This window comes from Aeromonas sp. 603404 (assembly GCF_049171775.1).
In the GTDB taxonomy this organism is placed as follows: Bacteria; Pseudomonadota; Gammaproteobacteria; order Enterobacterales; family Aeromonadaceae; genus Aeromonas; species Aeromonas veronii_A.
In genome coordinates this window covers 226103-315180 of sequence record NZ_JAAKPE010000004.1, presented here as the reverse complement: position 1 = coordinate 315180, position 89078 = coordinate 226103, and the positions used below count along the sequence as shown (strand labels likewise).

Here is an 89078-nt window from a genome sequence, read left to right as displayed (position 1 = left end):
GTACCTGGCTTTAGCTTGCCGGCGGACTGGAGCGGGGTCGTGAATGGCAATGTGGCGGGGACCACGGACGAGGGTGGGGCAGACAGCAAGCCCTTCACCGTGACCGTCACTGCAACTAATGATGCTCCCATGCTGACTGTCTCGGATCTGCGCATATCCGAGGAGGGATTACCGGGATCCAATCCAGACAATTCACCCAATCCCGGCGATATTACCGATAGCACCTCGACCCATGCGACGGCAAGTGTGACAGATATCGACAGCAATACCTTTACGTTCACTCTTTCTGCTCCATCTGGCCTGAGCTCTGGAGGGGTACCAGTTGTGTGGAGTGGTATAGGGTCTGCGACACTGGTGGGTTCAGCGGGAGGGATCCCAGTCATACAAGTATCTGTAGATCCGGTTGGTAAATATACCGTCACCTTGCTGGGGCCCATCGATCATGAATTTGGAGACAATAAGGAAGGACTGAAGACATTTACCTTCAACCTGTCAGCCAGTGATGGTGACTTGAGTGATACCAAGCAGGTCAGTGTTGTTATTGAAGACGATATGCCCGTGATCACAGGCATCGAAAGTCTGGAAGTGATGAATGTAGCCGACATCACTACCGGTGGATTGTTTGGCGTCTCTTTTGGTGCTGATGGCCCTCTGGGTACTGGTGGACTGAAACTGACTGGATGGCCTGATTTGGCAGGGATTACCGAAACCTTGTCGACTGATGGCAAGACTCTGGTAGCAACCATTGATGGTAGTGGGCAGCCACCTAAAGTGTTCTATACATTGACACTCAATGACGACAATACTTACAGCTTTGAACTGGTTACTCCCCAGCCAACCCAGACTTTCTCGATCGGGGCACAGTTCGGTGCTGGCGGGCCTGTTGAGACGATCGGAGTTACTGCTGGCGGGATTGGTGTACTGTTCGATGGTCTGCTGTTCAATGGCAGCGTCAATAATCCTCAGGATCTGCCGGGGAGTGATGCAGATAATCTCAACCCGAACAACAATGGTTTCGGGATTAAGAACGGCAACCTGGACAATAACGAAGGGTTCAAGGTATCCACGACTGCAGCCGTTGATGGGCTCTCTTTCAACGTCTACGGGGTTGGCAACACCAATACCAGCACCATACAGTGGGTGGCTTATGCTGCCGATGGCGTGACCGTCGTCGATTCCGGAGAGCTTGTTCTGTCAGGACTCAAAGGGTCGATGCAGTTGGCCAGCATAGAACCCGATGGGGAGTTCAGCCAGCTTTATGTCCGCTTTGTGCTGAATGGCAATGACTCGGTGAGGATCGAGAATTTCGGAGTGATCGACAAGATCACGCCTCCTGATATTGACCTTGATTTCAGTGCTACCTTGACTGATGCCGATGGAGATAAAGCCAGCGCCAACTTTACTGTATCGGTCAAGAGCAATGAGCCTCCCGTCGCGTCCAATATTCTGGTTGTGGGCAGCAACACCTCGGATACCCCCGACACTACCGGGACCCCCGGCACGGATGATGATCACAAGGTGCCCAACTCCAACGGTAGTGTGGATGGTCTGGTTGCAGGCGGTGCTGGTCACGATATTGTGGTGGGGGACATCGGCGGCACCAGTACCAATTTCATCCCGGGTGAGAATTACAATATTGCCTTGGTGGTCGATGTGTCTGGCAGTATGGCTGGATCACGACTGAGTATGCTCAAGGCCTCCCTGACCCATTTGGCGAACCAGTTGAAAGATCATGATGGTGAGATCAATATCACCTTGATTGGTTTTGCGGCGAATGCCAGCGAGAGTGTGACAATAGTAGGGCTTGATGCCAGTAATGTGAGCAACCTGACCAATGCCATTGATGCACTGGTTGCCAATGGTGGCACCAACTATGAAGCCGCGTTCAATCAGGCCGTGCAGTGGTTCAATGATGGTAGCAAGGCTGCTCCCGGTTACCAGAACCTGACATTCTTTGTCACGGATGGTAACCCGACTTACTACCTCAATGACAGCAATCAGGTCGCTGGACCAGGCAACAGCACCACATTTGAGGTGATCAAGGAGTCGGTGGATGCTTTTGTTTCACTCAGTGCCATCAGCCAGGTCAATGCAATCGGGGTGACCAATGATGTTAACAAGGATTTGTTGAAGTTCTTTGATAACACGACTGAAACGGCAGATCAGTTTTACTCGGCAGGCAGCTTCCTTGACTTGGCCACATTTGGTAGTGGTAGCGGCATAAATGCCGCCTCGGGATGGGTGCTCAGTGGTGATGCTCAGGGATCGCATACCGTTACAAATGGAAGCTTGCGGATCCGGGATGATCGAACCGGTTCTGATTCTGACAGGACAATATTGGCGCTCGCCGTGGCCAATGCCATCCAGGTTTCTGCGGCACAAGCCGGAGCAAGTCTGCAGTTCCAGTATGCCTTGAATGGTGTTAATAGCAGCGACAGCTTCACCTGGAAGTTGGTGAAACTCGAGGGTGGCGTCTGGGATATGCTCAATCCAGTGCAAACGGGCACCATTACTGGCGTTAGTTCATCTGTTTTGACGGCTTACAGCACTATCACAACCGATGGACTGCCTGTCGGGCAATACGGGTTTGTGTTCGAACTGCTCGACAGCTCCAATGACCGGAATGCTGAGGTACGGATAGACAATATCCGGATCGAGCAGGGTTTCAATGCCCCGATCGGCGATGCCCAGATTGTGACCAGTGCCGAGCAGTTGACGGCAGCCCTGACCGAGGGGGATCAGATTACCGTGTTGCTGGGGGCCGGCAATGACGTGGCCGATGGTGGTGTTGGCAATGACATCCTGTTTGGCGATGTACTCAATACCGATACGCTGGCCAGCGAGTTGGGACTGGATCTGCCCCAAGGTTCTGGTTGGCTGGTATTTGAAACGCTGGAGTCCAGTCATGGGTGGACACGTGAACAGACGGTGGATTACATCCGGACCCATATTACTGAGCTGAGTGGGGAGAGTAGCCGCAGTGGTGGTAATGACACCCTATATGGTGGCAGTGGCAACGATATCCTTTTTGGCCAGGAAGGGAACGACACCCTTGTTGGAGGTGTCGGTGATGATTATCTGGATGGTGGTTCTGGTAGCGATATACTCACGGGCGACCTTGGTAAGGACATTCTGATCGGCGGCCTTGGCAGCGATACCATGACCGGTGGTGGGGAGAGTGACACCTTCAAGTGGCTGGCGGGGGATGCGGACGGCAGTATCGATACCATTACTGATTTCACTTTAGGTGATACCAACAATGGTGGAGATGTACTGGATCTCTCGGATCTGCTGGTCGGCGTACCTGCAGTGGGGAACAACGAGGATCTGGCAGCCGTGCTGGACAACTATCTGCAGTTCAACACGACGACCAAGACGTTGACGATAGATCCTGCCGGGGCCGGTGGGAGCCCGGAACTGACCATCCAGTTCCAGAACTCACTCGACCTCGCCTCACTGGGCTCCAATCAGGAGATCATCAAGCACTTGCTGGATGACGGTAACTTGAAGGTTGATCCGTAACCCTCTCTCGGGGCCGGGCTTGCCTGGCCCCTGTTTTTTCTTTAGGTGGATGGATAAGATAGCGGCCGTAGAAGAGAGGGTAATCATGCAGTCATTCAACTGGGTCGACATTGATGGCATCCGTTATAGCTGGGATGGACAGGGCAACATTACCTGCGCAGGTCAGTTTGGCTATCAGGCCTCGATCGCCGGTGATCGGCTGGATGGGATGGAGATAGAGAATGAGGCCGGTGATGTCGCGGGCTCGCTCTATGTTGACTTTGCTGCAGCCTCTATCACCTATGTGCCTGTTTTGGATACCGAGTCTGCCCATAACATGATTCTGGTTGGCCATGAGCAGGGTCAGCAGGAGTATCCACTGGTCAGTTTTCACCCTCCGTTGTTGCAAAATTTGCTTGGGCCGTCTGATACCATCCCTTGGTCTGCGATGGAGGAGGCAATTGGTGGCACCGATCTCGGACAGGCGGTGCAAGGACATGTTCTGTCGTGGGACTCGTTCCATTTCGATGATGAGGTGCAGGTCTGCGGTGCGACATCGTCACAAGATAAGGTAGAGCAGAGCCCAGATGTCTGCAGCGTGGTCACCATCAGTCTCGATCTGACCAATCAGATACTGGATCAGTTCCCCCCCTCGCATGATATATGAATCCCGTAGCTGCACGGGCATAATGGCCTCAATCTTTTCGATTGAGGTTTTTTTCTATGTGGCGTCCCCTTCTTACTCTTTCCGCTCTGGTTGTCAGTGCTCCGCTGCTGGCGATTGAAGTGCCGCAAGCGCCCCATCTGGTGGTGAGTGGTTATGCCGAGCAGAAGACCGAACCCGATATGCTCACCCTCAATGTGGCGGTGAGTGCACTGGATAAGCAGGGCCTCAAGGCCAAGCAGCAGGTCGATACCAAGGTCGCAGCCTTTTTCAGCCAACTGGAAGGGCTGGGGATCAAGCGCAGCGATGTTGAGGCTGGCAACCTGATGGTCTCTCCGGAATATCAGTATGGCGAGAACAAGAAGCCGGTATTGTTGGGATACCGTGCTCAGCGACAATTGGCGGTGAAGCTCTATCAGCTCGACAAGTTGAGCCCCCTGATGGATACCGCACTCAAAGCCGGGCTGGAGTCCGTATCCCAGATTGAGTACGGGTTGAAATCGCCGCAGGTCATCAAGGAGCAGGCCCGTTTGAATGCCGTTGAGGATGCCAAAACCAAGGCTGAATCTCTGGCCAAGGCCTTCGGGATGAAGCTTGGCAAGGTCTACAGTGTGGAGTACCGCAATGCTTCGCCCATTACCGCCTACAGCCGCAACCTGAAGGTAGTGCAGGCCATGGCGATGGCTGCACCTGCGGCGGATATGGCGGACAACAGCTATCAACAACAGCAGATCACGGTAAGTGATAATATCGAGGCTGTTTTCTTGCTGGAGTGATGCCCGTCGTTTAAGTCCAGTCATGAACACCCCCGCCATTTGCGGCGGGGTTTCTATTGCGCATCGATGCAGATATAAAAAAGCCGACGCTCGTGTTTACTAAATCGAGCGTCGGCTTTTTGTTGCGCTGGGTTTATCAGGCGGTCACAGCATCAGCCTTGGTCGCTTCCGGCGCCGGGTTGCGGATGAGGTAATCAAACGCACCCAGTGCGGCGGTGGCGCCAGCACCCATGGAGATGATGATCTGCTTGAACGGTACCGTGGTGGCATCCCCTGCGGCGTAGACGCCGGGCAGGGAGGTCGCCCCTTTGGTATCGATCTCGATCTCGCCAAAGCGGGTCATGGCAATCTCGCTCCCTTTGAGGAACTCAGTGTTCGGTACCAGGCCGATCTGGACGAAGATGCCCGCTACCGCCAGGTGCTTGATCTCACCTGTGGTGCGATCTTCGTAATCCATGCCGACCACCTTGCTGCCATCACCGATCACTTCGGTGGTGCGAGCGCTCATGATGATGTCGATATTGCCCATGGAGCGAGCCTTCTTCTGCAGCACTTCATCGGCACGCAGGGTGTCGGCGAACTCCACCACAGTCACATGCTCGACGATGCCAGCCAGATCGATGGCCGCCTCGATACCGGAGTTACCGCCACCAATCACAGCTACTCGCTTGCCCTTGAAGAAGGGGCCGTCACAGTGCGGGCAGTAGGCCACGCCCTTGGTGCGGTACTCAAGCTCGCCCGGTACGTTCAGATCACGCCAGCGGGCACCGGTAGCCAGGATCACGGCGCGGCTCTTCAAGGTGGCACCAGAGGCGAGATCCACGTTCACATATCCATCTTTGCTGATGGCGGCGGCGCGCTGTTCGGTTATCACTTCCACGCCGTACTGTTTGACGTGCTGCTCCAGGCTGGCGGCCAGTTTGGGGCCTTCGGTGTAGGGCACGGAGATAAAGTTCTCGATACCGACGGTGTCCATCACCTGACCACCGAAACGCTCGGCAACGATGGCGGTGCGAATGCCTTTACGGGCGGCATAGATGGCCGCTGCGGCGCCAGCCGGGCCACCGCCCACCACCAGTACGTCGTAGGGATCTTTCTCATTCAGCTCGGCAGCCTTGCGCTCGGCGGCGCCGGTGTCGAGTTTGGCGACGATCTCTTCCAGCGATATCCGGCCCTGGCTGAACGGTTGACCGTTCAGGTAAACATTCGGTACCGCCATGATTTGACGCTCGGCGACCTCTTCCTGGAACAGGGCGCCGTCGATCATGGTGTGAGTGATGCCGGGGTTCAGGGTCGCCATCAGGTTGAGGGCCTGTACTACGTCCGGGCAGTTGTGGCAGGAGAGGGAGATATAGGTCTCGAAGTGGAACTCACCTTTGAGATTGCGGATCTGCTCCTGCACTGCCGCATCGGCCTTGGAGGGGTGGCCGCCGCTTTGCAGCAGGGCGAGTACCAGAGAGGTAAATTCATGACCCATGGGGATGCCGGCAAAGTGAACACGCGGTGCTTGGCCCTGGGGCGCGACGCTCATGGAAGGCTTGCGAACGGCAGTGCCAGAGGTCTGGGTGATCTTGGGGGACATCTCGGCGATCTCGCTGGCCAGTGCCAGCAGCTCTGCAGATTTGTCGCTGTCGTTGCCGGACACGCTGATCTCGATGGGATTGACGATGTACTGCAGATAGGTGTTCAGCTGTTGTTTGAGGTTGGTATCCAACATGGTCGAATTCCTTCTTGTAATGGCGAGTTGGCATTAAATGTGAGTCGGTCTGCTTTCAGGCCTATTTGGCAATGCCGGAAAGCAGACCGGCCCTTATGCGGGCCGGTCTTGGAAGCGGGAGGCTTAGATCTTGCCTACCAGATCCAGGGACGGGGCCAGAGTGGCTTCGCCTTCTTTCCATTTAGCCGGGCACACTTCACCCGGGTGGGAAGCAACGTACTGGGCTGCTTTGACTTTGCGCAGCAGTTCCAGTGCGTCACGGCCGATGCCGCCAGCGTTGATCTCGACGATCTGGATGATGCCCTGCGGGTCAATCACGAAGGTACCGCGGTCAGCCAGACCAGCTTCTTCGATCATCACGCCGAAGTTGCGGGTGATGGTACCAGTCGGGTCACCAATCATCGGGTACTGGATCTTCTGAATGGTGTCAGAAGTGTCGTGCCATGCTTTGTGAGTGAAGTGGGTATCGGTAGAGACAGAGTAGATCTCAACGCCCAGCTTCTGGAATTCAGCGTAGTTGTCAGCCAGGTCGCCCAGCTCGGTCGGGCAAACGAAGGTGAAGTCAGCCGGGTAGAAGAAGACCACGGACCACTTGCCTTTCAGGTCAGCGTCAGACACCTGAACGAATTTACCATTGTGGTAGGCGGTAGCATTGAACGGCTTGATTTCAGTGTTGATGTAGGTAGACATGTAATTGCTCCTTGGTGATGTACATATGCCGGTCTGGTGTTGAAGAGTCTGCCAGACGAGGCGCTTAACTTTCGATGGATTCATCATAGGGGCTTCCACTAATCGAGAAAAGCCGCAATTTTGAATCGCTTAAATCTACTTATTAGATAACTCACTATGGCTGTACCTAACATGAATATCTCAGGCCTACTGAGATAACTCCTTGTCGTGGTTCAATATCTGTGCGCTACATCGCCTTTTCAAGGCATGGGAAGAGGTGTGCAGAGCCACGATAACGCGATGAGATAAACGGTGGTGCAAACATATAGAGCAAACAGGTGGCGAGGAGGTTGAGACCGTTCCTCGCAGCGATGGGGGATGTGCTGACAAGGGGGAGAGCAGAAAACGCGGATAAAAAAATCCCGGCGCTATCGCAACGACAGGGCCGGGTCATCAAACAAGGAATGGCTATATAAACAAATGCTTTACAGCAAAGACTAACTACGGGGTGTGCAAACTTGCAGACATATGAGAGGAAGATAATGGGTGCACAATCCCTCGTCTTCCCCTCGGCAACTATTGCATGGGAGGGATAATAGTGTGACGCAGATCACAAGGCAAGTGTTTGTTGTAATTTTTCAATCAAAATGAAAGTGTTTCATCATTTAAGCTTATTTAGACGGCTGAAAACGCTTTTATTGTAATTTAATTACAACTTAATCTATCAAAAGTCGGTAGGTGGTTCCTGCTCTTCCATCAATTCCAGCAGGTTGATGGCCACGGCAATAAAGTCCGACTCGGTGACAATGCCGATTAGCTTGCGTCCTTTGAGTACCGGCAGGCAGCCATATCTGTGGCGCTGCAGGTAAAGTGCTGCCTCCTTGATGCCGGCGTGAGGATCTACGCTCGCCACTTGCCGTGTCATGATCTCGTCGAGTTGCACGCTGTCGGTAAATTCGGCTTCCCGCTCCGGGCTGATGAGCAGCAGCTTGGATTCCCGGGTGGCCAGGATATCGGTGAGAGTTACCAACCCCAGCAGGTGATGCTGCTCGTCGACGATGGGAATGTGGCGGATTCGCTCCTGCTGCATCAGGTCCATCGCCTGTTTGACACTGTTTGACGGACCCAGAGTGAAGGGGTGTTCGGTCATGATTTCGGATAGGGTCATCATGGTGGGCCTCCTTGTGTATCTGCTTTCACCCTAGCCCAGCGCCCATTGGCAAAACATGATCAGGGTCAATACAGAACATTAAAGAATCATTAACCGGATGTGTGTCTCAATATTGCTCGCTACCCCTTGTCTCTCTTGGGTTTTTGGTCTTTTGGGTTGCCTTGGAAGATGGGGATAACTAGACTAGCCGCCGATTCCCCCCGAGGTGAAAGATGCAAGTATCCGATTTTCATTTTGATCTGCCAGACGAGCTGATTGCCCGCTATCCGATGGCAGAGCGTACTGCCAGCCGCCTGTTGCAGCTCGATGGTCAGACTGGCGCCCTGCGCCACGGTCAATTTGTGGATGTGCTGGATCAGCTCAATCCGGGTGACCTGCTGGTATTCAATAACACCCGTGTCATTCCGGCTCGCATGTTTGGCCAGAAGGCCAGCGGCGGCAAGCTGGAGGTACTGGTCGAGCGCATTCTGGACGAGCACAGCGTGCTGGCCCATGTCCGGGCCTCCAAGGCGCCCAAGCCCGGCACCCGGATGATCATGGATGGTGGTGTGGAGGCAGAGATGCGCGCCCGCCACGACGCCCTGTTCGAGATCCACTTCCTCGACCCGCGTCCGGTGCTGGAGATTTTGGAGGCCATCGGCCACATGCCGCTGCCCCCCTATATCGACCGCCCCGACGAGGATGCCGACAAGGAGCGCTACCAGACCGTTTACAATCAAAAGCCGGGCGCTGTCGCTGCGCCGACCGCCGGCCTGCACTTTGATGAGCCGCTGCTTGAGAAAATTCGGGCCAAAGGGGTTGAAACGGCCTTCGTCACCCTGCATGTAGGGGCGGGCACCTTTCAGCCGGTGCGGGTAGATAAGATTGAAGATCACCACATGCACTCCGAGTATGCGGAAGTGCCGCAAGAGGTGGTGGATGCCATCGCGGCCACCCGTGCCCGTGGTGGCCGGGTGATTGCGGTCGGTACTACTTCGGTCCGTTCGCTGGAGAGCGCGGCCAAGGTCACCCTGGCACAGGGCAAACCGCTGGCGCCCTTTTTTAGTGACACCGATATCTTCATCTTCCCTGGTTACCAGTTCCAGATTGTCGATGCCATGGTCACCAACTTCCATCTGCCGGAGTCGACCCTGATCATGCTGGTCAGCGCCTTCGCCGGTTATGACAACGTGATGGCGGCCTATCAGGCAGCCGTGGTCGGACAGTACCGTTTCTTCAGCTACGGGGATGCCATGTTCGTCACCCGTCGCCAGGTTGAAGCATAAGCTTCAGCTTATTTACCGGGCCGTGAGCGGCCCTCCTATAGTCAGACTGTTTATCTGACGCAGCCGAGGTAGCAATGAAATTTGAACTGAAAACCACCGACGGCCGTGCCCGTCGCGGTCAACTGGTCTTCGAACGTGGTGTGGTACAAACGCCGGCCTTTATGCCGGTCGGGACGTACGGCACCGTCAAGGGGATGACCCCGGAAGAAGTGCGTGAAACCGGCGCCCAGATCCTGCTGGGTAACACCTTCCACCTCTGGCTGCGTCCGGGTCAGGAAGTGATGCGTGCCCACGGCGATCTGCACGATTTCATGAACTGGCAGGGCCCGATCCTGACCGACTCCGGTGGTTTCCAGGTGTTCAGCCTGGGCCATATTCGCAAGATCACCGAGGCGGGGGTGCACTTCCGTCACCCCATCAATGGCGAGAAGATCTTCCTTGACCCCGAGAAGTCCATGGAGATCCAGTACGATCTGGGCTCCGACATCGTGATGATCTTCGACGAGTGCACCCCGTACCCGGCTACTTATGAAGAAGCGCGCAAGTCCATGGAGATGTCCCTGCGCTGGGGCAAGCGCTCCCGCGACAAGTTTGATGCACTGGGTAACAAGAACGCCCTGTTCGGCATCATTCAGGGCTCGGTCTACGAAGATCTGCGGGATGTCTCCCTAAAGGGGCTGCTGGAGATCGGTTTCGACGGTTATGCGGTCGGTGGTCTGGCCGTGGGTGAACCCAAAGAGGACATGCACCGCATCCTCGAGCACGTCTGCCCGAAAATTCCAGCCGACAAGCCGCGTTACCTGATGGGGGTCGGCAAGCCGGAGGATCTGGTGGAAGGGGTGCGCCGTGGTATCGACATGTTCGACTGCGTCATGCCGACCCGCAACGCCCGCAACGGCCACCTGTTCACCACCGATGGTGTGGTGAAGATCCGCAACGCCCAACATCGCAACGACACCAGTACCCTGGATGCCGAGTGTGATTGCTACACCTGCAAGAACTACAGCCGAAGCTACCTGCACCATCTGGACAAGTGCAACGAGATCCTCGGTGCCCGTCTGAATACGATTCATAACCTGCGTTATTACCAGCGTGTGATGCAGGGTTTGCGGGACGCGATCGAGCAGGGTAAATTAGACGACTTTGTAACAGAGTTTTACCGTCGGCAAGGGAAGCCTGTGCCTCCGTTAGCTGAAAATGACGTTAAATAACAACAACATATAATTTTTTTTAAATCTACATCAATAAGAGGTTGTTAAATGAGCATTATCTCCAAGGCGTATGCAGAAGGCGCAGCACCGGGTGCACAGGGTGGTGGTATGGAAATGATCATCATGCTGGCCGTATTCGGCCTGATTTTCTACTTCATGATCTATCGTCCCCAGGCCAAGCGTGCCAAGGATCACCGCAATCTGATGAGCTCATTGTCCAAGGGTGATGAAGTGCTCACTTCCGGTGGCCTGGTTGGCAAAATTGCCAAAGTGGCTGCAGACAGCGATTACCTGGTGATCGCCCTGAACGACCAGACTCAAGTCACCATCAAAAAGGACTTCGTCTCTGCCGTTCTGCCCAAGGGTTCTATCCAGTCCCTTTAATCTCCCAAGGAGCACAGCGTGTTGAATCGCTATCCGCTGTGGAAATACCTGATGGTGATCCTGGTGATCGCCATCGGTTTTCTATATGCAGCCCCCAATCTTTACGGCGAAGATCCGGCTTTGCAGGTTTCTGCCAGCCGTGGTGCCGAAGTCAAGCTAGATACTCTTGATCTGGTGAAAGAGACCCTTGATGCGGCCAAGATCCCGGTCAAACATGCTGCATTCGAGCACGGTTTTATCCTGATCCGTTTCAAGAACACCGAAGACCAGCTGAAGGCGCGCGATATCGTTGCCAACAAGCTGGGCGATAACTTCATTACCGCACTCAACCTGGCACCTTCCACTCCCGCCTGGCTCGAAGCCATCGGTGCGGCGCCTCTGAAGCTGGGTCTTGATCTGCGCGGTGGTGTGCACTTCCTGATGGAAGTGGACATGGCCGAAGCACTGACCAAGCAGCAAGAGCAGATGGTGCAGGATTTCCGCTCCGAGCTGCGCACCCAGAAGATCCGTTACTCCGGTGTGCGCCGGGTCGGTGATCAGGTGCAGGTGATCTTCCGTGACGAAGCCGATCAGGAACGTGCCGTTTCTCATCTGCGTCGTCAGAACCCTGATTTGACTTTCACTACCGAGCAGAAAGGGGATGAGTTCATCCTGCTGGCTGGTCTGAGCGAAGCCAAGATCAAGGAAGTGAAGAAGTACGCCCTCGAGCAGAACATCACCATCATCCGTAACCGGGTCAACGAACTGGGCGTGGCCGAGCCGCTGGTACAACAGCAAGGCGCCGAGCGCATTGTCGTTGAACTGCCCGGTATTCAGGATACCGCCCGCGCCAAGGAGATCCTGGGTGCAACCGCGACCCTGGAATTCCACATGGTCGATGAGACTGCCGACATCCAGGCTGCGGCCGATGGCCGTGTCCCGCCCAGCTCCAAGGTCTACAACGATCGCAATGGTCGTCCCGTGGTGCTGCAAAAGCGGGTGATCCTGACCGGTGACCACATCGTGGGTGCCCAGTCCGGTTTCGACGAGTACAGCCGTCCCCAGGTCAACATCAAGCTGGATGGCCAGGGTGGCAACAAGATGGCCAACTTTACCAAGGACAACGTCGGTAAAGGGATGGCGACCGTCTTCATCGAGTACAAGCCGGTCGGTCAACCGGGTCCGGATGGCAAGCGCAAGTTCCGCAAGCAGGAGGAGGTGATCAACGTCGCCACCATCCAGTCGCGTCTTGGCAGCCAGTTCCGTATCACCGGCATCGACAATGCCAACGAAGCCCACAACCTGGCGCTGCTGCTGCGTGCCGGTGCCTTGATCGCCCCGATCCAGATCGTGGAAGAGCGCACCATTGGCCCGAGCCTGGGTCAACAGAACATCGACAGCGGTATGGAAGCCATCGGCTGGGCCATGCTGGTGATCGTGCTGTTCATGGGGATCTACTACCGCGCGTTCGGCTGGGTTGCCAACCTGGCGCTCTGTATGAACCTGGTGTTGATTGTCGGCATCATGTCGATGATCCCTGGGGCCACCATGACATTGCCGGGTATCGCCGGTATCGTCCTGACGCTGGGTATGGCGGTGGATGCCAACGTGCTGATCTACGAGCGTATTCGTGAAGAGATCCGCAACGGTCGTGGTGTTCAGCAAGCCATCCATCTGGGCTTTGATCGGGCATTCTCCACCATCGCCGACTCCAACGTGACCTCGCTGATCACCTGCGTGATCCTGTTCGGTATCGGTACTGGCGCCATTAAGGGCTTTGCCCTGACGCTGGGCATTGGTCTGACCGCCTCCATGTTTACTGCCATCACAGTTTCCCGTGCCATTATCAACCTGGCTTGGGGTGGACGGCGTATCGACAAGCTGCCCATCTGAGGATAGAGAAATGTTTCAGATTCTACATTTTGAAAAACCGATCCCGTTTATGCGCTATGCCAAGCCGGGTGTGGTTTTCTCTTCCGTGCTGATGGTGGTAGCCCTGTTCTTCCTGTTTGATCGGGGTCTGAACTGGGGTCTGGACTTTACCGGTGGTACCACCATCGAGGTGGGATTCCAGCAGTCGGTGAGCCTGGACAAGATCCACGACGTTCTGGAAGAGCAGAAGATTGAAGGGGCCACCCTGCAACACTTTGGCTCCAGCCGTGACGTGCTGTTCCGTTTGGCGCCGAAAGAGGGGGTCAAGGTCGAGCAGCAGGGTAACGAGGTGCTGGCAGCGGCCAAGCTGCTCGATGAGGGCGCTGTACTCAAACGCGTCGAATTCGTCGGCCCTTCAGTCGGTGACGAGCTGGCTACTGACGGGGCGTTGGCGATGCTGGCCTCCATCATCTGTATCCTGATCTACGTGGCGGTGCGCTTTGAATGGCGTCTGGCCATGGGCGGCATCCTCTCGCTGGTGCATGACGTGGTGATCACCCTGGGCGTCTTTGCCTACTTCCAGTACGAGTTCGACCTGACCGTGCTTGCGGCATTGATGACCCTAGTGGGTTACTCCCTGAACGATACCATAGTGGTGTTCGACCGCTTGCGGGAGAACTTCCGCAAGGTGCGCAAAGGGGATACCGACTACATTCTCGATCTCTCCATGACCGAGACCCTGAGCCGTACCATCATCACCTCCGGGCTCACCTTCGTGGTGGTGCTGGCGCTGCTGCTCAAGGGCGGCGCGCTGATCCACGGTTTTGCCGTGGCCATGGTGATCGGTGTGGCGTTCGGTACCTACTCCTCCATCTATGTGGCGAGTGCGTTTGCCATGTTCCTCGGCGTCAAGCGCGAGCACATGCTGCCGACCCAGGTGGAAAAAGAGGGGGCGGATCAGCAAGAGATCCTGCCGTAAATGACAAGGGCGCCACGAGGCGCCCTTTCTCTTATCATCCGGGTGAGCCATTATGACGGTTTCACCCACGGCCATTGGCCAAGAGGCAAGGAGCAAGCCATGCAACACAATCCCCGTTTTCTGGCGCTGGTAGAGGCCATTCGCCCCCATGTGCAGGAGACCGACGTGCACCAGATCAAGCGCTGGCAGGACGAAGGGCGCACGTTTCACCTGATCGACGTGCGGGAAGAGAGCGAGTGGGCCAAAGGCCATCTGCCCGGAGCCCAATATCTGGGTCGTGGAGTGATTGAGCGGGATATCGAGACCCTGTTCCCGGATCCCGAGACCACGCTCTATCTCTATTGCGGTGGCGGTTTTCGCTCCGTACTGGCGGCCGACAATTTGCAACAGATGGGTTATCGCAACGTAATCAGTGTTGACGGCGGTTTTCGCGGCTGGCTGGAGGCCGGATACCCTGTCGAATCCTGATTTATTTGATGGAGAGGGGCTCAGCTACATGACAAAGTGGCGGCTGACCTTTACCATATGCGGGGTCAAGCGTAAGCGTCGGAGTGTTCATTGAACGTCAGGAAAGGGATTGGATACCTCCTTGGTATCCTGTTGCTGCTACCCATGTGGGGTTGCAGCAGTAGCAGTCATGTCAACACCCCTAAGGTTCCCAAGGCGCAGCCTGCTTCACTGGTATTGGCGACCCCCCTGCAGGTCTCCTACCAAAGCGAGTTGGCGCTCGCCCGACTCGGGCAGATGCTGAGTGAAATGGAGTTGACCACGGAGCAACGGGCCGAGTTGTTCTATGAACGTGCCGTGGTGTTTGATCGCGTCGGCTTGCGTTCCCTTGCCCGTCTCGATTTCAACAGGGCCCTGCGGGAGAAACCGGATTTCGCTGAAGCCTACAACTTCATCGGTGTCTATCTGGTACAGCAGCAGAACTACGACGAAGCCTATGAGGCATTCGACTCAGCCCTCGAGCTGGCACCCGATTATGACTATGCCTACCTTAACCGCGGTATTGCCCTCTATTACGGTAATCGTCCCGAGCTGGCAGCGGCCGATATGAAGCGTTTCTACGAAGCGCAGCCGGAAGACCCTTATCGGGTGATCTGGCTCTATCTGGCCGAGCAGAAGCTCAATCCCGCTGCGGCCATGAGCCGGATGCGCGAGCGCCTCAACAAGTACGATGACGACGCCTGGAACTGGGATCTGGTTCGCCTCTATACCGGCGAGATCAACGCGTCCCAGCTGATGGGCAACGTGGTGAAAGGGGTGAAGGATAACCGGGAGCTGGCCGAGCGCCTGTGTGAAACCTATTTCTATCTGGGCAAGTTCGAGTTGGGCAAAGGCAACCGCAAGGAAGCCATCAGCTACTTCAAGCTGGCGCTCTCCAACAACGTCTATGACTTCATCGAGCACCGCTATGCTCTGCTCGAACTGGAGTTGATGGCGCGCAAACCCTTGCCGCCGGGTGCCCAGAGCAAAGGCGAACAGCCCTCCTGAATGGAGATGGCGATTACCCGGTGATAAAAAACCTCGGTATGAGGCTAATGCCAGTCAGTAAAGCCTGACTGGCATTGTTTTTATCTGCTTTTTCACACCCACTCCCGTGGCTTGGCTCCATGTCACAGTGAGCTTCGTGTCGCTAATCCACACAACCCTACCAGTTTTTCCAACTCTGCCGCCCGCCTCTGAATAATGAACGGGCACATCTGATCCATGCAGCTCAACAGATGGATGGGGCCGACTCCGTGTGAAACCTGGTCGGCTCGTCGTATGCCTCCTGATATGGGTGATTCTCTTCCCTATCGCGGTGGGCGACTGGTTGACTATCGCTGCTCTTGTCCGATTCCTGCCGGACTGCCTCTCTCATAATGGGTGAGGCTGACGATAGGGAGTAAATATGCGTGCTGGCCCGTGCTTTTACACTCCGTTACATCTGCTCGTCCTGTGACCGCCCCATAATGGTCCTTGGTCTCCTAACCCTGTTCGATGGGAGGTGGATCAGTAGTCGATAAAGTGGAGATCACGAGCAATTTCCTGTCAGCACGGAGGCCTGGACGACGGATGTCACAGAGCGTATCAAACCAGGTGATCAGACGAATGCTGGGAGCCTGCCAGCAGCAGGGGGGCGATCCCGATGCCATTTTGATGGCGGGCGGCCTCACGTCGTTCGACATCGAGCGGGAGCAGGGACGGTTGCCGGCCCACAGCCACTACCGGATGCTGCAACTGATGCAGCCCTATCTGGCCAGTTTTCACGAAACCATTCTCTCCTACGACATCGGCCAGCTCTACCAGCACTATCCACCTCTCATCAGCCTGTGCCTGAATCAGCCCTCGCCGCGGGCTGCGCTTGAGGTGCTGCTGGCCTATCGCCCCATCATCGGCAATTGTGACGAGCTGCGGGTGCTGCGGGGGGCGCAGGCCAGCCAATACCTGTATGTCAATCAGGGGCCCGCCAGCCTGGGGGCGAGTCAGGCTATCCCCAACTTCATCATCCTCTACCGAATTTTGCGAGTCTATCTGGCGGATCCCCGGGTCTCGGTGGGCTTCACGGGGCGGCCGCCACCGCGCCATCAGTTGCTGGACCAGTTCTTCGCCACCCGCTGCCGCTGGGAGCAGGAGGAAAACACCCTGACCATCGACAACGCACAACTCGACTGTCCCAGCCAGTGCTACAACGAGCCGCTGGGTCATCTGCAATTGGCTCAGCTGGCGCAGATCTGTGCCGACATCGCCGAGCGGGCCCCCTTTGCCTGTCTGGTGGGGGAGCGGATCCGCCACAAGATCCGGGAAGGGGAGCTGGAGAGCGACGAGAGCCTGCTCAAGGAGGTGTGCGCGGCCATGAATGTCAGCCGCTGGACCCTGAATCGCAAATTGCAGGGGGAGGGGAGCAGTTTCTCGACCCTGCTGAGGGAGGCGAGGGTGAGCGAAGCCTGCCGCTTGCTGGGGGAGGGTGATCAACCGCTACAGAACATCAGCGATCGGGTCGGCTTCTCGTCCCAGAGCGCCTTCAACCGCTTCTTCAAGGCCAACACCCGGATGACGCCGCTGGCCTATCGCAACGCCCGCCAATAAAAACGGGACCGGCGCAAGGCCGATCCCGTGGTCGGGTCATTGCTGGGCCATTGTCGGGCAAGGCCGGGCTGGGGGCCCGGCCGTGCCTGCCTTTGTTAGCGGGTGATGGTGGTGACGCTGGCGGGATCCACCCCGGTCGGCAGTGCCAGTGCCCCCGGCGTGGTGTTGCTCACCACGATCTCCTTGCTCACCGTGAAGCTGACCGGCGTGCTGGCGGAGACATCCGATGAGGGGCTGATGTAGGCGCTGTAGCGGCCCGGCTCCACGATCCACTGGTTGCTGGCCTCATCGAAGCTGGCGAGGATGCTGGCCGGAATGGTGAAGCTCAGCTGTTCGCTGGCCCCCGGTGCCAGCTGCGCCGTCTTGGCAAAGGCCTTGAGCTCGATGAGCGGTTTCTTCAGCTTGACCTCGGGGGCGGTCACATAGACCTGGGCCGCCTCCTTGCCTGCCATGGCGCCGGTATTGGTGATGGTGGCGGTCAGCATCAGGCTGCCGGTTGCACCATCGGCCAGGGTATTGCTGGCGATGGCGGGGCTGGTGTAGCTGAAGCTGGTGTAGGAGAGACCGAAGCCGAACGGGTAGGAGACCGCCTGCTCGAAGGTGCTGTAGTAGCGATAGCCCACGTAGATCCCCTCGTTGTAGTAGAGATCGTCCGGTTCGCCGTCCCCGTCGGTGTCCTCACCCGGGAAGGTGCCGGCGGAGGGAACGCTGGCGTAGCTGTGCGGGAAGCTCTGGGCCAGCTTGCCGCTCGGGTTGACCGCGCCGGAGAGCACGTCCGCCACCGCGTGGCCGGTCTCCTGGCCAGCCATGTAGGCCAGCAGGATGCCATCCACCTTGTCGCTCCACTGGGCGGTATCGATGACGCCGTTGACGTTGAGCACCACCACCACCTTCTTGCCCTGGGCGTGGAAGGCGCTGCTCACCGCGTCGATGAGGGCGCGCTCGTCATCGCCGAGCAGATAGTCCCCCTTGCCACTGCTGCGATCCGCCCCTTCTCCGGCCTGGCGGCCAATGCTGATGACGGCGGCTTGCTGGGTGGCGGCCGCATTGGCGATCAGCGCCGCCAGCTCGCCGCTGATCGGCGCCTCGGCGCAGGTGTAGTAGCCCTTGGCGCCAAATTGCCCCTCGTGATAGACCTTGTTGTTCTCGTAAAAATCGCGGTAGTAGCTCTGCAACGCCTCGTTGACCGGGAAGCGTGCCGCTAGTCCCTGCGCGATGGTGGTGGTGCTGGCGGCGTTCACATCGCCGCTGCCGGTGCCGCCCTTGTAGGTGTTGATCTGATTGATGCCGAAGCTGGCCAGGGTGCTGCTTGCCGCCAGCGGCAGGGCCGCGGCCTCGTTGCGCAGCAGCACCATGCTCTCGGCGCCGGCCTGACGGGCCAGTTTGGCATGGGCGGTCAGATCCGGGCTGTTGCTGATGGCCAACTGGCTGTAAGAGGGGCTCTTCATCACCTGGGTCAGGATGTGGATGGCGGCCTCGTTCACCTTGCCCTCGTCGAGATCGCCGTGCGCGATGGATTGCTGCAACTGCTCCTTGACGTTGCCCGGCTCGATCAAATCTTGCCCCGCCAGCACCTGCTTGTAGGCGTTGTTGGCCACGTCGCCGGCAAACCAGTCGGACATGACTAGGCCGTCAAACTTCCACTCGCCGCGCAGAAGGTCGGTCACCGCATCCTTGCGCTCGTTGACATAGGTGCCGTTGACCTTGTTGTAGGAGGTCATCACCGCCCAGGGCTGGGCCTCGTCTACCGCTATCTGGAAGCCGCGCAGGTAGATCTCGCGGAAGGTTCTCGGTTCGCCGATGTCGTTGATTTGGTTGCGGTTGGTCTCGGAGTTGTTGCCGAAGTAGTGCTTGATGGTGGTGCCCACCCCGTTGCTCTCCACCCCGTTGACCATGGCGGCGCCGATTTTGCCGGTCAGCAGGGGATCTTCCGAGTAGTACTCGAAGTTGCGGCCATTGAGCGGGTTGCGCTGGATGTTCATGCCCGGAGCCAGCAGGATGTCGACCCCGTACTGGCGCACCTCGTCCCCCATGGCTTCGCCGACGGCCTTGACCAGCTTGACGTCCCAGCTGGAGGCGAGCAGCGAGCCGATGGGCCAGGCGGTAGCGTAGTAGCTGGCGCTGTCACCGTCGCGGTTGGCGTTGATCCGCACCCCGGCCGGCCCGTCCGCCAGTTTGAGGGCCGGAATGTCGATGCCGTCCGCGCTGCGCAGCACGCCGTTGATGTAACCCGCCACGCCGGGCACGTCCTGCTTGACGTTGATGGCGCCGTTGGCACTGCCGTAACCGGGGCCGGAGAGCAGGTCCAGCTTCTCGCTCAGGGTCAGCTTGGCCACCATGGCCTCGGCCTGGCCGCGGTAATAGGCATCGTCCTTGACCAGGGGATCCGAGTCATTCTGGTTGCAACCGACCAGCAGGCCGGCCAGCGCCAGGCTGACACCCAGTGAAACCGCTTTCAATTTTGTGGTGATAGGCATGAAGACGTCCTCGTAACTGTCTGAATAAAAATACAAAGGAGATATCGACACCGGGCGCAAGGCATCCGCCCGGGCTGGGCCGCTCTGCTGGCGGCTGCCATTGGATATCGCAAGGAAGGCCGAACGGGCCGGTGGGCCGGCGTTTGGCTGCAGGCAGGTTAACAAGCCGGGCGATGGCTGCCTTGCCCCGAGGGAGCGAGAAATGTGCCGGCGGGAGCAAGGGGGCCGAGTTGTGAGCAAGGTCGCATCGAAAGGCGGTGCCAAAGCAAAGGTGGGGGTGGCAAGAGGGGAAAGGGCAGGGGAGAAGGAGGGAAAACGGATGGCCTGACGGCCAATGAGGATGGCTGCGATCAACACGCGAGGGGGCCGGCGGCCCCCTCGAAGATCAGCTGATATGCCCGGGCAATGGCCCGGGACGGCTCACTTGGGCTGTTTGAGGGCCCCGGCGAGTTCAATCTGTACCTTGACCCCCTCCTGCTTGAGCGCCGTGGCGACGGCGTTCAGATCGGTGCCCGGCTTGGCTTCCAGCAGGGCGATGCCGCCGCTGCTCTGCTTGAAGCGCAGGCCGTGCCGGCTGGCCAGCGCGCTGGCCTGGTTGTCATCGGCTTCCACCAGCAGGGTGCCGCTGACGGTGAGCTCGGGGCTGGCGGCCCCCTGCATCAGCACATCGCCACGGTGCAGGGTCTGCAGCGGTTCCTTGCCATCGAGACTGCGGGTGGTTCGCGACTTGCTGCCATGGTCGGGGATGAGGTAAGTCTGGCCATTTACCTCTATAGTGCGGTACTGCTTGCCCTCCAGAGTCACGGCTTCTGCCGCCACAGCATTAAGGGCGAGGGGGGCCAACAGGCTGGCCAGCAGTAAGGTAACCGGTTTGTTCATGATAAAACTCCTCGCTTGTTAGCTGTGGTTGGCGTCGTGACCCAGGATCCGCAAGGACCACTCGATCAGCTTGCCTGGCTGGCGGTTGTTGCGCTCGGTCAGGGTGGTGCGCTCACGGGTCTCGCGATTGAGCAGAGAGACCTGACGGGTACCGTTGGCAACGTCGGTTACCTCCAGTCGCCATGTGCCTTGCGCCGGTTCACCATAAAACTTGTGGGAGAGCAGGCGCATGTCACGCAAGCCCTTGGTACGCACATAACCCAGCTTTTGCAGATCGAGCGACTGGCCAACCAGGCTGTTGAGCGGGTTCAGCAGTATGCTGCGGGTACCGGCGGGGGAAACCAGTTCGATCAGCAGATCGGGCAGGCGCTGATGATCCAGACTCACCATCACCTGAACCGCTTCTACCGTCAATGGTGTGGCAATGCGGGTTGTCGAGCTGGTCGGGCTGTTGCCTACATCCGGGATAGTGGCGGCACTGCCGGTGACATTGATCTTCTGCCATGGCAGCTGTACCAGCGGGGGGAGGGGCTGGTGATTGGCTGCCAGCTCAAGGGCCTTGTTGACGTCAATCAGACCAAAACCGTAAGTCGGGCTGAACCACATGCCGGCGGCATTGCGCTCCCACCCTTCCAGCCCTTTCATATCACGCACCTTGCCGGTGCTGCTGGTGTAGCTGACCATCACAGGTTTCTGTGTGGCATCGACCCGGGTTGCGCTGCGCGCCAGCAGATCCCGCAGGTCACGTACCGACAGATCCGGGTAGGCGGACATCAGCAGCGCCATGGCGCCGGAGGTGCTGGGGGTGGCGGAGGAGGTGCCGTTCATCACACCGTTGTAGTCGCAGCTGGCATCCAGTTGCGGGTTGCCGTGCAGCCGGTTGGTGCTGGGATCGTCGGTGCGGTTGTAACCCATGTCGCAGCCGGGCAGATCCGTGGTCACCATCGCCGGAGAGTCGGTACCGTATTCGCCGCCGGTCGCGCTCAGGAAGATGTTGCTGCCGACGCTGGAGTAGGAGGATCTGACGCCATCGGCGTTGAGCGCGCTCACCACCAGGTTCCAGAAGTTGCTGTTGGAGGGATCGAGGTTGCTGTTTTCAAACGGCAATTTGGGGCCATTGCCGGTGCGGTTAAGCACATAGCCGCCCGCCGCTATCTTGTTGAAGCCGTTGCCGGCGGCCTTGATATAGGCCGCGCCCTGCGCCTTGAGGGTCTGCTGTTCAAACAGACGATCAAGCTGGGATTGATCCAGAGAGTTGGCAGAGCGGGGATCCACCACACTCATGCCGTAGCTCTGGTTGAACACCCGGTTGTCGCGACTGGCATCGCTGTCGCCAAGGGCGTAGAGCCAATCCTTCTGCAACTGCTGGCTGTTGTCATCCAGCAGGTTGAATCCCTGCAGCTGGGCTCGCGGGGCTATCCCCTTGGTACCGATGGCGTTGTCTACCGCCGCAATAATGCCGGAGACCGAGGTGCCGTGGGCCGTATCCGGATCGGTCGGTGTCGGGTCATCGCTGCCGGTTACCACGTTTTTCGAACCCGGACGCACGTTCTCCGCCAGATCCGGGTGGGCGATGGCCAGACCATCATCCACCACGGCCACATTGACTCCCTGGCCCAGCACGCCGGTGCGATGAGCCCACCAGAGGTTGAGGTCATTGCCCGCTATACCGCCACGGGCGCTGAATCCATCCTGGCCGCTGTTGAGCAGATACCACTGCTGATCCTGCAGGGGATTGGTACCTGGCAGGCAGCGCTCGGTGCTGCTGCGTCCGATATCCATGCCGCTCTCCTTGCCGGTGAGCGGCGCACAACCTTCATTTGCCTGAACGAGCGCACTGGGCAGGGTCGACAGCAATGCTGTGATCGCCAGTGCTAACGATGTTTGCTTCATTATTTTTTTAACTCCATCTTGGATCGCACCATCCTGAGTGCGACGGAAATCTATACACGGGTGGTAGGGGTTCAAAAAGAGCCATTTTCAAAAAACGCAATGAGGTTCAAAGAAATCCGATCTGATTTATGGTAGGTATTCCAATGACGCTGGTTATGTGTTCTATTGAGAATGGTTCTCACCGCTCACTACTGATCTTTTTATCTGTAATTCACTCCTCTCGCGACTCTCCTTCGCCGCAGCCATCTTGATTCGGGGTAATCCTGAAGGGAGCTCGTGCGCTCTTGAACGTGAGCGGCATGGTTGTGTGTGCCAACGTGAGTGCAGCTATGCATTCGGGGGTGACAGCAAGGGTGATGAGGTGGAACCAGCGGTTTATTGCTTGGCGGCGGTGGATGGCTCTGTTATGGTAATTGAAATAGCCGTTTGGATGGCTAGATTGCTGCGGTTTGAGGGGCTTAATCTCTGAGAGCCACCCCGCCGCAGTCCCATAGCTTGATGCGTACCTGACAGGGAGTCCCTATGCCGTTTCGTTCCTTCTTATCTTCTCTTTTTACTGCTTCCTTGCGTGCCACTGCTGGCGCCAGCACCTTTATTGCCGCGATAGCGGTCGGGAGCCTCTCTTTTTCCGCGGTTGCCGCCGATGCGCCCTTGCCGACCAAACAGGAGATTGTGATTGGTACTACGGTGGGGGATTTTGCCGACATGGTGACCGACTCCATCCAGCCGCAGCTGGAGGCCAAGGGGTACAAGGTCAAGCTGGTGGAGTTCACCGACTATGTGACCCCCAATATTGCTCTGGCTGACGGATCACTGGATGTGAACTGCTTCCAGCACAAACCTTATCTGGAGAGTTTTGCCAAAGATCGCGGCTTGTCGCTGGCACCCATTACCCAGGTGCCAACCGGCCCTATGGGGCTCTACTCCGGCAAGCTGGCAGCACTCGACAAGGTGAAAGAGGGGAGCACGGTGGCCATCCCCAACGATCCCACCAATCAGGCTCGGGCGCTGCTGATGCTGCAGGATCTTGGTTGGCTCACTCTCAAGGAGGGGATAAACCCGCTCAAGGCGAGCGAGTTTGATGTGGTGAACAATCCGCACAATCTCAAGCTGGTACTGCTGGAAGCTGCGCAGTTGCCCCGCTCGCGCGAGGATGTGGACTTCTCGGTGATCAACGGTAATTTTGCCGCCTCCAGCGGAATCCCGTTCAGTGAAGGACTGTTTCTGGAGCGCAGCTACGATTTTATCAACTGGGTGGTGGTGAAAAGCGCAGATGCGGATCAGCCGTTTGCCAAAGATGTGGCGGCGGCCTACAACTCGGCGGCTTTCAAAGCCTATGCAGCCAAGCGTTTCGTCGGCTACAAGTACCCGCAAGGGTGGGGTGGCTAACAGTCGTGAACGTGGCACGACTATACAACGAAAAACGCCCCGAATTCGGGGCGTTTTTTATGGTAGCAAGCCATCAACGGGCGCTTCACTGGTTGCGATAGAAGCGGTTCAGCTCGTTCATCACCTGGATCATGGCGCCCATATCCGGGGTGCCGTGCTTGATCGGGCGATAGCTGTTGCGTTCCAGCAGTTCGAAGTCACCCTGCTTGTTGAAGTGGGTGATGGTGTCCCCTTCATAGATGGCGAAGTCGTTCTGATCCCCGGCCAGCAGCCAGTTGCGCGGGCTGGTATCAAACAGCGAGCGGCCAACGCTGTAATCGCGCGCCGGATTGCGCACGCCCAGCATCCCCTGCATCAGGGTCGGCGCCAGATCGAAATGGCTGCTTGGTTGTTCCCGAACATCACTGCCGCGCCCCGGCCAGGCCAGTACCAGCGGTACCTGCACCTGATAGGGTGAGTAGTTGCTGCCTGCGCCCCAGCTGTTGCTGCGGGTGTCGTTGAACTCCTGACCGTGGTTGGAGGTGATCACGACTATGGTGTTGCTGTCCATCCCCTGCGACTGCAATTTGGTCAGCATCTGCTCAAGCAACTGGTCGGTATAGAAGACCGAGTTCTTGTAGCGGTTCTCCAGTTTTTGCAGGTTCTCCGCCCGATAGGCGGTCGCCGGATTGAAGTTGGCGAGCTCCGGTTGGAACGGCCCCTTCATGGTGGCGGGCAACTGGTAGTCGCCGGGGCTCGAGAGATAGACCAGCGAGAACCAGGGACGCTCGGGAGAGCGCTTCTCCAGCCACTGTTGCCAGTCGGTCAGCAGCTTGCCATCGTCACTCTGTTCGGAGACAAACACCTGTTTGCGCAGACCGGCGAGGATGCTCTTGCGATACTTCTGGGCATCTTCCATCGCGCCGAACAGCCCGAACTGGTAATCCTGGCGCAGCATCTCGTCGAACAGCACTGGCGGACGCTTGTCGCTGCTGATGTCCTTGTAGTAGTGACCGGGCAACCCGTAGAAGAGGCTGAACATGCCCATCAGGTCGTCGTTGCCGCCACTCAGGTGATTGCGGAACGTCAGATGCTGATCCGCATAGCGCTGCAGATTGGGCATGTTGATGTTGTTGAGCATGTCAAAGCGCAGCGAATCGACCACCACAATCAGCAGATTGTTGTGAGTCAGGGGGGCGTTGACGTTGAGCGGGCGCAGCGGATAGTGCATCCGGCTGTCGCTGTTATCCCCCTGGGAGGCCGCCTGCTTCTCGTACTGATCCAGATCCAGCCAGCCATGTTTGGCCAGGAAGGAGCGGGCCGTCATGGGGTAGGAGAGGGGGAAGTTGGCTCTCTGCATGGTGATGGGCTGATAGAGGGTCGCATCCGCCCAGCTGTTGACCACGTGGGTCAGAATAAAGCAGATCAGCAGGGCCAGCCCCACCTGATTGCCGTACTGGCGGCGCTTGCGCTTGTTGATCTTGCGCCAGACATAGGCCGACAGCAGCAGTTGCAGCAGGAAGATGGTGGGCACGGCAACGAAGATGATGCTCCAGATTGAGCCCTCTTCGGTTTGCGCCTGATCCAGCAGCAACTGCCATACCTGACTGTTGAGGTGGAACTTGAACAGCCGGAATACCTGGGTGTCGATCAGCAGCAGCACCAGCGCCAGGGTAGCGATGATGGCCGAGATGAACCGCAACGACTTCTCCTTGGGCAGCACGAAGCTGAGCGGGAAGATCGTCAACAGGTAGGTGACAAAACTCAGAAACGAGAAGTGGCCAATCCAGCTTACAACGAGATAGACCACGCCAAGCGTGGTCGACGGCCAGTTGATGGCACCCAGATAGCGGGTTGCAATCAGCATGGCCAGAATGATGTTGAAGAAGGAGAACCAATGCCCCCAGGTGATCAGGCGAGAGACATTATCACGATAGGGGTTACCGGTTTCGACCATAGTGATCCATCTGCGTTGAGAAACGTCAAATCAACAGAGTCGCAGGACTCAGTGTGTGTCATGGCGGTTATCGACCGATGCGGTCAGGGCCTGGACAAACTTTTCTGTGATGGCCTGGCGCTGTGCCGGAGCCATACCATTGATGATATTGGTGGTTAGGTTGCCAAGCACCATCAAACTGAGATCCACCGGCGCTTTATGCTTTTCCAGGGCGGTGATCAGGTCGTTCATCAGGGCGTCAAACTGCTCGTTATTGTACTTTGATACGATGGGCATAATCTTCAGTTCATCTCGGTTCAAAGCGCCTTATAATACTTCACCCTTTCGGCTAACACTATGGCTTTGTGACATGAGTCTCGATATCGACAAGATCATTCTTCACTCCTTGCGCCAGGGCGGCGATGGTCAACCCCACGCCGATACCCGCAGCCAGACCCTGCCCCCTGATGAGGCGGTACAGGGACTGATGGCGGAACTGCATCGGATCTACAACGGCAAGGGCGGCAAGGGCTTTGGCTTCTTTGCCGACCCCGAGGCCGCCGTCGCCGAGCTGGCCGACGGTGAAGAGGCTCCCAAGCAGCCTTCACCCGCGTTTCGTATCGCCCTCGAACAACTGCTCGACGAGCAGCTCGAATTCGTCCCCTTCTCGGTGGAGATGACCCGGCTGCTGGTCAGGCAACTGGTGGAACATGCCCTCGACGAGCAGGGGGTACTGCTGTTTGCCAAGTACAACTATGTGGGGGTTGATTACCTGATGATCGCTCTGCTGGAAGGCAAGGAGAGCGTCACCGTCAGCGAAGCGCTGGAATTGCGCCACATCCAGTATCTGGATATCGGCAAACTCAATCTGGTGGCTCGCATCGATTTGACCGAATGGAAAACCCAACCGGATTCGCGCCGCTATATCACCTTCAGCAAGGGGCGTATCGGTCGCAAACTGGGCGACTTCTTTATGGATCTGCTGGGGGCCCGCGAGGGGATGGATGCCAAGGTGCAAAATAAAGGCTTGCTGCAGGCGGTAGAAGATTATTGCGACAGTCGCCAGCTCGAACCGACCGAGCGCAATGACTATAAAAAGCAGGTCTTCAAATATTGCACCGAGCAGGCGAGCGCCGGTGAAGAGATCGAAATCAAGGAGCTGTCAGCGGAATTGCCCGGCGATGGCGATCTCGATTTTTACAGCTTTATCGGTCAGGAGTATGAGCTGGAAGAGCGTTTCCCGGCTGATCGCTCTACCCTGCGCGGCTTGACCAAGTTTGTCGGCTCCGGCGGCGGCCTGACTTTGAGCTTTGAGCAGAAACTGTTGAACAGCCGGGTGTTTTATGACCCGCAGACCGATACCCTGACCATCAAGGGGGTGCCGCCCAATCTCAAGGATCAGCTGCTGCGCCAGTCATAATGTGATCCGGCCTTCATTTTTGGCAAAAAGACACCGCAGTTCGCTGCGGTGTCTTTTTATTTAATGGGGCAGGGGGTAGCGAAAGCAACTCGGTGCTTTGTTAACAAATTAAACAGAATTATCCATGTGAAAGGGTTTTCAATGAGGTGAAAACCCTTTCATTCATGTCTTTTTATTTCTATTTGGTAATTTAATTTCTTGTGTTGGCGAGAAATATGCCAATAAATGGCGCTAACCCCCTGAAATAAGAAAATGTTTTCAAAACTTTCTGGAAGGAAATACGTAATTGCATTTCAAAAATGCGAGTTGCGTCATGTGAGCCGTTTGCCGCTTGGGATAATATTCATCTCGCACACAATGCTCTTACAGCGCGGAACTAATACAAGGAAAGGCTCATGAAAAAGAAATTGCTGTCATCCCTGATCGGTCTGGCCACTCTTGGCGTCGCTTGCTCTGCTACTGCTGCCATCGATGAAGGCCAGCTGACCATCTGGATCAACGGTGACAAGGGATACAACGGTCTGGCTGAAGTGGGTAAGAAGTTTGAAGCAGAAACCGGCATCAAGGTTACTGTGGCTCACCCGGATCAGGTTGAAGTGAAATTCCAGCAAGCCGCCGCCACTGGCAACGGCCCGGACATCTTCTTCTGGGCTCACGACCGTTACGGTGAGTGGGTCAAAGCCGGTTTGCTGGTTCCGGTAACGCCGAACGCTGCCACCAAAGGCAAATTTGAACAGCTGGCATGGGATGCCATGACTGTTGATGGCAAAACCTATGGCTACCCGGTTGCCATGGAAGCAGTCAGCCTGATTTATAACAAGGACCTGCTGCCCGAGCCGCCGAAAACCTTCGAAGAGATCGCCAAGATTGACGAGACTCTGAAGAAAAACGGCAAGCGCGCCATCATGTGGGCTTATGACACCCCGTATTTCAGCTATCCGCTGGTGGCTGCCAACGGTGGTTACGCCTTCAAGAAAACCGCTACCGGTTATGACGTCAAAGATACCGGCGTGAACAATGCAGGTGCCAAGATGGGCGTGGGCTACATCTCCGAGATGATCAAGTCTGGTCACCTGGAAAAAGGCATCGACTACGGTGTGATGGACGCCAAGTTTAACAAGGGCGAAGTGGCCATGATGATCAATGGTCCCTGGGCCTGGAGCAACCTGGACAAGAGCGGCATCAAGTACGGTGTAGCGCCGCTGCCGACCCTGAACGGCAAGCCGGCCAAAGCCTTCGTTGGCGTACTGGGTGCCACCATCAACGCTGCCAGCCCGAACAAGGATCTGGCTATCGAGTTCCTGGAAAACTACCTGCTGACCGATGCCGGTCTGGCGCCGGTTAACGCCGACAAGCCGCTGGGGGCCGTTGCGCTGAAATCCTTCCAGAAGACCCTGGAATCCGATCCGCACATCAAGGCCACCATGCTGAACGCCCAGGCTGGCGAGCCGATGCCATCCGTTCCCGAGATGAGCCGTTTCTGGTCTTCCTTCGAAACTGCCCTCAAGAACGTGACCTCCGGTCGTCAGGGTGTTGACGAAGCACTGGATACCGCTGCCAAGCGTATCGTTCAGTAAGCACGCACTACCCGGGAGGCCGTCATGGCCTCCCACTCTCTCAAATCTCTCTTGGCGTTATAAAGGTTAATTGGCATGGAAGTAGTACCTTCTGTTGAGTCCTATGCCGGTCCGAAGGATAAGCACACCTGGCTTAAGTGGACCATAGCGGCCCTGGTTGCCATCCTCAACGGCTACGCAGCCGTGATGATGTACGCCAGTGGCGAGTGGGTATTCGCGCTGCTGGATCTGGTGGTGGTTTCCGTCGGTCTGTATGTCTTCATGAACAAGAAGACCTATGCCCATCGCTACATCTTTCCGGGTGTTGCGGGCATGGTTGTGTTTATCATCTTCCCTCTTGCCTACACCATTGGCATTGCCTTCACCAACTATTCGGGGTCCAACTTGCTCTCCGTGGAGCAGGCGCGGGACTACCACCTGAAGAAAACCTACAAGGTGGCGGGCGGTGAATTCGATTTTACCCTGCTGGGTGGCGACAACGGCCAGTTCCAGCTGCTGCTGACACAGGATGATCAATCCTTTATCAGCCAACCTGTTTCCCTGATGACCAACAAGGCCCGTGAGCTGGCGTCCCGCGAGGGCCGTGTGCAGAACACCCAGCAAGTGGTCGAGCTGCAGCCCTTCACTGGCGAAGCGGCCAGCAAGGCCGCACCGATCCGCGCCATTGTTGAGCATCGTACTCACCTGAGTGACCTTGATCTGGTGCTGCCGGATGGCGGTACCCACCTGACCCTGAGCAGCCTGCGCAAGTTTGCCGCCCAGAAGCAGCACTACACCCGTCTGATGGATGGTGCCGTGCTCAAGTCCGGCGTGGTGATCAAAGACAGCAACCTGCTGCGTGATACCCAGAATGGCGAGTTGATGCTGCCCAATGGTGAGACCGGCTTCTATCAGTACATCGACGAACAGGGTCAGTTTGTCGGCAAGGGTATTGCTCCGGGCTTTGTGGTGAGCGTCGGTTGGAAGAACTTCGCGCGCATCGTCACCGATCCGGGCATCCAGTCACCCTTCCTGCAGATCTTCATCTGGACCGTGATCTTCTCAACCTGCTCCGTCGCTTTCACCTTGGCTATCGGCATGGTGCTGGCCTGTCTGGTGCAGTGGGAAGAGCTCAAGGGGCGTGGTTTCTATCGGGTCATGTTAATCCTGCCCTATGCGATCCCGGCGTTTATCTCCATCCTGGTGTTCAAGGGGTTGTTCAACCAGAACTTCGGTGAGATCAACATGTTCCTGGAAGCGGCGTTTGGCATCAAGCCGGACTGGTATACCAACCCCTTCCTGGCCAAGGTGATGATCCTGATTGTAAACACCTGGCTCGGCTACCCCTACATGATGATCCTCTGCATGGGCCTGCTCAAAGCCATTCCGGAAGATCTTTATGAAGCGTCCGCCATGGACGGTGCCGGTCCGGTACAGAACTTCTTCAAGATCACCGTGCCGCTGCTGATGAAGCCGCTGACACCGCTGTTGATTGCCTCGTTCGCCTTCAACTTCAACAACTTCGTGCTTATCCAGTTGTTGACCAACGGTGCGCCCGACATCATCGGTGCCAGCACCCCAGCCGGTACCACCGACTTGCTGGTGAGTTATACCTACCGGATTGCGTTCCAGGGATCGGGTGGTCAGGACTACGGTCTGGCCAGTGCCATCGCCACAGCCATCTTCCTCATCGTGGGTGCGCTGGCGCTGCTCAACCTGAAATTGTCCAAAGCCGACAAGCAGCTGTAAGGAGGCTTCAACATGGCAATCGTACAACCCAAATCAGTCAAATACCGGGTGTGGGCAACCCACCTGGTCATGTGGGGCTTCCTGGCGTTGATCATCTTCCCGTTGATCATGGTTATCGCCATCTCGTTCCGTAACGGTAACTTCGCGGTAGGGGAGATCATCCCCTCCAATCCGACGCTGGATCACTGGAAGCTGGCGCTGGGCATGTCCATCACCAACGCCGACGGCAGCATCACGCCGCCGCCGTTCCCGGTGCTGACCTGGTTGTGGAACTCCATCAAGATCGCCGGCATCACTGCCCTGATGATCGTGACGCTCTCCACCACCTGTGCTTACGCCTTTGCCCGCCTGCGTTTTCGTGGCAAGTCCACCATCCTGCAGGGCATGCTGATTTTCCAGATGTTCCCGGCGGTGTTGGCGCTGGTAGCCATCTACGCGCTCTTTAACAAGATTGGTGACTACATCCCTTGGCTCGGTCTCAACACCCACGGTGGCCTGATCCTGGCGTACATGGGGGGGATTGCCCTGCACGTCTGGACCATCAAGGGCTACTTCGAGACCATCGACTCCTCCCTGGAGGAGGCGGCGGCCATCGACGGTGCGACCCCGTGGCAGGCATTCCGTCTGATCCTGTTGCCCCTGTCGGTGCCCATCCTGGCGGTAGTGTTTATTCTGGCCTTTATCGGTTCCATTACCGAGGTGCCCATGGCCTCCATCCTGCTGCAGGATGTGAACAATCTGACCCTGGCGGTCGGGGCCCAGCAGTACCTCTATCCGCAGAACTATCTATGGGGTGATTTCGCGGCGGCCGCAGTGCTTTCCGGTTTCCCCATCACAGTGGTGTTCCTGCTGGCACAACGCTGGTTGGTTGGCGGTCTGACTGCTGGTGGTGTGAAAGGTTAAGTTTATGGCCGGGGGAGCTGACTCCCCCCGCTATCACGATTTGCAAAGATTCAAGAGCGGAGCTCGTCATGGCTGAAGTAGTACTCAACAACGTTCGCAAAAATTACGATCCGGCTGTTCACAAGGACACCCTGCGCAACATCAACCTCTCCATCAAGGAGGGCGAATTCATCGTATTCGTCGGCCCGTCCGGCTGCGGTAAATCCACCCTGCTGCGGATGATCGCGGGTCTGGAAGACATCACCAGCGGTGAGCTGACCATCGGCGGTCGCTACATGAACGACGTACCGCCGGTAGAGCGCAACGTCGGCATGGTGTTCCAGTCCTACGCCCTTTATCCGCACATGAACATCTACGAGAACATGGCCTTTGGTCTGAAGCTCAAGAAGATGGACAAGGAGAACATCCACAAGCGGGTGATGCGCGCCGCCGAGATCCTGGGTCTTGAGCCGCTGCTGGACAGAAAGCCCAAGGCGCTCTCCGGTGGTCAGCGTCAGCGTGTCGCCATCGGTCGCTCCATCGTGCAGCAGCCGCAGGTGTTCCTGTTTGACGAACCGCTCTCCAACCTGGATGCCGCGCTGCGGGTCAAGATGCGCATCGAGATCGCCAAGCTGCACAAGGAGCTCAACTCCACCATCATCTACGTGACCCACGATCAGGTGGAAGCCATGACCCTGGCCGACAAGATTGTGGTGCTGAGCCCGCTCAAGGCCGAAGCTGCCACCAACCTGGAACAGTTCGGTTCACCGCTGGATCTCTACCACAACCCGGACAACAAGTTCGTGGCGGGCTTTATCGGCTCTCCCAAGATGAACTTCCTGGCGGGCGAGTTGCTGGAGATTGGCGAGCAGGAGTGCCTGGTCAAGTTGACCTCTGGCGATACCGTGCGGGCTCGGGTCGATGCCCGCAGTGGCGCTGTGGGTGACAAGGTGGAGCTGGGCATTCGCCCCGAGCATCTGATGCCGCTGGATCACCCCCATGCACACAGCAAGGTGAGCGGGATCGTGCAGGTGGCCGAGCACCTGGGCGCCGAGTCATTCGTTTATATGGATGTGGATGGTCACGATTTTACCGTCAAGGCCACCTCGGATGTGGATGTGGCGACCGGTCAGACCTACAGCGTGGGTATCCCGGCCGAAGCCTGCTACCTGTTCGATGCCAAGGAGCAGGCGTTCCCCCGTACCGCCAAATATATCCGTACCTGATTTTTTGTTGTGCTGGTTTTCCTTTCTTAATAATCAATGCCTTTTTGCCGGTCGTCAGACCGGCTTTTTATTGCCTGCGATTTGAACATGCAGGTAAGCAAGGTAACCCGGTTCAAGCCTCGAGTTCGGCGGTAATATCGGGCACAAAGGTCTGGCTGGCCAGCGGCGGGCGCTCATACCCTTCGGTCTTGATCGGGGGGAGCTTGATGGGCTCGTAGTGGATCGCCTCGTAGGGCACTTTGCCCAGCAGATGGGCGATGCAGTTGAGACGGGCACGGCGCTTGTCGTCCGCCTCCACCACAAACCAGGGGCTGTCTTGTGTATCCGTGTAGGTAAACATGTCATCCTTGGCGCGGGAGTATTCGACCCAGCGCGAGCGGGACTGCAGATCCATCGGGCTGAACTTCCAGCGCTTGATGGGGGTGTTGATCCGCTCCTTGAAGCGCTTCTCCTGCTCCTCATCAGAGACCGAGAACCAGTATTTGATCAGGGTGATGCCGGAGCGGATCAGCATCCGCTCGAACTCGGGGCAGGCGCGCAGAAACTCGCGATATTCGGCGTCGCTGCAAAAGCCCATCACCCGCTCTACCCCGGCGCGGTTGTACCAGGAGCGGTCAAACAGCACCATCTCGCCGGCGGCGGGCAGGTGGGCCACATAACGCTGAAAGTACCACTGGGAGCGCTCCCTGTCTGAGGGGGCGGGCAGCGCCGTGACCCGGCAGACCCGGGGGTTGAGGGGCTCGGTGATCGCCTTGATGACCCCCCCCTTGCCGGCAGCGTCCCGTCCCTCGAACAGTACCACCACCTTTAACCCCTCCTGCTTGACCCACTCCTGCAGCTTGACCAGCTCCTCCTGCAGATGGGCAAGGTGGTGCTCGTAGCACTTCTTGTCCAGACGCGGCCGCTTCTTGCTCTTCTCCTTCGCCATGGGCTTCTCCTTTTGGCATCCTTTCATGGGTGACTTCTTTGAGTCACTGTCAGCTTGCACCAGGGAGGCGTCACCTGCCAAGGGGGACGTGATACACTGCCCGCCCATCGCTGGCAACAGGAGATAACATGAAGCATTTTATGGAGATAGCGGGCCGCCGGATGGCCTATCTGGACGAAGGGCAAGGGCCGGTACTGCTGTTTGGCCACAGCTATCTGTGGGACAGCGCCATGTGGGCGCCGCAAATCGAGGCGTTCAAGGGCAGCTATCGCTGCATCGTCCCCGAGCTGTGGGGCCACGGTGATTCCGACCTGCTCCCCAAAGGTAGCTGCACCCTGGCGACTCTGGCGCGGGATCACCTGGCGCTGCTCGATGCCCTCGGCATTGAGGAGTTCGTGTTGGTGGGCCTCTCCATCGGCGGCATGTGGGGTGTTGAGCTGGCGCGCATGGTGCCAAACCGCCTTAAGGGTCTGGTGCTGATGGACAGTTTTGTCGGCCTCGAGCCCCAGATCACCTGCGAGCGCTACCTCGGCATGCTGGCGATGATCGAGCAGCTCGGCACCGTGCCGGCGCCCATCATCGAACAGGTGGCGCCTATCTTCTTTGCCAACCAGCCCGATACCGACTTGCTGGCCGATTTCAAGGCGCGTCTGGCTGCTTGGCCAAATGAGAAGATCGCCGCCATGGTGGCGGTGGGCCGCAGCTTTGTGACCCGCGAAGATCGTATCGAGTGGCTGGAGGAGATCACCACTCCCGCACTGGTGATGACCGGCTGCGAGGACAAGGCGCGTCCGGTGCTGGAGGGCTATCTGATGGCCGAGATGCTGGGTTGCCCGTTCAGGGAGATCCCGATGGCTGGCCACATCTCGTCGCTGGAAAATCCGGCCTTCGTCAATCAGCAACTGACCGAGTTTCTGGCGGCGCTGTAAGCCTGAATTGGCAGCTTGAGCAGGCTGTACTACCAGCCTGATGGTCGTGAAAAAGGGAGCCGAGGGCTCCCTTTTGTTTGGTCGTGTCTCACGGTTCAAGACTCATAACCGTTACCAGATATAGCCCAGCGCAAAACCCGCATAGAGCTCGCCATCGTGCTGGACGATGGGGCTGTTTTTGATGTCCCGATCATACCATTCGTAGTTCATGGCAAACATGCCAATCCAGTTGGGGCTGAAGCGGTAGCTGGTGATGAGGGCCGCCATCGGGGATAGGGTGGTACCGGTATCCCAAGCGGGCCGCTGGGCAGTCGCCTCGCTCTCGGAGATGCCGCCGAAGTAGTAGTTGGCCATCTTGTCGCTGCGCAGCATCAGCCCCATCCCCGGCATGATCAGCAGGTTGTCGCGCAGGATGGGGAAGTCGGCCCACAGCAGCAGCTCCTGCCCCTTGCTGCGGCCGGTGACATCGCTGTTGGCCCGCACGGTCAGCAGGGCATAGGGGGTGATGATGTTGCCACCGATCCCGCCTTCCAGCTGCCATTTTCGCTGCTCCATGCCGCTGAAGGCGGGCGAATCCTCGGGATCCAGATTGCCAAAACGGACCCGGCCATAGCCGTAGAGGGCCACGTTCTCATCCTTGTGGAAGTAGTAGCGAGCCCGATCCCCCAGAAACATAAAGTCGTCGCCGAAGTAGATAAAGCCCGGGATGGCGTAGAGGCTGTTATCTTGTGCTTCATAACGGGCCTGCCCCCCGATGAGCGCCGCACCGGCGACAAAGCCTTGTGGCACCGGACTGGTTGGGCTGTCGCTGGTGAGCAGATCCATGGCGCCAAGATCGATATCGGCGCGGGCGGGCAGGGCGGCAGCGAGGAGCAGGGCCGTCAGCCCTGCCGTTCTGATTTGACGAAAAAAGGTCATGGACACTCCGTTGTCACGATTCTATGGGAAGTGGGTTATTTTGCGGCGCTCGGCAGATCTTCGCGTTTCGGCCAGGCATTGATCACCGCCTTGACCAGGGTGGCGAGGGGAATGGCGAAGAAGACCCCCCAGAATCCCCACAATCCGCCAAAAACCAGCACGGCGATGATGATGGCGACCGGATGGAGGTTGACTGCCTCCGAGAAGAGCACCGGTACCAGCAGGTTGCCATCGAGGGCCTGAATGACCAGATAGGCCACCATCAGCCAGGCGAACTCCGGAGTGAGGCCCCACTGGAACAGGGCGACCATGGCCACCGGCACCGTCACCACGGCAGCACCTATGTAGGGGATCAGCACCGAGAAGCCGACCGCGACAGCCAGCAGCACCGAATAACGCAGCCCCATCAGGGCGAAGGGGACATAGGTGGCGATGCCGACGATCAGGATCTCGATCACCTTGCCGCGGATGTAGTTGATGATCTGGTTGTTCATCTCGACCCACACCCGGTTGACCAGGGTGCGGTTGCGCGGCAGGAAGCGGCGCAGGCTGCCCATCAAGACCCGCTTGTCCTTGAGCATGAAGAAGACCATCAGTGGCACCAGGATCAGGTAGATCATGATGGCGACCACGTTCACCAGCGAGCTGAGCGAGGCGCTCACCAGATGCTCGCCGCCGCTGAGAATGCGCTGGCGGATATTGTCGATGACGGTCTCCACCAGACTGACGTCGATGAGTTCGGGATAGCGGTCAGGCAGGGTGCGGACATAATCCTGAGCGTGAGTCAGCATGGCCGGCGCCTCTTTGGCCAGATTGATCCCCTGACTGACCAGGGTCGGGATAAGGCCCAACAGGGCGGCGACCGCCACCGTAATAAAGAGGAGCAGAATGACGCTGGTGGCCAGGGTGCGCGATAGCCCCGCCTTTTGCAGCCGGGCCACCGGCCACTCCAGCAGGTAGGCCATCACCAGCGCCACCAGCAGGGGGGCCAGCAGATCGCCAAACAGCCAGATAATGGCAAAGCAGAAGACCAGCAACAGGAAGAGGGTAACGGCATCGGGATCGGAGAACCGGGTCTGATACCAGCGCTTCAAGACTTCTAACATGACTGCATCCTTACACGACAGGGGCTCAAGATGGCTGTGTCGCCCCGACAACCAGCTGCAAAGAGAGGGTATTATCCGGCTCCGGAGTGAGAATGACCCCGTGGCCTAGACGCTGCAGATAGGCCGGAATATCCTGCCGTGAGCCCGCATCGGCCAGTCGTATGGTCACGGTTTGACCGGTTTTGGCCTCCCGCAACCAGAGCTTGAGCCGGATCAGCGGCTCGGGACAGCGCCAGGGGGTCAGGTCGAGATATTCCATGGGGGCTCCATCACGCAGATGGCCGCTATTATGGCCGTGATAAGAGCATGAAACAACGCTTGTAGCCCTTGATGGGCAAGGGTATTCTGCCGAGGCCCTTTCTGATGGAGATAGAGATAACGTGGCACGCTTTTCCCCCCTGATGGCATCACTTCCCCTGCTGGCTTCCCTGATGGGCGCCACGTTTCATGCCGAGGCGAACAATCAGCTTCCCGACATAGGCACCGCCGGGGTCTCGGCCCTGCCCATCGAGCAGGAGGTACGCTACGGCAACGCCTTCATGCGCTTTGCCCGTGCCGGTTTGCCGATCATCGATGATCCCGTGTTGAGCCAATATATCGACGATCTGGGGCAGCGCCTGCTCTCCAACGCCGATGGGGTGCGTTTCCCGTTTACCTTCTTCCTCATCAATGATCCCAGCATCAACGCGGCCGCCTTCCTTGGCGGGCGGGTCAAGGTGCACACCGGCCTGTTCCTCTACGCCGACAGCGAGAGCGAGCTCGCCTCGGTACTGGCCCACGAAATCACCCACGTGACCCAGCGCCACATCGCCCGCTATATGGAAGCGCAGGCAAGCAGCTCGGCGGTGACTCTGGCCGGTCTGGTGGGCTCCATCGCACTGGCGGTGATCAACCCGACCGCCGGTATCGCCGCGTTGCAGACCACGCTGGGCCTCTCCATGCAGTCTGCCATCAACTACACCCGCGACAACGAATACGAAGCGGACCGGATCGGCATGAAGACCCTCTACGATGCCGGTTTCGATCCCATGGGGATGGCCAACTTTTTCCAGAAACTGGCTGCCGAGTATCGCTATGCCAGCAAGCCGCCAGAAATGCTGCTGACTCACCCGCTGCCGGAGACCCGGATCAGCGAGGCCCGTGCCCGGGCGAGCAGCTATGGCCGCCGCGACTTGCCGCCGAGCCTCGACTTCTGGCTGGCCAAGGTGCGCATTCAGGTGCGCTATGGCACCGATACCCCGCAGGGGATGCTGAGTTACTTCGATAGCCGGATCCAGAAAGGGGATTATCCGCTCAAGGATGCCGCCATCTACGGCAAGGCGCTGGCGCTGATCCAGCTCAAACGCACCGACGAAGCGGACACGCTGATGAAGGAGCTGGCCACCCGTCATCCGGAAGATCTCTTTATCGTCGATGCCCAGACCGACATCGACCTGGCCAAGGGACGCAGTGCCCAGGCCATCGCGCGCCTCGAGAAGTTCCGCAGCCAGATGCCGGACAACGAGGTGGTGGTGGTCAACCTTGGCAACGCCTATCTCGAAAGCGGCAACTACAAGAAGTCCATCGCCATCCTCGACCCCTATGCCCGCGCGCATGAGGAGAACAATCTGGCCTGGAACCTGCTCTCCGACGCCTATCGCAAGGCGGGCAGAATGACCGAGCTGCATATGGCGCGGGCTGAAATCCTCTCCCTGCGCGGTGATTATCAGGCGGCTATCGACGAGCTGATCGTGGCGCGCGGCACCACCAGTGACCGGATGACTCTGGCCCGACTGGAGGCTCGCATCACCGAGCTGGAGCGAGCCAAGAAGGATCTCGACAGCCTCAAGGGGTAATGAGAGGTTATTGCCAACAGCAAGGGCGCACTCTGGTGCGCCCTTGCTGTTTATGGCGGTGGCGTTGATGTGGGGGACGGTGATAGCAGCGATGGGCTAGTGACTCATGCTGCTGGCGGTCGCCTTGAGCATCTCGATCTGCTGCTGGTCGAGCTCGCCGACCAGCGTCTGCTTGAGCTTGCCCTCGCTATCAAGCAGATAGCTGGTGGGCAAGCCGCTTGGTCGAGGGAAGGTAAGCCTGGCATCTTCATTGGCAATAAGGAGGGGCACCTTGATGTGGTACTGCGCAGCCAGTTCGTCCAGCTCTGCTGGGGTGGTCGGGTCGTAGTTGATGGCCACCACTGTGATCTGGCCCTCCGCTGCCAGCCTGTTGAGGCGCGGCATCTCCCGCAGGCAGGGGGCGCACCAGGGGGCGAAGTAGTTGACCAGCAGCGGCTTGCCGGCAAAGTGGCGCAGTCTGACCGACTGCCCTGTTGCATCGGTAAATTCGGGGGCAGGTGTGCATGCGCCCAGCAGGCCAGCCACAATCAGCCAACAAATTCGTTTCAATTCCTTTCCACTGCCGCTTACCCTGACCATCACTTTCCCCTACAATAGCGCCGTTTCTAGTCCCATCTTGCGATTAATCAGGGAGTTACCATGAGCGAGACCCAAATCTACCACAATCCGCGCTGCTCCAAGAGTCGCGAAACCCTGGCCCTGCTGGAACAGCACGGGATCGCCCCTGATGTGGTGCTCTATCTGGAGCAGGCCCCGAGCGAAGATGAGATCCGCAACCTGCTCTCTCTGCTCGGCTTTAACGATCCCCGCCAGCTGATGCGCACCAAGGAGGATCTCTACAAGGAGCTGGGATTGGCCGATGTCAGCAGTGATGCCCTTATTAGCGCCATGCACCAGCATCCCAAGCTGATCGAGCGCCCCATTGTCATCAAGAATGGTCAGGCCCGTATTGGTCGCCCACCGGAGCAGGTGCTGGAGATCCTCAAGTGAACACCCGCTTCGCACGTTGGCTGACCCTGGTCGGCTTCTTCGGCCTGCTTGGCTGGGTCATCCTCTGGCATCTGTGGCTGTCGCCCCATCCGGACCTCAACCCCTGGCTGCTGCCGGTGATCTGGACGGTGCCGCTGCTCTTCCCTCTCAAGGGGATAGTGCAGGGCAACCCCTACACCCACGCCTGGGGCAACTTCGTGTTGATGCCCTATTTCCTCCACGCCCTCACCCTGATCACCACGGATGAGGGGGAGCGGTGGCTGGCGGTGGTGGAGCTGGTCTTCACCACTCTCGCCTTTATCGGCACCATCTATTACGCCCGACTGCGTGGTCGCGAACTTGGCTTAAGCATTCGCAAAAAGAAAGACGAAGCCAACTGATGAAAAACGCCCCGCAAGGGGCGTTTTTTTATGGGGAAGCAGCTCTATCCAGAGGGATCACTGTGCCCCTTGGGCTGCCCGATATTGGGCCAGCTGCTGCTGGCTAAAGTCCATCAGCGCGGGATAGAAGCGCAGAAATCCCGCCTCGCATGTTTGCCACTGCGATTCATCGAGGAGTTGCAGCGCCTCTCCCAGTGGTACCGGGCGGCGCAGTCGGCGACCTATGCCATTCAGCGCTTGCCCCAGCCCCTCCCTGTGGCGGTAGGAGGCGAGCCAGTTCTGCTCGGCCATCCGTTTGAGGGGGAGTGGCAGTCCGTCCGGCAGGCGTGGGTGATCGGCCAATAGCTGGTCATAACTGCGTTGCAGGAAGCGGGGCAGGGGTTCGGTACTGACCAGCTCCCAATGCTGGCTCAGCCAGTGGTCGTAGATCATATCCACCACTATGCCGCCAAAGCGGCGCCAGGGGGCCTCGAAACAGGCGACGGCCGCCTTGTGCTCGGGGTGGCTGTCGGTGAAGGCATCAATTTTGCGGTGCAGCCAGATCCCCTCATCGAAGTGGGCGGCAAGCCCCGTGGGCAGCGTGCCTTTGACGAAATCGCCGAGCAGATTGCCGGTGAGGGAGCTTCGGGTGTGGGCAGCCAGATGGAGATGGGCCAGAAAATTCATCGGTCGCTGTGGGTCTGTTATGGGATGGCAAGGTGCTTCGAGCCTAACGGATCCCGCCCGCCTTGACCATGTCGGGATTTTGCTACTGCCTGGCGGCTGCCTCTTGCCGGGCAAAATTCGGGCGTGCTAAGGTGATTCCATCTTTGTCACAGGACGCGACAAACCACCATGATGCGCAAAGCCAGAGGCTTTTTTCTGGCCTTCTACTTCAAGCCTTTCTATCTCTCCGAGTGGTTCGACGAATAGATCGAACCTCTGGAGCAGTTCACTGACGCCCGCTCGGGCGTGATCTCGCTCATCCAGATTTTGCCGCTTTTGGTCATCGCATGCATTCGCCTGCGGTGCCTTGTCCGCGCCTGTGCGCTTTTTATGTAATGGAGTACTCAAGATGAAGATCAGACTGACCCTCTCAGCCCTGTTTGTTGCCAGCCTGCTGGCCACCCCCGCCATGGCCAAGGAGTGGAAAACCGTGCGCTTCGGGGTGGAGGGGGCCTACCCGCCCTTCTCCTGGACCGATGCGTCGGGCGAGATCAAGGGGTTTGATATCGATCTCGCCAACGCCCTGTGTCAGCAGATGGCGGTCAAGTGCGAGCTGGTGGCGCAGGATTGGGACGGCATGATCCCGGCCCTGCTGTCGCGCAAATACGACGCCATCATTGCCGCCATGTCGATCACCGACGAGCGGCGCCAGAAGGTCGATTTCACCGAGAAATATGCCCATATTCCCAATCGCTTTGTGGCGGCCAAGGGGACCGAGCTGACGCTGACCCCGGAAGGCATGGCGGGCAAGCGCATCGGGGTGCAGCGGGCCACCACCCACGACAAGTACCTGACCGACAATTTTGGCTCGAATGTCACCATCGTCCGCTACGGCAATGCCGATGAGGCCTATCTCGATCTGAAAGCGGGTCGAGTGCTGGCCCTGCTGGCCGATGCCTCTGCCATCGAGCAGGGGCTCCTTGGCAAAGAGGGGGGCGACAAGTTCGACTATGTGGGGCCTGCCCTGACCGATCGCCAGTGGTTTGGTGATGGTATGGGGATCGCCGTGCGCAAGAGCGATAAGGAGCTCAAGGGCAAGCTGGACGAGGCGATCAAGGCCTTGCGTGCCAATGGTACCTATCAGCAGATCAACCAGAAGTACTTCAAGTACGATATATATGGTGGTTGACGGGGGGAGGGAGCTTGCTCCCTCTCTTTTCATTGGGCAAGCGACAATCGTGCAAGGAGGATCGCCATGTTGACCCTGATCGAGGGAGCCGAGATCTTCAGCCCCACCCACCTTGGCCAGCAGGATCTGCTGGTGGCTGATGGCCGTATCGCCTGGATGGGCAAGGGGTTGACGGTGCCCACAAACTGGCCGCTGCATCGGGTCGATGGTCGTGGCCGCTATCTGGTACCCGGGTTGGTGGATCCGCTGGCCCATATCACGGGCGGCGGCGGTGAGGGGGGCTTTGCCTTTCGCACCCCTGAACTGGCGGCGAGCGAGGCGCTCAAGGCCGGCGTCACCACCCTGGTGGCGGCGCTTGGCACCGACAGCCTGACCCGCACTCCCGCGCAGGTGCTCGGCAAGGTGCGCGAGTTTCGCGCCGCCGGGGTGAGCGCCTTTATGTATACCGGCTCCTACCATCTGCCGGTCAAGACCCTGACCGGCACGGTGGAGTCGGACATCATCCTGATCCCAGAGGTATTGGGGGTGGGGGAGGTGGCCATCAGTGACCACAGATCCAGTGCGCCGACCCACGACGAGCTGGCCAGGCTTGCCAGCGAGGCGCGGGTGGCTGGGCTGCTTGCGGGCAAGAGCGGGGTCAGCTTCTTCCATGTCGGGGATGGCAAGGGGGCATTGGCGCCCCTGCGGGCCCTGCGCGATGAGACCGACATTCCGCTGCGCCAGCTCTATCCCACCCACTGCAACCGCAACCCCTGGCTCTTTGCCGAGGCCGTCGAGTGGGGCAAGGCGGGAGGCTGGGTAGATCTCACCACCTCGAGCTTTCCCGATCTGCTGGAGGATGGCGAGCGGCTTGCCGCCGATGCACTCGTCGAGCTGTTGGCCGCCAGTGTGCCTGCCGAGCGCATCACCTTTAGTTCGGATGCCAACGCCAGCCTGCCGCGCTTTGATGGCGAAGGGCGGCTAATCGAGATGCGCTGCGGTCAGATTGCCAGCCTGTGGCAGCAGTGCGTGCGCGCGACCCAACTCGGTGTCTCGCTGGAGAGGGCATTGGCCGCGGTGACGAGCAATCCGGTGCAGGCGCTGGGACTCGGCAGCAAGGGGCGTATCGGGGTCGGGCAGGATGCGGATCTGCTGCTGGTGCACGACCGGACGTTTGCTATCGAAAGGGTGATGAGCGGCGGCCTGTGGCGCGAATAAGGCTGCGGGCAATATCGCAGCCAGTGCGAGTGCGTGGTTGCTCCAAACAGCCAAAGCCCGACAACAAGGTCGGGCTTTTTTATCTGCAATGTGGGAATCAGGCTTAGATCGCCAGAAATCCGAGGATCAGGATGGGGCCGAGCAGGCTCAGGATAAAGCCGGAGACAATGGCCACCGGCACCACCTGAATGCCCCCTGATTTCTGGATAACCGGCAGGGTGAAGTCCAGCGCCGTGGCGCCGCCGTAACCGATGGCCGCCGAGGGGTGGCGTCGCATCAGGATCGGGATGATCAGTATGGCGATAAGCTCGCGCCCAAGATCGTTGATAAAGGCAGCAGAACCGAGCACCGGCCCCAGTTTGTCGGCCACCAGAATGCCGGAGAGCGAATACCAGCCGAAGCTCGAGCTCATCGCCAGACCATGGGCAAAGGGCATGCCCAGCAACTGGGCCGCCAGCAGGCTGCCCAGCCAGCTGCTGAGGATGACGGTGGCGGCTATCTTCATCCCCCAGGGGTTGAGCAGGATCTGGCGCAGCCGCATGCCAGAGTTGCGCATCTGCACCCCGATGAGAAACAGCAGCAGCATCAGGGCCCACTCGCTCCACTTGTCGATGGGCAGGGCGCGCAGATCCACCAGTAGACCCAGCAGCACACCGCCGAGCACCACAAAGCAGAGCTGCAGGGATTCCCACAGCAGGTGCAGCTTGCCCGGCATCTTGCTATCGCTCGCCTCGTGGGTCGGCGGCGTGCGCTTGTCGAGCCACCAGAGGGCCAGCAGGTTGCAGACCGTGATCGCGGTGAGCATCACCCCGGCGACCTTGAAGATCACCGCCAGATTGCTGCCCAGGTTCTCCACATAGGCAAGCCCGAGCCCCATCAGAAACAGAATGAGGTAGACCATCTTGCCCAGACTCTGGTTGACCAGCTTGATCAGTCGGGCAGAGGAGAGGGGAACCAGATAGCCGATTGCCAGTGGCAACAGGATCAGCAACACATTGAGCAGCATCGAGGCCTCGATCACAAAAACTGATAAAAACACCACCTTATCATTACTTATTGGCTCTGTGTCACATATCTATCGCTTTCATGGCCGAAAACAGCCCTTTTGGGGGCAGATTGTTACTTTTTTGCCACAACCTCTCTGTTTGATAAGGTTCTGTGCGAGCCCGAGTGCACCAATGAAATCAAGTTGATCCAATCGGGTGGTCGATATTTCGCTCGGCAAGGGGGTGCATAAAGCCATTTTGGTGCCGGTTTGGCACACATCACGCTTTTCTCTTGCCACTGATATGATTGGGGTATAAAAAGGCGGTATCGGAATAGCCATTGAAACGGCTGTTTATGCAAACAAAGTGCTGAAAAATACGCAAAGAGCGAATAAAAATAGAGCGGATCCCCTGAAGACCCTCGTTCTGTATTGTTTTTTCACTATCCGGGTGATATTTTCGCTGAAGGTTGCCATCGGTTAACTTTTTGTTAAATGTACGGTGGTTGAGTCACGCCCCCTGCGGCGTCTAGGGACAGACAAGGTTGTAATGGATGAGCGACGTTGCCGCACTGGAAGTACGTGATCTGCACAAATATTTTGGCACCCACGAAGTGCTCAAGGGCATCGACATGACCGCCCACAAGGGGGATGTGATCTCCCTTATCGGCTCCTCCGGCTCGGGGAAGTCGACCTTTCTTCGCTGTATCAATCTGCTCGAAACCCCCTCATCCGGCACCGTCTCGCTCCATGGCGAGTTGATCCGGATGAAAACCAGCCGCGCCGGCGAGCGGTTGCCCGAGGATATGCGTCAGGTGGAGCGGATCCGCAGCCGACTGGCCATGGTGTTTCAAAGCTTCAATCTCTGGTCACACATGACCATCATGCAGAACATCATCGAAGTGCCGATCCAGGTGCTCAAGGTCCCTCGCGCCGAAGCGATGGCCAAAGCGGAACTCCTGCTCAACCGGGTGGGGTTGTGGGAGCGGCGTGACTACTATCCCGGCCACCTCTCCGGTGGTCAGCAGCAGCGGGCCGCCATTGCCCGTGCGCTGGCGGTAGAGCCCGAGGTGATGCTGTTTGATGAACCCACCTCGGCACTGGATCCCGAGCTGGTGGGGGAGGTGCTCGGCCTGATGCGCGAGCTGGCCGAAGAGGGGCGCACCATGCTGGTGGTAACCCACGAGATGTCTTTTGCCCGGGATGTATCGAACAAGGTGATGTTTCTGCATCAGGGGCGGGTGGAAGAGGAGGGCAACCCCAAGGAGATTTTCGCCCATCCCAAATCCGAGCGGTTCAAGCAATTCATCTCCTCCATCTACTGATGGCGGGATGCCTGGTTACCCAATCAACTGTTTTATCAAGGAGAGATACATGAACAAGCTGATGCTGGCGACAGCCGTAGTTACTGCCCTCGCGTCCGGTAGCCTGATGGCCAAGGAGTGGAAAGAGGTCCGGATCGGGGTTGAGGGTGCCTATCCCCCCTTCTCCTGGACCGAGCCCAGTGGCGAGGTGAAAGGTTTTGATATCGACATCGCCAACGCCCTGTGCGAAGAGATGAAAGTGAAGTGCACCCTGGTCAAGCAGGACTGGGACGGCATCATTCCTGCGCTGCTGTCGCGCAAGTTTGACGCTATCATCGCCACCATGGACATCACCGAAGAGCGCAAGAAGAAGGTGGACTTCACCCAGAAGTACCAGCACATTCCGGCCCGCTTCGCCGCCAAGAAGGGCACTGACGTGCAGCTCGACAAAGCCTTTATGGAAGGCAAGTCCGTCGCGGTGCAGCGTGCGACCTCCATGGATACCTTTATTACCGACAACTTCCCCAATGCCACCATCAAGCGTTACGGCACCGCCGATGAAGCCTATCTCGATCTGAAATCCGGTCGTGTGGACTATGTGCTGGCCGACTCTGCCGCCATCACCGACGGTCTGCTGAAGAAAGAGGGGGGTGATGCCTTTGAATTCGTCGGCCCGAAACTGACCGATCCCAAGTGGTTTGGCGAAGGCGCCGGTATTGCAGTGCGCAAGGCTGACAAGGATCTGAAAGAGAAATTCAACGCCGCCATTCTGGCGCTGCGTGCCAACGGCAAGTACAAGGAAATCAACGACAAATACTTCGAGTTCGACGTTTACGGAGAGTAAAACAAAGAGACGTTTACGGCGAGTAAGTCCAAAGACGTCTACGGCAAGTAACGACAGGTTGATCCCGTCAGTAGTCATCGGGCCCGTCACCTCCCTGAGGGAGTTTACGGGCCCGCATTGATTGCAATGGAGCTGCACATATTTCATTCGGACTGCTATGGAGCCTTCTGGTTAGCAGGTGCGTGAAGATTCAGTGGCGATGGAGCTGCATATGTTTGATTTGAAAGGATACGAAGCCTCGCTGCTGGAGGGCGCCTGGGTCACCCTGGAAGTGGCGCTGGCCTCCCTGCTGCTGGCGTTGCTGCTGGGGATGCTGGGGGCGCTGGCCAAACTCTCTCCCTACAAGTGGGCCAGGGCCATCGCCACCGGCTACACCACCATCATTCGCGGCATCCCCGATCTGGTGCTGATGATGCTGCTCTTCTTTGGCGGCCAGGTGCTGATCAACGGTATCTGCACCTGGGTCAACGAGACTTACAACAGCTGGTTACTGGAGAGTAATCCCAATCAGGAGTGGGTCTCCCTGCTTCCGGACTATATCGACATCAGCCCCTTTGTGGCCGGTGTCGCGACCATCGGCTTTATCTTCGGCGCCTACATGACCGAGACCTTTCGCGGTGCCATTCTGGCGGTGGACAAAGGCGAACTGGAGGCCGCACGGGCCTTTGGCATGCGGGCAACCCAGGTGTTTGTGCGGATCCTCTTCCCCCAGATGATGCGCCACGCTCTGCCCGGGTTTGGCAACAACTGGCTGGTGCTGCTGAAAACCACTGCGCTGGTCTCCATAATCGGCCTCGATGACATGGTGCGCAAAGCCTCGTTGGCGGCGGGCTCGACCCAGCAACCCTTCACCTTCTACATGGCGGTGGCGCTGATCTTCCTGATCTTCACCGCAGTCTCCACCTCGGCGCTCAAGTGGGCTGAGCGTCACTATGCCATCAAGACGAGGTAAGCCATGTCGTACTCAATGCAGTCATCCGTTTACTGTGAGCGTCGCGGTGCCAGTGCCGAGCGTCACTACATCACGATGAAGACGAGGTAAGCCATGGATTTCTCAATCATTCTCAAAGAGTGGCCCACCTACTGGGAGGGGCTCTATACCACCGTCTGGCTGGTGGCCCTCTCTCTGATCCTTGGGTTGATGCTGGCGGTGCCCATGGGCATTCTGCGCAACAGCCGCAACTGGCTGATCAAGGGGCCGATCTGGGCCTATATCTACTTCTTTCGCGGCACCCCGCTGCTGGTACAGCTCTTTATCATCTACTATGGCGCCGCCCAGTGGGAGTGGCTGAAGAACAGTGCCGCCTGGTCGCTCTTCTCCGAAGCCTGGTTCTGTGCGCTGCTGGCCTTCACCCTCAATACCGCCGCCTATACCGCCGAGATCGTGCGCGGGGCGGTACACAATATGCCGCGCGGCCAGATTGAGGCTGCCAACGCCTTTGGCATGACCCGCTGGCAGACCCTGACCCGGATCATTTTGCCCAACTCGTTTCGTCGGGCACTGCCGGCTTACAGCAACGAGGTGATCTTCATGCTGCAGGGTTCGGCGGTGGCGGGCATCATCACCATCGTCGATCTGACCGGCGCGGCGCGGATCATCAACTCTCGCTACTACAGTCCGTTCGAGGCGTTTTTGACCGCAGGGCTGCTCTATATGCTGCTCACCTTTGTCATCGTCTGGCTGTTCAAGAAGTGGGAAGCGCGCTGGCACGCTCACCTGCGCCCGCGCAATGTGTAAGGGTTGAGCTGCCAAGATGAGCGAAAATGGCTCCGCCTGTTGCAGGCGGGGCCATTTTTTATCTTTATCCTCTGCCGCCCGGTTTGCCAAATGGCGGACGAGCAGGGAGAATGCAGCACTCCCGAGCACCGCCAGTCGTTGGCTGCGTGCCTTATCCCCCAGTTCCCGAGGTTTTATGTACCGGATATTGTTTGAGCATCCCGCTTTCCTGGTTATCGACAAGCAGCCCGGCATCGGCATGCACGACGAGAAGGGCGACGGGGAGGCGGTCAATCCGGGGCTGGTCAATCGCGTTAAGGCCGATACCGGGCTCACTCTCTATCCGGTACACCGGCTCGACAAGATGACCTCCGGCTTGGTGCTGCTGGCCCGCACCACAGAGGCGAACCGTGAGCTGAGCATGGCTTTTGCGGCCCGTGAGGTGAGCAAGCAGTATCTGGCGCTCTCCGATCGTAAACCGAAGAAGAAGCAGGGCTGGGTGAAGGGGGATATGCAAAAGGGGCGTGGCGGCAGCTGGATGCTGGTGCGCACGCTGGAAAACCCCGCCATCAGCTGGTTCGATTCGGTGTCGGTGCGCGAGGGGCTGCGGCTCTATCGCATCAAGCCCCAGACCGGCAAAACCCACCAGATCCGGGTTGCCCTCAAAAGCATCGGCGCCCCCATTCTCGGGGATGAGCGCTATGGCGGTACGCCAGCCGATCGCGGCTATCTGCACGCCTGGCGACTGAGTTTTACCCTGGCGGGCGAGCCGTTCGACTTTGTCTGCCCGCCCGATGTGGGGAGTGAATTTGTCACTCCCGAGCTCACGGCAGCCATCGCAGCCCTTGCGCCCTGATGCTGATGCGCCCAGCGTCTGACGCCATGATCCATTCAGCGAAAGAGCGTGATCCTGACGGACGTGCGCCGCGCTGGATCCTGGCCGACTTTGACGACACCCTGGCCCCCGGCGACAGCCACGCCGGTCTGCTGCGCTATATCCTGCGCCGCCGGATCTGGCCGCTGCTGCTGTTGCCAGTGATTGCGCTGGGTGGCTTGGTCTATTTGTTGCCAAGTCAGCTGCTACCCAGCCAGCGGCGGCGCGGTATCTCCCTTATCTGGTGGGCCATCTCGTTGGGGCTTTCTCCTTTGGGCTGGCGCAAGCTGGTGCGCGCCTATTGCCGCACCAGGCCGGGGCTGTATCGTCAGGCTCGCGAATTGCTGCAACGCGAGGGGGCGCGCTGCTGGGTGATCTCCGCCAGTCCCTGCGCGCTGGTGCGAGCCCAGCTCTATCAGCAACTGCCCGACCAGTTGCCCCACCGGATCATTGGCTCGCAGATGCACTACCGTTTTGGCGGCCTGATGCCGCGCTTCTATTGCCACGGCCAGCACAAGCTGCTGCCGGAGATTTGCGCCCTCGATGCCGAGCTGGCCTTGAGCGACAGCCTGCACGATCTGCCGCTGCTGGGGTTGGGGAAAGAGGCGTGGTTGATCAATCCGACGCCTGTGCGACTGCAAAAGGCCCGGGCCTGCTTGCCCCATCTGCTGCTCAAAAACTGGCAACTGTAAGGCAAAGCTGACAGTCCTATGGGTCGTCACCGTTTGATCCGCAAGGCTGCGGCTTGAACGTCACAATTCATTTACATCTTTTGCTGCCAGCCGCGAAAAACTATCTGCAACCCGCCTCTTCTCTTCCTGCTACGCCCTGCTTCTAATGAAACAAGTTGTTAACACTTGCCGCGCCGCTGGGTGTCGCAATCCGTTTTAACCGAATCAAGAGCAAGGAGCGCCCGATGAATGCCACCTCTTCCGCCACCCATACCATCAATCCGTTAGGCACAGACGGTTTCGAGTTTGTCGAGTACACGGCCCCCGATGCCAAAGGGATTGCCGCCCTCAAGAGCCTGTTTGTTTCGCTCGGGTTTGCCGAGGTCGCCAAGCACAAACACAAGCAATGCTGGCTCTACCGGCAGGGGGATATCAACTTTGTGGTCAATGCCGAGCCTCACTCCCAGGCGGAGCAGTTTGCCAGCTTGCACGGGCCGAGCGTTTGCGGCATGGCATTTCGGGTGAGCGATGCGGGCAAAGCCCAGCAGTACGCCATCGCCAAGGGGGCCAAGCCCTTTGTCGGCAAGATTGGCCCAATGGAGCTCAATATTCCCGCCATCTACGGTATCGGCGAGAGCACGCTCTCCTTTGTCGACCGTTATGGCGACAAGGGCTCCATCTATGACGTGGATTTTGTCTTCTACCCCGACTGGCAGTCCCGGATGGCAGAGGTAGATGCCGGTCTTATGGAGATCGATCACCTGACCCATAACGTGCATCGCGGCAATATGGATGTCTGGTCCAACTTCTATGAGCGGATCGGCAACTTCCGCGAAATTCGCTACTTCGATATCGAGGGCAAGCTGACCGGGCTGCACTCTCGCGCCATGACTGCCCCCTGCGGCAAGATCCGTATCCCCATCAACGAGTCGGCGGATGACAAGTCCCAGATCGAGGAGTACCTGCGTCAGTACAAGGGGGAGGGGATCCAGCACATCGCCATGGCCTCCAGCGATATCTACCACACCATCCGCACCCTGCGCAGCCGCGGTACCGGCTTTATGCCGACGCCCGATACCTACTACGAGAAGGTGAACAGCCGGGTCGAGGGGCATCAGGAGGATCTGGCGGCCCTCAAAGAGCTGCGCATCCTCATCGACGGCTCCCCCACCAAGGATGGCATCCTGTTGCAGATCTTCACCGACACTGTGATTGGCCCGGTCTTCTTCGAGATCATCCAGCGCAAGGGTAACGAAGGGTTTGGCGAGGGCAATTTCAAGGCGCTGTTTGAATCGATCGAGCTGGACCAGATCCGCCGCGGCGTGCTGGATGGCACCGAGGATGAGAAGGGTGCCCGCAAAGAGGGAGCGAGCGATGCGTAACTGGATTAACTTCCCCCATCGGGAGGGGACCCACTCCCGACAGGCCCATGCAGATCTGCCCGAACAGGCCATCTATGAGCGCGAGCTGGGGCGCAGCGGCTTTTTCGGCCCCGCCACCCACATGCACCACAAGCATGCCCCCACCGACTGGAGCAGTTGGAAGGGACCGCTGCGACCACGGCTGTTTGACTTGAATGCCCTCCAGGAAGAGGTGAGCTCACTCTCTCCCTGGGGGGCTCCCGACATTCTCAGCAACCCCCATTGCCGCTACCGGATATGGCGGCTCTCCGAGACGATGCCGTTTCTGGTGCGCAACGCCGACGGCGACGAGCTGCTCTTTATCCACGAGGGGGGCGGCGAGTTCTTCTGCGACTACGGCCACCTGACTCTGCGGGACGGCGACTATGTGGTGATCCCCCGTGGCACCATGTGGCGCATCGAGCCGACGGCGCCCCTGTTCATCCTGATGATCGAGGCGACCAACGACAGCTACCAGCTGCCGGACAAGGGGCTGGTGGGCAATCACGCCATCTTCGACCCGGCTGCGCTCGATGTGCCCGCCATCAACGAACGCTTTCTGGCCCAGCAGGATGAGAATCCCTGGTCGCTGCAGGTCAAACGCCACGATCAGGTGTCGGTCATCACCTGGCCGTTCAACCCGTTGGATGCGCAAGGGTGGCACGGCGACTTGTGTGTGGTGCGCCTCAACTGGCGGGATATCCGCCCGCTGATGAGCCATCGCTACCATCTGCCGCCGTCGGCTCATTCGACCTTTGTGGCAAGCCGCTTTGTCATCTGCACCTTCGTGCCGCGCCCCATCGAGAGCGATCCCGGCGCCCTCAAGGTGCCCTTCTATCACAGCAATGATGATTACGACGAAGTGCTCTTCTACCACGCCGGGGACTTCTTCAGCCGGGACAATATCGAGCGGGGCATGGTCACCTTCCACCCTGCCGGATTCACCCACGGCCCCCATCCCAAGGCGTTTGCGGCGGGGCAGGCCTATGCCAAGAAGTTCACCGACGAGGTAGCGGTCATGCTCGACACCCGCGATGCGCTGAACGTCGGCAGTCTGTGCGAAGGGATCGAGAACACCCGGTATGTCTCCAGCTGGCAGCGCCCGGACGCTGCTGCCGGCAAATAAGGAATCGCTTATGAAATTGGCAACATTGAACAATGGCAAGCGCGATGGCGCTTTGGTGGTGGTGAGCCGGGATCTGGCCCGGGCGGTGCGGGTGAGCGAGATTGCTCCCACCCTGCAGGCCGCCCTCGACGAGTGGGCCGAGGTTGCCCCCAGGCTCGAGGCTGTCTATCAGCAGCTTAACGAGGGCCACGTTGGTGAGGCGTTCCCCTTTGACGAAGCGTCTTGCCTCTCTCCGCTGCCGCGCGCCTACCAGTGGGCCGATGGCAGCGCCTACGTCAACCATGTGGAGCTGGTGCGCAAGGCCCGCGGCGCCGAGATGCCCGAAAGCTTCTGGCACGATCCGTTGATGTATCAGGGGGGCTCCGACAGTTTTCTCGCCCCCCGTGGGCCTATCGTGATGGGTTCGGAGGAGTGGGGGATCGATTTCGAGTCGGAGGTGGCCATCATCACCGACGATGTGCCGATGGGGGTGAGTGCGCAGGGAGCCGCCAGCCACGTCAAATTGCTGATGCTGGTCAACGATGTGAGCCTGCGTAACCTCATTCCGGGCGAGCTTGCCAAGGGCTTTGGCTTCTTCCAGTCCAAACCGTCCAGCGCCTTCTCGCCGGTGGCCATCACCCCGGATGAGCTGGGGGATGACTGGCTCGATGGCAAGGTCCATCTGCCGCTTCTGACCCACCTCAACGGTGCGCTGTTCGGTGCGCCAGAAGCCGGGGTGGACATGACCTTCAACTTCTTCGAGCTGATTGCCCATGCGGCCAAGACCCGGCCCCTTGGTGCCGGTTGCATCATCGGCTCCGGTACCGTCTCCAACTACGATCGCAGCGCCGGCTCATCCTGTATCGCCGAGCGGCGCATGCTGGAAATTCTTGATTGTGATCAAGCTATAACCCCCTATTTGCAGTTTGGTGATAGAGTGTCGATCGCGATGGAAGATCGCTCTGGCCAAAACCTGTTTGGCACCATCTCTCAACAGGTGGTGCCAGCGAGCGGTCAGGGAGGTTGATGGCCAGCGCCGGTTGGCGGCAAACCTATTCGGGATATGTCCGGATCACGACGAGCCCTCAACCGGTGCCGGGTACACAAGGAGGCAGGTGGCGAGCACCTGCCGGGCTTCGGGCCCAGATAAGATGCAGGGACAGATTATGTTGCAGTTGTTTGGCTATTGGCGTTCGTCGGCAAGTTTTCGGGTACGGATCGTGTTGCAGCTCAAGGGGCTCGCCTACGAGCAGCATCCCATCAATTTGCGGCAAGGCGAGCAGAGCGAGAAGGCCTATCGCCGGATCAATCCGCAAGGGCTGGTGCCGTTTCTGGTGGATGGCGATGTGCAGCTCGGTCAGTCGGTCGCCATCATGGAGTACCTTGACGAGACCTATCCCGCCTACTCCCTGATGCCCTCTTCCCCCGACGCGCGGGCCCGAGTGCGCCAGATCGTCAACATGATCGCCTGCGATATCCACCCGCTCAACAATCTGCGGGTGCTCAACTATCTGGAAGAGCACTTCAGGGCCAACAACGAGCAGGAGGCTTGCTGGTATCGCCACTGGATTGACGAGACCTTCACCGCCCTCGAACAGCTGTTGATGACCACCGCCGGTGTCTACTGCGTCGGCAACGAAGTGACCCTGGCCGACTGCATGCTGGTGCCCCAGGTCTACAACGCCCGCCGCTACGACATGACCCTGGACGATTACCCCACTATCCGCCGCATCGTCGCCAACTGCGAACAGTTGCAAGCCTTTATCAAGGCCGCCCCCGCAAACCAGCCGGACGCGCAGTGACAACCTGACTTAACGAACATCGCGGGATGGCATCAACACGCCATCCCACGCGTCACATCTCCTCATCTCTTTATTCCCCTCTCTGTGCGCTTTGTGTTCTTCGTGTTGACGGCTGAATGTCGCCAATAATCCTTCTTTTGTCACACCTATCAACATTTTGCATTGACTTAGTCTTTATTGTTGGTGTTTTGGGCTGTCAGTCACACTCAAGTCAGTTGATTGGGCCTAGTATCGCCACGCCAGCGGAACAGCTGAAAGCAGAAATGCGTACAGGTCGCCTATCAGGGGGCCTTGGCTACCTCCCTGGTTTCCATGGTTTATTCGCACTGCTCTTTTTCGTGTTTACGGTTTGATGGCCCGCACTGTCCGGCCCGTGTCACCGCGCAGATCCCTTGTGACAGCGGCAGGTTGACTGGCGCGCCACCGCTTATTTGCAACCACTCTGTGCAACAAGGAGATCTCATGTATTCCTTCAAAAAGTGCGTCGTCGCACTCTCCATCAACCTTGCTCTCTTCTCGTCGGCGTTCGCCTGTACCACCTTGCTGGTCGGCAGTGAAGCCAGCGCCGATGGCTCCATGATGGTGGCCCGCAGCGCCGACAGCGATGCCCTGAAAGCCCAGCATTTCGTGATCCATCCGGCCAAGCAGGGGCAGAGCGGTATGCACAGCTCCAAGGCTCACAATGGCGCCAATGATTTCAGCTACCCCTTGCCGAAAAACTCCCTGCGCTATACCACGGTACCGAACTGGAAGACCCAGCTGCATGGCGCCACCGGGTTCAACGAGAAGGGAGTCGGGGTGAGCGGCACCGAGTCCATTTTTGCCTCACCCGAAGCGCTCGCCTTTGACCCCTATGTGGAAGATAAGGGGATCACCGAGGATGACATTCCCGATGTGTTGCTCTCCCGGTCCACATCGGCCCGCGAGGCGATCTCGTTGCTTGGCAACATCATCGAGACCATAGGCGCGGGAGAGGGATTTGGTGTCGCCGTGGTGGATGATAACGAGCTCTGGTATCTGGAGACTGCCACCGGCCATCACTGGATGGCGCAGCGTCTGCCGAAAAATCACTACTTTGCCACCGGCAATCAGGGCCGCCTGCAGCAGTACGATCCCGCCAGTGCCGATATGATGGGATCGAAAAATCTGATCGAATTTGCCACCGAGAAGGGGCTCTACCATCCGCAAAAGGAGGGGGCGTTCAACTTCTCGAAAGCCTATACCCGCGATGACGAGCGGGACCGTACCTATAACGATCCGCGGGTCTGGAACATCCAGCAGATGTTCAACCCCTCGCTCAAGCAGGCGGTGGATTCCGGTCGCCAGTTCCCGGTCACCCTCTCCCCCGAGAAGAAGATGACGCTGGAGGAGGTCAAGGCGGTGCTGCGCAATCACTATGACGGCACCGAACACGATCCCTACAGCAAGGGGTTGAACGGTCAGGAGCCGTGGCGCCCCGTCAGCGTGTTTCGCACCTACGAGTCCCATGTGATGCAGGTACGCCCCTGGATGCCGCGTGAGGTGGGGGAGGTGACCTATGTGGGCCTCGGCATGGCGGATCTGACCGCCTTCGTTCCCTACTACAGCGGTCTGGAAGCCTATCCGGCGCACTATGCCATGGGTAGCGACAAGGCCGACAGCGACTCCATCTACTGGAAATATCGCAAGCTGCAGACCCTGATAATGACCGATTACCCCAAATTGGCCCCCATAGTGAAGCAGGCTTACCAGAGCTGGGAGGCGAAGATTGCCAAAGAGCAGAAAGAGATGGAAGCCAGCTACCTGAAAACGGTCAAAACGGACAAGGCCGCCGCCAACAGCATGCTCAACGACTTCAATCTGCGGGTGATGAAGGAGGCCGAAATGCTGACCGACGATCTCACCAACCAGATCTTCACGGTGCGCACCCAGGATATTCAGGCCGATATCTTCTTCGCCAACAAGGCGAAAAAGGACTGATTGCCCCCATGATGTGGTGAGGCGGCAGAGCGTGTCGTCATCCATGTCTTGAGTATGGTGATCTTCTCACTGTCACCTTTGTTATCAGAAGACGACATAACGAAAAGCCTTCACGGGAGTGAAGGCTTTTTTGCAGAGTGTTCAGATGAGCATGACGAAGCCTGTCTGGCTAAAAACGGTACTCGATATGGAGGGTATGGCTGTCCAGCCCCGGGTTCTTGTCATACATATAGGCGTTGGACATGTGCTCATACTGATAGCCGATCAGCCAATTCTTGGTGATGGCGTAACCGAGGCCGATACCCAGAGCGAACTGGAAGGGACCGCCGTAATCCTTGTAGCCGTGGCCGCGGGTGCCAAATTGATACTGATCGAGCCAGACCATTTCGCCGGGGATCCAGGTCACCCAGTTACCCCATTGGCATTCGATACGGGCACCGCCCCCCAGTCTTGCGGTCTCTTCATCTTCTATCTTGAGGGTACCGCCACGCACTCCCAATCCAAATTGACAAGCCGAGTCTCCCCAGCGCCAGAACATATGGTGAAACTTGGCATCGGCGATCTTGATGTCGAGCTTTTCATTGCTGAACGCCTTGCCCAGCTGCAGGGCAAGAATATTGTCATTGGCCACGGCCCCTGTGCTGGTGAGCAGTGAAACCAGCAGGCCAATCCTTGATAGAGTGTTAGCGTCCATGCCCCCTCCAATGTCGTTGATTCCCTGTGGTGCCGATTCAATCGGACACATATCAGGCATAGTCAACAGGCAATAACCCTGTCAATCACGGCCAGAAAAACTAAAAAAAACCATGTTGGCGAATAAATGGTCTATCGCTTTTATGTTCTCAATAACGGGGAAAAACGGAGTCTAATTGAACGTTATTTGAACTACTTGTTGTGTGTGACGTTAATGGTGGTCACTTTTTAGGCAGTGGCTGAGTGGATTGATGGGTATATCAGAGAGGTTGTCGAACTCGAACAAAAGGCTGACAACCACATTTTCATTTAAAACTCAATGGATGTGGTTCACAAAAAATTAATTTATCTTTGGAGGAGCGAGGGATAATTAAGAAATCTCTAAATTAATCTTGCTTGTCGTCAAAAATATTTACACCGTACGAATACATTTATTACCAATGCTGCTTTGAGTGTAAATCTTTTAAAAACAGAGTCTTGTGTCCCTCTTTGTCGTGTGAAGAATGCAGGTGAGTTTTTTGAGTGTTGACCCAATTGTGGCTAATTGATAGCATTCGAAAAAAATGAGAATAAACATGATATACGTCACATTGTGACGTTTTCATGAACGGGATGGGTGCTTACATCGCAATCAATTCTTGCTGGCTTTTTGAGCTGGCATGCTTCGCTATTTTCCTTCCTGTTTTTATTTTACAACCAAATTGTCTGTTTTTTGTCCGGGAAGATGTCATTGCCGTGCGGTAGCTATGGCAAAAAAACAGTATTTCGCGATCAACATCGCTACATCTTTACAGCAATTGAGCAGCATTGCTCATTTTAGGGCTCATGCCTACTCCTGATGAGACTATTGCTGTTCTGTCTGAGATCCATCATATATCGTGTCTTGCTCGATTCACTCAGAACATTCTGAAATGCGTGCTGTAAATGGTAATTTTTTGAGCAAACGGCTCTTGTTCAGACTGCCTAGTATCGCTTCGCAGTCTCGGCAGATTGTCTGTTGATGAGGAACTCAAAACCCGCTTTTGCAGTTGCAGGGCTGGGGATGAACAGCCACATGTCAGTTCGTTTTTTGGTCATGAAAGATAATGAGTCGATCGGCAATAGCGTTGCCAGACCATAAGGCGACCTGGCTTTAACAGATCAACACTTGACTCCATGGGAAATATTGACACATGAATTTTGCAACCCGGTTATTGGCCATATCGTTAGCCATACAAGTTGGTGGCTGTGCATATGAGCCAAAGCAGGTAGAAGCGTCTCGTCCTCTCGTCAACCCGTCAGTTGCTACTGAATTGTATGCCATGCCTCCCGATCTGCAGCAGGCGCTGAATACACTGCCACAAGGCGCTGCATTCAGTAGAAACAATGTTACCTATACCCTAGGGCAACGCTATGTTTCGGCTCTGGGTCTTGAGTGCGTTGAGCTGTTGTTTAACAGCATGCAAGGCCATTCGCAAAGACGTGCGGCATGCAAGACTGAAGAACAATGGTATCTGATACCTCAACTGGAACAGACCTCTGTCAGCAACCTTCTTGCTGAGCAATAAAATGAAGGCACATGTTTTGAACAAAATGAAAATTTATCAGCTCAGCACACTTCTGTTTCTCATCAGTACATCCTGCGCAACCATGGCCGTTGCCGCCCCGGATTTAGCGCAAGCAAATGGATCATCATTTGGTTACACCCTTTCAGGAAAGGCTGCTGAAAACACCGGCCCCCAGCTTGGTGGTCAAGCAGCACTGAGTGGGCAGGCCAACACAAGTTCAACGACCGGGAGTTTTACTCAACAGAATCGTCAAGGAATGTTGTTACCCGGTGAGGCAGATGTACGTAAATTACTGCCCCAGGCAGAGGTTGGATTACCTCCTCCTTATGGCGCCAATCTGTTTGCCGGTGGCTATGAGACCGAACGCAGCGATGGCCTGAATGACAATTATCTGATAGCGCCAGGGGACAAACTTAATATCTGGATCTGGGGGGCCGTCAATTTTTCCAATGTAGTGACGGTAGATAATCAAGGCAATATTTTCATTCCTGATGTCGGCCCGATAAATGTCAAGAATGTACCTGCCAGCCAGGTCAATAATCTGGTGACCAGCAGGATTGGTGATGTTTTTACGAATAATGTCAATATCTACGTCAACCTGCTGACAACAACTCCCGTGAGTGTGTTTGTTACAGGCCCGGTAATACGGCCAGGCCAGTATGCGGGTCAATCCTCTGACAGTGTGCTCTATTTTCTCAAGCGGGCAGGGGGGATAGACTCGGAGCGCGGCAGCTATCGTCAAATTAAGGTATTACGCCAGAACCAGGTCATCCAAAAAATCGATCTGTATGAATTCATGCAGCAAGGCAAAATGCCCAAGCTCTCTTTTAAAGATCAGGATGTCATCCTGGTAGAGCCACAGGGCCCGATGATAAATGTCGCGGGCAAGGTGCGTAACCCATTCCGTTTCGAATTGACTCAGCGCAATACGCTAGGCTCGGAGTTGGTCAACTATGCTCTGCCGCTTGCCAAGGTGAGTCATGTCGGGGTGATAGGTGACCGTCCAAGTGGTCCATTCTCCATCTATTTACCTTACAAGGATTTTGCCAGCCTCCAGCTTAAGGATGGTGACAAAGTCTTGTTCAACGATGACATGCATGCTCAGGTTTATGATGTGCAGGTCGCTGGTAGCTATATGGGACCCTCATATTTTACAGTGCGCAAGCAGACCAAACTGCATGAGCTGCTCAACCATATTCCCATTGACCCACAGCTTGCCGATTACCAATCCATCTACCTTATGCGCAAGAGTGTCGCTGCGCGGCAAAAAGAGATGTTGGAAGAGTCGCTCAACCGGTTGGAACGCAGTGTGTTTACTGCTCCTGCCAGCTCGGATGGTGAAGCGGCGATCCGTGCCAAAGAGGCAGAACTGGTGATGCGCTTTGTCGAAAAGGCCAGAAAAATCCAGCCACTTGGCAAGGTGGTGGTCGCAGACAAGGGGATTGTTGCGAACATTCAGTTGGAACAGGGTGACCAGATTGTCATACCGAACAGAACTGACCTGATTCAGGTCGGTGGGGAAGTATTGATGCCACAGGCCGTCGTCTACAACGCCAATGCGACTCTCGATGACTATGTGGCATGGGCTGGCGGATTCACCGAGCGTGCGAATGACCAACGGATTGCCGTGGTTCATGCCAACGGGTTGGTGGAGTTTAAAAATAAGGGGAGTGTCCAGCCCGGTGATCAGATCCTGGTGTTGCCCAAGGTTGACAGCAAAACCATGCAATCGGTCAAGGATATTACTCAAATTATCTATCAGATCGCCGTGGCTGCTAACGTAGCAATTAACTAAGCCGCTGATTGCGGCGTAAAACAGACTCGCCCCCGGCGAGTCTGTTATACGGTAGAGCGACTTAATGAATAAACCGATTCTTAATCAAACGCCGCGTACCTCCTTACAGGTATTGCGAGATGTTGTCTTTGGCCTGCTTATTCGCGAGCTTAAAACCCGTTTTGGCAGCTATCGCTTGGGGTATGCTTGGGCACTACTGGATCCACTGCTGATGATCGGTGCCTTTAGCCTGATTTTTGGCTTGCGCGGTCATAGCGGATTTGGCGGAGCGCCAGCACCACTATTTATCACCGCAGGGTATCTGCCTTTTATTTTTTTTAAAAATGTGGTCAGCAAGCTGCAATCTGCAGTCAGCGCCAATATGGGGCTGTTCTGTTACCGCCAGGTCACTCCGTTCTCAACGTTTATTGCCCGTTTTATGCTCGAAACCATGGTCGGGATGCTGGTGGGGGGGGTATTAATATTGGGACTAATCTGGTTTGGCTTTGATGCCATTCCTGCCGATCCGCTGCAGGTGATCCTTGTCTATCTGCTGTTGATGGTATTCTCGTTTTCTCTCGGAATTGTCTTTTGCGTGATCTGCAATTTGGTGCAAGAGGCCGACAAATTCCTCAACCTGCTGATGATGCCATTGATGTTTATCTCATGCGTCATGTTCTCGCTCGCCACCATCCCGGCCCAATATCGGCACTGGTTTTTATGGAATCCGCTGGTGCATGCTCTAGAGCTTATTCGCAGTGGCTGGATTGCCGGCTACAGTAGCCCCTATGTCAGCTCGAGCTATCTGGCTGCTGTCACCCTGATACTGCTCACCTTCGCCATGAGTTGCTATCGGTTAAGCCATCGCCGCCTTATCGCCAGTTAAAGTGAAACCTGATGATCGTTCTTGACTCTGTTACCAAGTACTACCCGACCAAATTTGGTCGTAACTATGTGCTGCGCGATGTATCGCTCACCCTGCCTCGGGACCGCAATATCGGCATTCTGGGGGTCAACGGGGCGGGCAAATCGACCCTGCTACGACTGCTCGGGGGCATGGATATGCCCAACCGTGGCAAGGTGAGCCGATATTGCCGGGTATCCTGGCCACTGGCATTGGGGGGGGGCTTTCAGGGCAGCATGACGGGGCGTGAAAATACCCGTTTTGTCTGCCGCATTCATGGGGTGCGCGAGACGGCAGCTGTTGAGGAGTGGGTCAAGGAGTTCTCCGAGATTGGTCAGCATTTTGAACTGCCGATCAAAACCTACTCCAGCGGCATGAAATCAAAGTTCTCTTTTGCCGTCAGCATGGCTTTCGATTTCGATATCTATCTGACCGACGAGATCACCTCGGTGGGGGATGCCCGTTTTAAACAGAAGTGCATCGACGTCTTTAACAAAAAGCGTGAAACCGCCAGCCTTATCATGGTATCACACGATATGAAAAACCTGCGCCAGCAGTGTGATATGGGCATGTTATTGCGCAATGGCCAGCTGGAAGTGTTCGACAATATCGACGACGCCATCCGTATTTATCAAACTTTGTAACAAGCAAGCCTAACCATGACTCATCCTATTCCTGCGAACAAACCTCTCCGTCTGCTGCGCAAATTGCGCAATCAGCCCAAACGATTTTTTATTGACTCCAGTGGTTACAAACTCGCTCATCGTTCATGGCAGCAAAGCCTGAAACTGGGCAGTTTTTTATGGGTGGTGGTCAGTTTTGTTGTCGCATCACTCTATTTTGGCGGGATTGCTTCAGACCGTTATGTCAGCCGCAGCGAAATCATCATAAAGCAGGCAGATCAAATCAAAATGTTGCCCGATGCCCTGTCTATGCTGGGGCTGGGTGGCAGCAATCATCAGGATGTACTGCTGGTACAAGACTATCTGCGCTCTTGGGATCTGCTGGCAAAACTGGATCGGGAACTGGCGTTGAAGGCGCACTACCAAGGCAGTAATGCTGATTTTTTCTCACGCTTGTCGAGCAGTGCCACCCGCGAAGAGTTTCTGGAATATTACCGTGACCACCTGACCTTGCGTCTTGATGAACTCTCCGGGGTATTAACCATCGAACTGCAGGCATTCGATCCTGCATATGGCCAGAAGGTAGTCAGCTTGATGCTGAAAGAAGCGGAAGGCTTTATCAACAAGCTGGGCCATCAGGTCGCCATGGACCAGCTCGCGTTTGTCGAACAAGAGGTTAACCGTTCTCATCAACGCTTGCAGGCAGAGAAAGCCAAGGTGCTGGCGTTTCAAAATAGCCATCAGCTAATTAGCCCGGAATCGACCAGCACTGCACGCCTTGGTGTAGTCAGTGAAATTGAAGCTGAACTGGTGCGCCAGCAGGCAGAACTTAAGCAATTGCGCAGTTATATGAAAGAGAGTGCCCCAGGGGTGGTATCGGTGCAAAGTCGTGTTGATGCGTTAAGCAAGCAACTAAAACAGGAAAAGGCGAAATTGACCACCCATGATGCCGGTGCTGGCAATCAGGTGACGCCTGAGGCGATGAACGAAATCACCGCCCAATATATGGATTTGCAAACCCAGGCTACTCTGGCTGCCGATCTCTACAAGACCGGGTTGATCAGCCTGGAGCAAACCCGTGTAGAAGCCTATCGCAAACTTAAACACTTATTAGTTGTCACGCGTCCGACATTGGCGGAAGAGGCTGAATATCCACGCCGTATCTATAACCTGACCACAGTTGGAGTATTACTCTGCCTGTTTTATGGTTTGGTGATAATGGGATTGGCCACGCTGCGTGAACATCAGGATTAAACAATGGTTTTTATCCATCCTTCAGTTATCACAGTTATTTTATTCATTTGTAAAATACATTTAAATTAAACTTATAGGTTTTATATTCAGCCGTATAATTATATTAACTGCCAAATGTTTCATGGCAAAATATATCAACTGGTCGATGATGTATTTTGCTGAAAGCAGATGAGGGCTCACCTCTCGAAACGACCTAAATAAAAAATAAGTATATAACCAATGCTAGGGGATAAAATGAAAGCTGTAATTCCAGTTGCTGGTCTAGGTACTCGTATGTTGCCAGCCACAAAAGCAATACCGAAAGAGATGTTGCCAATTGTAGATAAACCATTGATCCAGTATGTGGTCAATGAATGCATTGCGGCAGGAATCAAAGAGATCATTCTGGTAACCCACTCATCGAAGAACGCTATCGAGAATCACTTCGATAAATCTTTTGAGCTGGAAGCCACATTAGAGAGCAGGGTTAAACGACAATTACTGGAAGAGATCCAGTCGATATGCCCCAAGGATGTGACCATCATGCATGTCCGTCAGGGGGAGGCAAAAGGGCTGGGTCATGCCGTGCTTTCCGCATATCCGCTTGTCGGTGACAACCCCTTTGTCGTGGTATTGCCAGATGTGATTATCGACGACGCAGCAAGCGATCTGAAAAAGGACAATCTGGCAAAAATGGTTCGTAATTATAAAGAGTCAGGTCACTCCCAGATTATGGTGGAACCTGTCGATATCAAAGACGTGTCAAAATACGGTATCGTGGACTGCCACTCCATTGATGTGGATGCGGGAGAGTCTGCCACCATATTTGATGTTGTTGAGAAGCCTGAGCAAGATGAGGCGCCATCCAATCTTGCCATTGTTGGTCGTTACGTGTTGACACCTGAGATATGGCCACACCTGCGAACCACACAACCCGGAGCTGGTGATGAAATCCAGTTGACCGATGCGATTTCAGAATTGTTGAAATCTGGTGAGGTCGATGCATTTTGCATGCAAGGAAAATCTCATGATTGCGGTGATAAACTGGGATATATGAAAGCGTTTGTTGAGTATGGCCTCCGCCATAAAGATTATCAGCATAGCTTTAAAGCATTTATCGGGTCACTGGCGTTGTAACTACCATTCTATTTGACTCATCCGCGTATAACACATCCACGTTAGTATCGAAACAAGATGAGAAAACTGAAGAAATTTTTCAAAAGCCCGGGAATTTTTATTCGTGATCATTTGAATAAAAAATATCCGGTCATTCGAAACGAGATTGCTTGTGCAGAGAATGAAGAAGATATTCTGATGCGCCATGACTTGGCTCTGGAGAGTCAAATAGAAATCGATTTTCCAATCGATGTGGTATTTACATGGGTCGATGATTCTGATCCCGCTTGGCAAACACGTTATCAACATTACAAGCAGTTAGTCAATGAAGGTAATGTTGGGCAACATGCCACTGATCCTGCAAGGTTTAGCAACCATGATGAGCTGAAATATTCACTGGGCAGCGTACTGAAGTTTTTGCCCTGGGTTCGACGTATATATATTGTGACTGATAAACAGTGTCCGAAATGGTTGACTCCCTCTGATCGGGTCCGGATTGTCGACCACTCGGACATTATCGAGTCACAATACCTGCCTACGTTCAATTCCCATGTGATTGAAGCCCACCTGCACAAGATACCTGGACTGGCGGAGCACTTTATCTATTTCAATGACGATGTCTTTGTCGCCAGACCACTACCAGCGGGACATTTTTTCAGAAGCAATGGTATTGCCTCCCTCTTTATGTCCAAGAAAAGCTTGGCCATTATGCAAGGGAAGGGGGCTGATACACCTACCTTGTCTGCATCATTAAAATCTGCAGCTATCTTGAATCATGACTTCAGTTTTCTCATTGATCATCCATTGGTACATACCTACGTTCCTCTGCGGAAAAGCATGTTTGAGGAATGCTGGCGATTATATAGAGCAGAGTTGAGGAAATTTTTGTCGAATAAATTCAGAACAAATGATGACTTGAATTTGGCAACATTTTTCGTTCCTTGGCTCTCATATATTCGAGGCGTGTCTGTGCCTTCTAGGGACATTTGTTACTATTTTAATATCAGGTCACCTGCTGCAGCTACGTATTTCAACGCTCTTCAGATAGCAAAAAATAAGGGAACATTACCCCACTCATTTTGTGCCAATGACTTTAATACGAAAAATATAAAGCAAAAAAGCAATGCTCAGCTATTGCTTTCTAATTATTTCACTGGGATTTCGGGATAAACAAGTGAACAAGTTAATATCGGTAATTATTCCTGTCTACAATGTAGAAAAATATATTCGAGACTGCATTGACTCATTAACAATCCAAGTCGTTGCAGGTTTCAGTTTTGAGGAGTCCGTTGAGGTTATTTTTATCGATGATGGCTCGCCTGACAATTCAGTTGAAATAATCAGAGAATATCAGAATACCTATAAGAATATATATCTCATACAGCAAGAAAATGCTGGTCAGTCAGTTGCCAGAAACAATGCGATCAAGATCGCTTCTGGAGAGTATGTATTTTTCTTGGACTCTGATGATCTATTGCCACCAGATGCGCTCTCTCCATTGTACAAGTTGGCAAAGGAAACAGATTCTGAGGTTATCGTTTCACATAGTAAAGCATTTAACTCTAGAAGAAGCTGGTTTATTGAGGATCATGCTGAAGTTGCTAGCGCAGCGCTTAGAAAAGTGAAATTCTTCCATCACTCTATTTTAGTAAAAACACCGGCACCGTGGGCCAAGTTATATAAAAGAAATCTGCTGTTAAGAAATAATATCGAGTTTCCCGTTGGTATCAAACTGGCTGAGGACTGGATATTTGTGATGAAAGCTATGTATAAGGCTAATCATATATCAACGACTCCACATATAAGCTATCTCTATCGTGGACGAGATGATGAGGATAATCCGTCCTGCACACAAATTGTCAACGAAAAAGTATTCTATGATCTAACTAAAGTATACGAACTGACATTGCAATTTGGATTACCGGATCGCCAGACGTATCTTGCAAAACTGTTTGTGTTACGGGGGTTGCTATACCGTCTAACCAAGTATTCGGCTGATTGCACCATTGATGAAGTAAAACCCGTATATAAACATCTTAGACACTTTCTAAATTCTCATATTGGTGATAAACCATTGAGAGTTTTTACACCACCGAGACGGCTACCATTATTGCTCATCTACCATGGCTTCTATTCAGAAGCACATAGAGTCATGAATGGCGTATTTAAAAAGTCATGTCTTAATAAGGGAATTAAAAAGAGCGACAATGATATTATTCAAGACTACCACAGCTTGAAAAATAAAAAGTTAAAAGCAAAGATAAGAAAAATAAAAAATAAAGTAAAGTCATCATGCATCAATACGGCATGGAAAGCCAAATATGGTATATCAAAAGTAGTCAGTGCAGCACTATATAAAGACAGTGATAATATTGTTCTTGTAGGTGAACGATTAGGTAAAACTGCAAATGATTCTAGTTACCATGTTTTTTGCCATGTTCAAGATGCTAAAAAATATAAAGGGAATAAAGAGTATTATTATGTTATAGATGGTAAAGCTAAAACAAAAGAAAATCTTGATGGTTTTCCCAATGTAATAAAATATGGTAGTTTAAAACACTTTATTATTTTTAACAGAGCATCTACTTATGTATTCAGCGATAGCATGAGGGATGTATTCCACCAGTGGCAGCGTGTTGCTGAGGAGCACAAGCATAAGAGAAAAATTTTCCTGCAACACGGCATTTTCGCTCTTAACAGAGCGACGGGATACTATGACAAGAACTCTATGGAAAAACGGCATGAGTTGCCGGATAAATTTATTGTCAGCTCTGATTTTGAAAAGCAACTAATATGCAAGCAGTTCGGTTTTGATAAGAGCGAAGTTTCAGTTACAGGTCTTTCCCGTTTTGATAAGCTACCGAAGCAACAAAGTAAGCGCTCGAGTAGAATATTGATTCTGCCAACATGGAGAGATTGGCTTTCAAATGTCAATGAGAAACAGTTTATTAACTCTCAATACTACAAGAAGATAAATGAGTTAATTTCATCTGATAGTTTTAACAAAATGTTAGCAGAGCATAATATGTCTGCTGACGTATGTTTGCATCATAAAATGCACGCGCACTTAAAAGCTTTACCTTGCTCCAATAAAATTACTATCCATAGTATGAACGACATTGATGTTCAATCACTTATTGTATCGGCAGATATAATGATTACTGATTACTCATCTGCGTCATTTGATATGCTTTATCAGCGAAAACCTGTCCTTTACTATTGGTTTGATGCACAAAAGTTCTTCTCTACTCGTGGTGGGCCTCTTGTGTGTCCTCGTACTGGTATTCCTGGGCCAGTTGTTACATCAGAAAAAAATCTTATTGAAGAACTCAAAGGGATTATCTCCAATAACATTAATATGGATAAGAAGTATGAGAAAGTTGCCAATAAGTTCTTTACATATAGAGATAACAAGAATTCGAAAAGAATTGTTGATTTGATTGAGGCTTAGTCTAAATTTTCAGTGGCGCCAAAAATTAATTGGCGTCTGCTGGCTACTATATTTTAAATATGTGAGAGAGTAATGGAAAGAATAAAAAATAGAGAGGGTATATTAAAGGTAGGGTCTAGTTTTTTTCATGGCCATTACCCTGAAATGATTAACTCTGAAATTATCTTGGATGGTGAGAATAATATACTTTACTGTCAAGAAGGTGTTACATTGAAAAATGTAACTCTAAGGTTTTTGGGAAGCAATTCAGTTGTGTTTTTATCGCGGAGCAGACATCCATATACATTTTCTGCAAATATTTTTAATGGCTCAGTCCTATTCTTTGGCGAGGATAATTATTTTAATCCGCACGGACAAATAATGAGCCTTACTCTTTCTGAAGGAAAAAATGTTTTTTTCGGCAGTCGGTGCTTATTGTCTTTTGGTATTAGTATTAGATTAGCGGATCCTCATCTTATTTTTGACGCCACGACTAAGAAAAGAATCAATCATAGTAAAAGTGTTTATGTTGGAGATCATGTTTGGATTGGGCAGGATGCTCTCCTTCTCAAGGGAACGAAAATAGGGTCTGGGAGTATTGTTGGGGCAAGTGCTGTTTTATCAAACAAGACGGTTCACTCAAACTCTAGTTGGGCTGGTAATCCAGCAAAAATGGTTAGGGATAATGTTTTTTATACGGAGGATTGCGTTCACAATTGGACTAGTGTCGAAACTGAAAAATTTAATGAGAAAGATACTGATGCATATATTTTTAATTTCAAGGATGGAGAAACAAAGTCGTTTGATAATATTGATTGTGATTTTATCTCTTTGGTTAATGCAAAGGAAAAACTTGGGTATATAATATCTACTATTAGTTGCTTTAATAAAAAGGATAGATTTTTCATCCCAGAAGCTACAATATAAGTTATTGAGAGGCAAATTTTACAGTAAGGTATTTTGTCAGTGTGTACTCTAAACTAAATTAGATAATAAATTCTAAGTGAAAACTCTATCTTCATACAGCAGTGGAAATTAGAGTTTTCTGCTTATGGTATATTCAAAACCTATAATATGAAAATTATATTGCGATAGTTTTTGCACACAAAAAATAACTCTCATGTGGTTTCTAACATAATCTTCTGAGCAATTTGCATGACTTTATGGACACAATCCAGCGGCATACTGGCCCGCAGCACTCAAATCAGCGCCTGTCTGGGACAGCCATTGGCGCGCTTTGCTTCCCCTGATGCCGTAAAGTCGGGTGATGTGCTGATCGGCTGGGGCCAGAAGGCTAATACCCACCAGATCAAGGAGCAGGCCAAGACCCTGAGTTTGCCCTATTGGCAGCTTGAAGATGGTTTTATCGGTTATATCGGCCATCCCGCCAGGGGGGGCAAGGCGGTCTCGCTGATCGCCGATCCGGTGGGGATCTATTACGATGCCCGCCAGCCCAGCCAGCTTGAGCAATTGATTGCCACCCCGTGCGAGCCACAGATGTTGGCACGGGCCGAACGATTGATCGGTGAGCTGGTACGCCTCGGGGTCACCAAATACAACTGTTATGCCACTGCCCCCGGTCAGTCGATTGCCAGCGGCAGCGTGACCGCCCTCTCTGCTGTCGGGGACTATGGCGGCTTGCCATCAGGGCTTGCCACACGTCTGCAGCAGAGCGCCAAACCCAGGGTCCTGCTGGTCGATCAGGTGGCGGGGGATCTCTCCATTCCGGGGGCGCTGGCCAGTGAAGCTGATTTTGTGGCGATGGTGGAGGCGGCGCGCCGCAATCATCCCGATGCGCGCCTGCTGCTGCGCACCCATCCCGATACTCGCCTTGGCAAGAAGCGCGGGGTGTTGGCCCGTCTGAACCTGGATGATGTGGAGATTGTGGCCGATCACTGCCATCCCCATGCGCTGCTCAATGTGGTGGATGCTGTCTATACGGTGTCATCCCAGCTTGGTTTTGAGGGCCTGTTGCTTGGCAAGCCGGTCTATTGCTTCGGTATGCCGTTTTATGCGGGTTGGGGGCTGACCCATGACAGCAAGCAGTGTGAACGGCGCAACGTAAAAGTGTCGCTCGCCCAGCTGGTCGCGGCAGCCTTGATCCGCTATCCCCGCTATCTCGACCCTGTGCTGGGCCAGCGTTGCGAGGTAGAGGAGGTGATCGCCATTATTGCGAATCAGCGCCGCCCCGCGCCGCGCTGGCGCCGGCTCTATCTGGTCGGTTTCTCGCTGTGGAAGCGGGCATTTATGCAGGCGTTTTGCCAGCATTTGGCCGATGAGTTGCGCTTTGTGCGCAAGCCACCCAAGCGGTTGACCGGTGACGAGCAGATATTGGTGTGGGGTAGCCGCCACCCTGATCTCGCCTCTGCAATCCGGGTCGAGGATGGTTTTATTCGCTCGAGGGGGCTGGGCTCCAATCTCTGTCGTCCCTCCTCCTTGTCACTGGACCCGGTCGGGATCTATTTCGACAGTCGCACTCCCAGCGGGCTGGAACAGTTGCTCAACTATCAGGAGTTGACAGAGGCGGAGGTCAAGCGCGGGGATGCGCTGCTCGCCTTGCTACGGGAACACAGGGTCAGCAAATACAATGTGGGCGAGCCGCAGCACTACACCAGGCCCGATGATGGCCGTGAGCTGGTGCTGGTGGTGGGTCAGGTGGATGGCGATGCCTCCATCCTGACCGGGAGCCCCCATATTCGCAGCAACGAGCAGTTGCTGTGGGCGGTGCGAGCGGCCAAACCCGACGCTCATATTCTCTACAAGCCACACCCTGATGTGGTGGCGGGCAATCGTGGTGGGGCGATTTCTGCGGCCTGTCTGGCGGAGTGTGTCGATAGCCAGGTGCTGGATATTGGGCTCACCAGCCTCTATCCCCATGTGGATGAGCTGCATACCATGACCTCGCTCAGTGGCTTCGAGGCGCTGGTGCAGGGGGTCAAGGTGACGACCTGGGGCCAACCCTTCTACAGTGGCTGGGGGTTGACCACGGATGCCAATCCGCCTGCTCGTCGTCAACGTAGTCTGCCGCTGGCGGCGCTGGTCTATCTGACGCTGGTTGCCTATCCGCTCTATCTCGATTGGCAGACCGGGCTCTGGATAAGTCCGGAGCAGTTGATCCACCAACTGGCGAAGCAGGGACACTCATCGGCTCAAAAAGCGAGCCGCTGGCAACGCTGGCAGCTCAAGCTCGGTTACTTGTTCCAGACGCTCATGCAGCGCCCCTCTCTCTCCCCGTTTTTGAGATAAGTCGTCAATGAAGATTTTGTTACTGCAAGGCCCGCTTGGCCCTTTCTTTCAGACCCTGAGTCGCCAGTTGACCGAGGCGGGACATCAGGTGGTGAAGATCCATTTCAATGGCGGGGATGAGTGCTGGCCCTGTGCCGGAAAAAATCTGCGTTTTCGCGGGAAACCGGAAAGCTGGAACGCCTTTTTCCGCCGGGTGCTCAAGCAGCAGGGTATCGATACGGTGATCTGTTACGGGGACTGCCGTTATTACCATCTGGAGGCTGGCCGTATCTGCAAGTTGAAGCGAGTGCCATTCTGGGCGATGGAGGAGGGCTATCTCAGACCCGATTTCGTCACGCTGGAGCAGGGTGGGGTCAATGCCTTCAGCCCCTGGTATGAGCGGCGCGATCAACTTGCCCAACTGGATTGGCCTGTGCCTTATGACAGCTCACTCAAAGTGGGCAAGACCTTTGCGGTGCGCGCCTGGTATGCCAGTCGCTACCACATCAACAAGTCGCTGTTCCGTTGGCGTTATCCCCACTTTGTGAATCACCGTCCCTGGAGTCTGGTGCAGGAGGCGATGGGGTGGGTCTGTGGCGCCATGGTGAAATACGGCAACTTGCGCCAGGATCGCGCCCTGCTCAAGGCGTTGCCCCGGCACGCCGGGCGGATCTTTTTTGTGCCACTGCAAGTGACCGAGGATTTTCAGATCCGTGAGCACTCTGACCTGAGCGGGGTAGAGGAGATGGTTGCGCAGGTGATCAACTCCTTTGCGGAGCATGCCAAACCCGAAGATGTGTTGCTGTTCAAGCACCACCCCATGGATCGGGGCTATGTCAGTTATCGTGCCCAGATAAACAGGCTCATCGCGGTGCTTGGCCTGGAGGGGAGGGTCTTTTACGGTTATGAACTGCCGCTGCCAACCCTGTATCCCTTGCTCAAAGGGGTGATCACCATCAACAGCACGGTCGGTCTCTCTGCTCTGCTCCATGATGTACCCACCTTTTGCATGGGGCGGGCACTCTATGATATTGACGGTCTGACCACCAAAGGTTCGCTGGCCTCCTTCTGGCTCTCGCAGAGCCCGGTATGTGCCGAGACATTCAAACGGGTGCGCCACTCCTTGCTCCATCTGACCCAGCTCAATGCCAGTTTTTACCGTCATCTGAAAATGAGTGCGCTGGCGGTCATGGAAAAAATGAAGCTTTCAGCGCCGAATATGCGTGATGAGCTTGTATCGCCGGAACGCCGTATGAGGGTGAATAATACCATGTGCCTTACATTACCCTGGCTGGCCACTCTCGATGGTATTAGCGACCCGTTTACATCTATCGGTTCAACCGCTCTGATGTTACTCGTTTGATGTCTGCCTATTTTTGATTTAGTGTGTTAGTGAGAGGTAAATAAAATCAGGAAGGTTAACATGAACATTCACGGTTGCTTGTTATCCATTGGACTCTTGGGGCTGCCGACATTTTCCATGGCAGCTGAACATGATCTTTCACTTATTATTCACGGGGCATCAATACACAGTGATTGTTCGCAGGGAACAGGAAAAAAAAGCAAAACCTGTGACTTTAATGGTTTTAACCCGGGATTGGGATTGGCGTGGGTGTTCTTGGGTGACAACGACACGGGAAAACTTGCGCTGCGCGGCGGGCTTTATCGGGATTCTCTAGAAAATACAGCTGGTTATGCGGGTTTCTCTTATCGGAAAGAGTGGTATCTCACCGAACATGTTTTTGCTGGGGTAGGGGCGCAGGCGGGTTATCTCAACGGTTCGGGTATTGATGGTTTTGCCGCTTTGCCGATAGTGATACTGGGTTACAAGTCAGTTGCATTGGAAGTCGGTTATGCACCCAAGGTTGATTGGGTACCTGGGGGAGACCATGTCGCGGTCACCACCTTCTCATTGCGATGGACGCTGTAATATTAGCGAAATATGATCGCCATTACGCATTGTACTTTGTCATTTTGCCACGTTTTTTTAATACACATTTGTGGTGGATATAATCTGGCAAGCTGTGTGAAATATATTTCAGGCCAGATTTTGACTTGTGAGTCATAAAATGGTGCCTCATTTTATCTGAGCAACAATTATTGTGGATTTATTTCAAGATGAGCTAAGTGGCATATTCATTTATCAATATTGATTGCATCTGGAACATTTAAAAATAAAAAGCCCTTCACCATGGTGAAGGGCTTTTTGCTATCTGGCGTTAGCCGATGGGGTCGCCCCGCTCTGGCTTAGTAGCCCTGCTGGTGCACGTCCATCACGGCGCGGCCTGACGGGTCGGCCATCTCCTTGAACTTGGCATCCCACTCCAGCGCGGTGGGGGTGGAGCAGGCGACCGACTTGCCGTAGGGCACGGTACGGGCGGCGGCTTCCAGCGGGAAGTGCTCGTCGAAGATGGCGCGGTAGAAGTAGGCCTCCTTGGTGAGCGGGGTGTTGATGGGGAAGCGGAATGCCGCCGCCTCGAACATCTGATCCGTCACTTCCTGCTCCACCATGGCTTTCAGGCTGTCGATCCACGAATAACCTACGCCGTCGGAGAACTGCTCCTTCTGGCGCCAAGCCACTTCGTGGGGCAGCAGATCTTCGAACGCTTCGCGCAGGATGTGCTTCTCGATCTTGCCCTTGCCGCACATCTTGTCGGCAGGCTGCAGGCGCATTGCCACGTCCATGAACTCCTTGTCGAGGAAGGGCACGCGACCCTCGACACCCCAGGCTGCCATCGACTTGTTGGCGCGCAGGCAGTCATAGAGATGTAAAGAGGCGAGCTTGCGCACGTTCTCTTCGTGGAACTCGCGGGCGTTGGGCGCCTTGTGGAAGTAAAGGTAGCCACCGAACAGCTCGTCAGAGCCTTCGCCGGAGAGCACCATCTTGATCCCCATCGCCTTGATGTAACGGGCCATCAGGTACATGGGCGTGGAGGCGCGGATGGTGGTGACGTCATAGGTCTCGAGGTGATAGATGACGTCGCGCAGGGCATCCAGACCCTCCTGCACGGTGAAGTGGATCTGGTGGTGGATGGTGCCGAGGTGATCAGCCACCTTGCGGGCGGCGGCGAGATCCGGCGACCCTTCCAGGCCGACAGCGAAGGAGTGCAGTTGCGGCCACCAGGCTTCGCTCTTGCCATCGTCCTCGATGCGGCGCGCCGCATAGAGCTTGGTAATGGCGGAGATAACGGAGGAGTCCAGCCCGCCGGAGAGCAGCACGCCATAGGGCACGTCACACATCAGCTGGCGTTTGACCGCCGCTTCCAGCGCCGCTTTCAGCTCGGCCTTGTCGCTGACGTTGTGCTCGACCGCGCTGTATTCCATCCAGTCGCGCTTGTACCACTGTTTGAGCTCGCCATCCTTGCTCCACAGATAGTGTCCCGGCGGGAAGGTTTCGACGCTCTTGCAGACCGGCACCAGCGCCTTCATTTCGGAAGCGACATAGAAGTTGCCGTGCTCGTCGCGACCGGTATAGAGGGGGATGATCCCCATGTGGTCGCGACCAATCAGGTAGGCATCCTGTTCGGCGTCATAAAGAATGAAGGCAAAGATGCCGTTGAGATCGTCGAGAAACGCCGGGCCCTTTTCCTTGTAGAGAGCCAGCAGCACTTCACAGTCGGATTTGGTCTGAAACTGGAAGTCGACCTTGAGGGTCTTTTCCAGCTCCTTGTGGTTGTAGATCTCGCCGTTGACCGCCAGCACATGGGTGCGCTCGGGGTTGTAGAGCGGCTGGGCGCCATTGCCCGGATCGACGATGGCCAGACGCTCGTGCACCAGAATGGCTTTGTCTGAGCTGTAGACGCCGGACCAGTCAGGCCCGCGGTGACGCAGTCGCTTGGACATCTCCAGCGCCGATTTGCGCAGGGCAACTGCATCGGACTTGATATCCAGAATGCCGAAAATTGAACACATTGGCGGTAATCCTCTTGATTTTTATATGAGCCCCCCACGTTTGGGCTCGAAATTCCATTTACATTCCTCGTCAGACACAATGCCTAGCGGAAAAACCTTTTGCAAGCGGGAAAACCGCAGAAAATCATGCCGTAAGCGTCAAGCAGATCAACAGGATAAGGATTGTTGCAACGGGGCCGGGTGACGTGAACGTCAAGCCGAGGCGGGTTCGAAGATCACATAGACCTTGCGACAGGGGGTAAGAGTCTCCCACTCGCCGACAAAGCCTGCCGGAATCACGAATTGATCGCCGGGTTTGAGGGCCAGCTGGCCGCCCAGACTGTCGTGGATCACCACATCCCCTTCCAGCAGCTGGCAATACTCGTGCTCGGTGTAGTGAATGGTCCAGCGGCCCGGCTCGCAAGCCCAGAAGCCCACGTGAAACTGCTGGCTTGGGTCGGAGTAGTGGTTCCACACCGTTTGCGCCGGGTTGCCCGCTTTAATGCGCTCGGGGGCTGGCATCAGCGGGGTAGGGGCCGCCTCGTGGCGGCCCGGCAAAATCCAGTCGTTGAGGGTCTTCATGGTGCCTCCCTGGCAATGGGGATATGAAAACGGGGCCATCCAGGCCCCGCATTTGTTCGTTTTATTAAACGAGGTTGTGCATAACTTAAACGATGCGCATTCCCTTGCCAAGAGCCGCAGCCCGACGACTCAAAGCGGCTGCAAGCGGCGGATCACATGACGGGCAAAGCCGCTGCCTGCTTCGTTGTAGACGTTGAACACTGCATCCACGCCCTGCTCCTGCAGGGAGGCGATATCATCCTCGAAGCGGACGATGGCGGCTATCTTGCCGTTGAACCCGTGGCTGCGCAGCTTCTCGATGGCGTAGAGATTCCCCGAGTGGTGGGGCATCGCCAGCAGCACCAGATTCACCTGATTGGAGAGCAACACCTTATCCCAGAAGTCGGTATCGGTGGCATCCCCCTCGATGACGTTCATCCCCTGGGCTCGCAGGGTGGGTAGCTTCTCGCTGTCGTTCTCCACTCCGAGGATGACGTTGCCGTATTTGTTCTCCAGCTCGAAGTAGGCCCCCTGACCGATCCGCCCCATGCCGAGGATGATCACCTCCGCATCGCCCAGCTCGATGGGTCTGTCTTCCGGATGGAGGTTGCTCGCCTGCAATCCCCGCAGCCAGTGGCCGATGCGATGGTAGATGCGCTCACTCTGAGCATTGAGCGGGGCAGAGATCATAAAGCTGGCCGCCAGCGCCAGCGAGACCGCCACCAGCCACTCGTGGGAGAGCCAGCCCGCCTTGGCGGCGATGGCGGCGACGATCAGGCCAAACTCCGAGAAGTTGGTGAGCGCCAGGGTCGAGAGCAGGGCGGTACGCACCCGCAGGTGTGCGCCGCTGTAGACCAGATAGTAGAGCGCGCTTTTGAGCGGCAGGGCCAGCACCAGCGCCAGCGCCAGCAACATGGTGTCGTGGGTCGGCAGGCCGTTGAGGCCGATGGTGAGAAAGAAGCAGACCAGAAAGAGGTCTTTGAGGTTGAAGAGCGCCTTGGCCAATCCCGCCGCCGCCGGATGAGAGGCGAGCAGCATGCCGATGATGAGGGCCCCCAGATCCGGTTTGAGGCCGACCACTTCAAAACCGGCTGCCCCGACCACCAGCGCCAGAAACACGCCGAACAGCACCTGCAACTCGCCGTGCCCGGCACGCTCCAGCAGCTTGAACAGCAGCGGGCGCAGCAGCGGCAGCCCCAGTACCCAGAGCGCCCAGATGCTGGGCCATTTGCCGCTGGAGAAGGCCAGAAAGGCCACGGCGAACACATCCTGCATCACCAGCACGCCGATGGCGATACGGGCGTAGAGGGCATTCATGTCGCTGCGATCTTCCAGCACCTTGACCGCAAAGACGGTGCTGGAGAAGGAGAGGGCAAAGCCCAGCAGCAACGCCAGTTTCCAGTCCAGCGAGAGGGCAAGTTCAAGCCCCAGCCCCTTGCAGACCAGCAGCACCATGGTAAAGAGCAGGGTGGAGAGCAACAGGTGCAGGCTGGTGGTGCCCCACACATCGCGCCGCATCAGGGTCTTGATATTGAGTTTGAGGCCGATGGTGAACAGCAGCAGGGTGACGCCGAGATCGGCCACCTCGCTCAGGGCGGGGGTATTTTCATATCCCATGCCGTTGAGGATAAAACCGGCGGCCAGAAAGCCGAGCAGGGGGGGCAGGCCAATCAGATTGACTACCATGCCGCAACCAAAAGCCACGGCGATCAGAATGGGTTCCATAACAGATCCTGCAAGGGCAGGAGAGACCTGCCCTGTTTAACGCTTGGGTGGTGATTAGACGATATCGATGTCGACCACTGAGTCGAAAATATGGTTCGGGCGAAACGGCATGCGGTCGATATCGGCGACCTTACTCACCCCGGAGAGCACCAGCACCGTCTCGAGACCGGCCTGAAAGCCCGCCAGAATGTCGGTGCGCAGGTTGTCGCCGATGATGATGGTGTCGTCTGAGTGGGCCTCCATCCGGTTAAGCGCCGCACGGATGATCCAGGCGCTCGGCTTGCCGACATAGAACGGCTTCTTGCCGGTCATCCGCTCGATGGGGGCGCACAGGGCGCCGCAGGCCGGGTGCATCATGGGGCCGTGGGTATCGGGGTTGGTGGCGATAAAGCGAGCCCCCTGATCGACGAACTTGGCCCCCTGTTGCATCATGGTCCAGTTGTAGTTGCGGGTCTCGCCCACCACCACGAAGTCGGGGTCTATGTCGGTGATGGTGAAACCGGCCTTGTAGAGCTCGTGGGTCAGCGCCCCTTCGCCGATCACATAGGCCTTCTTGCCATCCTGACGCTTGAGGAAGTCGGCGGTGCCCATGGCGGAGGTATAGAAGCACTCCTCCGGCACTTCGATCCCGGCGGAGCGGAAGCGGTTTTGCAGATCTTTCTGGGTCTGGGCCGGGTAGTTGGTGAGGAACAAGAGCTTGCTGCCCTGCTCCAGCAGGCGATGGACGAAACGGTCGGCACCGGGGATGAGATCGTTGTTGTGCAGGATGACACCGTCGATATCGCAGATGACGTTCTTCTTCATGAAAACTCCTTGTCAGGGCGCAGGCGAGCCGCCAATCGTTAAGATGTTCAATCATTTATGATTTTTGTGACGCCATTATAAGTCTGTTTGATGACAAGTCTCCCCTGTCTCGTCACTTCGGTGCACAATAAAGCTGCCGTCGGGTCAGTCTGGTGGAGGGGCTGACACCGGATCACTTTGCTGATGGAGCCGTTGCCATGGACACCCCGATTCCCAAGCCAGTCACCCCCGAACACCTCACCGCCGCGCAATTTATCGCCGGACTGCCGAAACTGGAGCTGCACCTGCATATCGAGGGCAGCCTCGAACCCGAGCTGATGTTTGAGCTGGGCCGCCGCAACGGTGTGCCACTGCCCTGGCCCGACGTGGCCAGCGTGCGCGCCGCCTATGACTTTGACTGCCTGCAATCCTTTCTCGACCTCTACTATCGCGGCGCCAGCGTGCTGGTGACCGAGCAGGACTTCTTCGACCTCACCTGGGCCTATCTTGAGCGGTGCGCCGCCGACAAGGTGGTGCATGTGGAGATCTTCTTCGACCCGCAGACCCACACTGCCCGCGGTATCTCCTTTGCTACTGTGCTCGGCGGTATCGAGCGGGCGCTGCATAGCGGGGAGAAGGAGTTTGGCATCAGCTGGCGCCTTATCATGAGCTTTTTGCGCCACCTGAGCGAGGATGAAGCGTTCGCTACGTTGGCAGAGGCTATGCCCTTCCTGTCGCGCATTCATGGCATCGGCCTCGACTCGGGGGAGAAGGGCAATCCGCCTACCAAGTTTGCCCGGATTTTTGCCAAATGCCGCGAGCTGGGGCTGCCGGTAGTGGCTCATGCGGGCGAAGAGGGGCCTGCCGACTACATCTGGCAGGCGATCAACGAACTGCAGGTGTGCCGCATCGATCACGGGGTGCGCTCGGCCGACGATCCCGAGCTGCTGCGCTATCTGGCCGATACCCGGTTGCCGCTCACCGTATGCCCCCTCTCCAACACCCGGCTCAAGGTGTTCGGCAATATGGCCCAGCACAATGCGTTGCGGCTGCTGGAGCAGGGGCTCTGCGTCACCATCAACTCGGACGATCCCGCCTACTTTGGCGGCTATATGAATGCCAACTTTGTGGCGCTGGCCGATGGCCTTGGCGCGACCATGAGTCAGCTCTGCCGCTTGTCGCTCAATGCGGTGGAGGCGAGCTGGCTAAGCTTGGCCGACAAGGCGCGGCTGACCCGGGAGATCCGCAGTTATGCCGAGACTCACGGGGTGATCCTGCACTGAGTCAGGCGCCAATGAAGTCGAGATGACATGCACTATATAAAGAGAGGCCCGCCATCACTGGCGGGCCTCTTTCGTTTCAATGATCGGTGTGGTTATCGGGGAAGGTCAGCCTTATGCCACTCGCACCAGAAACTTCTCACCCTGTCCTTCGCGCTTGAAGCGCTCGAGCAGGGTGGGCAGCGCCTCAAAGTCGCCGACCACCAGCGGCGGCAGGGTCAGCTCGCCGCTCGCCATCTGCTCCATCATGGCGACACCGGCGGCGACCAGTCGGCTCCACTGTTTGTCCGAGCCAAAGGCGTGCTGGGCACCGAGTGCAATCTCGTGCAACGAGTGGCAATGGCTAAAGGCGGGCAGCGGGTTGTGCGGAATGCGTCCCAGCACAGTCACCATATGGCCGTAATAGCCAAGGGCGGGCAGCAGGCTCTCTGCCTGTTGGCTCGAGACCAGATCGATGATCCCCTCGAACGGCTCGTTGCCGTTGGCGGCCTGCAAGGTGGCAAGCCAATCGGGATCCCGATAATCGGCCACCCCCTGCACGCCGATCTGTTTGAGCCACGGATGGTGGCGTGGGCTGGCGCTGGCAAATACCCGCACCCCCTGTTTGAGGGCGAGCTGCACCGCAAAGCGGCCGACGCTGCTGCCGGCGCCGGTGATGAGTAGCGCTTCCCCGTGCAGGCGCGGCAGCTTGGCCAGTGCCTGCCAGGCGGTGAGACCGGGACAGGGCAGGGCGGCGGCAGCCTCGTCGCTCAGGGCATCGGGTACCGGCAGCAGGGCGCGCGCCGGTACCCGGGTGTGACGGGCAAAGCTGCCGTGGTGGCGCAGATCGGTGTGGTAGGCGACCCGGGCGCCGAGACGCAGATGGCTGACGTTGGCGCCGAGCGCCACGATCGTGCCCATGCCATCGACGCCGGGCACCTGACCGTCCTGCCAGTGGGAGTGGCCATATTCGATCAGCTTCCAGTCCACCGGATTGAAGGCGATAACCCGGTTGGCCACCAGTACCTCATCGGGGCCAAGGGGGGAGAGCGGGAGGTCGGCGAGGGTGAGCTGATCCGGTTCACCCGGGGCATGCCAGCACCAGGCTTGGGTGTGATTCATGATGACTCCTTGCGAAACAGTGGGGAGAGCTTGATGAGATTACTGCAACAGCAAGACAGTTAAACTTCCACTGTTGCAATAGCGCAACAATACGGCAGGCCCCAACCTGTGGGGCCTGCTTATCGTGGTCTGCTGGCCATTGGCAAGCAACGGCCGGTTTTATGCGTCATCGGCCTGATAGGTCGGGTAGTCGGTCAGTCCCTTCTCGCCGCCGCCAAACAGGGTGGCCGGATCGTGGGGGGCCAGCGGATAGCCGTGGCGCAGCCGCTCCGGCAGATCCGGGTTGGCGACGAAGGGACGGCCAAAGCCAATCATGTCGGCCCAGCCCGCCTTGAGGGCGGCGCGCGCCCGCTCGCCGTCATATTTGCCGGCATAGATCAGGGTGTTGGGGAAGGCATCGCGCAGACCCTGCTTGAAGTTCTCCGGCATCAGGGGGGCATCGTCCCAGTCCGCTTCGGCGATGTGCAGGTAGACCACGTTGAGCTGGCCCAGCAGGCGGGCGGCGGCCAGATAGGTCTCCTGCGGGTTGGCATCGACGGTGCCGTTGAGGGTGGTGAGCGGCGCAAGACGCACCCCGACCCGGTCAGCGCCGATCTCGCTGCAGACCGCTTCGGTCACCTCCTTGAGGAAGCGCAGCCGGTTCTCCAGCGAACCGCCGTAGCCGTCGGTGCGGGCGTTGGACTCGGAGTCGAGGAACTGGTTGATGAGGTAGCCGTTGGCGGCGTGCAGCTCGATGCCGTCAAAACCGGCGCTGATGGCGTTGCGAGCCGCCTGACGGAACTGCCCCACCACCGCATCGATATCGGCCTGGGTCATGGCGCGCGGGGTGACGGTCTCGACAAAGCCGGGGGCATCGCTGCCGTTATCGACAAACACCTTGACGCCGACCGCTGGCAGGGCCGAGGCCGAGATGGGTTGGGCGCCACCGATGTTGTCGGGATGAGTGACCCGACCTACATGCCAGAGCTGGGCGAAGATGGTGCCATGTTTGGCATGAACTGCGTCGGTCACCAGCTTCCAGCCAGCGATCTGATCGGCGCTGTAGATACCCGGCGTCCAGGCGTAGCCCTTGCCCATGGGATCGATCTGGGTGCCCTCGCTGATGATAAGGCCGGCACCTGCGCGCTGGGCGTAGTAGCTGGCCATCATGGCGTTGGCCACATCACCGGGCTGACTGGCGCGGGAGCGGGTCATGGGGGGCATGACGATGCGATTGGCAAGGTGCAGCTGACCAAGACGCTGCGGGCAAAAGAGGTGATCGTGGCTCATCTTGAGTTCCTCATGGTGGGATTGAGGGTGACTCTAGCCGCCAATAGCGTTGCAACAAAGAGGGGTAATTGCACCATTGAATTGCACTGCATGCAGCAATCGGGGTTGGCAGGGGATGAACGTCGCGCTGGATAGCTGGCGGGGCAGAGAGGGCGCTGCAATCGGCGCATCACATGCAAATGCAAGGCGAATAAAAAAAGAGGGCTCGCTGGCCCTCTTCTCATGGTTGCGTTGCGGCTCGATTAGCCAGCGACCGGCATCACCCGTACCCGCTCGATGCGCCGCTCGCTCACCTCCAGCACCTCGAAGTTGAGCGCCTGCAGTTGCAGCTGCTGGCCCGGGGTAGGCAGAGAGCCAAAGTGGGAGAGCAGCATGCCGGCCAGGGTCACGTACTCGTCGCTCTCGCTCACCAGCCCCTCGTGCTCCAGCACCTGCTCCACATGGTGGATGTTGGTGCTGCCGTTGATGAGCCACCCTTCGCCATCGCGGATCATGTCGGGGGTTTCGTCTTCATCCGGCAGCTCGCCGACGATCGCTTCCAGCAGGTCGTGGGTGGTGACCAGACCCTGGATCACGCCGAACTCGTCAGCCACCAGAATGAGGCTCCCTTTCGCCTTGCGCAGCTCCGCCAGCAGCTTAATCACGTTGATGGTCTGCGGCACGATAATGGGGTCGTTCTGCTTGGCCAGTGCGCTGAGTGACTGTCCCTCGTTGAGGGCAAACAGCAGGTCGCGCGCCTTGACCACGCCGATCACCTCGTCCAGATCCCCGTCACAGACCGGGAACAGGCTGTGGGGTTCGCGCTGCAGCAGGATGCGGATATCCTCGCTGGTGTCGTTGATATCGATCCAAGCCATCTCGGAGCGCGGCGTCATGATGGTGCGGATGGAGCGCTCGGCCAGCGACAGCACGCCGGTCACCATGTAGCGCTCCTCCTCGCCAAAGCTCACCGGTGCGGCGGCCGGGGCATCCAGATCATCGTCCGGTCTGTCCTGATAAGCCTTGCTCCCCATCAGCTTGAAGATGGCGGCAGTGGTGCGCTCGCGCAGCGGCTGTTTGGCTTCGTGGCGCATGGCGCTGTGCTGGGCCAGCTGGTTGAAAAACTCGATCAGCACCGAGAAGCCGATAGCCGCGTAGAGGTAGCCCTTCGGAATATGGAAGCCGAAGCCCTCCGCCACCAGGCTGAAACCGATCATCAGCAGGAAGCTCAGGCAGAGCACCACCACGGTCGGGTGGGCGTTGACGAAGCGGGTCAGAGGCTTGGAGGCGAGCACCATCACCACCATGGCGATGGTCACGGCCGCCATCATCACACCGAGATGCTCCACCATACCGACCGCGGTGATGATGGAGTCCAGCGAGAAGACCGCGTCCAGCACCAGAATTTGGGCGATCACCACACCGAAGCTGGCGTAGGCGCCGACCGGGCCATCATCGTGGGGTTTGGCCTCCAGCCGCTCGTGCAGCTCGGAGGTGGCCTTGAACAGCAGGAAGATACCGCCCCCCATCAGGATCAGATCGCGACCGGAGAAGGGGTGATCCCAGATATGCAAAATGGGGGTGGTGAGGGTGACCAGCCACGACATCACGCTCAAGAGTACCAGCCGCATCAGCAGGGCGAGGCCAAGGCCGAGTACGCGCGCCTTGTCCCGCTGGGCGGGGGGCAGCTTTTTCACCAGAATGGCGATGAAGACCAGGTTGTCGATCCCGAGTACGATCTCGAGAATGATCAGGGTAAAAAGACCGATCCAGATGTGGGGATCCAGCAGCAATTCCATTATGTGACCTCAAAAAAACAGACAGAGCGAACAGTGAACAGGGCTAGCGAAAGCCGCAGCGACAGCAAGGCAATGGCGTTATTCAGAGGCGCTGGTTAAGCAGAAACAGATAGCTTTTGACGGGAAGAAACGAAGGGCAACTTCGGGGATTGTCCATGATGGGCAATAAAACCTCGGGTTAAAAATGAGCCCTGATGATAGCGGCTGGTGCCAATTTGGCAAGTGGGCGGTGTCGGGATGTGACGCAGCCGGTGGAGGCTGGCAGCCAGCCTCCACCGGTTATCGGGTTACAACCAGCGCTTTTCGCGGGTGAAACAGACCGAGAGCCAGGCATCGCCCAGGGTATCGCCGAGGCGGGACCAGAGCTCCTGACGCAGGGCATCTTGCCGCTCGATGGGCCACTCCTGACCCGGGGCGACCAGAATGTTGAGTTCGAGATCGAAGCGGCGACCGCTCTTCGCCAGATGGCTGTAGCACTCGACGCCGTGACGCTGGCGCAGCGCCTCGACTTCGTTCTCGACCAGCTGGGAAACATCCCCTCTGGGGGCGATTTTCAGCACTTCCCGCAGGTTGCGACCGAGCACCTTGATGGGAATGAGGGTAGCGCAGAGGGCCAGCAACGAGACCAGCACCGGGTCGATATAGCGATTGTATTGGCCGTAGCCGATGGCATCGAGGCCGATGGCGACCACGAAACCGATAAGCAGGGTGGCACTGAGCAGGGTATCCACCAGCCACTCCTTGGAGTCTACCCGCACCAGTTCGGAGTCAACCTGCTCGGCGACCTGGGCTTCAATCCGGTAGAGGATGGCGCAGAAGAAGGTGGAGACAACGGCATAGATGAGGGCATGACCGAGATCGATCTCCCGTCCCCCTTCAAACAGGGTGGTGAGGCCGTTGTAGAGTGCCGCCAGACAGAGCAGCAGAATAATGGAGCCGTTGATGACGTTGGCGATGGGCTCGAAGTGCGCATAGCCATACTGGAAGCGGTCATCGGAGGGGCGGGTGACGAGGTAGGCGGTGACCAGACCGAGGCCTGTCATGCCCATGCTGAACAGGGTGAAGATACCATCGAGCATGATGGCGTTGGAGCCAACGAAGAGGCCGTAGCCGATGCCGAAGATGGCGAAAGTGATGCAGCCAAACAGCGACAGGGTGAGCGCCTGCTTCTCTGTGGTGACCAGCGTACTGATAACATGGCTGTGGTGAGCCATAAAAGTCCTCCTTTCAAATGGTTAATATTGCTACGCGCAAGCGGTTTTCGAGCTGATATACTGCCCGCTCACATGTGAGCGGACTGGCCTGATTGCCATTGACGGGCGATGGGTCAGTCGTAGTCGCCGGGGTGCCGGCATCAAGCAAATAAGGGAACAAGGATTCATGATCCCGAGACTCGATTACCAGGACAGTTTGTCACCCACAACCCTGTCGTTCCTAGAGTTGCTAGGGCGCAGCGCCTTTCGTGGTGATATCGAAAAGTCTTATGCAAGCCGGTTGGCGATGGCGACGGACAACAGCGTCTATCAGGTAGTACCTCAGGCGGTTCTCTATCCGCGCAGTGCGGACGACATAGCAGTGATGCTCAAGCTGGCGGCGGAGCCGGCGTACCACACTCTGAGTTTTTTCCCTCGCGGTGGCGGTACCGGCACCAACGGTCAGTCATTGGGCGGTGGCATTATCGTCGATCTCTCCCGTCATATGAACCAGATCATGGAAATTAATCTGGAAGAGGGGTGGGTGCGTGCCCAGGCCGGGGTGGTGAAAGACCAGCTCAACGCCTACTTGAAACCCCACGGTTACTTCTTCTCGCCGGATCTCTCCACCTCCAACCGCGCCACTCTGGGCGGCATGATCAACACCGATGCCTCGGGGCAGGGCTCGCTGGTTTACGGCAAAACCTCGGATCACGTACTGGGGCTCAAAGCCGTGCTGGAGAACGGTGACCTGATGGCCGCCGAGCCGCTAAGTGGCGAGCGACTGGCCGACAAGCTGGCGCTGGAGAATCGGGAAGGGGAGATCTATCGCACCCTCTATCGCATCGGCAAGGAGCGCCGTGCCGACATCGAGGCGACCTTCCCCAAGCTCAACCGCTTTCTGACCGGTTACGATCTCAAGCACCTCTATCAACCCGATACCGACACGCTGGATGTGAGTCGGGTGCTGTGCGGCTCGGAAGGATCCTTGGGCTTTATCACCGAGGCCAAACTAAATATCACCCCCATCCCGCGCTACCGTACGCTCGTGAACGTCAAGTACGACAGCTTTCCTTCGGCTCTGCGCAACGCCCCCTTTATGGTGCAGGCGCAAGCGCTGTCGGTGGAGACGGTGGACTCCCGGGTGCTTGGGCTGGCCCGTGCCGACATCATCTGGCATTCGGTCAAAGAACTTATTCAGGATGTGCCCGGCAAGGATCTGCAGGGACTCAACATTGTCGAGTTTGCCGACACCGACGAGGCGGAACACAAGGCCAAGGTGGCGGAGCTCTGCCGCCGTATCGACGACCTGCTGGCCAAGGGTGAGGCCGGGATTATCGGCTATCAGGTATGTGACCACCTGCCGAGCATCGAAACCATCTACACCATGCGCAAGAAGTCGGTGGGGCTGCTGGGCAACGCCGAAGGGCGCAAGAAGCCGGTGGCCTTCACAGAAGATACCGCCGTGCCGCCCGAATCCCTGGCCGATTTCATCATGGAGTTTCGCGCCCTGCTGGACGCCCACGGCCTCGACTACGGCATGTTTGGCCACGTCGATGCCGGTGTGCTGCACGTGCGCCCGGCGCTCGACTTGTGCGATCCCGATCAGGAGGTGCTGCTGCGCCGCATCTCCGATCAGGTGGTAGCGCTCACGGCCAAATATGGCGGCCTGATGTGGGGGGAACATGGCAAGGGCTTTCGCTCCGAATACAGCCCCGCCTTCTTTGGCGAGTTGTGGGAAGAGTTGCAGCGCGTCAAGGGGGCGTTCGACCCGGCCAACCGTATCAACCCGGGCAAGATCTGTATCCCCTATGGCAGCGATGCCGAGCTGGTGTCGGTGGATGGCCCCAAGCGCGGCAAGTTTGACCGCCAGATCCCGCTCGCGGTGCGAACCAGCTACACCCGTGCCATGGATTGTAACGGCAACGGTCTCTGCTTCACCTTCGAGACCGACTCCCCCATGTGCCCCTCGGTCAAGATCAGCCGTGATCGTCGCCACTCCCCCAAGGGGCGGGCGGGCCTGATGCGTGAATGGTTGCGTCAGCTGGCAGAGCAGGGCTTCGACCCGTTGGCGGAAGAGGTGGCGCTGCAATCCGGTGGCGTACGCTTCAAACAGCTGGTGGACAAGGTGCGCAACAGCTGGGCCAAACAGCGCGGCGAGTATGACTTCTCCCACGAGGTGATGGAGGCGATGGCTGGCTGTCTGGCCTGCAAGGCATGCACCAGTCAGTGCCCGATCAAGGTGGATGTACCCGATTTTCGCGCCCGCTTTATGCAGCTCTATCACGGTCGCTACCTGCGCGCCCCCAAGGATTACTTCGTCGGCACCGTCGAAAGCTATACGCCGCTGCTTGCCAAGGCGCCGAAGCTGGTCAACTTCTTCCTCGAAAAAGAGTGGGCCCAGAAGGCGACCGAGAAGAGCATCGGCATGGTCGATGTGCCGCTGCTCTCGGTGCCGACCCTGGCTGAGAGCCTGCACGATAACCGCGCCCGCTATTTTGATCTGCCGGGACTGGAGCGGATGAGCGTCGAGCAGCGCAAGCAGGTGGTGCTCATCGTGCAGGATCCCTTCACCAGTTATTACGATGCCCCCGTGGTGCGCGACCTGGTGAAACTCGCCAGCAAGCTCGGGTTCCAGCCCTATCTGCTGCCCTTTAAACCGAACGGTAAACCCCAGCATATCAAGGGGTTCCTGCGCGCCTTTGCCCGTACCGCGGCCAACAGCGCCCAGTTCCTCAATAAGGTAGCGGCGCTTGGCATTCCCATGGTGGGGGTGGATCCGGCCATGGTGCTTTGCTATCGCGACGAGTATGCCAAGGCGCTGGGGTCGGCTCGCGGCGATTTTCAGGTGTTGTTGCCGCAGGAGTGGCTGCTCTCGCTGCCGGCAGATCAGTTGCCTGCTCGAACCGACAAGACCAAGAGCGAGGAGGGGAGCGAGCCCTGGTATCTCTTTGCCCACTGCACCGAGAAGACCGCCAAGCCCTCCACTCACGGTGACTGGAGCACCCTGTTTGGTCGCTTCGGGGCCAGTTTGCAGCCGGTCTCTGTGGGGTGTTGCGGTATGGCGGGCACCTATGGTCACGATGTCAAACAGGTGGAGAACTCCAAGGGCATTTATGGGTTGAGCTGGGCTGACCCGCTAGCCCGTCTACCCAAAGCGCGCTGTCTGGCGACCGGCTATTCGTGCCGTAGTCAGGTCAAGCGGATGGAGGGGGAAAAGCTCAAACATCCATTGCAAGCCCTGCTGGAGCTGCTCTGATGCTGACGTTTCCCAAGCGGTTTCGGGTGCCGAAGGCCTATCGGCACCCACGTTTCTTGCTGTTACCTGCCACTCCCGCTCAGGCGGTGGTGGAGTTTGTCGCCATGTTGCGCGAGCGCGAGCATCTCCATCAGCTGTTTCGCCCGAACGATCTCTGGCCCTCGGCCAATTTCAGCCTGAGCCAGCACGAAGGGGATCTGGAGTGGCAGCAGTCGGAGTTTCTGGCCAAGCGCTCGTTCGCCTATGGCCTCTGGAGTCCGGATCGGGAGCCGCAATTTTGGGGTGGGGTTTATCTCTACCCCTCGGTGCTGCCGGAGGTAGCGGTGGAGCTCTTCTTCTGGAAGGTGGCAGAGGCGCCCATCACAGATGAGGAGCTGGAGATTCAGCTGCGCGACTGGCTCGCCAGGGTGTGGCAGTGGCCAGCCCCCCGCTTGCCGGGGCGAGATGTGCCCTGGGCCGAGTGGCCCGGCGTTACCTACCCCTGGTGACATCCCGCTTAAGGGCATGATTGTGTAACACGCAGCGCCGGGTCGGGGCTGCGTTGTTACCACGTCACCCGGTAACCAACAACTCACATAACCGAACCATGTTGCCGGTGGAGGGCGTTTCACCCATATCGGTACGCATTCATCGCTTACATAAGGAGTCTGCTCGCAATGAGTCACGATATTGCGCCCATCTGGCGTAAACCCATGAGTCTGGAGGGGCTCAACGCCACCTCTCGCAACACCCTGATGGCCCATCTCGATATCGTCTACACGGCTTTTGGCACCGATTGGCTTGAAGCGACCATGCCGGTGGATCATCGCACTCACCAGCCCCTGGGCATGCTGCATGGCGGCGCATCCGTGGTGCTGGCGGAAACCTTGGGATCGATTGCCGCCAATATGGCTGTCGGGCCAGATAGCTACTGTGTGGGGCTGGAGGTGAATGCCAACCATCTGCGAGCCAAGCGGGAAGGGGTGGTGACCGGGCGTTGCACGCCGCTCCATCTGGGAGCAACAACCCAGGTGTGGCAGATTGAAATTCGGGACGAACGTGAGCGTTTATTGTGCACCAGCCGACTGACCATGGCGGTGCTCAAACACAAGCGGGGCAAGGACTCCAGCGAGGAGTGATCTGCAATAACGCACTATGAGTGCAAAATAAGCAAGCCATACTCGCCAGATCCCTCTATAATTGCCAACGTCTTGAGAGGCTTATCACATTTTTCAAGACAGCAGAACAAAGTGGCGCTATAATCGCCGCCTTTTTGCTATTCCGCGGTGTTAGCCGCCTGCCTTAATCTGGAAGAATCTATGTCTGATACCGAACAACTGCCCCTTTTTAGTGAGCTTGGACTGGCCGCGCCTGTATTGAAAGCGCTGCAGGACGTGGGCTATGAGCGCCCGTCACCGATCCAGGCCGCAGCAATTCCCCACCTGATGGCGGGACACGATCTGCTGGGGCAGGCGCAAACCGGTACAGGGAAGACCGCTGCTTTTGCCTTGCCTCTGTTGTCTCGTCTGGAAGCTGGTAACCGCAACACCCAGATCCTGGTGCTGGCGCCTACCCGCGAACTGGCGCTGCAGGTGGCTGAAGCGTGCCAACGCTATGCCCACCACATGCCTGATTTCCACGTGCTGCCGATCTACGGTGGTGCCTCCTACGAAACCCAGACCCGCGCCCTGCGTCGCGGTGCCCAGGTTGTCGTCGGTACTCCGGGCCGCGTGATGGATCTGATCCGTCGCAAGAACCTGGATCTCTCCGGCCTGAAAGCTCTGGTACTGGACGAAGCTGATGAAATGCTGCGTATGGGCTTCATCGACGACGTGGACTGGATCATGGAGCAGTGCCCGAGCTCTCGTCAGGTTGCTCTGTTCTCTGCCACCATGCCGGAGCAGATCCGTCGCGTGGCCCAGAAGCACCTGAAGCAGCCCAAAGAGATCAAGATCGCCTCCAAGACTGCTACCGCTACCACTATTCGCCAGCGTTACTGGCAGGTAACCGGTCTGCACAAGCTGGACGCCATGACCCGCCTGCTGGAAGTGGAATCCTACGAAGCCCTGCTGGTATTCGTACGTACCAAGAACGCTGCTGAAGAGCTGGCTGGCAAGCTGGCCGCCCGTGGTCACGCCTGTGAAGCGCTGCACGGCGACATCCCGCAGAAGCTGCGTGAGCGTACCGTCGACAAACTGCGTCAGGGCCAGCTGGACATCCTGATCGCCACCGACGTGGTTGCCCGTGGTCTGGACGTTGAGCGCATCACTCACGTAGTGAACTACGACAT

General features: G+C 56.7%; 75 protein-coding genes (1 of these 75 cut by a window edge). 51 read left to right on the top strand and 24 right to left on the bottom strand.

Translation table 11 applies throughout. The features are described 5' to 3' along the window. Positions 1–39: 39 nt before the first annotated feature. From G5306_RS08725 to G5306_RS08715, 3 genes are all read left to right on the top strand, one after another. Positions 40–3522, top strand: coding sequence for a VWA domain-containing protein (locus G5306_RS08725; protein WP_421312742.1), 3483 nt, complete (start codon positions 40–42; stop codon positions 3520–3522). A gap of 85 nt (positions 3523–3607) precedes the next feature. Continuing rightward, positions 3608–4168 (top strand): hypothetical protein, encoded by a 561-nt coding sequence (locus G5306_RS08720; RefSeq protein WP_042056172.1) that lies wholly within the window; start codon positions 3608–3610, stop codon positions 4166–4168. A 56-nt stretch (positions 4169–4224) separates the two neighbouring features. After that, positions 4225–4941, top strand: coding sequence for an SIMPL domain-containing protein (locus G5306_RS08715; protein ID WP_005337338.1), 717 nt, complete (start codon positions 4225–4227; stop codon positions 4939–4941). Between the two features lie 136 nt (positions 4942–5077). Here G5306_RS08715 and ahpF read toward each other — a convergent pair whose 3' ends face one another. The 3 genes from ahpF to G5306_RS08700 form a co-directional block, all read right to left on the bottom strand. Further along, complete coding sequence (ahpF, locus tag G5306_RS08710; protein WP_421206635.1) at positions 5078–6658, bottom strand: alkyl hydroperoxide reductase subunit F; 1581 nt, start codon at positions 6656–6658, stop codon at positions 5078–5080. A 123-nt stretch (positions 6659–6781) separates the two neighbouring features. Beyond that, complete coding sequence (gene ahpC / locus G5306_RS08705) at positions 6782–7348, bottom strand: alkyl hydroperoxide reductase subunit C (RefSeq protein ID WP_005337335.1); 567 nt, start codon at positions 7346–7348, stop codon at positions 6782–6784. Between the two features lie 703 nt (positions 7349–8051). Beyond that, the gene (locus G5306_RS08700; RefSeq protein ID WP_013723842.1) at positions 8052–8498 is read right to left on the bottom strand and encodes a CBS domain-containing protein; all 447 of its coding nucleotides are present in this window, start codon (positions 8496–8498) and stop codon (positions 8052–8054) included. Between the two features lie 212 nt (positions 8499–8710). Between G5306_RS08700 and queA the strand changes: the two genes are divergently transcribed. The 8 genes from queA (at position 8711) to G5306_RS08660 (ending at position 17260) form a co-directional block, all read left to right on the top strand. Next, the gene (gene queA / locus G5306_RS08695) at positions 8711–9763 is read left to right on the top strand and encodes a tRNA preQ1(34) S-adenosylmethionine ribosyltransferase-isomerase QueA (protein ID WP_042056163.1); all 1053 of its coding nucleotides are present in this window, start codon (positions 8711–8713) and stop codon (positions 9761–9763) included. Between the two features lie 74 nt (positions 9764–9837). After that, a complete protein-coding gene (gene tgt, locus G5306_RS08690) occupies positions 9838–10974 on the top strand; it encodes a tRNA guanosine(34) transglycosylase Tgt (protein ID WP_005337329.1) in 1137 nt (378 codons plus the stop codon). A 48-nt stretch (positions 10975–11022) separates the two neighbouring features. Beyond that, on the top strand, positions 11023–11358 hold the full coding sequence (gene yajC, locus G5306_RS08685; RefSeq protein ID WP_005337327.1) for a preprotein translocase subunit YajC: 336 nt from the start codon (positions 11023–11025) through the stop codon (positions 11356–11358). An 18-nt stretch (positions 11359–11376) separates the two neighbouring features. Next, on the top strand, positions 11377–13230 hold the full coding sequence (secD, locus tag G5306_RS08680; RefSeq protein ID WP_421258887.1) for a protein translocase subunit SecD: 1854 nt from the start codon (positions 11377–11379) through the stop codon (positions 13228–13230). Between the two features lie 10 nt (positions 13231–13240). After that, positions 13241–14188, top strand: a complete 948-nt coding sequence (gene secF, locus G5306_RS08675) for a protein translocase subunit SecF (RefSeq protein WP_421173000.1) — start codon at positions 13241–13243, stop codon at positions 14186–14188. A gap of 99 nt (positions 14189–14287) precedes the next feature. Continuing rightward, positions 14288–14656: a rhodanese-like domain-containing protein gene (locus tag G5306_RS08670; RefSeq protein ID WP_421312741.1), complete on the top strand. Its 369-nt coding sequence runs from the start codon at positions 14288–14290 to the stop codon at positions 14654–14656. Between the two features lie 90 nt (positions 14657–14746). Then, complete coding sequence (gene nlpI, locus G5306_RS08665) at positions 14747–15682, top strand: lipoprotein NlpI (RefSeq protein ID WP_005344691.1); 936 nt, start codon at positions 14747–14749, stop codon at positions 15680–15682. A 600-nt stretch (positions 15683–16282) separates the two neighbouring features. Next, the gene (locus G5306_RS08660) at positions 16283–17260 is read left to right on the top strand and encodes a helix-turn-helix domain-containing protein (protein WP_421312740.1); all 978 of its coding nucleotides are present in this window, start codon (positions 16283–16285) and stop codon (positions 17258–17260) included. Positions 17261–17355: 95 nt separating this feature from the next. On the opposite strand, the gene G5306_RS08655 is transcribed toward G5306_RS08660, so the two are convergent. The 3 genes from G5306_RS08655 to G5306_RS08645 all read right to left on the bottom strand — a co-directional run bounded on the left by G5306_RS08655 (position 17356) and on the right by G5306_RS08645 (position 22509). Beyond that, the gene (locus G5306_RS08655; RefSeq protein WP_421312739.1) at positions 17356–19737 is read right to left on the bottom strand and encodes a beta-glucosidase; all 2382 of its coding nucleotides are present in this window, start codon (positions 19735–19737) and stop codon (positions 17356–17358) included. 420 nt (positions 19738–20157) lie between these two features. Then, entirely contained in the window at positions 20158–20619 is a 462-nt protein-coding gene (locus G5306_RS08650; RefSeq protein ID WP_216980322.1) for a serine protease chaperone, read from the bottom strand. Between the two features lie 15 nt (positions 20620–20634). Then, complete coding sequence (locus tag G5306_RS08645; protein ID WP_421221642.1) at positions 20635–22509, bottom strand: S8 family serine peptidase; 1875 nt, start codon at positions 22507–22509, stop codon at positions 20635–20637. A gap of 522 nt (positions 22510–23031) precedes the next feature. Here G5306_RS08645 and G5306_RS08640 point away from each other — a divergent pair. After that, positions 23032–23898: a MetQ/NlpA family ABC transporter substrate-binding protein gene (locus G5306_RS08640; RefSeq protein ID WP_421312738.1), complete on the top strand. Its 867-nt coding sequence runs from the start codon at positions 23032–23034 to the stop codon at positions 23896–23898. 85 nt (positions 23899–23983) lie between these two features. On the opposite strand, the gene G5306_RS08635 is transcribed toward G5306_RS08640, so the two are convergent. Together G5306_RS08635 and G5306_RS08630 are read right to left on the bottom strand one after the other, a co-directional pair. After that, positions 23984–25834, bottom strand: coding sequence for a DUF3413 domain-containing protein (locus tag G5306_RS08635; protein ID WP_421312737.1), 1851 nt, complete (start codon positions 25832–25834; stop codon positions 23984–23986). Between the two features lie 48 nt (positions 25835–25882). Further along, on the bottom strand, positions 25883–26110 hold the full coding sequence (locus tag G5306_RS08630) for a YejL family protein (protein WP_005344699.1): 228 nt from the start codon (positions 26108–26110) through the stop codon (positions 25883–25885). 73 nt (positions 26111–26183) lie between these two features. On the opposite strand from G5306_RS08630, the gene yejK reads away from it, so the two are divergent. From yejK to G5306_RS08605, 5 genes are all read left to right on the top strand, one after another. Beyond that, a complete protein-coding gene (gene yejK, locus G5306_RS08625) occupies positions 26184–27233 on the top strand; it encodes a nucleoid-associated protein YejK (protein WP_421312736.1) in 1050 nt (349 codons plus the stop codon). A gap of 395 nt (positions 27234–27628) precedes the next feature. Continuing rightward, complete coding sequence (malE, locus tag G5306_RS08620) at positions 27629–28810, top strand: maltose/maltodextrin ABC transporter substrate-binding protein MalE (RefSeq protein ID WP_005333871.1); 1182 nt, start codon at positions 27629–27631, stop codon at positions 28808–28810. A gap of 75 nt (positions 28811–28885) precedes the next feature. After that, a complete protein-coding gene (malF, locus tag G5306_RS08615; RefSeq protein WP_005333870.1) occupies positions 28886–30538 on the top strand; it encodes a maltose ABC transporter permease MalF in 1653 nt (550 codons plus the stop codon). A gap of 12 nt (positions 30539–30550) precedes the next feature. Continuing rightward, a complete protein-coding gene (gene malG, locus G5306_RS08610) occupies positions 30551–31441 on the top strand; it encodes a maltose ABC transporter permease MalG (RefSeq protein ID WP_005333868.1) in 891 nt (296 codons plus the stop codon). Between the two features lie 68 nt (positions 31442–31509). Further along, complete coding sequence (locus tag G5306_RS08605) at positions 31510–32646, top strand: ABC transporter ATP-binding protein (protein WP_005333867.1); 1137 nt, start codon at positions 31510–31512, stop codon at positions 32644–32646. 112 nt (positions 32647–32758) lie between these two features. On the opposite strand, the gene ppk2 is transcribed toward G5306_RS08605, so the two are convergent. Further along, a complete protein-coding gene (gene ppk2 / locus G5306_RS08600; RefSeq protein ID WP_421312746.1) occupies positions 32759–33574 on the bottom strand; it encodes a polyphosphate kinase 2 in 816 nt (271 codons plus the stop codon). A gap of 128 nt (positions 33575–33702) precedes the next feature. On the opposite strand from ppk2, the gene G5306_RS08595 reads away from it, so the two are divergent. Beyond that, entirely contained in the window at positions 33703–34503 is an 801-nt protein-coding gene (locus G5306_RS08595) for an alpha/beta fold hydrolase (RefSeq protein WP_421312735.1), read from the top strand. Positions 34504–34614: 111 nt separating this feature from the next. On the opposite strand, the gene G5306_RS08590 is transcribed toward G5306_RS08595, so the two are convergent. The 3 genes from G5306_RS08590 to G5306_RS08580 are packed head-to-tail and all read right to left on the bottom strand — an operon-like array spanning position 34615 to position 36786. Continuing rightward, positions 34615–35421 carry a MipA/OmpV family protein gene (locus G5306_RS08590; protein ID WP_421312734.1) on the bottom strand — a complete coding sequence of 269 codons (807 nt, stop codon included), beginning with the start codon at positions 35419–35421 and terminating at the stop codon, positions 34615–34617. A 35-nt stretch (positions 35422–35456) separates the two neighbouring features. Further along, complete coding sequence (locus tag G5306_RS08585) at positions 35457–36527, bottom strand: AI-2E family transporter (protein WP_208736499.1); 1071 nt, start codon at positions 36525–36527, stop codon at positions 35457–35459. 25 nt (positions 36528–36552) lie between these two features. Further along, positions 36553–36786, bottom strand: coding sequence for a sulfurtransferase TusA family protein (locus G5306_RS08580; protein ID WP_042029966.1), 234 nt, complete (start codon positions 36784–36786; stop codon positions 36553–36555). Positions 36787–36907: 121 nt separating this feature from the next. Here G5306_RS08580 and G5306_RS08575 point away from each other — a divergent pair, with 121 nt between their 5' ends. Continuing rightward, positions 36908–38362, top strand: a complete 1455-nt coding sequence (locus tag G5306_RS08575; RefSeq protein WP_367948931.1) for a M48 family metalloprotease — start codon at positions 36908–36910, stop codon at positions 38360–38362. 96 nt (positions 38363–38458) lie between these two features. Here G5306_RS08575 and G5306_RS08570 read toward each other — a convergent pair whose 3' ends face one another. Then, entirely contained in the window at positions 38459–38941 is a 483-nt protein-coding gene (locus G5306_RS08570; RefSeq protein WP_319920544.1) for a TlpA disulfide reductase family protein, read from the bottom strand. A gap of 60 nt (positions 38942–39001) precedes the next feature. On the opposite strand from G5306_RS08570, the gene arsC reads away from it, so the two are divergent. Together arsC and G5306_RS08560 are read left to right on the top strand one after the other, a co-directional pair. Continuing rightward, positions 39002–39352: an arsenate reductase (glutaredoxin) gene (gene arsC / locus G5306_RS08565; RefSeq protein ID WP_304520777.1), complete on the top strand. Its 351-nt coding sequence runs from the start codon at positions 39002–39004 to the stop codon at positions 39350–39352. Next, positions 39349–39732 (top strand): DUF2069 domain-containing protein, encoded by a 384-nt coding sequence (locus G5306_RS08560; protein WP_421312733.1) that lies wholly within the window; start codon positions 39349–39351, stop codon positions 39730–39732. Before arsC ends, G5306_RS08560 begins: the two co-directional genes overlap by 4 nt. 57 nt (positions 39733–39789) lie before the next feature. Here G5306_RS08560 and G5306_RS08555 read toward each other — a convergent pair whose 3' ends face one another. Continuing rightward, the gene (locus tag G5306_RS08555; RefSeq protein WP_216962089.1) at positions 39790–40398 is read right to left on the bottom strand and encodes an ACP phosphodiesterase; all 609 of its coding nucleotides are present in this window, start codon (positions 40396–40398) and stop codon (positions 39790–39792) included. A 388-nt stretch (positions 40399–40786) separates the two neighbouring features. Here G5306_RS08555 and G5306_RS08550 point away from each other — a divergent pair, with 388 nt between their 5' ends. Together G5306_RS08550 and iadA are read left to right on the top strand one after the other, a co-directional pair. Next, the gene (locus tag G5306_RS08550; protein WP_026034932.1) at positions 40787–41566 is read left to right on the top strand and encodes an ABC transporter substrate-binding protein; all 780 of its coding nucleotides are present in this window, start codon (positions 40787–40789) and stop codon (positions 41564–41566) included. Between the two features lie 66 nt (positions 41567–41632). Next, positions 41633–42763, top strand: a complete 1131-nt coding sequence (iadA, locus tag G5306_RS08545) for a beta-aspartyl-peptidase (protein ID WP_421312732.1) — start codon at positions 41633–41635, stop codon at positions 42761–42763. Between the two features lie 103 nt (positions 42764–42866). On the opposite strand, the gene G5306_RS08540 is transcribed toward iadA, so the two are convergent. Next, positions 42867–43769 carry a lysine exporter LysO family protein gene (locus G5306_RS08540; RefSeq protein ID WP_421312745.1) on the bottom strand — a complete coding sequence of 301 codons (903 nt, stop codon included), beginning with the start codon at positions 43767–43769 and terminating at the stop codon, positions 42867–42869. A 533-nt stretch (positions 43770–44302) separates the two neighbouring features. On the opposite strand from G5306_RS08540, the gene G5306_RS08535 reads away from it, so the two are divergent. From G5306_RS08535 to G5306_RS08485, 11 genes are all read left to right on the top strand, one after another. Then, positions 44303–45073 (top strand): ABC transporter ATP-binding protein, encoded by a 771-nt coding sequence (locus G5306_RS08535; protein ID WP_236350897.1) that lies wholly within the window; start codon positions 44303–44305, stop codon positions 45071–45073. Between the two features lie 49 nt (positions 45074–45122). After that, positions 45123–45896, top strand: a complete 774-nt coding sequence (locus G5306_RS08530) for an ABC transporter substrate-binding protein (RefSeq protein WP_005337307.1) — start codon at positions 45123–45125, stop codon at positions 45894–45896. 211 nt (positions 45897–46107) lie between these two features. Further along, the gene (locus tag G5306_RS08525) at positions 46108–46848 is read left to right on the top strand and encodes an ABC transporter permease (RefSeq protein ID WP_005352911.1); all 741 of its coding nucleotides are present in this window, start codon (positions 46108–46110) and stop codon (positions 46846–46848) included. A 93-nt stretch (positions 46849–46941) separates the two neighbouring features. After that, a complete protein-coding gene (locus G5306_RS08520; RefSeq protein ID WP_005337302.1) occupies positions 46942–47634 on the top strand; it encodes an ABC transporter permease in 693 nt (230 codons plus the stop codon). Positions 47635–47809: 175 nt separating this feature from the next. Continuing rightward, positions 47810–48469, top strand: a complete 660-nt coding sequence (locus G5306_RS08515) for a TIGR01621 family pseudouridine synthase (RefSeq protein WP_421312731.1) — start codon at positions 47810–47812, stop codon at positions 48467–48469. 26 nt (positions 48470–48495) lie between these two features. Continuing rightward, positions 48496–49179 (top strand): HAD family hydrolase, encoded by a 684-nt coding sequence (locus tag G5306_RS08510; RefSeq protein ID WP_421312730.1) that lies wholly within the window; start codon positions 48496–48498, stop codon positions 49177–49179. A gap of 224 nt (positions 49180–49403) precedes the next feature. Beyond that, entirely contained in the window at positions 49404–50540 is a 1137-nt protein-coding gene (gene hppD / locus G5306_RS08505) for a 4-hydroxyphenylpyruvate dioxygenase (RefSeq protein ID WP_421312729.1), read from the top strand. Next, on the top strand, positions 50533–51684 hold the full coding sequence (locus G5306_RS08500; RefSeq protein ID WP_421312728.1) for a homogentisate 1,2-dioxygenase: 1152 nt from the start codon (positions 50533–50535) through the stop codon (positions 51682–51684). Before hppD ends, G5306_RS08500 begins: the two co-directional genes overlap by 8 nt. 10 nt (positions 51685–51694) lie before the next feature. Beyond that, the gene (locus G5306_RS08495) at positions 51695–52690 is read left to right on the top strand and encodes a fumarylacetoacetate hydrolase family protein (RefSeq protein ID WP_421312727.1); all 996 of its coding nucleotides are present in this window, start codon (positions 51695–51697) and stop codon (positions 52688–52690) included. 139 nt (positions 52691–52829) lie between these two features. Further along, positions 52830–53465 (top strand): maleylacetoacetate isomerase, encoded by a 636-nt coding sequence (gene maiA, locus G5306_RS08490; RefSeq protein ID WP_270817076.1) that lies wholly within the window; start codon positions 52830–52832, stop codon positions 53463–53465. A gap of 462 nt (positions 53466–53927) precedes the next feature. Then, on the top strand, positions 53928–55424 hold the full coding sequence (locus G5306_RS08485; protein WP_421312726.1) for a C69 family dipeptidase: 1497 nt from the start codon (positions 53928–53930) through the stop codon (positions 55422–55424). A gap of 169 nt (positions 55425–55593) precedes the next feature. Here G5306_RS08485 and G5306_RS08480 read toward each other — a convergent pair whose 3' ends face one another. Continuing rightward, positions 55594–56118 carry an acyloxyacyl hydrolase gene (locus tag G5306_RS08480; RefSeq protein WP_421312725.1) on the bottom strand — a complete coding sequence of 175 codons (525 nt, stop codon included), beginning with the start codon at positions 56116–56118 and terminating at the stop codon, positions 55594–55596. 1171 nt (positions 56119–57289) lie between these two features. Here G5306_RS08480 and G5306_RS08475 point away from each other — a divergent pair. From G5306_RS08475 to G5306_RS08420, 12 genes are all read left to right on the top strand, one after another. Continuing rightward, positions 57290–57664 carry a hypothetical protein gene (locus G5306_RS08475; RefSeq protein WP_201996467.1) on the top strand — a complete coding sequence of 125 codons (375 nt, stop codon included), beginning with the start codon at positions 57290–57292 and terminating at the stop codon, positions 57662–57664. Next, on the top strand, positions 57651–59459 hold the full coding sequence (locus G5306_RS08470; protein WP_421312724.1) for a polysaccharide biosynthesis/export family protein: 1809 nt from the start codon (positions 57651–57653) through the stop codon (positions 59457–59459). The genes G5306_RS08475 and G5306_RS08470 overlap by 14 nt, the downstream gene beginning before the upstream one ends. Positions 59460–59523: 64 nt before the next feature. Further along, entirely contained in the window at positions 59524–60324 is an 801-nt protein-coding gene (locus tag G5306_RS08465; RefSeq protein ID WP_421236071.1) for an ABC transporter permease, read from the top strand. An 11-nt stretch (positions 60325–60335) separates the two neighbouring features. Continuing rightward, entirely contained in the window at positions 60336–60986 is a 651-nt protein-coding gene (locus G5306_RS08460; RefSeq protein ID WP_421236070.1) for an ABC transporter ATP-binding protein, read from the top strand. Between the two features lie 15 nt (positions 60987–61001). Continuing rightward, positions 61002–62219 carry a sugar transporter gene (locus G5306_RS08455; protein ID WP_421236069.1) on the top strand — a complete coding sequence of 406 codons (1218 nt, stop codon included), beginning with the start codon at positions 61002–61004 and terminating at the stop codon, positions 62217–62219. A 234-nt stretch (positions 62220–62453) separates the two neighbouring features. Further along, positions 62454–63335 carry a UTP--glucose-1-phosphate uridylyltransferase GalU gene (gene galU / locus G5306_RS08450; protein WP_421312723.1) on the top strand — a complete coding sequence of 294 codons (882 nt, stop codon included), beginning with the start codon at positions 62454–62456 and terminating at the stop codon, positions 63333–63335. Positions 63336–63392: 57 nt separating this feature from the next. Next, entirely contained in the window at positions 63393–64484 is a 1092-nt protein-coding gene (locus G5306_RS08445) for a Stealth CR1 domain-containing protein (RefSeq protein WP_421312722.1), read from the top strand. A gap of 4 nt (positions 64485–64488) precedes the next feature. After that, the gene (locus G5306_RS08440) at positions 64489–66765 is read left to right on the top strand and encodes a bifunctional glycosyltransferase/CDP-glycerol:glycerophosphate glycerophosphotransferase (protein WP_421312721.1); all 2277 of its coding nucleotides are present in this window, start codon (positions 64489–64491) and stop codon (positions 66763–66765) included. Positions 66766–66837: 72 nt separating this feature from the next. Continuing rightward, positions 66838–67671, top strand: coding sequence for an acyltransferase (locus G5306_RS08435; protein ID WP_421312720.1), 834 nt, complete (start codon positions 66838–66840; stop codon positions 67669–67671). Positions 67672–67899: 228 nt separating this feature from the next. Next, complete coding sequence (locus G5306_RS08430) at positions 67900–69990, top strand: capsular polysaccharide biosynthesis protein (protein ID WP_421312719.1); 2091 nt, start codon at positions 67900–67902, stop codon at positions 69988–69990. Between the two features lie 7 nt (positions 69991–69997). Beyond that, positions 69998–71332 carry a capsule biosynthesis protein gene (locus G5306_RS08425; RefSeq protein ID WP_421312718.1) on the top strand — a complete coding sequence of 445 codons (1335 nt, stop codon included), beginning with the start codon at positions 69998–70000 and terminating at the stop codon, positions 71330–71332. Between the two features lie 60 nt (positions 71333–71392). Continuing rightward, positions 71393–71899: a hypothetical protein gene (locus G5306_RS08420; protein WP_227342501.1), complete on the top strand. Its 507-nt coding sequence runs from the start codon at positions 71393–71395 to the stop codon at positions 71897–71899. 317 nt (positions 71900–72216) lie between these two features. Here G5306_RS08420 and asnB read toward each other — a convergent pair whose 3' ends face one another. The 4 genes from asnB to G5306_RS08400 form a co-directional block, all read right to left on the bottom strand. After that, positions 72217–73881, bottom strand: coding sequence for an asparagine synthase B (gene asnB, locus G5306_RS08415; protein WP_005361356.1), 1665 nt, complete (start codon positions 73879–73881; stop codon positions 72217–72219). A 192-nt stretch (positions 73882–74073) separates the two neighbouring features. After that, complete coding sequence (locus G5306_RS08410) at positions 74074–74442, bottom strand: cupin domain-containing protein (RefSeq protein WP_279623734.1); 369 nt, start codon at positions 74440–74442, stop codon at positions 74074–74076. 129 nt (positions 74443–74571) lie between these two features. Next, entirely contained in the window at positions 74572–76146 is a 1575-nt protein-coding gene (locus G5306_RS08405; protein ID WP_368195624.1) for a cation:proton antiporter, read from the bottom strand. A 54-nt stretch (positions 76147–76200) separates the two neighbouring features. Beyond that, positions 76201–76950: an HAD-IIA family hydrolase gene (locus G5306_RS08400; protein ID WP_005337281.1), complete on the bottom strand. Its 750-nt coding sequence runs from the start codon at positions 76948–76950 to the stop codon at positions 76201–76203. 197 nt (positions 76951–77147) lie between these two features. Here G5306_RS08400 and G5306_RS08395 point away from each other — a divergent pair, with 197 nt between their 5' ends. Next, complete coding sequence (locus G5306_RS08395; RefSeq protein WP_421312717.1) at positions 77148–78212, top strand: adenosine deaminase; 1065 nt, start codon at positions 77148–77150, stop codon at positions 78210–78212. Between the two features lie 111 nt (positions 78213–78323). Here G5306_RS08395 and G5306_RS08390 read toward each other — a convergent pair whose 3' ends face one another. The 4 genes from G5306_RS08390 to G5306_RS08375 all read right to left on the bottom strand — a co-directional run bounded on the left by G5306_RS08390 (position 78324) and on the right by G5306_RS08375 (position 83571). Next, entirely contained in the window at positions 78324–79310 is a 987-nt protein-coding gene (locus G5306_RS08390; protein ID WP_421312716.1) for a zinc-binding dehydrogenase, read from the bottom strand. Positions 79311–79469: 159 nt separating this feature from the next. Further along, on the bottom strand, positions 79470–80579 hold the full coding sequence (locus tag G5306_RS08385) for an alkene reductase (protein WP_043849805.1): 1110 nt from the start codon (positions 80577–80579) through the stop codon (positions 79470–79472). 242 nt (positions 80580–80821) lie between these two features. Continuing rightward, positions 80822–82357, bottom strand: a complete 1536-nt coding sequence (locus G5306_RS08380; RefSeq protein ID WP_421312715.1) for a TerC family protein — start codon at positions 82355–82357, stop codon at positions 80822–80824. Between the two features lie 287 nt (positions 82358–82644). After that, positions 82645–83571, bottom strand: a complete 927-nt coding sequence (locus G5306_RS08375) for a cation diffusion facilitator family transporter (RefSeq protein WP_421312714.1) — start codon at positions 83569–83571, stop codon at positions 82645–82647. A gap of 166 nt (positions 83572–83737) precedes the next feature. On the opposite strand from G5306_RS08375, the gene G5306_RS08370 reads away from it, so the two are divergent. From G5306_RS08370 to G5306_RS08355, 4 genes are all read left to right on the top strand, one after another. After that, entirely contained in the window at positions 83738–86809 is a 3072-nt protein-coding gene (locus tag G5306_RS08370; RefSeq protein WP_421312713.1) for an FAD-binding and (Fe-S)-binding domain-containing protein, read from the top strand. Further along, the gene (locus G5306_RS08365) at positions 86809–87297 is read left to right on the top strand and encodes a hypothetical protein (RefSeq protein ID WP_421312712.1); all 489 of its coding nucleotides are present in this window, start codon (positions 86809–86811) and stop codon (positions 87295–87297) included. Before G5306_RS08370 ends, G5306_RS08365 begins: the two co-directional genes overlap by 1 nt. A 168-nt stretch (positions 87298–87465) precedes the next feature. After that, a complete protein-coding gene (locus tag G5306_RS08360; RefSeq protein ID WP_064336666.1) occupies positions 87466–87927 on the top strand; it encodes a hotdog fold thioesterase in 462 nt (153 codons plus the stop codon). A gap of 180 nt (positions 87928–88107) precedes the next feature. Beyond that, positions 88108–89078: the 5' portion of a DEAD/DEAH box helicase gene (locus tag G5306_RS08355; protein WP_199258754.1), read on the top strand. Its footprint extends 925 nt past the window's final position; 971 of the gene's 1896 nt are visible here — the first part of the coding sequence; its start codon is at positions 88108–88110; its stop codon lies beyond the right edge, outside the window.

Coding starts and splice junctions, on each gene's coding strand:
- G5306_RS08720 (WP_042056172.1), top strand. CDS start 3,608: ATGCAGTCATTCAACTGGGTCGACATTGATGGCATCCGTTATAGCTGG.
- G5306_RS08715 (WP_005337338.1), top strand. CDS start 4,225: ATGTGGCGTCCCCTTCTTACTCTTTCCGCTCTGGTTGTCAGTGCTCCG.
- ahpF (WP_421206635.1), bottom strand. CDS start 6,658: ATGTTGGATACCAACCTCAAACAACAGCTGAACACCTATCTGCAGTAC.
- ahpC (WP_005337335.1), bottom strand. CDS start 7,348: ATGTCTACCTACATCAACACTGAAATCAAGCCGTTCAATGCTACCGCC.
- G5306_RS08700 (WP_013723842.1), bottom strand. CDS start 8,498: ATGATGACCCTATCCGAAATCATGACCGAACACCCCTTCACTCTGGGT.
- queA (WP_042056163.1), top strand. CDS start 8,711: ATGCAAGTATCCGATTTTCATTTTGATCTGCCAGACGAGCTGATTGCC.
- tgt (WP_005337329.1), top strand. CDS start 9,838: ATGAAATTTGAACTGAAAACCACCGACGGCCGTGCCCGTCGCGGTCAA.
- yajC (WP_005337327.1), top strand. CDS start 11,023: ATGAGCATTATCTCCAAGGCGTATGCAGAAGGCGCAGCACCGGGTGCA.
- secF (WP_421173000.1), top strand. CDS start 13,241: ATGTTTCAGATTCTACATTTTGAAAAACCGATCCCGTTTATGCGCTAT.
- G5306_RS08670 (WP_421312741.1), top strand. CDS start 14,288: ATGCAACACAATCCCCGTTTTCTGGCGCTGGTAGAGGCCATTCGCCCC.
- G5306_RS08660 (WP_421312740.1), top strand. CDS start 16,283: ATGCTGGGAGCCTGCCAGCAGCAGGGGGGCGATCCCGATGCCATTTTG.
- G5306_RS08655 (WP_421312739.1), bottom strand. CDS start 19,737: ATGCCTATCACCACAAAATTGAAAGCGGTTTCACTGGGTGTCAGCCTG.
- G5306_RS08645 (WP_421221642.1), bottom strand. CDS start 22,509: ATGAAGCAAACATCGTTAGCACTGGCGATCACAGCATTGCTGTCGACC.
- G5306_RS08640 (WP_421312738.1), top strand. CDS start 23,032: ATGCCGTTTCGTTCCTTCTTATCTTCTCTTTTTACTGCTTCCTTGCGT.
- G5306_RS08635 (WP_421312737.1), bottom strand. CDS start 25,834: ATGGTCGAAACCGGTAACCCCTATCGTGATAATGTCTCTCGCCTGATC.
- G5306_RS08630 (WP_005344699.1), bottom strand. CDS start 26,110: ATGCCCATCGTATCAAAGTACAATAACGAGCAGTTTGACGCCCTGATG.
- yejK (WP_421312736.1), top strand. CDS start 26,184: ATGAGTCTCGATATCGACAAGATCATTCTTCACTCCTTGCGCCAGGGC.
- malE (WP_005333871.1), top strand. CDS start 27,629: ATGAAAAAGAAATTGCTGTCATCCCTGATCGGTCTGGCCACTCTTGGC.
- malF (WP_005333870.1), top strand. CDS start 28,886: ATGGAAGTAGTACCTTCTGTTGAGTCCTATGCCGGTCCGAAGGATAAG.
- malG (WP_005333868.1), top strand. CDS start 30,551: ATGGCAATCGTACAACCCAAATCAGTCAAATACCGGGTGTGGGCAACC.
- G5306_RS08605 (WP_005333867.1), top strand. CDS start 31,510: ATGGCTGAAGTAGTACTCAACAACGTTCGCAAAAATTACGATCCGGCT.
- ppk2 (WP_421312746.1), bottom strand. CDS start 33,574: ATGGCGAAGGAGAAGAGCAAGAAGCGGCCGCGTCTGGACAAGAAGTGC.
- G5306_RS08595 (WP_421312735.1), top strand. CDS start 33,703: ATGAAGCATTTTATGGAGATAGCGGGCCGCCGGATGGCCTATCTGGAC.
- G5306_RS08590 (WP_421312734.1), bottom strand. CDS start 35,421: ATGACCTTTTTTCGTCAAATCAGAACGGCAGGGCTGACGGCCCTGCTC.
- G5306_RS08585 (WP_208736499.1), bottom strand. CDS start 36,527: ATGTTAGAAGTCTTGAAGCGCTGGTATCAGACCCGGTTCTCCGATCCC.
- G5306_RS08580 (WP_042029966.1), bottom strand. CDS start 36,786: ATGGAATATCTCGACCTGACCCCCTGGCGCTGTCCCGAGCCGCTGATC.
- G5306_RS08570 (WP_319920544.1), bottom strand. CDS start 38,941: ATGGTCAGGGTAAGCGGCAGTGGAAAGGAATTGAAACGAATTTGTTGG.
- arsC (WP_304520777.1), top strand. CDS start 39,002: ATGAGCGAGACCCAAATCTACCACAATCCGCGCTGCTCCAAGAGTCGC.
- G5306_RS08555 (WP_216962089.1), bottom strand. CDS start 40,398: ATGAATTTTCTGGCCCATCTCCATCTGGCTGCCCACACCCGAAGCTCC.
- G5306_RS08550 (WP_026034932.1), top strand. CDS start 40,787: ATGAAGATCAGACTGACCCTCTCAGCCCTGTTTGTTGCCAGCCTGCTG.
- iadA (WP_421312732.1), top strand. CDS start 41,633: ATGTTGACCCTGATCGAGGGAGCCGAGATCTTCAGCCCCACCCACCTT.
- G5306_RS08540 (WP_421312745.1), bottom strand. CDS start 43,769: ATGCTGCTCAATGTGTTGCTGATCCTGTTGCCACTGGCAATCGGCTAT.
- G5306_RS08535 (WP_236350897.1), top strand. CDS start 44,303: ATGAGCGACGTTGCCGCACTGGAAGTACGTGATCTGCACAAATATTTT.
- G5306_RS08530 (WP_005337307.1), top strand. CDS start 45,123: ATGAACAAGCTGATGCTGGCGACAGCCGTAGTTACTGCCCTCGCGTCC.
- G5306_RS08525 (WP_005352911.1), top strand. CDS start 46,108: ATGTTTGATTTGAAAGGATACGAAGCCTCGCTGCTGGAGGGCGCCTGG.
- G5306_RS08520 (WP_005337302.1), top strand. CDS start 46,942: ATGGATTTCTCAATCATTCTCAAAGAGTGGCCCACCTACTGGGAGGGG.
- G5306_RS08515 (WP_421312731.1), top strand. CDS start 47,810: ATGTACCGGATATTGTTTGAGCATCCCGCTTTCCTGGTTATCGACAAG.
- G5306_RS08510 (WP_421312730.1), top strand. CDS start 48,496: ATGATCCATTCAGCGAAAGAGCGTGATCCTGACGGACGTGCGCCGCGC.
- hppD (WP_421312729.1), top strand. CDS start 49,404: ATGAATGCCACCTCTTCCGCCACCCATACCATCAATCCGTTAGGCACA.
- G5306_RS08500 (WP_421312728.1), top strand. CDS start 50,533: ATGCGTAACTGGATTAACTTCCCCCATCGGGAGGGGACCCACTCCCGA.
- G5306_RS08495 (WP_421312727.1), top strand. CDS start 51,695: ATGAAATTGGCAACATTGAACAATGGCAAGCGCGATGGCGCTTTGGTG.
- maiA (WP_270817076.1), top strand. CDS start 52,830: ATGTTGCAGTTGTTTGGCTATTGGCGTTCGTCGGCAAGTTTTCGGGTA.
- G5306_RS08485 (WP_421312726.1), top strand. CDS start 53,928: ATGTATTCCTTCAAAAAGTGCGTCGTCGCACTCTCCATCAACCTTGCT.
- G5306_RS08480 (WP_421312725.1), bottom strand. CDS start 56,118: ATGGACGCTAACACTCTATCAAGGATTGGCCTGCTGGTTTCACTGCTC.
- G5306_RS08475 (WP_201996467.1), top strand. CDS start 57,290: ATGAATTTTGCAACCCGGTTATTGGCCATATCGTTAGCCATACAAGTT.
- G5306_RS08465 (WP_421236071.1), top strand. CDS start 59,524: ATGAATAAACCGATTCTTAATCAAACGCCGCGTACCTCCTTACAGGTA.
- G5306_RS08460 (WP_421236070.1), top strand. CDS start 60,336: ATGATCGTTCTTGACTCTGTTACCAAGTACTACCCGACCAAATTTGGT.
- G5306_RS08455 (WP_421236069.1), top strand. CDS start 61,002: ATGACTCATCCTATTCCTGCGAACAAACCTCTCCGTCTGCTGCGCAAA.
- galU (WP_421312723.1), top strand. CDS start 62,454: ATGAAAGCTGTAATTCCAGTTGCTGGTCTAGGTACTCGTATGTTGCCA.
- G5306_RS08445 (WP_421312722.1), top strand. CDS start 63,393: ATGAGAAAACTGAAGAAATTTTTCAAAAGCCCGGGAATTTTTATTCGT.
- G5306_RS08435 (WP_421312720.1), top strand. CDS start 66,838: ATGGAAAGAATAAAAAATAGAGAGGGTATATTAAAGGTAGGGTCTAGT.
- G5306_RS08430 (WP_421312719.1), top strand. CDS start 67,900: ATGACTTTATGGACACAATCCAGCGGCATACTGGCCCGCAGCACTCAA.
- G5306_RS08425 (WP_421312718.1), top strand. CDS start 69,998: ATGAAGATTTTGTTACTGCAAGGCCCGCTTGGCCCTTTCTTTCAGACC.
- G5306_RS08420 (WP_227342501.1), top strand. CDS start 71,393: ATGAACATTCACGGTTGCTTGTTATCCATTGGACTCTTGGGGCTGCCG.
- asnB (WP_005361356.1), bottom strand. CDS start 73,881: ATGTGTTCAATTTTCGGCATTCTGGATATCAAGTCCGATGCAGTTGCC.
- G5306_RS08410 (WP_279623734.1), bottom strand. CDS start 74,442: ATGAAGACCCTCAACGACTGGATTTTGCCGGGCCGCCACGAGGCGGCC.
- G5306_RS08405 (WP_368195624.1), bottom strand. CDS start 76,146: ATGGAACCCATTCTGATCGCCGTGGCTTTTGGTTGCGGCATGGTAGTC.
- G5306_RS08400 (WP_005337281.1), bottom strand. CDS start 76,950: ATGAAGAAGAACGTCATCTGCGATATCGACGGTGTCATCCTGCACAAC.
- G5306_RS08395 (WP_421312717.1), top strand. CDS start 77,148: ATGGACACCCCGATTCCCAAGCCAGTCACCCCCGAACACCTCACCGCC.
- G5306_RS08390 (WP_421312716.1), bottom strand. CDS start 79,310: ATGAATCACACCCAAGCCTGGTGCTGGCATGCCCCGGGTGAACCGGAT.
- G5306_RS08385 (WP_043849805.1), bottom strand. CDS start 80,579: ATGAGCCACGATCACCTCTTTTGCCCGCAGCGTCTTGGTCAGCTGCAC.
- G5306_RS08380 (WP_421312715.1), bottom strand. CDS start 82,357: ATGGAATTGCTGCTGGATCCCCACATCTGGATCGGTCTTTTTACCCTG.
- G5306_RS08375 (WP_421312714.1), bottom strand. CDS start 83,571: ATGGCTCACCACAGCCATGTTATCAGTACGCTGGTCACCACAGAGAAG.
- G5306_RS08370 (WP_421312713.1), top strand. CDS start 83,738: ATGATCCCGAGACTCGATTACCAGGACAGTTTGTCACCCACAACCCTG.
- G5306_RS08365 (WP_421312712.1), top strand. CDS start 86,809: ATGCTGACGTTTCCCAAGCGGTTTCGGGTGCCGAAGGCCTATCGGCAC.
- G5306_RS08360 (WP_064336666.1), top strand. CDS start 87,466: ATGAGTCACGATATTGCGCCCATCTGGCGTAAACCCATGAGTCTGGAG.